This window comes from Flavimarina sp. Hel_I_48, from assembly GCF_000733945.1.
In the GTDB taxonomy this organism is placed as follows: domain Bacteria; phylum Bacteroidota; class Bacteroidia; order Flavobacteriales; family Flavobacteriaceae; genus Leeuwenhoekiella.
Genome location: NZ_JPOL01000002.1, coordinates 2,727,468 through 2,842,810 on the forward strand (window position 1 = coordinate 2,727,468; position 115,343 = coordinate 2,842,810).

Annotated in this window: 100 protein-coding genes, 1 tRNA gene and 1 other RNA gene (2 of these 102 cut by a window edge); 65 read left to right on the top strand and 37 right to left on the bottom strand. The window is 39.1% G+C overall.

All coding sequences use genetic code 11. The features are described from left to right. Together P162_RS11990 and P162_RS11995 are read right to left on the bottom strand one after the other, a co-directional pair. A protein-coding gene (locus tag P162_RS11990) for an efflux RND transporter periplasmic adaptor subunit (RefSeq protein WP_031427625.1) crosses the window boundary here: on the bottom strand, window positions 1–633 show its 5' portion. It extends 447 nt beyond the left edge of the window; 633 of the gene's 1,080 nt are visible here — the first part of the coding sequence; it begins with the start codon at window positions 631–633; the stop codon falls past the left edge of the window. Window positions 634–767: 134 nt separating this feature from the next. Continuing rightward, window positions 768–1,178 carry a hypothetical protein gene (locus P162_RS11995; protein ID WP_031427626.1) on the bottom strand — a complete coding sequence of 137 codons (411 nt, stop codon included), beginning with the start codon at window positions 1,176–1,178 and terminating at the stop codon, window positions 768–770. A gap of 961 nt (window positions 1,179–2,139) precedes the next feature. Between P162_RS11995 and P162_RS12000 the strand changes: the two genes are divergently transcribed. The 4 genes from P162_RS12000 to P162_RS12010 all read left to right on the top strand — a co-directional run bounded on the left by P162_RS12000 (window position 2,140) and on the right by P162_RS12010 (window position 6,349). Beyond that, complete coding sequence (locus tag P162_RS12000; protein WP_031427627.1) at window positions 2,140–4,140, top strand: BCCT family transporter; 2,001 nt, start codon at window positions 2,140–2,142, stop codon at window positions 4,138–4,140. 303 nt (window positions 4,141–4,443) lie between these two features. Then, window positions 4,444–5,106: a hypothetical protein gene (locus P162_RS18010; protein WP_316931604.1), complete on the top strand. Its 663-nt coding sequence runs from the start codon at window positions 4,444–4,446 to the stop codon at window positions 5,104–5,106. Beyond that, window positions 5,072–5,590, top strand: coding sequence for a hypothetical protein (locus tag P162_RS18015; protein WP_316931605.1), 519 nt, complete (start codon window positions 5,072–5,074; stop codon window positions 5,588–5,590). Before P162_RS18010 ends, P162_RS18015 begins: the two co-directional genes overlap by 35 nt. Window positions 5,591–5,689: 99 nt before the next feature. Then, the gene (locus P162_RS12010; RefSeq protein WP_031427629.1) at window positions 5,690–6,349 is read left to right on the top strand and encodes a class I SAM-dependent methyltransferase; all 660 of its coding nucleotides are present in this window, start codon (window positions 5,690–5,692) and stop codon (window positions 6,347–6,349) included. A gap of 843 nt (window positions 6,350–7,192) precedes the next feature. Here P162_RS12010 and P162_RS12020 read toward each other — a convergent pair. From P162_RS12020 to P162_RS17730, 9 genes are all read right to left on the bottom strand, one after another. Then, entirely contained in the window at window positions 7,193–8,101 is a 909-nt protein-coding gene (locus P162_RS12020) for a hypothetical protein (protein ID WP_031427632.1), read from the bottom strand. Further along, window positions 8,101–9,363, bottom strand: a complete 1,263-nt coding sequence (locus P162_RS12025) for an ECF transporter S component (RefSeq protein WP_031427633.1) — start codon at window positions 9,361–9,363, stop codon at window positions 8,101–8,103. Before P162_RS12025 ends, P162_RS12020 begins: the two co-directional genes overlap by 1 nt. Before the next feature lies 1 nt (window position 9,364). Continuing rightward, window positions 9,365–9,757 carry a hypothetical protein gene (locus P162_RS12030; protein ID WP_031427634.1) on the bottom strand — a complete coding sequence of 131 codons (393 nt, stop codon included), beginning with the start codon at window positions 9,755–9,757 and terminating at the stop codon, window positions 9,365–9,367. A 182-nt stretch (window positions 9,758–9,939) separates the two neighbouring features. After that, entirely contained in the window at window positions 9,940–10,188 is a 249-nt protein-coding gene (locus P162_RS18070) for a DUF4236 domain-containing protein (protein WP_031427636.1), read from the bottom strand. Between the two features lie 3 nt (window positions 10,189–10,191). Further along, on the bottom strand, window positions 10,192–11,253 hold the full coding sequence (locus P162_RS12040; RefSeq protein ID WP_031427637.1) for a type I restriction endonuclease: 1,062 nt from the start codon (window positions 11,251–11,253) through the stop codon (window positions 10,192–10,194). Between the two features lie 130 nt (window positions 11,254–11,383). Further along, the gene (locus P162_RS12045; protein WP_031427638.1) at window positions 11,384–11,590 is read right to left on the bottom strand and encodes a hypothetical protein; all 207 of its coding nucleotides are present in this window, start codon (window positions 11,588–11,590) and stop codon (window positions 11,384–11,386) included. A 219-nt stretch (window positions 11,591–11,809) separates the two neighbouring features. Next, on the bottom strand, window positions 11,810–12,475 hold the full coding sequence (locus P162_RS12050; protein ID WP_031427640.1) for a DUF5932 domain-containing protein: 666 nt from the start codon (window positions 12,473–12,475) through the stop codon (window positions 11,810–11,812). Continuing rightward, entirely contained in the window at window positions 12,476–14,134 is a 1,659-nt protein-coding gene (locus P162_RS12055; RefSeq protein WP_031427642.1) for a tetratricopeptide repeat-containing sensor histidine kinase, read from the bottom strand. 29 nt (window positions 14,135–14,163) lie between these two features. Then, window positions 14,164–14,319 carry a hypothetical protein gene (locus P162_RS17730; RefSeq protein ID WP_164076255.1) on the bottom strand — a complete coding sequence of 52 codons (156 nt, stop codon included), beginning with the start codon at window positions 14,317–14,319 and terminating at the stop codon, window positions 14,164–14,166. A gap of 382 nt (window positions 14,320–14,701) precedes the next feature. On the opposite strand from P162_RS17730, the gene P162_RS12060 reads away from it, so the two are divergent. Beyond that, a complete protein-coding gene (locus P162_RS12060) occupies window positions 14,702–15,469 on the top strand; it encodes a hypothetical protein (RefSeq protein WP_031427643.1) in 768 nt (255 codons plus the stop codon). Window positions 15,470–15,742: 273 nt separating this feature from the next. Here the strand turns inward: P162_RS12060 and ssrA are convergent. Beyond that, window positions 15,743–16,143: a transfer-messenger RNA gene (gene ssrA / locus P162_RS12065) on the bottom strand. Between the two features lie 95 nt (window positions 16,144–16,238). Further along, a complete protein-coding gene (locus tag P162_RS12070; protein WP_031427644.1) occupies window positions 16,239–17,066 on the bottom strand; it encodes a GIN domain-containing protein in 828 nt (275 codons plus the stop codon). A gap of 220 nt (window positions 17,067–17,286) precedes the next feature. On the opposite strand from P162_RS12070, the gene P162_RS12075 reads away from it, so the two are divergent. Continuing rightward, window positions 17,287–18,501 carry an NAD(P)-dependent oxidoreductase gene (locus P162_RS12075; RefSeq protein ID WP_031427645.1) on the top strand — a complete coding sequence of 405 codons (1,215 nt, stop codon included), beginning with the start codon at window positions 17,287–17,289 and terminating at the stop codon, window positions 18,499–18,501. A 253-nt stretch (window positions 18,502–18,754) separates the two neighbouring features. Further along, on the top strand, window positions 18,755–20,227 hold the full coding sequence (gene guaB / locus P162_RS12080) for an IMP dehydrogenase (RefSeq protein WP_031427646.1): 1,473 nt from the start codon (window positions 18,755–18,757) through the stop codon (window positions 20,225–20,227). Between the two features lie 88 nt (window positions 20,228–20,315). On the opposite strand, the gene P162_RS12085 is transcribed toward guaB, so the two are convergent. Together P162_RS12085 and P162_RS12090 are read right to left on the bottom strand one after the other, a co-directional pair. Next, window positions 20,316–20,822 carry an OmpH family outer membrane protein gene (locus P162_RS12085; RefSeq protein WP_031427647.1) on the bottom strand — a complete coding sequence of 169 codons (507 nt, stop codon included), beginning with the start codon at window positions 20,820–20,822 and terminating at the stop codon, window positions 20,316–20,318. Between the two features lie 126 nt (window positions 20,823–20,948). Further along, window positions 20,949–21,194, bottom strand: coding sequence for a hypothetical protein (locus P162_RS12090; RefSeq protein ID WP_031427648.1), 246 nt, complete (start codon window positions 21,192–21,194; stop codon window positions 20,949–20,951). 354 nt (window positions 21,195–21,548) lie between these two features. Between P162_RS12090 and P162_RS12095 the strand changes: the two genes are divergently transcribed. The 6 genes from P162_RS12095 to P162_RS12120 all read left to right on the top strand — a co-directional run bounded on the left by P162_RS12095 (window position 21,549) and on the right by P162_RS12120 (window position 30,075). After that, window positions 21,549–23,474 (top strand): peptidylprolyl isomerase, encoded by a 1,926-nt coding sequence (locus P162_RS12095; protein WP_035917036.1) that lies wholly within the window; start codon window positions 21,549–21,551, stop codon window positions 23,472–23,474. A gap of 36 nt (window positions 23,475–23,510) precedes the next feature. Then, window positions 23,511–24,329 carry a peptidyl-prolyl cis-trans isomerase gene (locus tag P162_RS12100; protein ID WP_241077765.1) on the top strand — a complete coding sequence of 273 codons (819 nt, stop codon included), beginning with the start codon at window positions 23,511–23,513 and terminating at the stop codon, window positions 24,327–24,329. Further along, window positions 24,313–25,734 carry a peptidylprolyl isomerase gene (locus P162_RS12105; protein WP_316931606.1) on the top strand — a complete coding sequence of 474 codons (1,422 nt, stop codon included), beginning with the start codon at window positions 24,313–24,315 and terminating at the stop codon, window positions 25,732–25,734. The genes P162_RS12100 and P162_RS12105 overlap by 17 nt, the downstream gene beginning before the upstream one ends. 6 nt (window positions 25,735–25,740) lie before the next feature. Further along, window positions 25,741–26,694 carry an AAA family ATPase gene (locus P162_RS12110; RefSeq protein ID WP_031427652.1) on the top strand — a complete coding sequence of 318 codons (954 nt, stop codon included), beginning with the start codon at window positions 25,741–25,743 and terminating at the stop codon, window positions 26,692–26,694. A gap of 122 nt (window positions 26,695–26,816) precedes the next feature. After that, window positions 26,817–29,081 carry an aconitate hydratase gene (locus tag P162_RS12115; protein ID WP_031427654.1) on the top strand — a complete coding sequence of 755 codons (2,265 nt, stop codon included), beginning with the start codon at window positions 26,817–26,819 and terminating at the stop codon, window positions 29,079–29,081. A gap of 115 nt (window positions 29,082–29,196) precedes the next feature. After that, window positions 29,197–30,075, top strand: a complete 879-nt coding sequence (locus P162_RS12120) for a hypothetical protein (protein ID WP_051907877.1) — start codon at window positions 29,197–29,199, stop codon at window positions 30,073–30,075. Window positions 30,076–30,186: 111 nt separating this feature from the next. On the opposite strand, the gene P162_RS12125 is transcribed toward P162_RS12120, so the two are convergent. Continuing rightward, complete coding sequence (locus P162_RS12125; RefSeq protein WP_031427657.1) at window positions 30,187–30,918, bottom strand: XRE family transcriptional regulator; 732 nt, start codon at window positions 30,916–30,918, stop codon at window positions 30,187–30,189. Window positions 30,919–31,709: 791 nt separating this feature from the next. Then, the gene (locus P162_RS12130) at window positions 31,710–32,435 is read right to left on the bottom strand and encodes an SIMPL domain-containing protein (RefSeq protein WP_031427659.1); all 726 of its coding nucleotides are present in this window, start codon (window positions 32,433–32,435) and stop codon (window positions 31,710–31,712) included. Window positions 32,436–32,603: 168 nt separating this feature from the next. On the opposite strand from P162_RS12130, the gene guaA reads away from it, so the two are divergent. From guaA to P162_RS12145, 3 genes are read left to right on the top strand one after another with little or no spacing between them, the layout of a single operon-like run. Further along, window positions 32,604–34,136 carry a glutamine-hydrolyzing GMP synthase gene (gene guaA, locus P162_RS12135; RefSeq protein WP_031427661.1) on the top strand — a complete coding sequence of 511 codons (1,533 nt, stop codon included), beginning with the start codon at window positions 32,604–32,606 and terminating at the stop codon, window positions 34,134–34,136. 43 nt (window positions 34,137–34,179) lie between these two features. Continuing rightward, entirely contained in the window at window positions 34,180–36,153 is a 1,974-nt protein-coding gene (locus P162_RS12140; RefSeq protein WP_031427662.1) for a LysM peptidoglycan-binding domain-containing protein, read from the top strand. Window positions 36,154–36,155: 2 nt separating this feature from the next. After that, entirely contained in the window at window positions 36,156–36,560 is a 405-nt protein-coding gene (locus P162_RS12145; protein ID WP_031427664.1) for an OsmC family protein, read from the top strand. A gap of 1,067 nt (window positions 36,561–37,627) precedes the next feature. On the opposite strand, the gene P162_RS12150 is transcribed toward P162_RS12145, so the two are convergent. From P162_RS12150 to P162_RS12165, 4 genes are all read right to left on the bottom strand, one after another. After that, a complete protein-coding gene (locus P162_RS12150) occupies window positions 37,628–38,149 on the bottom strand; it encodes a GNAT family N-acetyltransferase (RefSeq protein WP_031427665.1) in 522 nt (173 codons plus the stop codon). A gap of 12 nt (window positions 38,150–38,161) precedes the next feature. After that, window positions 38,162–38,623, bottom strand: a complete 462-nt coding sequence (locus tag P162_RS12155) for a GNAT family N-acetyltransferase (protein ID WP_031427667.1) — start codon at window positions 38,621–38,623, stop codon at window positions 38,162–38,164. A gap of 17 nt (window positions 38,624–38,640) precedes the next feature. After that, window positions 38,641–38,970 carry a DMT family transporter gene (locus P162_RS12160; RefSeq protein WP_031427668.1) on the bottom strand — a complete coding sequence of 110 codons (330 nt, stop codon included), beginning with the start codon at window positions 38,968–38,970 and terminating at the stop codon, window positions 38,641–38,643. A gap of 72 nt (window positions 38,971–39,042) precedes the next feature. Then, complete coding sequence (locus P162_RS12165) at window positions 39,043–39,606, bottom strand: Crp/Fnr family transcriptional regulator (RefSeq protein ID WP_031427669.1); 564 nt, start codon at window positions 39,604–39,606, stop codon at window positions 39,043–39,045. Window positions 39,607–40,233: 627 nt separating this feature from the next. Between P162_RS12165 and P162_RS12170 the strand changes: the two genes are divergently transcribed. The 7 genes from P162_RS12170 (at window position 40,234) to P162_RS12195 (ending at window position 44,317) form a co-directional block, all read left to right on the top strand. Next, a complete protein-coding gene (locus tag P162_RS12170; RefSeq protein WP_031427670.1) occupies window positions 40,234–40,788 on the top strand; it encodes a TetR/AcrR family transcriptional regulator in 555 nt (184 codons plus the stop codon). A 52-nt stretch (window positions 40,789–40,840) separates the two neighbouring features. Continuing rightward, complete coding sequence (locus P162_RS12175; RefSeq protein ID WP_031427672.1) at window positions 40,841–41,746, top strand: NAD(P)/FAD-dependent oxidoreductase; 906 nt, start codon at window positions 40,841–40,843, stop codon at window positions 41,744–41,746. A gap of 82 nt (window positions 41,747–41,828) precedes the next feature. Beyond that, complete coding sequence (locus tag P162_RS12180; protein WP_051907878.1) at window positions 41,829–42,011, top strand: hypothetical protein; 183 nt, start codon at window positions 41,829–41,831, stop codon at window positions 42,009–42,011. A gap of 5 nt (window positions 42,012–42,016) precedes the next feature. Further along, window positions 42,017–42,301 (top strand): class I SAM-dependent methyltransferase, encoded by a 285-nt coding sequence (locus tag P162_RS17890; RefSeq protein WP_241077766.1) that lies wholly within the window; start codon window positions 42,017–42,019, stop codon window positions 42,299–42,301. A gap of 42 nt (window positions 42,302–42,343) precedes the next feature. Continuing rightward, the gene (locus P162_RS17895) at window positions 42,344–42,649 is read left to right on the top strand and encodes a hypothetical protein (RefSeq protein ID WP_241077767.1); all 306 of its coding nucleotides are present in this window, start codon (window positions 42,344–42,346) and stop codon (window positions 42,647–42,649) included. Window positions 42,650–42,734: 85 nt separating this feature from the next. Beyond that, window positions 42,735–43,055, top strand: coding sequence for a helix-turn-helix domain-containing protein (locus tag P162_RS12190; protein WP_031427673.1), 321 nt, complete (start codon window positions 42,735–42,737; stop codon window positions 43,053–43,055). Further along, entirely contained in the window at window positions 43,055–44,317 is a 1,263-nt protein-coding gene (locus P162_RS12195; protein WP_031427674.1) for a type II toxin-antitoxin system HipA family toxin, read from the top strand. Before P162_RS12190 ends, P162_RS12195 begins: the two co-directional genes overlap by 1 nt. A gap of 140 nt (window positions 44,318–44,457) precedes the next feature. Here the strand turns inward: P162_RS12195 and P162_RS12200 are convergent. After that, window positions 44,458–44,530, bottom strand: a tRNA-Met gene (locus P162_RS12200). Between the two features lie 123 nt (window positions 44,531–44,653). On the opposite strand from P162_RS12200, the gene P162_RS12205 reads away from it, so the two are divergent. Next, window positions 44,654–46,204 carry a hypothetical protein gene (locus tag P162_RS12205; RefSeq protein ID WP_031427675.1) on the top strand — a complete coding sequence of 517 codons (1,551 nt, stop codon included), beginning with the start codon at window positions 44,654–44,656 and terminating at the stop codon, window positions 46,202–46,204. A 93-nt stretch (window positions 46,205–46,297) separates the two neighbouring features. Here P162_RS12205 and P162_RS12210 read toward each other — a convergent pair whose 3' ends face one another. The 7 genes from P162_RS12210 to P162_RS12240 form a co-directional block, all read right to left on the bottom strand. Next, window positions 46,298–49,213, bottom strand: coding sequence for a glycoside hydrolase family 3 N-terminal domain-containing protein (locus tag P162_RS12210; RefSeq protein ID WP_031427676.1), 2,916 nt, complete (start codon window positions 49,211–49,213; stop codon window positions 46,298–46,300). Window positions 49,214–49,435: 222 nt separating this feature from the next. Further along, window positions 49,436–49,924 carry a hypothetical protein gene (locus P162_RS12215; RefSeq protein WP_031427677.1) on the bottom strand — a complete coding sequence of 163 codons (489 nt, stop codon included), beginning with the start codon at window positions 49,922–49,924 and terminating at the stop codon, window positions 49,436–49,438. Window positions 49,925–49,968: 44 nt separating this feature from the next. Next, window positions 49,969–50,760, bottom strand: a complete 792-nt coding sequence (locus tag P162_RS12220; protein ID WP_031427678.1) for a (Fe-S)-binding protein — start codon at window positions 50,758–50,760, stop codon at window positions 49,969–49,971. A gap of 141 nt (window positions 50,761–50,901) precedes the next feature. Beyond that, window positions 50,902–51,336, bottom strand: a complete 435-nt coding sequence (locus P162_RS12225; RefSeq protein WP_031427679.1) for a phosphoheptose isomerase — start codon at window positions 51,334–51,336, stop codon at window positions 50,902–50,904. A 33-nt stretch (window positions 51,337–51,369) separates the two neighbouring features. Beyond that, a complete protein-coding gene (locus P162_RS12230) occupies window positions 51,370–52,710 on the bottom strand; it encodes a (Fe-S)-binding protein (RefSeq protein WP_031427681.1) in 1,341 nt (446 codons plus the stop codon). Between the two features lies 1 nt (window position 52,711). After that, window positions 52,712–53,662 (bottom strand): MlaD family protein, encoded by a 951-nt coding sequence (locus P162_RS12235; RefSeq protein WP_031427683.1) that lies wholly within the window; start codon window positions 53,660–53,662, stop codon window positions 52,712–52,714. Between the two features lie 65 nt (window positions 53,663–53,727). Beyond that, on the bottom strand, window positions 53,728–54,819 hold the full coding sequence (locus tag P162_RS12240) for an N-acetylmuramoyl-L-alanine amidase (RefSeq protein ID WP_031427684.1): 1,092 nt from the start codon (window positions 54,817–54,819) through the stop codon (window positions 53,728–53,730). Between the two features lie 89 nt (window positions 54,820–54,908). Here P162_RS12240 and P162_RS12245 point away from each other — a divergent pair, with 89 nt between their 5' ends. Both P162_RS12245 and P162_RS12250 read left to right on the top strand, forming a co-directional pair. After that, complete coding sequence (locus P162_RS12245; RefSeq protein ID WP_241077768.1) at window positions 54,909–57,680, top strand: putative LPS assembly protein LptD; 2,772 nt, start codon at window positions 54,909–54,911, stop codon at window positions 57,678–57,680. Between the two features lie 63 nt (window positions 57,681–57,743). Next, on the top strand, window positions 57,744–58,127 hold the full coding sequence (locus P162_RS12250) for a RidA family protein (protein WP_031427688.1): 384 nt from the start codon (window positions 57,744–57,746) through the stop codon (window positions 58,125–58,127). Between the two features lie 30 nt (window positions 58,128–58,157). Here the strand turns inward: P162_RS12250 and P162_RS12255 are convergent, their stop codons facing one another. The 4 genes from P162_RS12255 to P162_RS12270 all read right to left on the bottom strand — a co-directional run bounded on the left by P162_RS12255 (window position 58,158) and on the right by P162_RS12270 (window position 65,707). Further along, complete coding sequence (locus tag P162_RS12255; protein ID WP_031427689.1) at window positions 58,158–59,021, bottom strand: N-acetylglucosamine kinase; 864 nt, start codon at window positions 59,019–59,021, stop codon at window positions 58,158–58,160. 71 nt (window positions 59,022–59,092) lie between these two features. Further along, the gene (gene gap / locus P162_RS12260; RefSeq protein ID WP_031427691.1) at window positions 59,093–60,094 is read right to left on the bottom strand and encodes a type I glyceraldehyde-3-phosphate dehydrogenase; all 1,002 of its coding nucleotides are present in this window, start codon (window positions 60,092–60,094) and stop codon (window positions 59,093–59,095) included. 26 nt (window positions 60,095–60,120) lie between these two features. Continuing rightward, window positions 60,121–61,107 carry a 6-phosphofructokinase gene (gene pfkA, locus P162_RS12265; protein WP_031427692.1) on the bottom strand — a complete coding sequence of 329 codons (987 nt, stop codon included), beginning with the start codon at window positions 61,105–61,107 and terminating at the stop codon, window positions 60,121–60,123. A 208-nt stretch (window positions 61,108–61,315) separates the two neighbouring features. Beyond that, window positions 61,316–65,707 carry a translocation/assembly module TamB domain-containing protein gene (locus tag P162_RS12270; protein WP_031427693.1) on the bottom strand — a complete coding sequence of 1,464 codons (4,392 nt, stop codon included), beginning with the start codon at window positions 65,705–65,707 and terminating at the stop codon, window positions 61,316–61,318. 115 nt (window positions 65,708–65,822) lie between these two features. On the opposite strand from P162_RS12270, the gene tsaD reads away from it, so the two are divergent. Together tsaD and P162_RS12280 are read left to right on the top strand one after the other, a co-directional pair. Further along, window positions 65,823–66,857 carry a tRNA (adenosine(37)-N6)-threonylcarbamoyltransferase complex transferase subunit TsaD gene (gene tsaD, locus P162_RS12275; protein WP_031427695.1) on the top strand — a complete coding sequence of 345 codons (1,035 nt, stop codon included), beginning with the start codon at window positions 65,823–65,825 and terminating at the stop codon, window positions 66,855–66,857. Between the two features lie 3 nt (window positions 66,858–66,860). Further along, window positions 66,861–67,577, top strand: a complete 717-nt coding sequence (locus P162_RS12280; protein WP_031427697.1) for a 16S rRNA (uracil(1498)-N(3))-methyltransferase — start codon at window positions 66,861–66,863, stop codon at window positions 67,575–67,577. A gap of 43 nt (window positions 67,578–67,620) precedes the next feature. Here P162_RS12280 and holA read toward each other — a convergent pair whose 3' ends face one another. Further along, a complete protein-coding gene (gene holA, locus P162_RS12285) occupies window positions 67,621–68,649 on the bottom strand; it encodes a DNA polymerase III subunit delta (RefSeq protein ID WP_031427698.1) in 1,029 nt (342 codons plus the stop codon). Window positions 68,650–68,809: 160 nt separating this feature from the next. Here holA and P162_RS12290 point away from each other — a divergent pair, with 160 nt between their 5' ends. From P162_RS12290 to P162_RS12300, 3 genes are all read left to right on the top strand, one after another. Further along, window positions 68,810–69,256, top strand: a complete 447-nt coding sequence (locus P162_RS12290) for a type I restriction enzyme HsdR N-terminal domain-containing protein (protein ID WP_031427699.1) — start codon at window positions 68,810–68,812, stop codon at window positions 69,254–69,256. A 9-nt stretch (window positions 69,257–69,265) separates the two neighbouring features. Then, window positions 69,266–70,261 (top strand): glycosyltransferase family 2 protein, encoded by a 996-nt coding sequence (locus tag P162_RS12295; protein WP_031427700.1) that lies wholly within the window; start codon window positions 69,266–69,268, stop codon window positions 70,259–70,261. A gap of 94 nt (window positions 70,262–70,355) precedes the next feature. Beyond that, window positions 70,356–71,207, top strand: coding sequence for a flagellar motor protein MotB (locus P162_RS12300; RefSeq protein WP_031427701.1), 852 nt, complete (start codon window positions 70,356–70,358; stop codon window positions 71,205–71,207). Window positions 71,208–71,281: 74 nt separating this feature from the next. Here P162_RS12300 and P162_RS12305 read toward each other — a convergent pair whose 3' ends face one another. From P162_RS12305 to P162_RS12315, 3 genes are all read right to left on the bottom strand, one after another. Beyond that, the gene (locus tag P162_RS12305; RefSeq protein WP_031427702.1) at window positions 71,282–72,118 is read right to left on the bottom strand and encodes an alpha/beta fold hydrolase; all 837 of its coding nucleotides are present in this window, start codon (window positions 72,116–72,118) and stop codon (window positions 71,282–71,284) included. A gap of 113 nt (window positions 72,119–72,231) precedes the next feature. Continuing rightward, on the bottom strand, window positions 72,232–72,849 hold the full coding sequence (locus P162_RS12310; RefSeq protein WP_031427703.1) for an L-threonylcarbamoyladenylate synthase: 618 nt from the start codon (window positions 72,847–72,849) through the stop codon (window positions 72,232–72,234). Between the two features lie 54 nt (window positions 72,850–72,903). Then, window positions 72,904–73,119 (bottom strand): DUF2945 domain-containing protein, encoded by a 216-nt coding sequence (locus P162_RS12315; RefSeq protein ID WP_031427704.1) that lies wholly within the window; start codon window positions 73,117–73,119, stop codon window positions 72,904–72,906. 203 nt (window positions 73,120–73,322) lie between these two features. Here P162_RS12315 and P162_RS12320 point away from each other — a divergent pair, with 203 nt between their 5' ends. From P162_RS12320 to P162_RS12485, 34 genes are all read left to right on the top strand, one after another. Next, window positions 73,323–73,751, top strand: coding sequence for an HYC_CC_PP family protein (locus P162_RS12320; RefSeq protein WP_031427706.1), 429 nt, complete (start codon window positions 73,323–73,325; stop codon window positions 73,749–73,751). Between the two features lie 132 nt (window positions 73,752–73,883). After that, window positions 73,884–77,681 (top strand): efflux RND transporter permease subunit, encoded by a 3,798-nt coding sequence (locus P162_RS12325; protein ID WP_035917039.1) that lies wholly within the window; start codon window positions 73,884–73,886, stop codon window positions 77,679–77,681. A 467-nt stretch (window positions 77,682–78,148) separates the two neighbouring features. After that, window positions 78,149–79,369 carry a TolC family protein gene (locus tag P162_RS12330; RefSeq protein WP_081868423.1) on the top strand — a complete coding sequence of 407 codons (1,221 nt, stop codon included), beginning with the start codon at window positions 78,149–78,151 and terminating at the stop codon, window positions 79,367–79,369. Continuing rightward, a complete protein-coding gene (locus P162_RS12335) occupies window positions 79,369–79,932 on the top strand; it encodes a helix-turn-helix domain-containing protein (RefSeq protein WP_031427711.1) in 564 nt (187 codons plus the stop codon). The genes P162_RS12330 and P162_RS12335 overlap by 1 nt, the downstream gene beginning before the upstream one ends. An 83-nt stretch (window positions 79,933–80,015) precedes the next feature. Then, window positions 80,016–80,339: a four-helix bundle copper-binding protein gene (locus tag P162_RS12340; RefSeq protein ID WP_031427713.1), complete on the top strand. Its 324-nt coding sequence runs from the start codon at window positions 80,016–80,018 to the stop codon at window positions 80,337–80,339. 95 nt (window positions 80,340–80,434) lie between these two features. Beyond that, window positions 80,435–81,661 carry a permease gene (locus P162_RS12345; protein ID WP_031427715.1) on the top strand — a complete coding sequence of 409 codons (1,227 nt, stop codon included), beginning with the start codon at window positions 80,435–80,437 and terminating at the stop codon, window positions 81,659–81,661. Between the two features lie 221 nt (window positions 81,662–81,882). After that, window positions 81,883–84,414, top strand: coding sequence for a heavy metal translocating P-type ATPase (locus P162_RS12350; RefSeq protein WP_031427716.1), 2,532 nt, complete (start codon window positions 81,883–81,885; stop codon window positions 84,412–84,414). A 125-nt stretch (window positions 84,415–84,539) separates the two neighbouring features. Further along, entirely contained in the window at window positions 84,540–86,261 is a 1,722-nt protein-coding gene (locus P162_RS12355; protein ID WP_031427717.1) for an efflux RND transporter periplasmic adaptor subunit, read from the top strand. Between the two features lie 277 nt (window positions 86,262–86,538). After that, window positions 86,539–87,819, top strand: a complete 1,281-nt coding sequence (locus P162_RS12360; RefSeq protein WP_031427718.1) for an ABC transporter ATP-binding protein — start codon at window positions 86,539–86,541, stop codon at window positions 87,817–87,819. Then, complete coding sequence (locus P162_RS12365) at window positions 87,812–88,534, top strand: class I SAM-dependent methyltransferase (protein ID WP_031427719.1); 723 nt, start codon at window positions 87,812–87,814, stop codon at window positions 88,532–88,534. The genes P162_RS12360 and P162_RS12365 overlap by 8 nt, the downstream gene beginning before the upstream one ends. A 35-nt stretch (window positions 88,535–88,569) precedes the next feature. Next, window positions 88,570–89,757: a polysaccharide pyruvyl transferase family protein gene (locus P162_RS12370; RefSeq protein WP_031427720.1), complete on the top strand. Its 1,188-nt coding sequence runs from the start codon at window positions 88,570–88,572 to the stop codon at window positions 89,755–89,757. Beyond that, window positions 89,757–90,677, top strand: coding sequence for a glycosyltransferase family 2 protein (locus tag P162_RS12375; RefSeq protein ID WP_035917040.1), 921 nt, complete (start codon window positions 89,757–89,759; stop codon window positions 90,675–90,677). The genes P162_RS12370 and P162_RS12375 overlap by 1 nt, the downstream gene beginning before the upstream one ends. A 2-nt stretch (window positions 90,678–90,679) precedes the next feature. Then, window positions 90,680–91,633, top strand: a complete 954-nt coding sequence (locus P162_RS12380) for a glycosyltransferase family 2 protein (RefSeq protein ID WP_051907879.1) — start codon at window positions 90,680–90,682, stop codon at window positions 91,631–91,633. A gap of 2 nt (window positions 91,634–91,635) precedes the next feature. Continuing rightward, the gene (locus P162_RS12385) at window positions 91,636–92,805 is read left to right on the top strand and encodes a glycosyltransferase (RefSeq protein ID WP_031427724.1); all 1,170 of its coding nucleotides are present in this window, start codon (window positions 91,636–91,638) and stop codon (window positions 92,803–92,805) included. Further along, the gene (locus P162_RS12390) at window positions 92,798–93,799 is read left to right on the top strand and encodes a glycosyltransferase family 2 protein (RefSeq protein WP_164076257.1); all 1,002 of its coding nucleotides are present in this window, start codon (window positions 92,798–92,800) and stop codon (window positions 93,797–93,799) included. Before P162_RS12385 ends, P162_RS12390 begins: the two co-directional genes overlap by 8 nt. 6 nt (window positions 93,800–93,805) lie before the next feature. After that, complete coding sequence (locus P162_RS12395) at window positions 93,806–94,717, top strand: glycosyltransferase family 2 protein (RefSeq protein ID WP_031427727.1); 912 nt, start codon at window positions 93,806–93,808, stop codon at window positions 94,715–94,717. 41 nt (window positions 94,718–94,758) lie between these two features. After that, a complete protein-coding gene (gene wecB / locus P162_RS12400) occupies window positions 94,759–95,865 on the top strand; it encodes a non-hydrolyzing UDP-N-acetylglucosamine 2-epimerase (protein ID WP_031427728.1) in 1,107 nt (368 codons plus the stop codon). Further along, window positions 95,862–97,127, top strand: coding sequence for a glycosyltransferase family 1 protein (locus P162_RS12405; protein ID WP_051907881.1), 1,266 nt, complete (start codon window positions 95,862–95,864; stop codon window positions 97,125–97,127). The genes wecB and P162_RS12405 overlap by 4 nt, the downstream gene beginning before the upstream one ends. Next, on the top strand, window positions 97,127–98,017 hold the full coding sequence (locus P162_RS12410) for a glycosyltransferase family 2 protein (RefSeq protein WP_031427731.1): 891 nt from the start codon (window positions 97,127–97,129) through the stop codon (window positions 98,015–98,017). Before P162_RS12405 ends, P162_RS12410 begins: the two co-directional genes overlap by 1 nt. Window positions 98,018–98,115: 98 nt before the next feature. After that, window positions 98,116–99,126: an N-acetylneuraminate synthase family protein gene (locus P162_RS12415; protein ID WP_031427733.1), complete on the top strand. Its 1,011-nt coding sequence runs from the start codon at window positions 98,116–98,118 to the stop codon at window positions 99,124–99,126. Then, the gene (gene neuC / locus P162_RS12420; RefSeq protein ID WP_031427735.1) at window positions 99,119–100,273 is read left to right on the top strand and encodes a UDP-N-acetylglucosamine 2-epimerase; all 1,155 of its coding nucleotides are present in this window, start codon (window positions 99,119–99,121) and stop codon (window positions 100,271–100,273) included. Before P162_RS12415 ends, neuC begins: the two co-directional genes overlap by 8 nt. Beyond that, entirely contained in the window at window positions 100,273–100,974 is a 702-nt protein-coding gene (locus tag P162_RS12425) for a cytidylyltransferase domain-containing protein (RefSeq protein WP_031427737.1), read from the top strand. The genes neuC and P162_RS12425 overlap by 1 nt, the downstream gene beginning before the upstream one ends. Beyond that, on the top strand, window positions 100,947–101,906 hold the full coding sequence (locus tag P162_RS12430) for an NAD(P)-dependent oxidoreductase (protein WP_031427739.1): 960 nt from the start codon (window positions 100,947–100,949) through the stop codon (window positions 101,904–101,906). The genes P162_RS12425 and P162_RS12430 overlap by 28 nt, the downstream gene beginning before the upstream one ends. Next, complete coding sequence (locus P162_RS12435) at window positions 101,903–103,294, top strand: hypothetical protein (protein ID WP_031427741.1); 1,392 nt, start codon at window positions 101,903–101,905, stop codon at window positions 103,292–103,294. Before P162_RS12430 ends, P162_RS12435 begins: the two co-directional genes overlap by 4 nt. Continuing rightward, on the top strand, window positions 103,294–104,373 hold the full coding sequence (locus P162_RS12440; RefSeq protein WP_031427743.1) for a glycosyltransferase family 4 protein: 1,080 nt from the start codon (window positions 103,294–103,296) through the stop codon (window positions 104,371–104,373). Before P162_RS12435 ends, P162_RS12440 begins: the two co-directional genes overlap by 1 nt. Then, a complete protein-coding gene (locus P162_RS12445; protein ID WP_031427745.1) occupies window positions 104,373–105,509 on the top strand; it encodes a glycosyltransferase family 4 protein in 1,137 nt (378 codons plus the stop codon). Before P162_RS12440 ends, P162_RS12445 begins: the two co-directional genes overlap by 1 nt. Further along, window positions 105,506–107,059, top strand: a complete 1,554-nt coding sequence (locus P162_RS12450) for a glycosyltransferase family 2 protein (RefSeq protein WP_031427747.1) — start codon at window positions 105,506–105,508, stop codon at window positions 107,057–107,059. Before P162_RS12445 ends, P162_RS12450 begins: the two co-directional genes overlap by 4 nt. Next, on the top strand, window positions 107,056–108,042 hold the full coding sequence (locus P162_RS12455; RefSeq protein WP_031427748.1) for a glycosyltransferase family 2 protein: 987 nt from the start codon (window positions 107,056–107,058) through the stop codon (window positions 108,040–108,042). The genes P162_RS12450 and P162_RS12455 overlap by 4 nt, the downstream gene beginning before the upstream one ends. Continuing rightward, window positions 108,042–109,454, top strand: a complete 1,413-nt coding sequence (locus P162_RS12460; RefSeq protein WP_031427749.1) for a hypothetical protein — start codon at window positions 108,042–108,044, stop codon at window positions 109,452–109,454. Before P162_RS12455 ends, P162_RS12460 begins: the two co-directional genes overlap by 1 nt. Next, complete coding sequence (locus P162_RS12465; protein ID WP_031427750.1) at window positions 109,451–110,560, top strand: glycosyltransferase; 1,110 nt, start codon at window positions 109,451–109,453, stop codon at window positions 110,558–110,560. Before P162_RS12460 ends, P162_RS12465 begins: the two co-directional genes overlap by 4 nt. Then, window positions 110,560–111,636: a glycosyltransferase family 4 protein gene (locus P162_RS12470; protein WP_051907882.1), complete on the top strand. Its 1,077-nt coding sequence runs from the start codon at window positions 110,560–110,562 to the stop codon at window positions 111,634–111,636. The genes P162_RS12465 and P162_RS12470 overlap by 1 nt, the downstream gene beginning before the upstream one ends. Next, window positions 111,611–112,978: an O-antigen ligase family protein gene (locus tag P162_RS12475; RefSeq protein ID WP_031427754.1), complete on the top strand. Its 1,368-nt coding sequence runs from the start codon at window positions 111,611–111,613 to the stop codon at window positions 112,976–112,978. Before P162_RS12470 ends, P162_RS12475 begins: the two co-directional genes overlap by 26 nt. Further along, window positions 112,935–113,948 carry a glycosyltransferase family 4 protein gene (locus tag P162_RS12480; protein WP_031427756.1) on the top strand — a complete coding sequence of 338 codons (1,014 nt, stop codon included), beginning with the start codon at window positions 112,935–112,937 and terminating at the stop codon, window positions 113,946–113,948. The genes P162_RS12475 and P162_RS12480 overlap by 44 nt, the downstream gene beginning before the upstream one ends. A 34-nt stretch (window positions 113,949–113,982) precedes the next feature. Continuing rightward, window positions 113,983–115,343: the 5' portion of an exopolysaccharide biosynthesis polyprenyl glycosylphosphotransferase gene (locus P162_RS12485; protein ID WP_031427758.1), read on the top strand. The gene runs 28 nt beyond the window's last position; only the first 1,361 of its 1,389 coding nucleotides appear in the window; its start codon is at window positions 113,983–113,985; its stop codon lies off the right edge, out of view.

A 115,343-nucleotide genomic window follows, 5' to 3' on the forward strand; every position in this document is an offset into this window, starting at 1 on the left:
GTGTTCATTTTTATCAACGTTCATCATGTAATCAAGATATTCTGCTTCGGGAACGTTAAAATAAACCCACATACTGCTATTGTCTGAAAGCTTGGTGAGTATCTCCCCTTCGTCCAGAAGGCTTCCTTCCCGAACTTCCAGATGGTCAATTATCCCATCAAAAGGGGCGTTTATTTGTGTAAAGCCCAAATGTGTCTGTGCGAGGGAAATTTCGGCCTTGGCCCTGTCATATTCAGCTTTTGCCACGGCAAGTTCGTTAGGGGAAACCACACTGCTGTCTACCAGTAACTTTGTGTTCTGATATTCTATTCGCGCAGATTCGCCTTCGGCTTTTGCCTTTAGCAGTTCAGCTTCATAAACATTAGGCATGATCTTAAACATTTGCTGCCCTTTCTTTACGTGTTCACCTTCATCTACGGCGATTTTTTGCAGGTAGCCTTTTTCAAGTGCGCGCAGTTCAATATGATGTATGGAGTGAATCTGGCAAACGTATTCTTTAGTGTAAGAGGTGTCTTTCAATACCGGATTAGTGACCTGAAAGGTGCGTTCCTCTTTTTTTTCTTTTTTTTCTGAATTACAGCCGACGGTACATAGCGCGGCCAAAAGACCAATAAGTATTGGGATCTTTCTCATAAATAAATGAATTAGGATAATGGGAAAATATAATTAGGTGGGTGGCCATCAAAGAGATGAATGGCCAAAATAAGCTAAGGGGACGCTACTTTGAGAAAGTGGCGTACACTGATATTTAAAAAAAGAAGGGTATTCTAAATCCGGAAATCTTCAAAACGAATGTAGCGTTTACATTCTTGAAGTGCTGGCGTATGATACGCCATAAAACTGTCCTCGGTTTTTGATGCATGTTCCACTTTTATAAGCTGGAACACTGCAATGATAACATCCTGAAAAAAATGAGGTTTTGGACTGTCATTTTCTGAATCCTGATCAAGATTTTCAGATTCTGTTTCCTCTATTAAAATCTGACCCACGCGTGTGTCATAATTAGAAGAAACCGGGGAGAAATGAGCAGAAGAAAGAGTGGTATAGCGTGCCTGGGAACAGGCATCGCGCAACGAATCAATCGTTTCCCAAGAAGTGGCATTTGCCTGAAAAAGCAAAAAACCGCTTAAGAGAATAAAGACCGTGCTCGTTAAAAAATTTCTAAAAGATTTTCTCATTTGCGGCAACAAATTTATTCTGCTTGCATGTCATTAGCAAATTTTTAGACTCTAATTTTAGTCAAAAAGGAATATCTTTTTAATAATTCGTTGACTAGAACGATATAGCTGTTTAACGAATGCGTCTGGCTTTTTGAGAAATTGATTTAAAAGAAGTTTATGAATTTTCCTGGATAAATATCTATATATAATTCTGAAAATATCCCTTATAGGCTTAAAAACCTGACATTTGAGGCTATTTTTTGTTTAAAAAGAAGGTTTTATAGATGTTATTCAAATCCGTCTTTAGCTATTAAATAGTATCTTCAGGAACATCTTTTATTCCATCATACCAGAGGTTGGTCAAAATGAGCTCCAGTAAGTTTTTCATTTTGCCGCAAGACCACATTCTCTATATTTTTAGATTGAAAACTTGCTGACCTTTATATAGAATACTGTTCACGCTAATACTAATGTCCTCAATGAGATACTTAAGGTGAAGCCTGTAAATTTGTATTGTCCTTTCCTGATTTTTAGAAATTATAATGCTTTTTCCAGTTTGCGCTGTGCCTTTTGTTTAAGGTATTTTTCAATACTTATAAATTTTAATTCGCGTTCGTTGTGTTCTTTTTAATTTGAACCTGTAGTTTTTGTTAAAAGCTTTTATATAAAATGCATCGAATTTAAGCATAGCTTGCCAATTTTCTCAGATTTTAATAATACGCGTTATTTTTTGTGACATCCGGGCTTATTGCCTTACTTTTGGCCTTTATTAACAATTTTTTAAGGGATGTATGAACGAGTGGAATTTAATTTTTTCCAGCTTCTGGATTGCCTTAGAAATGAATTCTACTCCATGCTTTTTGCACCAGGCGCATTAAGAAGTATTTAAAATGTTAGCGTTTTTCGGACTTACTGATTGTTTTCGACCATTTAACTATCCATGTACCTAGAGTAGAATACTATTTACCAAACCAAATTTATGTTCAAAACTACATTGAATAAGGGGATTTTTATACCGAGTATGGTATTTATCCTTCTTGTTTCGATTACCTCGGTAATTTATCCACAAGCCGCAGATGAAATCCTGAATATCATCAAAAGATTCATATTTATCAACCTCAACTGGGTCTATATATGGGCTGTTACCTTTTTTGTGATCTTTTTGATTTTTCTTTTGTTCAGTAAATATGGCGATATCAGATTGGGGAATAATGATAGCAGGCCAGAACATTCTTTTTTCTCCTGGATGTCCATGCTTTTTGCGGCCGGGATGGGAATTGGGCTTATGTACTTTGGCGTAGCCGAATCCATTCAGCATTATTCATCAGAGGTTTTTGGTATGGAGCATTATGTAAACAAGGCAAAGAACGCACAGCTCTACACTTTTTTTCATTGGGGTATACATGCCTGGGCAATTTACGCCGTAGTGGGATTATCGCTTTCTTATTTTGCTTACCGCCTCAAACTTCCGTTATCGTTACGTAGTTGTTTCTATCCTCTGTTGAAAGATAAGATAAAAGGTAAATGGGGCAATGTAATTGATGTTTTTGCACTTTGCAGTACCTTTTTTGGGATTACCACCACTTTAGGCTTTGGTGTGGTGCAAATAAATTCGGGCCTGCAGTTTCTCAACATCGTGCCTGATACCAGTTTCACCTATCAAATTATAATTGTGGGCGTTTTAGTCTCGCTTGCGATTTTATCAGCACTTACGGGAGTTGACAAAGGGATAAAAATATTGAGTAACATCAATGTGATCCTGGTATTGAGCCTGCTGCTTTTTGTACTTATTTTAGGTCCTACCGTATTTTTGATAGGAAGTTTTACTGAGGGAATAGGGAATTATATAAACAATTTCTTCAACCTCACCTTTGGCACCCACGTGTATGATCAGGAAACCCTGCCCTGGTTTTATGACTGGACCATACTTTACTGGGCATGGTGGATCTCCTGGTCTCCATACGTAGGTCTATTTATCGCAAAAATTTCTAAGGGAAGGACAATCAGGGAATTTATCGTAGCGGTACTTTTGATCCCTACTATTTTCAATTTTATATGGATGACCGTATTTGGCAATAGCGCGATATGGTTTGATATCAATGTAGCTGGCGGTGCCCTTAGTAGTCTGGCCAGCAATCCAGATGCGCTGATGTTTAGGTTTCTGGAATATTTGCCGCTTTCCAGTATAGCGAGTTTTATGACCATAATCATTGTTATCATATTCTTTGTGACTTCGGCAGATTCTGGTATTTTTGTTATGAACAATATAGCTACTAAAAATGCCGTAAGGTCCCCTAAATGGCAAACTACCTTATGGGGTTCACTCCTGGCCATTTTATCTTTGTTACTTCTTAATGCCGGGGGGCTCAAAGCCTTGCAAAGCATGACATTGATCACCGCGCTGCCTTTCTCTGTGATCATGATTTTATTTACCGTGAGCCTGATCAAGGCACTCAGCATTGATCAATCCTATTATGATCGTAATTTCTCAAAAACCACTATCCCATGGTCTGGCAGGTTATGGAAAGACAGGCTAAGGCAAATTGTCGAGACTAAAGACAGCAAATCCGTTAATGTGTTTATAGATACCGTTGTTAAAAGTGCATTCACGGATTTACAGGCAGAATTTGCCAAAAATGGGGTTACCGCTACCATCAATTATTTTGAAGATGATTCAAAAATTGAAATTGAAATAAAATATGATATGGTCAATGACTTTATCTACGGGGTAGCCAGTACTTCTAAGATAGCTTCTAATTATCTCGTTGATGAAAATAATTTCCCGAAGATTAAAGAGCGGGGCATCTACTTTCCGAAAGCGTATTTTGGAGATACACGGGAGGGATACGATATCCAATACTTTACCAAGACCGAATTGATATCTGATGTTTTAAAGCATTACGATAGGTTCTTGGATATTATATCTGAAGAACGCAATGAAATGTTCATAAGCAGTGATTCTAATGGTATAGTTCCTTAAATATTTCAACAGTAGTAATTGATCTTTTGAAGAAAATACCGAAACCTAATTACTTAAAAACTCAAATTCGTGCGATAGTTGATTGATTTTAAGACGTATACATATCATTTTTACGTTTTTTTATTCCTTTCAGGATGACTTTACCGCAAAGCCCTTTTTAGTGATATTTTTTAGTGTTTAAAATAGTTTGGTTTTTTTGCCGCATCAATTGCTCTCAACTTTTCGACACGTTGAATTTTTATTATCAATGCAAAATGTGCCCTATATAATTAAACTAAACTCTTGTAGTAGAGAGACGATCTTATGAGCAAGTTTTTACCCTATTGCATATTTTTTCTATCTACCTGTTGTGTATGCACAATTGAAGCGCAAGAAAAAGAAGATAAAGATGAATCTATTTTTGAGTTTGGCGGAGCCCTTCGTTTCAACTATAATCTGTCTAGCTGGAAAGACCAGCAAAAAGAACGCGGTGGTGATTTTGGTTACGATATGTTTAGGGTAGGCGCCAAGGGTTCTTACAAGGGCATAGCCTTAAATGTAGAATATAGATTGTATTCAGATAGTTTTGGCGGTGGTTTTTTGAAGCAGGGATGGTTCGGGTATAAATTCAATGCGCATGATGAATTAAGGGTGGGTTTGACGCAGGTGCCTTTCGGCATACAGGAATATAATTCCCATAATTTCTTTTTCAACCTTGGGTATTATGTAGGTCTGGAAGATGACTATGATATGGGGATAAAATTTTTGCATGAAACCCATAGGATTATCTACCAGATCGGCTTTTTCAAAAATGCGGAAGAACTGAATTTTGGTAATACTACGGAAGTTTCCGCTTCAAGATATTCGTATGATATCGCTGGCAGAAATAAAGAGATCAATCAATTAAATGGCAAATTCATCTATAAAATGGGGGGAGGAGAGATCGCATCAGTTGGGAACCTCCTTACAGTATGGGGGAATTTATAACCTTGATACTGAAGAAAGGGGAAATCATTCTGCCGTGGCCATTCATTATGAATACACAAAAAACTTATGGAATGTAAAAGCGCAGGCAGCGGTTGTAAAGCATAATCCCATGGTGCCTGATTCGGTAAATGATAATACAATTGCCATGGCTGCCTATGGAGCCGCGTACAGCGTTGCCTCAGATTTCAAGTTATATACACTGGGCATCAGCAGAAAACTGGAAGTAAATCTGGGTCCGGTGTCCCAACTGGAATTCTATAACGACTTCGGTTTCATGGATAAGGATAATGCGGCTTTTACTGATTCCTATTCAAATATCACCGGCGTACTGGTTACAGCAGGTCACATTTACACATATATTGATTATGCTACGGGATACAACCACTCCTGGTTGGGCGGTAATTTTGTAAATGACTTTGCGGAAGGTAATCCTGATGCAAAATGGGAAGCACGGTTCAATATAAACATTGGATATTATTTTTAAGGTCCTGTCCTATCGGAAGTAAATAAGCCATAAAATATACTATCCCAAAGAATTGAATAATCATAACTGCCCGAATGTATTGGTAGAGTAATCATCATTATGAAAACACCTTCAAAAAGACCATGGCCTACTAAAGATGCTATGATTCAGGTCTATAAAAACAAGCTGTGGGGTAGTGATAATACAGATTTTTATTCTGGGGAGGGATCGCATGATCCAGAAACAGTACAAGGTTATATAGCGGCTATTGCTACCTTTTTTAAAATATTGAAAAACAGGCCAGTGGTGTGTGATTTGGGTTGTGGTGATTTTAATGTTGGGAAGGAGTTGGTGCAGTATACTGAAGCCTACAAAGCAGTGGATATTGTACCTGAGTTGATTTCATATAACACCAGGACTTTCCAGAGACAGAATCTGACTTTTGACACCTTGGATATAGCCAAAGATGAATTGCCTACTGGCGACTGTGTACTCCTGCGACAGGTACTGCAACACCTCTCAAATAATGAAATAAAGGATATCGTAGAAAAATTATACGCGTTTAAATATGTGATCCTTACCGAACACCTGCCAGATGAGGACTACGAACCAAATAAAGACATTATCTCAGGACAAGGCATCCGCCTTAAAAAGCAAAGTGGCGTTGACCTACTACTGGCTCCTTTTAACCTCAGGGTAAAGGAAGCGAAACAGTTACTGGTAACTCCGGCTCCTGGGGGTAAAGGACATTTAGTGACGACAGTGTTTACAATGTTGTAATATTTACCTACTTCAATACTCAAAATAATTTTTGAACAAACTCCAAACTTGTTTTGCATCAATCGGATTTATAGAATATAAATAAATTTGTAAATCATTGATTTCAAACGTAATAAGGGCAAAAAAGTCCACCAGATATCTGATAGGCCTCTTTTCTCCCAATCCATAATTACTTTATGGCTATTTATAGAGTCGGGTAGAAGAATACATATTTCATATTCTCAATGTTTTTAAGACTTTGCTGATAGGAATATCTGTAAACATCTAATTAGTGCCTGGTTAGCAAAGTTCAATGACATCTAGATTTCTGATACCATTTGCAATGAAATATAGTAAATGGATTCAAATCCTGGCATCTTCCAATTTGATCATATTGTTGATCGAATGCATCATTTTGTTCTTTTGTATATGGGTTTTAGTGGAGTTTTATTTTAAAGTCATTAATGCTGGTAACATCTACCATTACTGGAAGCAGTCATACGCTTGCATCTTAGTCACTTTTTTGTTTTTCCGGAACACTGTACAGATTGAGATTTTTTGGGAGCGTTAGCTTTTAAAGTCAAAATTGTATCATTCGTGGAGTTGATACTGTTAACTGTATTAGGTTTGCAAACTTTACAGGCTTCATAGCCACTCTCTAACGCTTTTTCTAAAGTGGTCTCAATCTTGGATTCTTTTAGATAGCGGCATGAGGAAGTATGATATTTTTCTCCAGTTTGGGTGATATATACTTGTTGTACTTGTGACTGACACCTTAATCCTACGACTAGGAATAAGGTGATAAATATAAATTTTAAACCTTTGGCCGACATCCTTAAGCAATTATTATTGAAATAAATGTAATTATTCTTGCAATATAAATCCTTCTATTATTTTTTCCATATTTGAAGGGATCAAAGCATTTTTTATTTCGTAGTTCTTAATGCCCATTTCATCAAACCAATCGCTCCAATATTTATAAATCACATCCTCCTCATAAGGATTTTTAACATCTGGATTGATGCCCAATATCAAAACTTCTAATTTATCCAGATTTTTATTGGCCGGAATAAAGCCATAGTTTTTTTCTTCTATTTTTTCTTTCCATTTATTTGAATTAAGTCCATTTTGTCTAATGGTTTGGGGTGTAAGATAAGATGTTAAGTTTTCTTCTTTTAATAGTGCGTTTTTATGATATATATAGCCATCTGTCAAAATCACTAATATATTACGATGATTTTCTGCAATACAGAAATCAGTTATCTTGCTTTTAAAAAACCTCCAGATATCAGAACCGATATAAGCATCATCAGTAATTGCCGATTCATAGATCAATCTCGGAACACTATCATATTTTTCGGAGATTGATATTATCTTTTCTTTCGTCGCATTTTCTCTTGAAAAAGTAAGTTTCAGGGAATTTAGTTTTTTATTCAATTCCTTATCAGCAGGTTCTGGATCAATGTAAAGTTGAATCTTATCGTTTATTTTCAGGGTTCGCTTATTCCTCAGATGAATTTCAAATGAATTGGCTACAGTATTAATGTAACCCAGATCTCTTTCATAGAATTCCATTGCTGCATCTGGAAATTTATCAGGATTGATACGGTCTGATAGGTCTAGCAATAAGCTAATATTTAAATCCGGCCTTTCTCCAGATAGTTTTCTTACTGCCTCGATTTTAGAAGTTGGACTTTCAAGAACTCTGGGCTCTTCTTTACATGCTTGAAAAAATGGCAGTAAAGCAATGATATAGTAGTATGTTTTCCGCATTAGTTTACCAGTTTATAGAGGCGACCTTCATAATCCTCGTTATCAATATTATACTTTTCCAGATGCAACTGCTGTTGTTCTTCGCAGCTTTTATAAAGTTCATCCCTTCTCTTTAAGCCATCAAAATTATCTGATATTGCTAAAAACCATCCTTTTACATATTCGGCATGATACGTTAAATAGTGTTTGTTTGAAAAAACAAAGCCATCAATTGTGCGCTGTAGATCAAGTATTTTACCTTCTATGCCTGATAACTCCTCTTTAATAGGAGGTAGTTTTTCTTTTATTTTTAAAAGCTCTACTTCCCCATTTTTAATTTCTTCTTTTTTGGATCGAATAAAAGATTTAATAAGGTCAAAATTTTCGTACTCTTTCATAATAAAGTCAAATACTAATCCCCAAATAATGTAAACTATGAAACCGGCAAAAATAATCCCCCAAAATTCAACAGACGAAAAGGCAATGGATAGATTAAATGGCGGAGAATCTGGTGTTTTATAAAAGTCATATAGCTTTTGTTCAATCAGGTACGCCAGAATAGCGTCAAAAATGAATGTTATCGCAAAAAGGAGAAGAATTTTGAAATAGGTGAAAAAGTTTTTCTTTTTTTGGAACATATGGATTAGATAACCGAGTCCCATAAATGCAAACGGAATAGTGGCCACAAATACCCCTTCAAGCCATCCATCAGCAATGGCTTTTGAAAATGCCTCGGCATCAAAAATCGCCTCTCCAAGCTTATCTGAATTGAAATTTTTGAAAAATGCAGAATAGGATGCGGAAATATAAAATACTAATAGGTAGAGCGTTATGGGTAATAAGACAAACAATCCTATATAAAACTGGGCTTTTGGCCGTTTGTCCACTTCCAAACCGTATACTTCCGGTTTCCTTCTTACATCAACCATATCCTGCTTGAATGTCCTTATTTTTTCCTCTACTGAGGCAATGCTTTCTTCGAGAATGCTCAAAGCGGTCTTTCGTTTTTTTAATTCGGTTTCCTGTCTCCCTTTTTCATCCAAATAAGGAGCTTTGAGCACGTTTTGGAGTTTTTCATTTTCCCGGCATTTGCCTTTATAATCCATATAGACTTCTTCAAGGCAGGTTCTAAAAACCCTGTGATTTCCCTCAGCCTGTTTTGATGAACCGTAACCACTTTCAAAAAAAGTAAGTTTTACTTTTTGAACATCCTCAACTTCTGGTGTTTTTTCAGAAACAGGCTCTTGCTTTTTGATGGTAAAAATATTTTTTAAAGTACTCATATCATTCCTGCATTAAGTTTATTAACTGGTCTTTTGGCAAATTGGATTTCGCATTTTCAAGAAGAAAATCAGTCAGCTTATTAATATTGTCCTTTAGAAATCCAAATTTTAAACAGTACTTTTTAAGTGTTGAAAGTTCATCGGGTTCTACCTTATTATCGGCCCAGATCATAATCGCTAAGTCATATAAATAGGAGATTTTTTCTTCAACGGAATCGGGAACCGTAGTTTCGTGAGAAGGATTGAGCAGAATAGCATCAAGTTCTTGTTTCGTGACACCCCGCTCTTCTGCAAAGTGATAGAGCATTTTCATCTCTAATACGTCAAAATCATCGTCTGAGAACGCCATTTGATAAAGGCGTAAAAAATGGCTTTTAAGTTCAGTTGAAATCATGTGGTTGATTGATTAAGTGAGTAGTGTGATTATTTTAATCGCACCTATGAAAGCTATTGTCAAAAATAGTACGCTTGAACAGCCAAGTTTGGATTTCTTTACCTTTTTGGTTTTCTTTGAAGTATAGTGACCTTGAACGTACGTTCCATCTTTCCGATAATAACCTTTTTTATATCCCATATTTAAAAGAAAATTAGTAGGGTGGAACCAATAGCGGTAGTAAATATTAATAGTATTGATAGACAACCATTTTTTGAACTATTAAACAAGGATTTTCTATAGGAGACACCTGGAATTCCAGAACGAACTGTAAATCCCTTTTTATTAATAGATCCTTTTTTTGATCGATAACTTGGTCTAATGCCTGATTTACTTACATTCAGTCCAAAGCCTTTGCCCAAGTTTATTCGTTTTTGAAACCCGAAACCCATATTTTAATTTTCTTGCGACATATAATATTCCGCTGTATTCAGTAATTCTATATCATAATTATAGATGTCATCAACACAGGTTATAGGTTCACGTTTCTCTATTTTATTCTCATCAAATAGGCCTATATATTTAATTCCTGTATTAAAATGAAGTCTGCAAATGGGTTTCCTGTTATTATCATCAAGCAAGACGCCAAAATAAGATTGAGTATCTCGGTGCGCAATTCGGTTTATGTCCAGTTTCTTCCTTAAAATAGCCACGATGATTCTATACGCTTCCAGTTCTTCTTCTGTAGTTATTATTTTACTTTCTGGTATTGGCTCTTCTTCGTTTGTCATATGCTGCTCTTCAGATTCTTTACTCAAGGCAGAATTTAAGCGATCATTGATCCTTTCACTAATTGTTTGGTTAAAGGCTTTTTGTACAAGCCCAGTAAACTCCTGGATTACTTTTTCGGTTAGTCTACCTTCGTAAACCTTCCCTGTAAATAGCCTAACAAGATCGTAAGAAGGCGCGCCTAATTCTTCAACAATACATTTCTTTATTTCTTTGGTATATTTTAAAGAACTGGCATTGCTAACAATAGTATCTACATCAAAACTCGATTTCTGAAATTTTGAGATTTCATGAACTTCGCTATCTTTTAGTTTAGTGATATCAAATTCCAGAAATGGCCTTTCGTCCATTTTGTTGGAGTTTTCCAGATCTGTATAAAACCGGTACTCTATTCCATTTGTCAATAGGGAAAACCTTGTCTTGGTGGTGTGAAAGTATCTAAATAGCTGCGAATTATGGTTGGTAAGGCTTTCTTTCCAGTTTTTACACTCTATGATCAATATGGGGATTCCATTTTGAAATATGGCATAATCAACTTTTTCGCCTTTTTTGAGGCCAATATCTGCCGTGAATTCAGGTACAACCTCAGTGGGATTAAAAGTATCGTAGCCTAAAATATTGATAAAGGGCAGCACAAAGGCATGTTTGGTAGATTCCTCGGTGCCGATTTTATCCTTTAGGTCTGCAATCTTATCGGCTAGCGCTTTCAGTTGACTTTTTAGTTCCATGATCAATTGTTTTTTCAATAACAAACCTAAATCCATTAAAAGACAAACCCTTACGGTTTTCCGTAAGGGTTGAAAAATTTTAGAGTTTGCCTCTAAAAAAGAATATATTTAGATTTCTTTTCTTGAAAATTTACGAAGTATGGCATTCTACTGAACAGGTTTTACAACCGTTAGATTGTGGATAAGTTTTTTTCGCTTCTGCAACAGCAGTCTTACAATTGGAATGGAGATTTAAATCTTTTTTACTTGCTATTAACGATAGCCAATAACAGCCTTCTTTATGTACTTCATGATCGCCATTTTTTTGTGCACTTCTATTTACATAATACCTTGCCATAATTAATTTTTAAAAGTTAATAATACCCAAATCTAAAACCATTAAAAATCAAAACCTTACGGATTTCCGTAGTGATCAAGTATTTCATTAAATATCACAAAAAAAGGGCGCATCCCTGCGCCCTTTTCAAAATCCCCTAACACGGATTGATCAATCAATCCAATACAAGATTACCATTATAAAAATACCTTTCCTTACGGAAAACCGTAACAGAATAACTTAAATCAATCCCAGATCTTTTGCAACTGCGACAAGCTGTACGGCGTTATTAGCTTTAAATTGAATACGCAGCTTATTTAGTCTCTTTTCTATGGAGCTGACCCCACTTGGGTTGATGGATTCCTTTTTGTATTGATCGCTAATTTCTCTGTTTGAATATCCTTCGGCTAATTTTTTCAGCAACAGTATATCATAGTCATCTATCTCAAGGCTTTGTTGTTTATCAAGCGCTGCCGCAACTTGTGAAGAAATATATCGCTCATCTTTTTTAATGCAAACAAAGGCTTCTCTTAGATCTTCTATACTTTTTCTGCTTTTAAAAACATAGGCATCAAGCTGTTGTTCATTAAAAAGAGAGCGTATTCTCTGTAAGCGCTCTTCCATAGAAAAAACGATAATTTTTATATTTGATGGGTGCTTTCGTATAGCTGCTATAAGTTCATCGCCGCTTTTAAGCTTTTGCTCTCGATGATCTTCTTTAAAGGATAAATCTGCGATGAGCAGATCAAAAGATTTTTCTTCTTTAAGTGCTTTGAGATACTTAAGATATGCATCATCGCAATATTCGGTTAGAACGACCTCTTTAACGCCCATAGTAATGAGTTGCTGTTCTATCCTTTTGGTATTCCACCCTAAATCCTCTGCAATGAGTACCTTGTTAAACATTCAAATCTGTATTTCAACTTTTAAACCTTTGTTCAATTCTGATTCAAAACTAATGTTTCCGTTAATGGCACGAATACGGAATTCCATATTCTGCATCCCATTTCCCTTTTTCAATGCTGTTCCTATCCCATTATCCTGATAGACCATTCGCAATTTTTTGCGGTTTTGTTCAAACGAGATTAACGCTAAGGTTGCCTGGCTATGCTTTTTATTATTGGTCATTAATTCGCCCAATACCATATAGATTGTATCTCTCTTGATCTTACTGAATGATTCCCATTTAATTTTCTCTACGTTTCGGGTGATTACATTTAAATGGGTTGACCTATAGGAATTTAGCCTGCTGATTAATTGATCTTCAAAACCAGCACCTTCAATTAGCGGGCTATGGTTTTTTGCAATGTCCCTAGTTTCCTGGTAAATCCTATCTAGTTTTATAAGAATATGTTCTGGTATGTCCTGTAGGTTTTGTAATTCTGACAGTATTTGAAAAGTATCGTTAGCCAGTCCATCATGGATTTTTTTTGAAATTGAGGTCTCTGTGCGTTGAACCGCTTTTAACTGCCGTTGCTTACGTTTTTGTAAAATTCCATATATAATTATGACAGAAACCAATAGGATGACAATCGATATGAAAAAATAAAAATTCTTTTTGCTCTTTTCCTTTTCCTGTTGGACTTTTGCGATGTGGGTGAGTTCTTTTTCTTTATCAACATCGTATTTCATTGCTGCATAATTGTTCTCTTTCAGCCTTCTTGCATCTTCAAGACTGTCTTTTAAATTTTTAAAGCGAATGATCTTTGGGTCTTCAGTCAAGAGTGCATATTGTCCCAATGAATTTTCAATATATTCTGGAGAATTAATTTGTTTGGCGATATCATAGGCTTTTGTAAAATAAGATTTAGCTCTTTCATGATCATCTTTCTCTATAAAATACTCGGTTAAATCATTATAACTAGAATATTGCCCTATCAAATCTTTTTCCTCAATTCTATTATATAGGGCTTGTTCCATGGTTAAAAGGGCTTCATTGTTTTTCAATTTGAATTGCATATAACCAAAATTGGCCAATATACGTGCATATTGACCTTTTTTTTGAACTTTATTTTGAGCTGCTACTTTTAAAGCTTCTTCTAAAATGTCTTTGGATAGATCATACCTTTCTAGATCCTTATATATAGTTGCTTTATTATTTAATAAACTTATACTGTCATCTTTGGTATCAATAAAAAGAAGTGCTCTATCATAATAAAATAGTGCTTTTTGATAATTTTGAATACGTCTATAGATCATTCCCAATTGATTATTGAGTCCTACCATCATAGTTCTTTTAATATCGTTGTCCGATATTACTTCAGTTAAATTTAAGGCAGTTACTATGGTTTTTTCACTTTCAGCAAATAGGCCGTAAGTCGTCTGGCCGATTGCTATAAGCCTTAAATTCTTAATAGCTTTTAGGGTATCTTTGTTATTGATCGCATAATTTACGCCTTCCTTATAAAATTTTAGTGCTTTATTAAACTCGTCATAATTACTGGGTTTTAGAATTTTATCATAATGATATCGTGCACTATCTATTTCCTTCGTTATTTGAGTATAACCAGCGCATGCAAATATCACGTGTAATAAAAAGAGGAATGAAACTGTAAATGTTTTCATTCCTCTAAAATAAGCTTTATTAATTACATTTATTTTTCATCTGGTGGAGGTGGCGGCGGTATGGGTTCATCATCTCCGCAACATGCTTGTGTATTCTGCAACTCTTCATTTAATTTTTCTGGAGAACACGAAAAAAGTGCCAGATTGAGGAAAACCGTAAGTATTATTAAAATTGATTTTTTCATTTTATATGTTTTAAAATTGGACATACCGGTGGCTGTCCGAGATTTTTGACTCAGTGATATGGAGCGGTTTTCCGCTTTAAGAAAAGAAGAGACGTCTCTCTGTTTTTGAGAAGTATGGAGTGTAGAAGTAGAGATTTGAATACTTCTCAAATTGTCAAACCCGCAACGACCACAGCTCCATTTTGCAGAAATCTTTTACATCGCAAACCCCTTTGCATCAGGGACGTAAGTGATTTCTGAAGCAAATGAAGGGAGAATCGAAAAGAGGTTAGGGAAAATAGCTGGAAAGGTTTGGGAAAGTTCTTGGAAACTAATTTCCCAAAAATTTCTGCCGATTTTTCCCTTATATTTAAACCGTATTATTTAATCTAAGCTACTTTATATGAGCCACAAGGCGTTGATAATTCTAGCTTTCAAAAAAGCGGGACAGAACGAGCTGATAAAAGGGAATAAAGAACCGTCAAAAACGGAAAAGGCAACTGCACTTTCCGTGGCGGTGGCAGAAATTAATAGATCTACCATAGGCGAAAAAAGCCTGAGGACATATTATAAAAGGGCCAGCAGCGCAGAAGAAGGAGAGGATATCAAAATCCCACAATGGGAGGTGGTTGAGGCTTTATTACAGTATTTGGGATTCACGGACTATGCGGACTTTTTGCAATCGCTAGGGGAGGCCAAACAGCTTGGGGATTTAAAAGAAGATCGAACCATTGCCGAAGAAAAGTTTATGAAACCCTTTTTTATCAAAGGTTGGTTTCTGAGCAACAGGAAAGGATTGATTTTAGGCTTTACAGGAATAACTGTGCTCCTTGTGTTCTTATTTATAAATCTTAAAGAAGAACAGCGCTGGATGGTCTGGCAAATCGATCATTATAAGGAAGTCGATTTTAATGCACAGCTGGTAGGCCATGGAAGATTAAAACGCTACAGGGAAGAGCGGGTGGAGGAATTTAAAAAAGTAGAACCTGATTGCAACACCATATTTTTTAACAAAGACGGGAGTGTAAAAATCTGGTATGGTAAAAACAGTGAAGGGCAGTTGGAATTTTTTACCGCTCTGGGCCTTCACCCAGAAACGGGAAAAACGCTCAAATCAATTACAGAATATATGATTCTAAAGTATATATGTCCTAAAGAAAGGGATCAGTAAAAATTCTTTATTTTCAACTTCAAGATATTACTCTTTAATCAATCAAAACTTCATATCTGAAATATTTCATTTAAAGAACTTGAATAGAATTATTGAAAAGGCGATTGGGGAAATTAATTATGATGAATAATAAAACGATCTTAGAAGTAACCGTCGAAGAGAATTTGAAAAAGTAATTTGAATATAGGTCAAAAGGAAGTGATTATTGTTACAATCAAAAAAACCCTATAAATCAAATGATTACAGGGTTTTTAAAGTAGTCTAAAATGTTAAAAGTGGAGTCGGGCGGGTTCGAACCGCCGTCCAAACGGGCAACTCAATAGCTTTCTACGCGCTTAGTCTTCACTTAATTTTCGTGCACCGGCCGGATGAAAACCTCCAACCATTACCTTATCCTTGATTAAGTTTCGCCTTTTCATCAAGACCCTAAAAAGGCTAGGTATACTTTTTCGGTACCTCACAATGAAACGCCGTTTACCAGGGCTTTTCGGAGGTATCATGGTCACGTACCTTGTACGTGATTAGGGTAATCTTACTGTGATTCAGATTACGCAGCCATGGCGTAGTTATTCTCGCCGTTTAAAAAGTGTGAAAAATGAGATTTACGAGCTGTTTCCCAGCGCTCGGCGTGCTTACTATCCAATTAGACCCGCTGTCTAAACCAAATCGACCCCGGTGTATTGAATAAATTTTCCATTTTTTAAAATGGAAGGCAAATGTACAATTATTTTATAAAATAGCGCTTGCATTCTAAGGCTGTGCCAAACAACTATTTTTTATTTAAAGTGACCTCGTCACTTAGCGTAGTTTCTAGTTTGGCTTTGCCATAACTATTGAGCGTGCTTTTGTCTTTGGCAAAAATGACCAACATTTCAGTGGTATGCAGATCTGCTTCGGCTTTGTCACTTAGGGTTATCTGTGCAGATTCTATTATAAAATCTTTAGCATTTAATTCGCTATCATTTGCAAGGTTAATCGTTGCATTTTCCGCCTCTCCTTCCAGTGTAAGTTCTGTACTTTTCTGTAGATTGATACTGGTTTCTTTCGTTTCAAGCTCTGCCTGAAGTTCTGAACGGTCATTCATAAAAATATTTAGATTTTCCGTCTTTCCTTCCAGTTCGCCTCTAGCTTTTCCCTGTAACGTGATGCCCAGATCTTTGGATAATATGTCTAGCTCAAATTCGCTGTCATCATATGCGCTAATGGTCATATTATCCGTATCAAACAGGCCATCGCTTTTAAGTTCTACATCGTTTTTTAGCTCAATTTGGTTGATTTCTTCAACATTTAGGTAGATTTCAAGGCGTTTACTACTGGTAATACGCTGTGTAGTCTCGACGTAAAGCGTACTGTCACGAACTACAAATTTCACAATGTCTACCAGATTTTTATCTGCTGAAAGAATATAGCTGTTGCGGTTGGATTGCTTTATTTTGACTTCAAATTCACCACCTATGCTTATTCCATTAAAGCGTTGCTCAATGGGGTGGGTAACCGAAATGACATCACGGTCTCCCTCAATTTTTTCCTTTTTCTGAGCCGCACATGATGTAAGCATGCCCGCGATTACTAAAACAATCAAATTCTTTTTTGTCATAAATACTAAATTTATTATGCTTCCCTAAAAGGCGTTCACTATGCCGAAAATTTTCGGTTAAAATACAAGGTTTGTACTAATGCTAATCCTAATTTGTAAGAATAACAAGGTACGGCTAATCTATCAGGATGCCAATAGTAGTGCAATAAAAGCCGAAAAAAGTAAAACGAATCCTTATAAAATACGTATTTTTCCTATGAATGGAATCAAACCAGTAGTTATGCAACCGATAATTTTTGCTTTAATCAAGGAAAGAAAAGACCCGCCAGACAGGCGTACTGTTTTTTCACCCACAAAACTGCGCGAGGTACAGGAGCTCTTTCCCGAAGCAAAATTTCTGGTGGAAAGTTCGGCAATACGCGCGTTTCCAGATGTTGCGTACAAAAACGCTGAATTTACGGTAAGCGAAGATGTCACCGCAGCTGAGGTTTTGATAGGAGTAAAGGAGGTGCCCATAGACTTTTTGATATCAGGTAAGAAGTATTTTTTCTTCAGTCATACCATAAAAAAACAGGAATACAACCGCGAACTTTTGCAAGCGGTGCTGTTTAAAAATATAGAACTATACGATCACGAGGTCATTACAGATCAAAACGGAAATCGCCTTATTGGTTTTGGCCGTTATGCGGGTCTGGTAGGGGCCTATAATGGTATAAGGGCCTGGGGAGAACGGCATAAAAGTTGGTTTCTTCCTCCTGCCAGTACGTTAAGTGGACTGAAGGCGATGAAGGCCAAGCTGGATGAAATAAACCTGCCAAATATTAAAATCTGCCTAACCGGAGGCGGGAGGGTTGCCGGTGGTGCCAAAGAAATTCTTGATTATTTAAAAATCAGGCAGGTTTATGTTGATGACTTTTTGAATATGGAATTTGATGAACCGGTATATTGTAAAATTGATGTACTGGATTACAACAAGCGCATCGACGGAGAACCTGCTACGCAAAAAGAATTTTTTAGGGATCCCACAACGTTTGAGTCCAACTTTATGCGCTTTGCAAAAGTAACGCAGTTTCTGATTACGGGGCATTTTTATGGGGACGGTGCGCCGCAATTTTTGACTCAAGAGGATGCGAGAAATCCCGACTTTAAAATTGAAGTTGTTGCAGATATTTCCTGTGATCTTAACGGTCCCATAGCTTCTACCATTCGAACCTCTACCTTAGAAGATCCTTTTTATGGTTATGATCCCAAAACGCAAAAAGAAACTAATTTTGATGCTCCGGGTGCGATTACGGTAATGGCGGTAGATAACCTGCCATGTGCTTTGCCCATGGATGCCAGTGAGGGTTTTGGCGATATGTTTTTAAATCATGTTATGCCGGCTTTTTTTAACGATGACAAGGATGGAATCCTGGAACGCGCACGAATGACAAAAAATGGTCAACTAACTGATCGTTTTAAATATCTACAGGAATTTGTAGAGGGCAAAGAATAAACCATTTATACCGAAAATTGACGATTTACGGCTATTTATTGGTCAATTTTGAGCTTTTAAACCTATTTTTCTGTATTTATTAAGCTTATTTAGTCATATATAAATGTCTTGCTTTTTCATTTTTTTGACAGAAATTATGAATTTTCTGCTTATAAATTTTATATCTTTTATTCTTCTCTTTTCATTTATTTACGGTTTTCCCCTTTTAACAATTATTAAATGTATCTTTGCACGCAATTAAATCTTAATTGCAATGAAAGCTCACGATACTAAAATACTGGGAGAAGGTCTTACTTACGACGACGTACTTCTGGTTCCTGCTTTTTCTGAAGTACTTCCCAGAGAAGTTAATATTCAGTCAAAATTCTCACGAAATATAATCCTTAACGTTCCCATCGTTTCCGCAGCAATGGATACGGTGACCGAATCACGCATGGCAATTGCTATTGCTCAGGAGGGTGGTATAGGTGTGCTGCATAAGAATATGAGCATTGAGGCGCAGGCTATCAAGGTACGCCGTGTTAAACGTGCCGAAAGCGGGATGATCATTGATCCGGTTACTTTGCCACTTTCCGCAAAAGTCGGCGATGCAAAACAAAGCATGTCTGAACACGGTATAGGTGGGATTCCCATTGTGGATGGCGATGGAAAGCTAAAAGGTATTGTGACCAACAGGGATTTGCGATTTGAAAAAGATGACGAACGACCTATAATCGAAGTCATGACCAGCGAAAACCTCATTACCACAAGTGAAGGTACTTCTTTGCGCCAGGCGGAAGGTATTTTGCAAGAGCATAAAATCGAAAAACTTCCAGTGGTTACTGATGACCAGAAGCTCATAGGTCTGATCACCTTCAGGGATATTACAAAACTTACCCAGAAACCCATTGCCAATAAAGATACTTATGGCCGTCTTCGTGTTGCGGCAGCGGTAGGTGTTACCGCTGATGCGGTAGAACGTGCCAGTGCATTGGTGAATGCCGGTGTTGATGCCGTAGTGATCGATACTGCTCATGGACATACAAAAGGTGTGGTGGCCGTACTGAAGATGATCAAGGAAAAGTTTCCAGATCTGGATGTGGTCGTAGGAAATATAGCAACCCCAGAAGCGGCAAAATATCTGGTTGATGCAGGTGCAGATGCCGTAAAAGTAGGTATTGGCCCTGGGTCTATTTGTACCACACGTGTAGTCGCAGGAGTAGGATTTCCACAGTTTAGTGCCGTGTTAGAGGTTGCTGAAGCCATTAAAGGCAGTGGCGTACCGGTAATTGCCGATGGTGGGATACGCTATACCGGCGATATTCCGAAAGCACTTGCAGCAGGAGCAGATTGTGTGATGCTGGGATCCCTTCTCGCCGGAACAAAAGAATCGCCCGGTGAAACCATTATTTACGAAGGCCGAAAATTCAAAACGTATAGGGGCATGGGTTCTGTGGAAGCCATGAAAACCGGCTCAAAAGACCGTTATTTTCAGGATGTGGAAGATGATATTAAAAAACTCGTTCCAGAAGGAATCGTGGGGCGTGTACCTTATAAAGGTGATCTTGTGGAAAGCGTACACCAGTTTATAGGCGGTCTTCGGGCGGGTATGGGCTATTGCGGTGCCAAGGATATTCCGGCTTTAAAAGAAGATGCACGTTTTATAAAAATCACTTCCAGCGGAATTCATGAAAGTCATCCACATGATGTGATGATTACTAAAGAAGCTCCTAATTATAGCCGCTAAGTTTTTTGAAAACTGTAATTATGGAAATAAAAAAAACGGCCAATTCGGCCGTTTTTTATGCTCAAAAAGGTATAAAACAGTAAGAAAATTACTGCTTTAAGGTGATTTTTAGGTTGTCTGCAACCGCTTGAGTAAGGTCATGCGCGGGATCAAAGTAAGCTACTCCATTTCCTAAAGTCAACACTTGTGTATAACCTTGCTTCTTGGCAACTGCATCTATCGCGGTACCTATTTTTGTGTATAAAGGACGCATAAGTTCGTCACGGCGTATCTGTATAAGCTGTTGTGAATTTTGACGGAATTTCTGGATATCCTGCTCAATGCCCACGATAACATCCTGCTTTCCTTTTTTGTCAGCGTCGCTAACGGTATCGCCAAGACCCTGAAATTCTTCAACTTTCACCTGGTAATTGGCTACCATTTCTTTGAATTGGCTGTCCAGTTCGCCGCCATAGGTTTCAATATTGGTCTGCACTTCGGTAAGTTCTGGCAAGCTGGCCAGGACATAGTCACTGTCTACAGTGCCCACTTTGGTTTGTGCAAAAGTTGCAACACTTATAAATAAAAATAGAAGGGATGTTGTTATGCTTTTCATAATGTGATTTTAGTTCTTGTAAAGCGCGTATAGCGCCTGTTTGAACCGATTTAGTGGTTAATTTAAATATTTAGACAAAGATAAAAAAGCTTGCTTGTTGGCAAAGGGTTTTGTGATTTATCGTGCTCAGTCGTTTTGATTTACAAATTCTCCCCTGTGTGGCTTCAATGCATCGCGTACGGCGATCATATCTGTTTCATCCACAACGATAAAAGCAATGCTGTGCATTGGGCTAAGGGTTTCTGAATCTATGGGTTTTGTATTTGCCAGGTTTTTTGCGGCGTATTCTTTAAGATGAATCGCGTGATGCGCAGCAATTTCTTTGGCATCTGCACCTCTAAAGTCCCAGATAAGTTTAATTTCTTTGCTCATTATAAAGTTTTATTCAATTGCTGTGCCAAAAATAAGATTTGCTTTGGTATTAAATTCAGGACAAACCGGTTTAACCATATTTTAGCCGAAAAAAAGGTCAATAAATTCCGATTTTAGCTTATTTATGACCTTAAATACGGAGTTTTTTCTGCAAACAATTCAGTTTCTGAAGCCCTTTCTTTTAAAGCTGCTAAAGGTGTTTTCGTGTGTGGAAATCAAGCATCTATGTTTGCCGTTTATTCCTTTTCCTCTACTAAAGTAAAACAATAAATTTCATACATATTCGTTCAATGCAACGCGGTCTTTACTGACTTTTAATTTGTAATTTTGCTCACTTTTACAGCGGTATTCTTGATGAAATATTTTTTTATTGTTTCGGTTCTTTTTTTGGCGATGCCCATCAGCGCGCAGACCCAGGAAAATGAGGTGCTCATGACTGTTGACGGTGCTCCGGTTTATGCGTCTGAATTTAAACGTGTGTACGGTAAAAATCTTGACCTTGTTGTTGAAAGCGGGCAGGAAGATATAGATTCTTATTTGCAGCTGTTCAAAAACTATAAACTGAAACTCGCCGCGGCAGAAGAACTGGGCCTATTAGAACGCGAAGATCTTAAAAAAGAGCTGGAAGGTTATAAAAACCAACTTGCGGAAAACCTAATGATGGATTCCCCCGTGACCGAATCGCTTGTGGAGGAAGCCTACGATCATATGCTCCATGAGGTGCAGGCCAGTCATATTATGGTCGCGGTAAGCCCATCCAGTAAGCCTAAAGATACCCTTATAGCCTACAATAAAATACGGGAAATACGTCAGAAATTGGTTAATGGTGCAGCCTTTGAAACGGTTGCGCGCGAAAAAAGCGAAGATCCTTCCGTGGTAAATAATGGAGGGGACCTGGGTTGGTTTAGTGCTTTTAAGATGGTTTATCCTTTTGAAAAAGCAGCTTATGAAACGCCCGTAGTGGAACTGTCCCCCATTGTGCGTTCCAGTTTTGGCTATCATATTTTAAAAACCACAGATAAGCGCGAATCCCGCGGCGAAGTTGAAGTTGCGCACATCATGCTTGCGCTCAATAGAAAAGAAGGGGGCAACGATCAGGAGCGTCGCATTTGGGAAATTTATAAAAAACTTCAAAATGGGGAGTCTTTTGATCTCCTTGCCAGAAAATATAGCGAGGATACTAAAACCGCGCGGCAGGGGGGTAACTTGGCACGTTTCGCGGCAGGTGAACTTAATAGTACTGTATTTGAAGATAAAGCGTTTGCTCTTGAAAATACAGGCGATTTCAGTGAACCCTTTAAAACTAAAATGGGCTGGCACATTGTTAAGCTCAATGAAAAGTTTCCCATAGAACCCCTTGCGGACTTAAGACCGCTTATAGAAAGTAAAATAAAAAGCGACAGCCGGTCGCAACTATTGGAGAGTGCACTTATTGAAAAATTGGAGAAGGAGCTAAATCTATGGGAGAATGACGAAGTTTTAGCACAGTTGGGAGAATCTTTTTCTGCTACCGAAAATCAAAAGGATACCACGGTATTGCTGGCGGTTAAAGAAGACAGCGTATCTGTAAGCGAATTTGCAGATTTTATTGCTGGCGAACGTAGGTTTGCACCTGTACAAAAAACCGATACTTTAGAGCTAAAATCGGCTTACAGACGCTTTAAATCGAAGAAATTACGGGAATTTTATAAAGAACATTTAGCTGAAACCAATGCGGAATTTGCCCAAATCACCAAAGAATACAGGGAGGGAATCCTTCTATTTGCCCTGATGGAAGAAAAAATCTGGAACCCTGCTAAAGAAGATTCCGTGGGGCTTGCCGCTTATTTTGAAAAGCACCATGAGGAGTACATGAACCCGCCTGCTTACGATGTTCTGGTTGTTAACGGTACGGAGCTCAGTTCGGTAAAAAAAGCAAGAAAACTGCTAAAAAAAGGAAAGGAATATCAGGTGGTACAAGACAGCCTCAATAAAAATGAAGAAGTGCATATTTTCCTTACACAGGCAACCGCATCTGCCGGTAACGCACTTTTTCCGGAAGATTATACATTTAAGTCCGGCGTATCCAGGATTTACAAAGGTGATACGGATTTTACCGTGGTGGATTTGAAAAAAACAATCCCTGCGGAACAAAAGAGCCTGGATGACGTAAGGGGAGAGGTGATAGGGGATTATCAGCAATACCTTGAAGAGGAATGGATCAAAACCTTAAGCGAGGAGCACGAGGTAGAAATGAACACAGCGGTTTTTGAGAGCGTTAAAAAAGAATTGTCACGATAGATGAAAAAAACAGTCTTTATTTTAATATTCTGTTCGGTGGCCTTAAAATCATGCGAGCTGTTCACTAAAAAAACGATGGGCGCGCCGGTCGCCAGGGTGGATGAGGCCTATCTCTACAAAGAGGATATTGAGGCGCTTATCACCCCAGAGATGAGTGCTGAAGATAGTGTGATCGTAGTAAACCGGTTTGTGAATAGGTGGGCGACCCAGCAATTGCTCATGGAAGGTGCGCGACGCAATATTTCCCTTTCTGAACAAGAACGACTGGATGGCCTTGTAGATCAGTATAAACTTGACCTGTATTCACAGGCGTATAAAGATGGCCTGGTGGCAAAAACGCTGGATACTGCTATAAGCAATACGGAAGCGGAAAAATTTTATGAGCAAAACCCTGCAAATTTCAAGCTGAATGAGGAGCTTTTTAAGTTGCGCTACATTCATATGGGCGAGGGGGATTATGATCAACGGGAGATCAAAAGGCGTTTTGTGCGTTTTGATTCCATAGACAAAAAATATTTGGATTCTATTTCCGTACAGTTTAAGGCACATGCTTTGAACGATTCTATATGGATAGATAAAACCATGATTATTGCCAAAATAGATCCAATAACGGCTGAAAATGAGGCTAAATACCTAAAAAAAACCGATTTTCTTGAACTGCGTGATTCATTAGGATTATATTTGATTTCGATCAGGGAGCACCTCAAACGCAATGAAGAAGCACCCCTTGAATATGTGATGCCCACAGTAAAGCAGATCATTTTAAACAGGAGAAAACTCGAGCTATTAAAAGAACTGGAAAAGGATATTACTAAAGATGCGATCAAAAACAAACAATTTGAAATATATAACTAAAAACACCTTAATTGCGAGCCTATCATTCATTGGGCTGCATGCAGGTGCACAGGAAATAATAAATACAGAAGATACTGCCAGCGCGGTAGTGGATACCACGGTTGTAGAACCGGTAAGTTTTAAAGTGGATGGTGTTGCCGCCGTAGTGGGCGAGTACGTGATTCTGGATAGTGACATATCCAAGGCGCGCGCGGGACTTAAAGAACAGGATGTAGATGAGAGCGAGACCACGAGCTGTAAGCTTATGGATCGCCTTATGGAAAATGAACTGTATACCCACCAGGCGGTGATAGATAGCGTCCCTATTTCTGAACCTCAGATACGTTCTTATGGCAAACAGCAGATAGGTAGTTTCCTTAGGCAATTTGGCGGTGATGAAGAGCGCTTGCTGAAATTTTACAAAAAAGAGTCAATGGAAGCGCTGGAGGATGAACTTTTTGATATCAACAGGGATCAGGAACTTGCCCGCGCCATGCAGGAAAGGATAGTGGAGACCGTAGAGGTTACCCCAGAAGAAATAAGGACGTTTTACGGGAACTTTACTAAAGAGGACCTTCCTTATTTTGGGGAAGAAGTAGAAATTTCTAAAATACAAATAGAGCCCGAAGTACCGGAAGAGGAAAAGCAGAAAGTGATTGATGAGCTTAACGGTTACCGTAAAGATATCATTGAAAACGGAAGCAGTTTTGCTACAAAAGCAGTACTCTGGTCAGAGGATGAAGCTTCCCGTGGCGAAGGTGGATTGTATACGGACGTGGACCGTAAATCCCAATTTGTTAAAGAATTTAGGGATGTTGCTTTTAGCCTTCAGGAAGGTGAAGTAAGCGAGCCTTTTGAAACTGAATTTGGCTATCACATCATAAAAGTGGAAAAGGTAAAAGGCCAGAAAGTTGATTTAAGGCACATTTTGCGTATTCCCAAGATTACATCATCGTCAGAAGCTGATGCCAAAGATTTGATAACCAAGATCAAGAAGCGAATTGAAGATGGCGAAATCACTTTTAGTGATGCCGCAAAAGAATTTTCGAATGAAAAAGAAACAGCGAGTGACGGGGGGATTCTAATCAATCCGGTAACTCAGGACCGCATGTTTGAATTAACGAATTTGCCTCCTGATATTTACCCAAGGGTGCAAAACCTTGACGTAGGAGAGATTTCCCTGGTTTTTAATAATCCTACCCGTACCGGGCGTACCCGATACGAAATTTATCAGGTATCCAAAAAAGTGGGTGCTCACGAAGCGGATTTCGCTAAAGATTATGTAAAAATTAAAGATCTTGCCCTGCAGGCAAAACAAATAAAGGCAATCCAGAAATGGCAACAGGAAAAAATTGCTGAAACCTACATTAAAGTAAACGGGGATTACCGCGACTGTTCATACGACCGTAACTGGTTAAAAAAATAAAGGTACATGTCTGATGTTGCTGCAATAGATGGTCTTGTAGATCGCTATAAAGAACTTAAAAAGGAGATAGGGAAAGTCATTGTAGGGCAGGAAAAAGTGGTTGACGAGATCATAATCTCTGTTTTTTCCGGTGGTCACGCCCTCCTTATAGGAGTTCCCGGTCTTGCCAAAACGCTTATGGTAAATACCATTGCCACTGTTTTGGGATTAGATTTTAAGCGCATTCAGTTTACTCCAGATTTAATGCCCAGCGACATTCTGGGTTCGGAAATATTAGATGAAAACAGAAATTTTAAATTCTTAAAAGGGCCCATATTCTCAAACATCATCCTGGCAGATGAGATCAACCGTACCCCGCCTAAGACACAGGCAGCCCTTCTGGAGGCCATGCAGGAAAAATCGGTTACCATTGCAGGGAACCACTACGAACTTTCAAAACCTTATTTTGTACTTGCGACCCAGAATCCTATTGAGCAGGAGGGAACTTATCCCTTGCCCGAGGCGCAACTGGATCGCTTCATGTTCGCCATAAATCTGGACTATCCTACGCATGAAGAGGAAGTAGCTATTGTTAAAGCGACTACGACAGATCACAAAGTAACTTTACGATCGCTTTTTTCGGCAAAGGAAATAGAAGACTATCAGCAATTGTTGAGAAGGATTCCCGTAGCAGATAACGTCATTGAATATACGGTTAGCCTGGTAGGCAAAACACGCCCCAACGCAGATAATATTCCACAAGTGGTAAAAGATTACATAGATTGGGGCGCTGGACCCCGGGCTTCTCAGAATCTTATCCTGGCGGCCAAAACGCATGCTGCACTTCAGGGAAAATATTCTCCGGATATAGAAAATGTAAAAGCGGTCGCCACCGGAATCTTGAGACACAGGCTCATCAAAAATTATAAGGCCGATGCAGAAGGACTTACTATTGAAAAAATAATCGCCCAACTTTTATAAATATTACCCAATAATAACAGCTGCAAGGCAATATACTATAAAATCCAACCGATTTTTCGTAGTTTTGTAATCCTTTTAAGGAATTTACAAGACATTAAATATTATCAATAAAACAACTATATATGGCATTTGACATCGATATGATCAAAGGTGTTTACAGTAAAATGGCAGAGCGCGTTGACGCGGCCCGTAAAATTACCGGAACACCTTTGACCCTGGCTGAAAAAATATTGTATTCTCACTTGTGGGACGGTAAAACTGAAAAAGCACTTGTGCGTGGTAAAGATTACGTGGATTTTGCCCCAGACCGTATCGCGTGTCAGGACGCCACTGCGCAAATGGCACTTTTGCAGTTTATGCAAGCTGGTAAAAAGAATGTAGCCGTGCCCACAACGGTACACTGCGACCACCTTATACAGGCGAAGCAGGGCGCAAATAAAGATTTAAAGCGTGCCAATGAGACCAGTAACGAGGTTTTTGACTTCCTGGAATCGGTCTCTAATAAATACGGCATTGGTTTTTGGAAGCCGGGTGCAGGTATTATTCACCAGGTTGTTTTAGAAAACTATGCATTCCCTGGCGGAATGATGATAGGAACAGACAGCCATACGGTTAACGCCGGTGGTCTGGGAATGGTTGCCATAGGCGTAGGTGGTGCCGATGCGGTAGATGTTATGGCAGGAATGGCCTGGGAGCTTAAATTCCCTAAGCTTATAGGCGTGAAATTGACCGGTGAATTGAATGGCTGGACAGCTTCTAAAGATGTTATCCTTAAAGTAGCAGGAATCCTTACCGTAAAAGGAGGAACTGGTGCAATCGTAGAATATTTTGGCCCTGGTGCTAAAAATCTATCCGCTACTGGTAAAGGTACGATCTGTAATATGGGAGCAGAAGTAGGAGCAACAACATCAACATTTGGTTATGACGAGTCTATGGAGCGTTTTTTACGTGCCACAGACCGCTCTGATGTTGCAGATGCCGCAAATGAAATAAAAGAATATTTAACTGGAGACGACGAGGTTTATGCAAATCCTGAGCAATATTTTGATGAGGTTATAGAAATTAACCTTTCGGAATTGCGCCCACACCTTAATGGGCCTTTTACTCCAGATTTAGCTACTCCAGTAGGCGAGCTAGGGGAGAAAGCGAAGAAAAACGACTGGCCATTAAAGGTTGATTGGGGACTTATAGGTTCATGTACCAACTCTTCTTATGAAGATTTATCCAGAGCTGCTTCAATCGCCCAACAGGCAATCGATAAAAAATTAAAACCGAAAAGTGATTTTGGTATCAACCCCGGTTCGGAACAAATTCGGTTTACCGCAGAACGAGACGGTTTATTAACTGTTTTTGAAAATTTAGGTGCTACCATTTTCACTAATGCATGTGGGCCTTGTATTGGTCAGTGGGACCGTAGTGACCGTAAGGGTGAAGAGAAGAACACAATTGTACATTCCTTCAACCGTAACTTTTCAAAGCGCGCAGATGGAAACCCAAATACGCACGCCTTTGTAGGATCGCCCGAAATGGTTGCAGCGATAGCCATATCCGGTAAATTGGATTTCGACCCTATGAACGACACCCTTTTGAACGAGGATGGAGAAGAGGTGAAGTTGGATATACCTGTAGGCCTGGAGTTACCTCCCAAAGGTTTTGCAGTTGATGAAAACGGATACCTGGCACCCACTGAAGATGGTAGTTCCGTAGAGGTTAAAGTAGCTACAGACAGTGAACGTCTTGAATTGCTAGAGCCTTTTACACCTATTCAGGATTCTGAATTGAAAGAAGTAAAACTGCTTATCAAAGCTTTCGGTAAATGTACAACAGACCATATATCTATGGCTGGGCCGTGGTTGCGTTATAGAGGTCATTTGGATAACATCTCAAACAACTGTTTGATAGGTGCGGTAAATGCATATAATAAACAAACCAATTTTGTAAAGAACCAACTAACTGGCGAATATGCCGGAGTTCCAGATACCCAGCGGGAGTATAAGGCAAAAGGAATTAAAACCATAGTCGTGGGTGATCACAATTATGGAGAAGGTTCCTCACGTGAACATGCCGCAATGGAACCAAGATTTCTTGGAGTTGCAGCCGTACTCGTAAAATCATTTGCGCGTATTCACGAAACAAACCTTAAAAAACAAGGGATGTTGGGATTGACCTTTAATACAGAAAATGATTACGATCTTATTGAAGAAGATGATACCTTTAGCTTTGTTGATATTGAAGAGTTTGCACCAGACAAACCATTGACTATTGAAGTTGAGCACAAAGATGGCAGTAAGGACACCATTATAGCAAATCATACCTACAATGATGCGCAGATTAAATGGTACCGTGAAGGTTCTGCACTTAATCTGATCAAAAAGCAGAACGCTTAATTTTATAAATTGATATAGAAAAAACCAAACCCTCTTTCAGGGTTTGGTTTTTTTATTTTTTATACTGTAAAATTTACGAACCCAAATTACGTTTGAATTAACCTAAACACAAATTATGAAAACTAATAAAGTTTCAATATTTATTGCGATCTGTGGACTTGTCTTCAGCTCTTGCTCAAGTGATGATGATAGCGCCTCTCTATCAACTGTCAAACTTGAGGTAATAGGCCTTCAGCAACTTGAGAAAAATGTGGAATATGAAGCATGGATCGTTGTTGATGGCGAGAATAAATCCCTGGGCAGATTCACGGATGTTTCTTTTCCCAAAGAATTTAGGACAAATACAAATGATGTAGAAAATGCTACACAGTTCAAATTGAGTATAGAGCCGGGAAATGACTCCAGTCCAGAAATAAGCAAAACGGTATTGCTTAGTGGAAATTTCGCAGGCAACGGGGCTCAACTTGATATCAGGGGGACCTTGGGCAACTTTGAGGAGTCCACAGGAGCCTTCATGCTAAAAACACCAACGGATAATGATCCCAACAATGAGCAAGCAGGTATCTACTGGCAGCGTCCTGATAACAGGGCAGGTCTTCAGCTTCCGGTTCTACCAGAAGGTTGGAAGTATGAAGGATGGGTAACCGTGCCTACCCCCAGCGGCGATGTAAATCTTTCTACAGGAACATTTAACGATCCATCAGAACGCGATGATTTTCTACCTTATAGTATGACGGTAAACGCGCCGCCAAACTTTCCTGGGGAAGACTTTTTAAACAGCAACCTTCTTTCTAAGAGTGGGGTAAACACAATCCCTGACTTAAGGGGGAAAACGGCTTTTGTATCTATAGAGCCATTTCCAGATAATGATGGTAATTTGCCTTTTATCCTAAGACCTTTAAGTGGTGTAGCAGGAAATGAGTTGGCTCCCGCACTTAATACAATGAGTCTAAGAACAGCATCTTTTCCGGTAGGTACAGCATCTAAGGAATAGGTTGTAAAACCTTCAAGTGCAATCAATAAAAAAGACCCTGAACATTTGTTCAGGGTCTTTTTTTTATAGGTATTCCTCAAATTAATAATATGAAAATATTACTTAGTATCCTTAGAGGCTTTTAAGTTTTTCAAGGATTTGATCTACATCGACTTGCATATTATTTACAGAGCGTTCAAACTTTTTAGAAAAAGCCTCACCGTTGAAATCGGGTACATTGAGAGCATTTGTGATTTTGCCTTCCACAATCAAAATTTCCTCAATATTCTTGAGGGGGTAACTCATATTGTCATACTTGGGATTATCACTAATCAATATGACAGAATTATTATTAAGATCCTTCTTTATCCTTTTAGTTATCACAGCCTTTGAGGTGACCACGACAACGAGAGAACCATCCATAATATCAGTAACGTCATTAACTTGCGTTACAATTAGAATATCCCCATTGATTAGAGTAGGCATCATACTGTCCCCTTCTACCTCAAAAAGCTTTTGATTTTTTTTTGAATCATATCCAGGTATACGGTACATTTTTAAAGAACCAAGCCATTCTTCATCCTTGCCATTTTCTACAAAACCTGCATGAGCTTCTACATTGATGAGCGGTATAAATCCATTTTTAGGAGACATGGTAACGGCATGCTGCGAACTTTTTAAGATTTGATCTGTGGGCACACTATAAAGACGGCTCAATGTTAGTAAATGCTCTGTTGTGATTGAGTTTTGTCCATTTTCAATCAAAGAATAGGCACCTTGCGTAATCTTGAGTTCAAGTGCTATTTTTTTTTGAGATAGTCTTGCAGTTTCACGTAGTTCTTTTAAACGTTTTGAAATTGACATATGATATGATCGTTTTGTTTGATCTAAATTTAATAATACCGTGAGATCGAAACAATTAGTTTTATGAATTGAAGGGTGTAGTTTTCTAGAACTACGCTCGTGATTTGATTCAAAACTTTAAGGGATTGTGCTTAACTTTATAAAGTTATTGAGTCGAAAATAATTTTTAAACCTATCAAATAATTTTTAATTAATTCTTCCTGTGTTAATTAAGGGATACTATTCAATTTTAAAATATCCAGTATGCTTAAAATAAATAGACCCAATATAAGTCTTTGAAATTTTAATTATGGATGCTTAATTGTTGCATGAACATGATCAAAAACGAAAGCGATCATTTGAAAATTGTTTAAATCACTACTAGATTTTCAATAGTTGGAATTTAGAATAGTAATAAACGATAAATATTATGGAAAAAGCAATAAATAATGCCAAAGATGTAAAGAAATATGAATAAAATTAAATATTAAAAACCTATTAAAATAAGATACTGTTTTAAATCTCTCCTAGAATCTTTTAGCCCAAACCCAAAATGGTGCTAAATTTTGATTAAAAGAGAAAAATTATCTTTTAATAACAAAAATATGCAAAGAAAATGCTCTTGATAACCAATTTTTTATTTTTTAGAAACAATTTCAGGTAAAATCTAAATAGCAGTTTTTTATATGTTTGAAGGAAGGCAGAAGTATAATTATAGTCTTACATCTTGAACGTAGTGAAGCTTTTTATAACTCGTCTTGAAAATTTTCTAAATAGGTATGAATAAGTGAAAAGAATAAAACGCGTGTGTTTTACTCTATTTCGTACTCCAGGCGCATGGTAATACTAGCGGTTTTATTTTTATCTGAAGTATTGAAAGATCCGCCCCAACTGTAATCTTCGCTACTGTTCTGACCAGTAATCTGAAAAACACCCATAGAAGCATTCTTGAGTTCTCCCAATTCACCGCCACTATTTTCTGCAATTTTTTGAGCTCTTATACGAGCATCTGAAGTTGCTTGTGATATCATTTCTATTTTAAGGTCGGCCAACTTAGTGTAGTAATAGCGCGGAGGGCTACTTTGCAACTGTACGTCCCTATTCAATAATTCGGTAATTTCGCGGCTTACAAGTTCGACTTCCTTAACATTTTGAGATTCTATCTTTACGGTTTGCCTCAACTCATAGCCTTTGAAAACGGTGCCGGTAAAATCTCCATTCTGGTAAAGATTTTCGCGTTGTTCATTCGTACTTACTGCTTCAAAAACGATACGGTCTTCATTGATGCCTTTTTCCAAAAGGTACTGCCTGACAATATTTTTGTCGCGCGCAAGATCATTAAAGGCTAGCTGTAAGTTTGGATTTACCCGAACAAAATCTGCTTCCCACACGATGAGATCAGAAACAAAATCACTACTTCCCAGTCCTGTGGTAGCTATTGTGCCATCTGGGTTTGCCCTGTTCAAGTATGCATCACCCAGTAAATATGTGGCTAGGATTATCGCTATGCTGTAAATTAGAGCATTTAGAACTTTCATGAGCTATTGTTTTCAACCCTAAAAGTAAAAAAAAATAGCTGTATGAAGTGTTTCCATAGACAAAAAAGGCACTTTACATAATCCATTTGGTTCCATAGCATTTAAAACCTTCTTAAATACCGATTGTTGAAGCGGCCTAAAATAATTTTTAATCTTATTTTTGGCGCTATGATAGATACCGTTTTAATACTGGATTTTGGATCACAATATACCCAGCTAATCGCCAGGCGGGTTAGGGAGCTTAATATTTATTGTGAAATCGTTCCTTTCAATAAGATTCCCGAAGATTTAAGCGCCTGTAAGGCAGTTATTCTCTCTGGTTCACCATTTTCTGTACTTGCAGAAAAGGCACCAGTACCTAATTTGGAAACCATTCAGGGGAAATTACCCCTGCTGGGTGTTTGCTATGGTGCACAATATCTTTCCCATAATTTTGGTGGAGAAGTAGGTCAATCGAATACACGGGAATATGGTCGCGCCAATCTTTCTATGATCAAGGCAGAGGAACCTTTTTTTAAAGGTGTGGAAGAAGGTAGCCAGGTATGGATGAGCCATAGCGACACGATAAAGGCCCTTCCTGTTAATGCTGTTAGGCTGGCAAGCACAAAAGACGTTCTGAATGCTGCCTACCGTCTGGATGGGGAAGATACTTACGCAATACAATTTCATCCAGAAGTTTACCATACCACCCACGGTAAACAAGTACTGCAGAATTTCCTGGTAGATATCGCAGGGGTTTCACAAGATTGGAGTCCAGATAGTTTTGTGGAAAAGACGGTAGAAGAGCTTCAGGAGAAGGTAGGGGATGATAAAGTTGTGCTGGGTCTTTCTGGCGGAGTTGATTCCTCTGTTGCGGCCATGTTGCTGCATAAGGCGATAGGAAAAAACCTCTACTGTATATTTGTAAATAATGGCTTGCTGCGTAAAAACGAATTTAGTGAGGTGCTTGATCAATATAAAGGGATGGGCCTTAACGTAAAAGGTGTGGATGCGTCCAATAGATTTTTAGATGCCCTAAAAGGCCTGACCGATCCAGAGGAAAAGCGAAAAGCTATTGGTCGGGTATTTATAGAAGTATTTGATGACGAGGCGCACCTTGTTCAGGATGTCAAATGGCTTGCGCAGGGAACAATCTATCCAGATGTGATCGAGTCTGTTTCTGTAACGGGCGGTCCTTCTGCAACCATTAAATCACACCATAATGTAGGAGGTTTGCCAGACTTTATGAAATTAAAAGTGGTAGAGCCTTTGCGTATGCTTTTCAAGGACGAAGTACGACGCGTGGGAGCCAGTATGGATATGGCAGAAAAACTTCTGGGAAGGCATCCTTTTCCAGGTCCTGGACTTGCCATTCGTATCCTGGGGGATATCACACCAGAAAAAGTAAGGATCCTTCAGGAAGTAGATGCCATTTTTATCAACGGCCTTCGGGAGTGGGGGCTTTATGATAAGGTTTGGCAAGCGGGGGCAATGCTTTTGCCTATTGATTCCGTAGGGGTTATGGGCGATGAGCGTACTTATGAGAAATGTGTGGCTTTACGTGCGGTTGAAAGTACAGATGGTATGACCGCGGATTGGGTCAACTTGCCCTATGCCTTTTTGCAAAAAACATCAAATGATATAATAAACAAAGTTAAGGGCGTTAATAGGGTAGTATATGATATTAGCTCAAAACCGCCCGCAACCATTGAGTGGGAATAATTTAGCCCAGATAGAGCTAAACCATAACCTAATACTAGTAAACATGAAGAATATAGCTGTAGCATTCCTTTTTATTTTTGTGATATGCAGTTGTGCCAGTCTTGGCCAGCAATCCTATTCTAATCACAAAGTAAGTGAAGGAGAGACCATTTCGGCTATTGCCAATAAATATAACATTACGGTCTACGAACTTTATCGCTTAAATCCTGAGGCACGTGATGGTCTTTCTACTGGCATGATGCTTTTGTTGCCGGGAAGCAAGGCCGCAATGGCTCAAAAAGAAAAAGAATCCAGGGCAAACGAACAAGAGTTTGAGATCCATACCGTAGAGAAAGGGGAAACGGTTTATAGTTTGTCAAAAAAGTATGGCATTAGTGAAGCGACCTTAAAAAGATACAATGAGCAATTGTATACTTCTGAACTGAGAACAGGGGCAAAAATCAAGATTCCCATTAATAATGGAAAATTGACCTTAGAGACTCAAAAATCGACTGAAACCAATAGAAAACATGTGGTCAAACCAAAGGAAACGATCTATGGCCTCGCTAGTATGTACGGTATCACTATCGATGAATTAAAGGCGCTCAATCCAGATATGGCTAATAATTTACCAATAGGTACAATTCTCAACGTACCCGATAAAAGCTATACGGAAAATGCCAAAATGGATGAATCAAAATTTGCTTTTTATAAGGTAAAACAGGGAGATACCTTTTACTCGCTTACTAAGCGCTGGAGCATGACAGATGAGGATCTTATCAAACTCAACCCGGCTTTAGAGGATGGACTTCAACAGGGAATGATCTTAAAATTACCAAAGGATGGTTTGCCTATTGACGAGCAGTTGGCCACATCTGGAATTCAGGACCTTTCACTGGCATTAACTGATTTTTCTGAGAAGCACATTGCTATTTTATTGCCTTTTAATAGCAATAGTCCCGCAGATAGCCTTAAAAGTATGTTGAAGAAAAACGGTCTGTCCCGCATCGCACTTGATTTTTATAGCGGCGCTCTAATGGCGGTGGATTCCGCTAAATCATTAGGTTTATCTACAAAATTACAAATCTATGACACACAATACGAGCGAGGAAAGGAGATGGTAAATGCACAAATGATCAATGAGATTATTGAACAAGATGATTTTTCTCAGGTAGACGCTGTTATAGGGCCCTTATTAGGACAAAATGTAACAGATGTTAGTGGTAAACTTCGCAGTAAAGGTATTCCCGTAGTATCGCCACTTACACCCCGTCTGGAATTGAATTCCAATTTGTTTCAGTCCCGTCCCAATGATAATATATTAAAGGATTATATGCTGAAATATATTGACGTAAGTGGTAAGGACAAAAATATTATCGTCGTAGCAGATGGTAAAAACCAGGAGGTTAAAAATAAGATCCTTGGTCTATATCCTGATGCAAAAATTCTTGATCCACAGTCTGGAGATAACGGTTATTACTTAAATCCAGAAGATATTTTAACCCGATTGGACAAAAACCGTGAAAACTGGATCATTTTAGAAACAAATGATATTCCATTAATAAGCAACACGATTACTAAAGCAAGCACGTTGATCTCAGAGCATAAAGTGACCTTGATGACCACAAGCAAAGGTGATGCTTATGATAGTGAAGATATAAGCAATATGACACTTATGAGACTAGGATTTCAATTTCCTTCCATAGATAAACAAGGTGATCTTGAAGGTGAACTCAAAAATTTTGTAAATAAATACAGAAAAAAATATGGTGTTGCGCCAAATAATTACGCCATACGCGGATTTGATCTTACTTTAGATACTTTACTTAGACTGGCAAGCGCAGAAGACTTATACGCCTCGGCAGATAGTGGAGTCGAGACGAAGTACATTGAGAATAAATTTAAATACATTAAAGCCACGAAAGACGGCTTTTACAATCAGGCGGTTTATGTGTTGAAATATGGACCCGGACTTATTTTACAGGAAATTGAAGTACCTACCCAAATCATAGAAAAAACTGAAAACTTTAAAGATTAGTAATGACAAGTAAAGTAGTTTATCAGGGAAACCTACGCACACAATGTACTCATGAGCAATCAGGAAACACATTCATAACAGACGCTCCAGTTGACAATAACGGAAAAGGTGAGGCTTTTTCACCTACAGATACCGTAGCAACTGCTTTGGGAAGCTGTATGCTCACTATTATGGGTATCAAAGCCGCTCAGATGGATATTTCCCTTACAGGAAGCTATGCCGAGGTCTTGAAAACAATGTCTGCAGAGCCCAGACGCATCGCGGGGATAGGCGTAACACATCACCTTCCTTCGGAAGTAGGTGAGAAGGACCGCACAATTTTGGAAAGGGTTGCCCTTGCATGTCCTGTGCACGCAAGCCTACATCCCGATATGAATAAGGATATCAAGTTTCTCTGGGATTTATAAATTAGACACAGCTATAATATAAAAAGCCCGAAACGTATCGTTTCGGGCTTTTTTAGTACCATAATTCTTTAAAATAATCCGATTGGATAAGAAGGCTAATTCAAATAATCACAAACAATTTACAAAATGGAATCTTGGTTATTTTATAGACGATAGAATAATTGATGTGTTGCAAAAGGAAGCATTAAAACTTTACGTTATCAAATAAAACGACATTAGTCTGACTCGATAAAAAAATCATAAATTATTGAATATGGAGATTAAAAAAAATCAACCGAATTAAATAATCCAATCATTAAAAACAATTAAAATTCATTCAAGTTTAAAACTGTTATTTATTCATTTTATAGACCCTTGATTTTGATTTGATTAAGCTAATTGCCATTATCTCAGTTTTAGTATTTTCATAGATTTAGTAGAATTAGGGCAATCCAAAATAGGAATGATGACAAATTGTGAAATAATCAAATGAGTATAGGGCTCATTGGTATATTTAGCCCTTTGGTTGCTAAAATAAAATGGATATTTTAATTAGTTTTACGCATATAACTTTGATAAATAGGGCTATTATCAATAGGGATTTTTTATAAATGGAAAACCTCCACAAATTATTAATAAATTTGCTTTATCAATACATTTAACAGACTGGGAGAGACAAATGATATTGCAGAAGTGATTGAACATTTAGAAAGCGGCCATTCTGTCTAGAGCCTAGAATATTCCAGTTACTGGGGAATGGTATAATTATATAATTTCGGATTACCTGAAGCAAGTTAGAACAAGTATTCGGTACATTAAATCAATTTATGGGATTTAGAAAAGTCAACATCATAGGCATTAAACAAGCCAATAAATGTATGTAGCTCTCTTTTATTACTTACAATTTGAAAAAATATCTGAAATTTCTGGAAATGCACGCTAAAAGTAGAGCGGGAAGCTACAAGATGTCTTTTTTGCTTTAAAATCCTACGGCATAATAAAAGCCCTTAAAAGAGCCTTAATCTAGCTTGTCTATATAAAACCAACGGGTTGTACAACGGTTACCACCTTTGTTAGCCGGTGGCTTTTTAATTCAAATTTAGTTTCATCATTATATCAGTTTGGTCGTCATTTCCGAGTTTGAAAACGTGTTTGTCAAACGCCACAAATCCATTCTTTTCATAAAATCGAATTGCTCTAGGGTTTTCTTCCCAAACTCCCAACCAAACATATACCATACTTTTTTCGTTTGACAATTCAATTGCTTTGTCATAAAGAATTTGCCCGACTTTTTTTCCGTGATATTCTTTTAATACATAAATCCGTTCGATTTCAAGTGCTTTTTCGTCTTTACTCTCGGTTTGGGATTGTCCTACGTTTACTTTTAAATATCCGATTGCTTTTCCATCAAGCTCCGCAAAGTAAAATTCGGTGTTTTGGTCGATCAGTTCTGCTGCCAGTTTTTCTATTGAAAATCCGTCTTCTAAATATTGTTTCATATTTGCTTCGCTATTTCCTGAAGAAAACGTTTCGGCAAAAGTCAGTTTACCAATGTTTTGGAGTTCAATGATGTCGGCTGTTGTTATTTTTCTTACTATTATTTGTTGCATTTTAATTCTATTTTAGTCGTGTAAATTCCATTCATAATTTAGCCAATCCTTGTTTTCTTTGGTTCCCAGTTTATTGTAAAATTTTATTCCTCCTTCGTTCCAAGGTGCGACAGTCCATTTTATTTGTCCACAATTGTTTTTAACTGCTTCTTCTTTTAGAGCTAACATCAATTTTTTGCCAATTTTGTGTCCTCTGTAATTTGTGTCGACATAAAGTTCTTTTATGAATATGGCAGGTTTGTTTTGTGCTGTAAATGGTAAATAATAATAAACCAAAATGCCTGCTATTTTTTGATTGTTCTCTGCAACCAAGCAGTAAAAGTCTGGTGGATTTTTTTTAAATCCGCTTTCTCTTACAATTTCTGGTGTAATAGCAAATGTGTCAATATATTTTTCAAAAATGGCTAACGCTTTCATCAGTTTCCAAATTCCGTCTGAATCTGATTCTATCGCTTTTCTTATAGTTATATTCATTTCTTTTGAAATATTATTTAATGTGATGATACCGCTTTTAATCCTACGATTGAGGCAATTAAAGTTGTGAGAAATAGAATACGTAAAAATGTTGCGGGTTCTTTAAAAACAAATATGCCGACAAGAACAGTTCCTACAGCTCCAATTCCTGTCCAAATTGCATAGGCAGTGCCTATTGGTAACGATTGAGTAGCTTTAATTAAAAGCCCCATACTAATTATGAGTGTGACTAGAAAACCAGAATACCAAAGATACATTTCATTTCCTGAAGTTCCTTTTGCCTTTCCCAAACAAAATGCAAAGGCAACTTCAAATAAACCTGCAATAACCAAAATTATCCAATTCATTAGTTTCTATGTTTTGGACAAAGGTCTTAATTAGGTTTGAAGAAAAATTTATCAAATGATAAAAAAAGATACTTATGTAATATTTGCTCGTATTCTACTTAAACTTACTTGTGTAATCCCTAAATAGGAAGCAATGAGTCCAAGTGAAACTCTTTGTAATAAAGTTGGGTGCTTTTTTATGAGTTCTAAATAACGTTCAGTTGCTGTTCCCTGTTGATTTGATATAAACCGTTGTTCGGCTTTTATAAGTTCTTGTTCGGCAAATTTTCTGCCCCAATTTGCAATATCATTTTCTGTTGAGAATAAATTTTGAAGTTTTACAGCACTAATTTTATAGAGTTCGCAGTCTTCCAATAATTCTATGTTTTCATATCCTTTTTGATTAAGAATGTAGCTTTTTAGTGAAATGATGGTGTCGCCTTCCTCTCCAAAAGCGATGGTAACTTCACCGTCTTCGAAATTTGAAAAAGTACGCGCTATTACCTTTTTTATAAAATAGATGTTTTTTTCAACCTTGTCCGAACGTATTATGAGGAGATTTTTTGGAAGACTTACTTCCTCAAAACTTTCAAAAAATTTGAGTTTGGATGAAACTTTAATTGGATGTATTTTGTCCAGAATTTGGTTTATGTTCATTTTTTGGCAAGCAGTTTTTTTAGCTTGCGGCTAACGTCGATTTTATATTTAAGTTAAGGTTTTTACCAGCGAATATTTTCCTTCATACAAATAATAGAACAAGTAAATTTGTTTTTGGCGACCTTGCAAATACAACGAAATTTTTGTTTTAAAAGCAATTTACACTATTTGGTAGCATCAATGAAAACAACCAATCGAGTATATTTAATATTCAACAGAAAAACTTAAGATATGGAATCCCGAGTAACTGCTTAACCATACTTTAGACTTGCTATAAAAAGCCGTACAATTATTTTAAGACCTACCGAAAGTGTGCTAAATGAAATGGATAGCTAAAAATGAGGATGGTTTTCTGGGTCATTTTAGGGAAGCACTGCTGCTCAAAATTTAGCTTTTGCAAATGCTAGGAGTGCGCTTATCGAACTCTATAAAGTAATAGTCTATTTTGGGCAAATTTTACTCTAACGGAAAATGTTTGTAATAAATAAAATTGTTAATCTTAAGGAGGTTCTTTAACATTGAAAAAGGAGGGGATACTTTTCTCCGCCCTATCTATTAAGTCAATGAGATTAAAAAGATTGAAAAATGTCACACATCTGAGAAATATTTGTAGTTTTGTTTTACCGTATGACTAATACAAAAAAACGAATCATAGAATCCGCGATAAATATCTTCAATGAAGACTTATCTGCTCCTTTGCAAAAAGTTGCGAATAATGCAGAAGTTACCCGAAGAACATTACATCGTTACTTTAAAGACCGTAATGAACTTGTGGAGGTCTGTAAACAAGCCATCGAGTCAAGTTGTAAAAAAGCAATGATAGCGGCTATTCAGAGTAGCGAGGATGCACTCATCCAATTAGAACGAATGCTCTACGCCGGAATTGATTGTGGAGCAAAATATTCCGTTTTTTATAAACTGCATCAAAGTAAAGATCATAAACATACCCACCACAATAAGAATTGTGCGGATTACGATTATATCTATAACCAATTCCAAGGTATTATCATCGAACTACAGAAAGAGGGTAAAGTAAGTCCAGCAATGTCCCCGGAATGGATACAGGTTTTACATTCAGGAATTATAGAGAGTACGGTCAACGCAAGAGAAACCACAACTAAAAGTTTTGAAGAAATTAAGGAACTTGCCTGGACTTCCTATATAAAAGCAATAGCACCTTAAAAAAATTTACACCAATATGTCTCATTTTTGAGACAATTTAAATTTAAAAAATATGAGAACTAAAAATTTTGAAGTAATTATCATTGGCGGAAGTTATGCCGGTCTTTCTGCAGCAATGGCGTTAGGGCGTTCTTTACGAAAAGTGCTGATCATGGATAGCGGTCAACCCTGTAATCGGCAGACCCCGTATTCGCATAATTTTATTACGCAGGACGGCGTCCCTCCTGCAGAAATAACGACAATAGCCAAAGAGCAAGTTCTAAAGTACAATACAATAGATTTTGTTAGTGATCTTGCAGTCAGTGCGAAAAAAAACAAAAATGGTTTCTCTGTTACCACTCAATCAGGTAATATAGTTACTGCTGAAAAACTCATTATTGCTACTGGGGTAAAAGATATCATTCCCAAAATCACAGGTTTTGAAGAATGTTGGGGAGTTTCGATGATTCATTGCCCTTATTGTCACGGTTATGAAGTTCGAAATAAGAGAACAGGTATTTTGGCCAATGGCGAGCGTGCATTTCATCTAGCTTCGCTGGTGAACAACCTCACTGATCATTTAACCCTCCTGACGACCGGCAAAGCAGATTTCACATCCGAGCAAATGGAAAAACTGGAAGCCCATCATATTGCTATTATTGAAACTGAAGTTTCAGCCCTTGAACATCAGGATGGCTATCTCCAAAAGGTCATCTTCAATACTGGAGAAAAAGAAGGTTTCGATGCGATTTATGCAGGATTTCCAACCACCCAACATTCCGATATACCGGTTTCGTTAGGCTGTGAATTGACAGAGCACGGTCATATCAAGGTCAATGAATTTCAACAAACTATCATTTATGGTACTTATGCCTGTGGGGACAATTCGACGGTGATGCGTTCCGTTGCCAACGCGGTTGCCAATGGAAACCTCGCCGGCGCAATGGTGAACGCCGAATTAACCAAAGAACATTTTTAATTAAATTCAGATAATGATTGAAGTATTCACCACCAATATCCCAAATTAAATGTCGGGAAACTAAATTATAAAAAGCCTTAAAATGTCTTTTTCAGAGTTGCAGATTGACTTTGATATAGAGACACGCATCGCAAACTATCCTTGCGATCATAGCATTTTACGTGTTGAAGGAGCTACAATTTATGCACAGGATATAATTTCTCATTTAAACAAAAAAGGATATCTGTGCCACATTTTAGAAGACAAATATGCACCTAAACAATAAAAATTATGAAAGAATTTTGGGAATCTAATTTTCGAGATAAACAAATGATGTGGGGATTGCGACCTGCGGCTGCCTCTTTGGAGGCGAAAACGTTATTTCAAAAAAACAACATACAAAAAATTCTAATTCCAGGTTTTGGCTACGGTAGAAACGCAAAAACCTTTATTGATGATGGATTTGATGTAACGGGTATAGAGATTTCAAAAACCGCCATTGACATAGCTAAAGAACATTTGAAAGGTAACTATAAGCTGTATCCCGGATCTGTTGGCGAAATGACTTTTAATTAGGAAAAGTACATGGGTATTTTTTGCTATGCCTTAATTCATTTATTGAGTAAAAAAGAGCGTGAAAAACTGATTCAGAATTGCTACGATCAGCTTCAAAATAATGGTATTATAATTTTCATTGCCCTTTCTATAAATGATGCCCGGTACGGAAAAGGTGAGAAAATCAGCAGGAATACATACCTCACTAAACACGGGGTAGAACTATTCTTTTACGACTTAAAGACATTGGAAAGGAAATTTGAGGCATATGGCTTGATTGAAACTGAAGAAATAAATGAACCTGTAAAAATTACAAGCGAAAAGCCTTCACAGAAATTTTGGAAAATCATTTGCAAAAAAGTCTGGTAAACATTCAATGGGCATAAAAACATTTTTTTGTAACGTAAAATACTATTTACTTTTTTGGCTATATTTGTAAAAAATATTTAACATTATGTCTAGAAATAGTATTATATTACTACCTAAAAATAAGAAGCTTTTACAAGCAGTGGGAGAAAATATTAAATTAGCACGCTTACGCAGGAAACTAACTATGGATCAGGTTTCAGAGCGAGCAGGGATTTCCCGTCCCACACTTTATTCCTTAGAAAAAGGAAGTCCTTCAATTTCTTTAGGTATTATTCTCCAAGTTTTATTAGTATTAGGGTTGGAGAAGGATATATTGCTTTTGGCCGACGATGATGTATTGGGCAGAAAAATACAGGATGCCGATCTAACCGTAAAGGAACGCGGCCCAAAAAACACCAAGAAATAATGGCAACGGAACGAAAAGAAATATTTGTATATGCACATTGGGACGGCATTGAAGCTCCATTCTTAATGGGAAGTTTACATGCTACGTCATCCAGAGGGAAAGAAATATTTTCCTTTGAATATGATAAAGGATGGTTACAATCGGATTATGCCCAGATCATAGATCCAGACCTACAATTATTCGAAGGAGCTCAGTACCTCAATGATGAGAAATCCAATTTCGGTATTTTCTTGGATTCTTCACCTGATCGATGGGGACGGGTTTTAATGATGCGTAAGGAAGCAGCTAAAGCCAGAAAAGAAGATCGACGTCCCAAAACTTTAATGGAGTCGGATTATCTACTTGGGGTTTACGATACTAACCGAATGGGAGGGCTTCGTTTTAAAACAGCAAAGGATGGTACTTTTTTAGACGATAATGAAGCTATGGCTACACCACCTTTCGCTGCACTTAGAGATCTTGAATTTGCCAGCTTACAGCTAGAGAAAGAAGATGCCCCAGATAATCCAGAATACCTAAAATGGATCAATATGCTAATGGCACCAGGATCCTCCTTAGGAGGTGCAAGACCTAAAGCAAATATACAGGACACAGATGGTAGTTTGTGGATTGCTAAATTTCCAAGTCAAAATGACCAGCAGGATATGGGTGCTTGGGAAATGCTGGCGTATCGACTTGCCGTTCAATCGGGCATTGAAATGGCTTCTTCAAAAATCCAAAAATTTTCGCATCAGCAACATACATTTTTGACACAACGCTTTGATAGGAAAATCGATGGTACTCGTATCCATTTTGCCTCTGCAATGACCTTATTGGGATATACTGACGGAACGGACTATCAAGATGGGGTCAGTTATTTAGAGCTTGTGGAATTTTTAATGCAGAATGGTGCTAATGTTGATAATGATCTCAAGAAGTTATGGAAACGTATTGCTTTCAACGTTTGTATTTCCAATACGGATGATCACCTTCGCAATCACGGATTTCTGTTAACGGATTCCGGTTGGATGCTTTCACCCGCCTATGATATCAATCCAACCCCGAACGGTACAGGTTTAAAACTTAATATTTCAGAAAATGACAATGCTTTGGACTTAGACCTAGTACGGGAAGTAGCTCCTTATTTTCGTTTAAAAGAAAAAGAGGCCGATGCTATTATCAATACAATCCAACAGAATATAGCTCAATGGGAACAATTATCGAGGGATCTAGGTATTCCAAGAAATGAAATGGAATTAATGAAAAATGCATTTAAGTATTAAAATAGTTCATCAATACTATTCCTTGCTACAAAATAATATCATTTGAAATCAAGGTAAATGTCAAATTGAAAATGTGGTGATTCTGTACCCATCGTAAAAAAAAAAGGCTTCACATTTCTGTGAAGCCTTGATTATTCTAGTAGCGGGAACTGGACTCGAACCAGTGACCTTCGGGTTATGAGCCCGACGAGCTACCTACTGCTCTATCCCGCGATTTTGGACGACAAAGATAGGACAAACTTTGAGATGGTACAAGAAATTTTTAAAAAGAAATCATGACTTAAAAATTTTCTTTTAAAAAAGCCACATATTCAAAGACTTGAGTATATTAGACTGATGAAAAAATTTCTTATCGCTTTAGTGGTTCTAGGAGTAGCTATAGCAATTATCGTTATAGGACTTAATCAATTCTTTAAAAATAAGATTGTTTACTTTCTTGACAATGCGCTGGCTAACAACATTACTTTACACTATGATAAGGTAAGCGTTGATACCTGGGGAGGAGGTGTGACATTGAAGGATGCTTATCTCAAAATAGCAAAACGCGGGGACACACTTGTGAATACTAAGATCAAAACCGAAATTATAAGTATTTCTGGCGTTAGCTACTGGGAATACTTTATTGAAAACACCGTTCATATTGAAGAAATAAAGGTTGATAACAATGCTATCTGGTTTTTGAATGATAGAAGTGTCAGCAAACCAGAAGAGGTCAGTGGACCAATAAATTTAGGAAAGAAAATCAAAATTGATAGGATTGATATTGGCGACACATCCTTAAAAATACTTAAACCTGGCGAAGCATTACCATTTTTAAAAGTTCCTCGTGCCTCCTTCAGCATAGAAGACATTACAATAGACCGTGATCTTGTAAAACGTAAAATTCCACTTAGCTACAGTGGTATGTTACTGGAGGCAGACTCTATCTTTTTAAATGTTAGTAAGTATGATAATTTGACCATTGGGTCTATGAAACTACAAAAAGAAGATATTGTACTTCAAAATACCCAAATTAAAACGGCATATTCTAAAACCGAACTATCACGTAAAATTAAAATAGAGCGCGACCATATTGATCTTCAAATTCCAGAATTCCGTATAGGTAAAATTGTCTGGGGCTTTGCTCAGGATACATTGTTCACAAAAGCAGGTACCATGCATTTGAACAAACCTACGCTGGAGATCTACAGGGACAAACTTGTCGCAGACGATAAGACAACCAAGCCTTTGTATAGCAAACTATTGCGCAGTATACCTTTTGACATTATGCTTGATTCTTTGACTATTGAGGATGCAACTATCGTTTACAGGGAAAAAGTTAAGGAAGACAGGCCTGCCGGGGAAATAAATTTTTCTAAACTGGATGTAAAAGCCTCAGATCTTGGCAACACGTATAAAAGAGGTTCTGATACAACGAAACTGGCTATAAACGGATTTTTTTTAGATACCGCTCCGCTCAGTATAGACTGGTCGTTTGATGTACAAGATCCAAATGATACATTTAATATAAAAGGCTTTATGGGGCAGATGCCCGCTGCAAGCATCAATAGTTTTACAGAATCAAATCTTAGGGCTAAAATGGTGGGACAGGTAGAACGCGTATATTTTAATATTAATGGTAATGATGATCAGTCAACTATTGACATACGCATGAAATATGATGATTTTAAGATAGAAATATTAAATAAAGAATCTAAAAAGAACAAATTCTTCTCTGCGATCGCTAACTTATTTGTCCCTAAAGATAGCAAAGGTAAAAATGAAGAAGGATATCGTGCCGGAAGGGGAAATACGGAGCGTGACAAAACAAAATCCTTCTTTAATTATCTCTGGTTAAACCTGAAAGATGGTTTAGTGGAAGTTTTGCTGGGTGATGGTAGGAAATAGTTCACATGTAAACGAACCACTCAATCAACTCCTGTCTAGTTTCTTTTACTTTCTATGTAATGCATGTTACGTGAGACATCAAATCTTATGTGATTAATTGATGATGCTCTCCTGTATTGCACGTTGAATATCTGTACGTAGATTTGATGTGATCAGCTTTCTATTCTCTGCGGTGGGAAATGTTCTGTTGGATAGAAATACAAACAGGATTTCACTCTCTGGGTCTGCCCATGTATACGTTCCCGTAAAACCGGAGTGGCCAAAACTGCTCTTAGAAACACAGCCGCAGGTGGGGCCGCCCTGATGAAGTTGCGGTTTGTCAAAACCCACCCCCCTGCGTACATCATCCGCACAATAATAACAAGTGTTGAACGCGTTCATAGTCTCTTTTGAAAAAAAGCGAACACCACCGTAATAACCATTCTGCAGATACATTTGCATGATTTTTGCCACCCCATTTGCATTGCTGAAAAGACCGGCATGACCTCCCATATTATCCTCCATTGCAGCGCCCATATCATGGACGTAGCCCTGAATCTGTTGTCTGCGGTAATACGTGTCATTTTCCGAAGGTATTATTGTTGCCTTCTTGAATTTTTCAATAGCCCTATAACCGGTCCTGTATGCACCAAGACGTTCGTAAAAATGCCTTTGCGTTAAATTGTCCATGTCTGTACCATAGTATCCCACCAGGTATTCCTTAAATAGATAATAGGGTAGGTCGCTGTAGAGGTAGCGCTTCGTGCTCAGTAGATCTGTTTCTTTGATAATCTTTACCATTGTATCTTCATAATCTGACCGTAAAAACAGTTCATCAGCCACTTTAAGGTCAAATTCGGGCGATTTTGTGGTTCTATAATAGGTTTTTGAAGGTTGTTTGGATTCAGGGTCCAGCGTGCTTATGTAAAAGGGAATCCAGGGCTTAAACCCTCCGTAATGCGACAAAACCTCTTTCACTTTAATATTCTCCTTATTAGATCCTTCAAGAACCGGTAAAAGGTCCCCTAATGTATCGTCTAGATCAAGTTGATCCTTGCTATGGAGTTCCATTATTAATGGCAGCGTTGCTAGTACTTTTGTCAACGAAGCTAAATCGTATACGTCCTTTTCTTCTACTTTGTCTGTTTTGTTATAGGTGTGATAGCCAAAGTTTTTATTGTAAATAACTTTACCTCGACGGGCAACAAGCACCTGTGCCCCTGGAAACATTACCTGATCCAGGCCTGTTTGCACCAAGGAATCTATTTTGTTTAATTTTTTTGGGTCCATATCAACTTCTTCCGGTAAGCCATATTGAAGCCGTCGTAATGTTCCGGTTTGATAACTGGTGTGAATGGGAAAATCCGAACCCAGGGAAACGGGTGTGCTGCCCTGAGCGCTTATGGCACCAAAGAGGAGTTGAGCGCTAAGCTCCTGCGCTACTTTGCTGTTCTGGTAGGATAAAATGATGCCTTCCAGATTACTTTTATTTGTGATGTCAAGTAGTGCGTACGGACTAACGAACAGGTCAAGCACTGTAGGGTAATCTTTAGCAATTGCACCCAGCCATTGTTGTTCCTTTGCGGAAAATTTATAAGATTTCCAAGGGTTTTCCGTAGACTTATGGAAACCTACAACCACGTAATTGTAATCGCGTAGACGTTCTAAAAGTTGCGGGAGTGTAGGTGCGGTTACCTTATCTACCTTTGCATAAAGGTTCATGTGCTCATAAAAAGCAGAGTTATCACCATCGCCAAGTGTAACATAGGCTATTTTTTTATCTTCAAGCTCTTTTACGGGTAAAATGGCACCTTCGTTACGTAAAACGGTAAGGGAGGCTGCGATCGCTTTTCGGGAAGTAAGTTCAAAAGAAGTTGCATTTAAATCTTTAATCAGGTTTTTTTCGGCTACGGGCTTATATGTATTAAGGCCTACTAAATATTTAGCGTACAATATTTTCTTTACGGAACGCGCCAATCTATCCTTAGTGATCTGCCCTTCATTGTAGGCATCTTTTATCTTTTGAACCGCCTTTGGGATATCTTCACTAATAAGTAAAATATCATTACCGGCCTGAAAAGCAGCCAGGTCTATTTCTCCTGGCGAATCATAATTGGCAGCGCCTTTCATATTAAGGGCATCTGTAAAGATAAGGCCATTAAAACCTAGACTATCCTGCAATAAAGATGTAACCACATTTTTGGAAAGGGAAGTAGGATAATTGGCTCTCGATTCTAACGCGGGAACATTCAAATGTCCTACCATTACACTGGCAACACCTGCTTCAATAACACGTTTATAGGGATATAGTTCTACAGAATCAAGTCGTTCTCTGGTGAAATTTAGTGTTGGAAGTGTTTTATGGGAGTCTTGATCAGTATCTCCATGACCCGGAAAATGCTTTGCGCTCCCCAGAACTCCAGCACGCTGCATCCCCTTTAGGAAAGCAATCGATTTCTGAGTGACATTTTCCCGGTTTTCACCAAAGGAACGGTTACCAATTATAGGGTTTTTTGGATTAACGTTGATATCTACGACCGGTGCAAAATTTATATGTACACCCAGCCGTTTATTCTGCAGACCTATCTGCCGGCCTACCTCCTCAACGATTTTATTGTCGTTTATGGCTCCTAATGCCATATTATAGGGGAAGGCGTATGTGGAATCAAGGCGCATATCAAGCCCCCATTCTGCGTCCATACCTATGAGTAGAGGTACATCGCTGAGTGACTGGAGTTCATTATTTAGCCTTGCTTGCCGTACGGGCCCACCTTTTGAAAATATAACACCGCCTATATGGTGCTTTTCTATTAAATTTTTTAGGGCATCCACCTTTGACTTAGGATCACTTGAAAATATATCAGCCATAAATAACTGACCTATTTTTTCTTCTAGCGACATTTTAGTGTAGATACTATCTACCCAGGTACGTTGTGGTCCAACGTTTTTTGCGATCAAAGGATTTTTCTGCTGGGCATTTAATTGAATTCCAAAAAAAATGGTAAAAAACAGTAGGTTAATTCTAAACATGGGGGTGTGTGTTCTAAATATCTGAAATAAACATTTGCCCAGATTTGGGACCTGACAAATGCTCTTCTCTTCAATTACTCTAATATAACGTAAAAATCGGAAGTTTTATTGGATTTTGTTGACGTTATGATGCGATTTAGGCTAATTTCATTTTAATACTAGTAAAAATTGGGATAGAGCCTATTTTAATTAATATGAAACCAAAAGCATAATACAGTATGATTATTTTTTAAAAAAACGGCTGTGCCAGCTTTCTATTGCTGGGACTTCCCAGGATTCAAGGTACTCTTCTTTAGTATTGACAAGGTTATTAAATACAACAGTACTTTTTCCAACCGCGCCTTCCTTGACCATTTTTTTAAAATCCAAGAGTGCTTTATGATGTACGCGGTCATTCTGAATATAGGTTACGTTCATTTTATCCAGTAATTCCACATCCAGTTGTTTTTCTAATTGCTGTATGAAATGAACCTGCGCATCAATAGAACAGCCACTTGCTGCATTCTTGATTTGATCAAGTCCTATGACGATAAAATAATTGTATTTAATTTCTCCACCAGCTTGAAGGTTTGCTCCGTGTGCCGTCCACTGTTTTAAGAAATCATCTAGTTTGGATTGAAGCTCAACAACTTCTTCGTCAGTGAATTTACGGTTGCTTTGGTAGATCCAGATCCTTGAATCGTCTGGTAGGTCAGTAAAAGGTATTAACATAATAGGTTTGGGTTCGGGTTTTTATTTTTAAAAGGTATAGGTTCTTACAAATCTTCAGCCTCGGCGATCATTTCGGCAACGTCCATCACAGCAATTTCATTTGACTTTCCTTCATGATTTACACCATCTGTCATCATGGTATTGCAAAATGGGCATCCTGCAGCTATGACATCGGGTTTGGTTTCTAGGGCTTCTTCAGTGCGTTCTATATTGACTTCTTTTCTACCGGGCTCCGCTTCTTTGAACATTTGGGCACCGCCGGCACCACAACAGAAACCGCGTGTTTTGCATCGCTTCATCTCAATAAGCTCAACTTCAAGTTTTTTTAGAAGTTCCCGGGGAGCTTCATAAACTTTATTGGCACGCGCGAGATAGCATGGATCGTGAAATGTAATTCGTTTCCCTTTGAACTTACCGCCTTCAACAGTGAGTTTTCCCTCGTCAATAAGGGTTTTTAGAAATTGGGTGTGATGCATGACTTCATAGTTACCACCCAGACCGGGATATTCATTTTTAATCGTGTTGAAACAATGTGGGCAAGTGGTAACGATTTTCTTGATTCCGTAGCCATTGAGTACATCTATATTAGTAACCGCCTGCATCTGAAATAAAAATTCATTGCCTGCACGCTTTGCGGGATCACCGGTACAACTTTCTTCTGTGCCCAAAACCGCAAAATCAACATTGGCCTTGTTGAGTAACTTGGCAAAGGCCTTGGTAATTTTTTTCGCACGGTCATCAAAACTGCCAGCACATCCCACCCAAAAGAGCACTTCAGGAGTATTACCCTGTGCGGTATATTCTGCCATGGTTGGAACTTTCAAAGCTTCTGCCATCTTACTATTGTTATTGGAAATACGATTATGATTAAACTATAACGCTAACTATTTCCTTAATATTTGCTGAAATCAATTTTTATGTGGGTGTATAATTTAGGCATAAAGCCTAAATACCAGGGATCTTTAAGTAGGGCTTTACTATTCCTTAAACACTTCAATGGTCACATCCTTCTCCACTAAATCTGTGAATTTTCCTTTGTAGCGGGTAGCGCGTACCAGATGATTGTCAATCCAGTGATAATTGCCTCCACGTGGTTTGCCCATTAAAAGACTGTGGTATTTAAAATTGTGCTTCTTTAGCCAGTTTTCTGTCACTTCGCGGTGTGTTTCTGTCCTGGAAGTGAAGAAGCATATGATATGGCCTTGATCATACCATTTGTTCAGCGTTTTTAAGGCATCAGGAAAAGGTTCGCAAGTTTCCATACGTTCCGGTTCTTCGTTGGGAACATCTTCTGTGATGGTACCGTCTATATCAATTAGATAATTTTTAACTCCTTCTGGTAAGACCGGGCTAACATGCTCCCCAGATTCTAGTTTCTCGTTTAATAACTTATCTACTTCTTCCCTTTGCATTATGCTAAAATTTATAGTTACGTTTAGGTTTTACTACTCGTTGATCCAGTTTGCCCTGTCCATCTGATTAAAAGGCCATGGTGCTGCGTTATTTTCAATATTGGTCATGGCGTTGTTAAGTTCTGCAGGTGCGGCACTTTGTTCCATAACAAGATATTGTCTCATATCCATAATGATAGACAATGGATTGATGCTCACAGGGCAAGCTTCTACACAGGCATTGCACGTCGTACAGGCCCACAACTCTTCTGGTGTAATGTAATCGTTGAGCAATTGCTTGCCGTCATCCTTAAAGATACCCTTATTATCATCAATATTCTTACCTATTTCCTCGATCCTGTCACGGGTATCCATCATGATTTTTCGGGGAGATAGTTTTTTGCCCGTTTGATTTGCGGGACATTCACTGGTACAGCGGCCACATTCTGTACAGGTATAAGCGCTTAATAGTTGTACCCAGTTTAAATCTGTTGCATCGCTCGCTCCAAATTTTGCCGGGACCTCCAGATCGTCCTCTCCTTCTGGGGTAGCATAGGGGTCAGCATCTGGATCCATCATTAATTTGACTTCATCCGTGACGCTTTGCAGGTTGTCAAATTGACCTTGTGGCCTTACCCTGCCAAAATAAGTGTTAGGAAACGCAAGCAGTATGTGTAAATGCTTGGAATAATACAAATAGTTTAGAAAAAATAAAATCCCAAGAATATGAAGCCACCAGGCTGTGCGTTCAAGAATAATAAGACTTGAAATGTCCATATTCTCAAAAAAAGGTGCAATAAACTGGCTTATAGGAAAGGATCCCGTGATGCCGGCACTTGAAGAATAATGTTCTGCGCCTTGAAGCTGTAATTGCAAATCTGCCGCGTTCATAGTCAGAAAAAGGCACATGATTACCATTTCAAAATAAAGAATAAGATTGGCATCCAGTTTGGGCCAGCCATTCAATTCTTTATGCCAAAAGCGTTTGATGCGTATAATGTTTCGGCGAAGCCAAAATAAAATAACCCCAACAAGCACCAAAAAACCAAAAACTTCGAAAGATGCAATTAGAAAATCGTAAAAGCCCCCCATGAATGAAAAAATGCGGTGGGTACCAAAAAGGCCATCTATAATGATTTCAAGGACTTCAATATTGATAATCACAAAACCCAGATAAACCAGAACATGTATAATACCGCTCACGGGACGTCGTACCATTTTGTACTGCCCCAGGGCAATTTTTGCCATGTTTTTCCAGCGTTGAGGCTTGTGATCGCTTACATCAACATCCCGTCCCATTTTTATGTTGCGCACTAGTTTGCGCACATTGAACGCAAAGAAACCTATACCGGCCAGAAGCGCAATTAAAAACAGGATGTTAGGGAGGTACTGCATATTATTTCAGGGAATCTTCTGGTTTTTCGTAAGGACCAGGATTTTTGCCAAATACAGAGAAATGTACGTAACGTTTTGGGTTTAGTTTGATATCCTGCATTAATTCCTGCATTTGTTTAGTCGCAAGTTCCAGATTATTATACAATTGATCGTCATTGATCAATTTACCGGCAGTTCCTTCCGTACTGTTCAATTTTGAAGAAACCTGCTCAAAATCAGCAATTACTTTCTGCATATTGTTTGTAAGCTGCCCTATCTCTAATTGAGAAACACTATCACTTATGCTTTTGAAGTTGGCAGACATTTGATCCAGATTGGTAAAAGTCCGGTTAAGTTTAGAACGGTTATCGGTAAGAAGGCCATTCAATGATTGAGAAGCGCTACTGAAAGTTGCCGCAGTTTGGGTTAGGCTTGCAATTGCATTACGCAGATTCTCCCGTGTATCTGTGTCAAGGACGTCATTAACGGAAACAAGTACAGAATCCGTTTGACCGATTACTGATTCAACCTTTTTCTGTAATGGGCTTAATCTGTCATTTACAAGTTCAAAGATCCCTTCATCTATCGTACCTTTCAAAGTGTCTCCTGATTTTGCCAACTCGCCATTGTCGTATTTAGGTATAATAGCCAGTGATTTACCGCCTATGAGACCACCACCATAAATTTCCGCATTGCTATTTCTTGAAAATGGAAAATCATTCTTAAGATTAAAGGTAACCAGCAGATTGCCAGAATTTCCTGCAAAATTTATTGATATAACCTTGCCTACTTCGAGTCCATTAATGGTAACATTTGAAGATGGTGCAAGCCCTTCTACATCATCATAAATAGCATAAAAGGTTCGGTCCTCGCTAAATAGGTTTTCCCCTTTTAGAAAACTATAACCAAAAATAAGCAGGGCAATGGCAACTATGGCTAACAAGCCCGTTTTTACTTCTTTAGATAACTTCAAAGTAGATGATTTAGGATTAAAGACAAAAATAGGAATAAAATTGGTTTGTGCTCAATCCCATGTATTTAATTTAAGATATCCTCCACGGGAGTTTTTATACCATTTTTAAAACATACAATATAAGCGGTAGAAAAACCCTTTTCTTTCGCTTTTGTGAGCTTATTATTGATCTCTGTATAATTTGAGGTAGCGCCATAATAATATTTGTAGAGCCTCCCTTCTTTATTTTTGGTAACCTCTTCCAGGCCCTTAAAATTATATGCTCTTGTGGCAATATTGTTGCCACTGGCGGCAAGTTGTACTTTAAAGGTAACATCTTTGTAAATGACATCGCTTACTTCTGCAACGGGTTCGGTAGAAGAGATTCCCAGCAGTTCATTGACGCCTACATGTTCCTCGTAATCTACAACGGCATCAGCAATAGCATTTGCAATGGCACTTTGACCACTTGAAGTGCTCAAGAATTTTCCTTCGGAAGTATTGGTGATAAAACCCGTTTCTATGAGCACACTTGGCATTATGGTCTGGTGCAAAACGATAAAACCGGCTTGCTTTACACTGCGGTCCTGTCTTTTTAGCTTTTGGCGAAAATTATCCTGAACAAGACCTGCCAGATAAATACTCTGTTCCAGGTATTCTTCCTGCATAAGGGTGAGTCCTATTACAGATTCTGGGGAATTCACATCGTACTGGGAATACTTTTCCTCATAATTGGATTCTAAAAAGATAACCGAGTTCTCTGATTTAGCCACTTCAAAGTTGGTCTGGTTCCTGTGTAGTCCCAGCACATAGGTTTCTGCGCCGCTTGCTTGTGAGGAATGCGCATTGCAATGAATGGATACAAAAAGATCTGCCTTTGCACGGTTCGCAATAGCGCCACGTTCTTCAAGATCAATAAATTCATCTTTTTTGCGCGTGTATATTACTTCAATGGCACTGTTTTTCTCCAGTTCGCGACCCACATCAAGGGTAATCTTAAGGGCTATATCTTTTTCACGCAGCCCTGATCTCGTTTGTTTACCGGGATCATGACCACCGTGGCCAGCATCAAGCACCACTATAAATTTATCTTTTGGTGGAACTGGCACGTGCGTAAAAGAACTTGCAAAAACCAGGTAGGTTAAAAATACTAGAATGTAGGTAGACTTCGTTCTCATATAAAGGTCAACGCCAATAGGTGGAGGTTATTTTAAGATTTCATATTTAATCCCTTTGTAAGAAGGGTATAAAAAAAATAACTGTAATTTTGGCAATTCATTTATTGCCAGATATAATTACAAAAATAGTATTAATCGCATTGCAAACAAATTACTTAACCGTTCTGTTTATACTGGTATTTGGACTGTTCTGTTCGCCTGTTTTAAGCGCTCAAGATCTTCCGCAGTCCGAATCCAATACGATTAAGCCTGTAGATACGGTAATTACACCACAAAGACCAATAATTGCGCCACTTTTTGTGCCTGCTGGTCAAAAAAAGCCCCTGGCTGCTCAGGATAGTGTCAAAACAGATAGTATTAAAGAGCCGCTTTCTGCTATCGTAGATTATAAAGCCGCAGATTATGCGCGTTTTAATAGAAAGACAAATAAATTGTATCTCTACAACAATGCTGAGGTAAATTACACAAACGTAAACATAACTGCGGGTGAGATCGTGGTTGATAATACGACTAATACCGTTTTTGCAAAAGGTATAATTGATAGTTCTGGGGCTTATACCCAGGGTCCCGTTTTTGTACAGGCCAATAGTACCGTAGAGCCAGATTCCATTGTATTCAATTTTAAAACGGAAAAAGCCAGGGTTTTCGGTTCGCGTACACAACAGGGAGAGTTCTATGTGATCAATGAATTGAGCAAGCGGGTGAATGACTCGGTCGTATTTATGAAAAACGTGAAGTTCACCACAAGTAAAAATCTTGAAGATCCTGAATATTACTTCTATGCGCGGCGCGTAAAATTTGTGCCGGGCAAAAAAATCGTTACCGGGCTGGTTAACATGTTTATTGCAGATGTGCCTACGCCGTTGGGTGTTCCTTTTGCGTATTTTCCTATGGAACAAGAGACCAGCGTTTCAGGATTTATTTTGCCTTCTCCCGGTGAGGACAGTAACAGGGGCTATTTTTTACAGAACGGAGGTTATTATTTCGCGTTAAGCGATTATTTTGACCTTACCATGCAAGGGGATTACTATACTAATGGAAGTTATGGTTTACGCGGGACCACAACCTATAGAAAGCGTTACAGTTTCAATGGGAATTTGCGTGTGACCTTTGATAAATTAGTAAATAGTGAGCGTGGGCTGCCAGATTATAGCGTTGCCAATAATTACAATATTGCCTGGAGTCACAGTCAAGATGCAAAAGCCAGTCCCAACTCCAGGTTTTCTGCCTCTGTAAACCTGGGGAGCAGTGATTTCTATCGCCAGTCCATAAATATCAACAACATAGGAAACCGGCTACAAAATACCTTAAGCTCTTCTATATCATATTCCAGGACCTTTCAGAGCGTGCCTCAGGTAAACCTCTCTCTTACTGCTAATCATTCGCAAAGTACTTCTACCGGCGTCATTAATATGACCTTGCCCACATTGCAGGTAAACGTAGACCGTATTTATCCCTTTGCCCCTTCTTCCGGAAGCAAAAAAGGGATTATCCAAAATATAAACCTGAACTACTCAGGAACGGGAGCCAATAGGTTCACGACCACCGATGACGAATTTTTTACGGCAAAAATGTTCAAAGAGGCAGAAACCGGCATTCGGCATAATATTCCTATTACGACCAACTTTAAACTTTTTAATTATTTTAGTGTTTCGGCAAGTTCAAATTTTCAGGAATCCTGGGTTTTTGAGACCGTTGAGCGGAGTTATGATGAGGTGGCCCGCGAGGTTGTGGAAGATACCATAAGTGGTTTTGATGCCTTTAGGACTTACAATTTTAGCACAAGTATGGGAACGACTGTTTATGGGCAGTTCAACTTTGGCGATGATAAAAAAATCCAGGCCATACGACATACCATAAAACCCAGCGTATCCTTTAGCTACAACCCGGCTTTTGATCAGTATTACGAAACCTATCTTGCGCCAGAAGCGAATGATCCCGATGGAGCGCTTACCCGTGAGGTCGAATATTCCCGTTTTGACGGTGGTTTTTACGGGGCGCCCAGTAATTTTCGCTCCAGCGGCTTGAGTTTTTCGGTAAATAATAATATTGAAGCTAAGGTACGGGATAAGGACAGCACTGCGCTGGAGCCGAAAAAAATAACGTTGCTCAACAACCTTTCGGTTTCTGCAAATTATAATTTTCTTGCAGATAGTTTAAAATTAAGTCCGTTGCGGGTAAGCGGTACGATCCCTATTATTGAAAGCAAGTTGAGCGTAAACTTCAACATGACCTTAGACCCCTACGCACTCAACAACAATAACCAGCGTGTTGATAAGCTCAACATCGAAAACGGTGGAAGCCTTTTTAGGCTTACGAATGCAAGTGCGAATTTTGGCTACGCATTTTCCAGTAAAAATTTCACCAAAAAGACCGAAAACGAAAACCGGGATGAAAACGAAACGTTTAGAAACGGGGGGAGACCAGATGCGCTTTTCGGAAAAAGTATAGATAATATCAATGGTGAGTTTTATGAAGATGAAGAGCCAGAACCTGATGAAGATGAAGAGCAGGAACTTTATAATTACACGCTACCGTGGAATTTGCGAGTAAATTACAATGTGAATTATGGTAATTTGACCAGGCAAAACATGATTACTTCCCATGCCATGAACTTTAGTGGCGATGTGGAGTTAGGGGAGCGGTGGTTTATAGGGGCATCTTCGGGAATTGACCTTACTGATGGTAGATTTACACCTACGCAGTTGCGTTTTCGCCGGGACCTGGAGAGTTTTAATATGACTTTTAGCTGGACGCCTTTCGGTACCTATAAATCTTACAACTTCTTTATAGGTATAAAATCAAGTGCATTGAGCGATCTTAAATATGAGCAACGCAGGCCCCCAGATCGCCAATTATAGCGTAAAAAGACCAATTTTTAGCCTTAAAAAGCCGATTTTAAAACAAATAAACAACATTTTCTTATGAAAAAAATAATTACCACAAAGAACGCTCCTGCTCCCATAGGACCTTATAATCAGGCAATTTTATCAGAAAACACGCTATATATCAGTGGACAAATTCCCGTTGATCCTGCAACAGGTGAACTTGTGAGCGGCGATATTGCAAAAGAAACAGATCAAGTGATGCTTAATCTAAAAGCAATTCTTGAAGAGGCAAATATGGATTTTGAAAATGTGGTAAAAAGCTCTATTTTCTTGAGTGATATGGCCAATTTTGGGGCTGTAAACACCGTTTATGCCACCTATTTTAATGAAAAAACCGCTCCTGCTAGAGAAACGGTTGAAGTATCAAATTTGCCAAAATACGTAAATGTTGAAATATCTATGATAGCCGTGGCTTTTTGATATTTCCTGGTAATCATGCCTTAGAAGTATTTATTTAACCATCATGTAACTCTTGTGATATTTCACAAGACCTTCAATAGGGCGCTTAAGTACTTTTCCTATTTGCAGATCGTACTCTTTAAGAAGTTGTTTAAGTTCTTCCTGAAGATAAAAAGCGATTGAACCTACAAAATGTACAGGTACCTTATGCGCATTATCAAACTGTAAAATCTGGTGTTCAATAAATAATTTCAACCCTTTTCTTATAAGCTTTTGACAGTATTCGTGTTCTTTATTCGTGATAAGGAACTTCGCAAACTGAGCAAGATAAGTATTAGGGTTTGGCATTTTATACAAATGCGTTTTTATGCTCTCAGCGGTAAGATCAAATTCTTTGGCAAATTCATAAGCCAAATCTTTTGGTATTTTGTTGAAGTGAAAATCCCTCAATAGCTGGCGGCCGTAATAGTTGCCACTACCGTCATCCATTAAAATGTAACCCAGTGACGTTACTTTTTGTTCAATGTTCTCCCCGTTGAACATACTGCAATTAGATCCTGTGCCTATGATACAGACAATGCTGGGTTCTTCCCTTTGCGTAGTCGCGTAAAGCGCTGCATAGGTATCTTCCATGATCTCAGGCTTATTCACTTTATCAAAGAAATCCTTGAATACCTCACGTAAGGATTCTTTAGGCTTTTCAGTACCACAACCAGCACCATAAAAGTAAAGTTGTGTTACTTCATGCCTGTGCTTGTAGAGTTCATAATTATTGATGATACGTTCTGTGAGAATTTCGTTGGAAAGTACCTGGGGGTTGAGTCCAAAGGTTTGTGTCTGGAAAATTTGTTCCCCATCCTCACTAAGCGCGATCCAGTCTGTCTTTGTGGAGCCACTATCAACTACTAAAATCATAAGAATAAATTATATTAGAAAATAAACCCTCTTTAGCAAGCTAAAAAGGGTTTTAAAATATTGCCGTGATCCTATAAAGAATTCACATATTCAGCAAGGTCAACAAGTTTGTTAGAGTAACCAAACTCATTGTCATACCATGATACAAGCTTAAAGAATTTAGGGTTCAACTCGATACCGCTATCAGCGTCAAGTATACTGGTGCGTGGATCGCTCACAAAATCCTGAGATACCACAGCTTCCTCAGTATAACCAAGAACGCCTTTCATCTCTCCTTCTGAAGCCGCTTTAAATGCTTTGTTGATTTCAGCTAGAGAAGTTTCTTTGCTCAAGCGTACGGTCAAATCTACTACAGAAACGTCTGGAGTAGGAACACGGAAAGCCATACCGGTGAGTTTTCCTTCAAGGGAAGGGATTACCTTAGTTACTGCGACAGCAGCACCAGTAGTGGTAGGGATAATGTTGGCGAGTGCGCTACGGCCCATACGGTAATTTTTCTTGGCCGGGCTATCTACGGTAAATTGGCTTGCAGTAGACGCGTGAATAGTAGTCATAAGTGCTTCTTCAATACCCCAGTTGTCATTAAGTACCTTAGCTAAAGGTGCGAGACAGTTTGTGGTACAAGATGCGTTAGAAACTATTTTCTGATCTGCTTTGATGTCTTTATGGTTTACACCCATAACAAACATAGGTACATCTTTAGATGGAGCGGAGATCACTACTTTTTTAGCGCCAGCTTCAATATGTTGATTTGCTGTTTCGGTAGTAGTAAAAATACCGGTACATTCTGCAACAACGTCAACATTTACGTCGTTCCATTTAAGGTTTTTAGGATCTCTTTCTGCGGTTACGCGTACTTTTTTTCCGTCTACAACAAGGTGACCGTCCTGTACTTCTACAGTACCGTCAAATCTTCCATGAACAGAATCATATTTTAATAAATAGGCAAGGTGTTCTACGTCAAGAAGATCGTTTATTGCAACTACATCTACGTTATCACGCTTCAATGTTGCCCTGAAAACGATTCGCCCTATACGTCCAAATCCATTTATTCCAATTTTCAAATTTGCCATTATAATGTGTATTTAAATTAATTATATTAAGTGGTCATTATTTCAGACACACGTATCAATTCTTGGTTAATATCAGAACCGCTTTTTATAGCCTGTTCCAGTGGGTAAAGTACCATCTTATCGTGCTGGGTGCCCACCATATAGCTGCTTTTGCCTTCCATAAGGGATTCTACGGCTTTCACGCCCATACGGCTCGCCAGTACACGGTCATAACAACTTGGTGAACCACCGCGTTGTAGGTGACCTAAAACGGCAACACGTACATCATAGCCTTCCAGATTATTGTCTACATAATCTTTAAGTTCAAAAACACTTTTACCTGTTTTATCACCTTCTGCAACCACGACAAGACTTGAGGTTTTGCCACTTGCACCACTACGGGTAAGTGATTCAACCAGGCGTTCTATGCCCATATTTGCTTCTGGGATCAGTATTTCTTCCGCACCGCCACCTACACCGGCGTTGAGTGCAATATGACCCACATCGCGTCCCATAACTTCTATAAAGAAAAGGCGGTTATGCGAGCTTGCGGTATCCCGAATCTTATCTATAGCTTCTACAGCCGTATTGAGTGCCGTATCATAACCTAAAGTTCGGTCTGTTCCACGTATGTCGTTGTCTATGGTTCCCGGAATACCAATGCAGGGAAAATTAAATTCTTCCTCGAAGATTAATCCACCTGTAAAAGTACCGTCGCCTCCTATGAGCACCATAGCATCTATCTCGTGCTTGATGAGGTTATCATAGGCTTTCTGGCGTCCTTCTTTTGTCCTGAATTCTTTTGAACGGGCAGACTTTAAAATGGTGCCGCCGCGATTTATGATATCCCGAACACTACGGGCATTCATAGGTTCAAAAGCGCCTTCTATCAGCCCTTCATAACCTCTATAAATCCCAACACATTCTAATTTATGATAGGCGCAGGTACGCACTACAGATCGCACGGCAGCATTCATTCCTGGAGAATCACCTCCGGAAGTCATCACTCCGATTTTTTTAATTTTTTTGCTCATTTATTATCAACTGAAACACAAAAATAGCAATAGAATTGAATTATTAGAGTAGAATGCGAATGAATTTCTGCTATTCAATAAAATCAATCGTTTTCGTTAACAAGTTATTTTTCAAAAGCTTTTATTTTATGAAATTTTGAAGTTGAAGGTGGTATTTTGAGGTATGCAAAATGAAAGGGGCGTTAAATTATCAAATCACAAATGCAACTCAATAATTCTCTTCGACACCTTCGTATGGGATTTCAGAATCTGCAGGCACGATTTCAAGGCCTTCTTCCGTATTCTCAGTAGTTGATTTTCCTTCCAGGATTTTTCTGAAAAGTTCGCGCACGGTATTAAAATCCACGGAGTAATTAATACCTATTCCCTGGGTATATCCTTCCCGCTGTCCAAAAAACTGAATATCGTCCTGTCGGTTAAAAACCGTTGCCCTTAACGTACCATCCTCGTTGAGCAAAAAGTCTACTTCAACATCGCCTACAACTACAGATTCACTAAGGCCGCCCACGGGAACCCCTACTTTGCCATTGATTAGTATCGTTTTTGAAATCTGTGTTGATACCGTAAAGCCAAACCGTCCAGATGTCTGAAGGTTAGGGGTGCGGTCTGCCTGAACATAATCAAGGCCTACCGTGAATTTGCCATCATCGTCAGAAAGTATGCTGTTAAAAATACCCGAGGCAGTTTCTATTAGGTTTCCATAGGCCACGGTTTGTGCATCTATACCGCTCTGGCTGTAGAACGAACCTTGGGTCACTAAAGAGAAGGCCTGCAGCTCCCTGGTTGCACGGTCATCCAGTCTGTATTCCAGTTCAGAGGTTACGATAGAGGTCGTACTGGGAAATTGGAAGTCAAAAGTAATATCTGGCTGTACCAGCTGACCATCCAGATTAATGATCACATTTACCGGAATTTTTCGGTTTATGGAAGGATTTTCCAGTAAAATTGAGGGGTTTGCCTGTGTTTTGTAGGCTGCGCTAATATCGAGCAGCGCACGCTCTGGGCTGCCGTCCCAACTTATTTTTCCTTCGGGGAGAATGTCAAATTGTTTTTGTACCACCCCACTGTACCTAAAGTTGTAAACACCTTCGTAAGGCGTAAAATCGCCAAACATGTTGAATTTTCCGTTGGTATTTATTTGTATCAACAAGTAGCCGGCACCGCGACCACGCAGCGTACTTCCGTTTACTTTATCCACAACAATTTCGACTTCGGCATCGCGGGTAACTTCCAGGTCAAAATTGAGTTCCAGCCCCTTAATTTCCTGCAATACAATCTCCTCGCCGCCGGCACGCGCTTTCTTTTCTGCCGGGCTCAAAAAATAAATGATACTATTGTCACCAAAAGATTCTGTATCGCTCAGCGGAATTTTAAAAGTAGTGCCGGCTTCTGTCTTTGCGGTTACATCTATGACGAGTTCATCTGTAGGCCCCGCGATAGAAGCATTGCCACTTATAAATGCAGTACCATAATATAAAGAAAAGTCGTCTGGCTGCGTGTCCAGGACCAGCATGCGATCTGTGGTGATATTGAGGTCCATATTCCAGGTTTTGAAAAAACTATGGCTAATAGTTCCGTTCAATACACCTTTAGTATCAAATTTAGTATCCTGTAAGTTCACATTAAAAAACCGGAATTGCTGACCGCTCATATTTACGCGCGCCGTACCCATAAAGGCGTAATCAGTATTTAGGTAAGGCACCTTTAACCCTGCTTCTCGCAAAAGCAGTTCGCCATTTATTTCTGGATTCTTATAATTTCCCACTACGCGTGCGCGGCCACTCGCTAAACCTCTAATATTGCTCAGCACCTCACCTCCCAAAGGACTAAAAGCGGAAAGGTTCAACTTATTGAGCTGAGCATCCAGATCAATATACGGGCTTTCCTGATCTACATTGATCATTCCTTTTGCAGTCAGGCTTTCCAGGCCTTCTTTTACTAACCGGGCATTGATGTCATAATTTGTGAGGCTCTCGTTACCTTCAATATTCAGGTTGAGATTGCCCAGTAAAATGTTGTTGACCTTAAAGGTGTCTATACGAATGTTACTTTCAGGCAAATAGGCGCCATTTTTTTTGAGCAAATTGAGGTTGCCATTTACGAGGCCCTTGAGGTCCAGACTGTCTATATAGGGCGCGATATGTGATAATCTCACATTATTAAAGGTCGTCCTGATGTCTATGGCTGTAGAATCTTTGATTCTTCCGCCAAGGCTTATACGCTCTTCCTGGTGGGACATCACAAGTTCTTCTATATCAATTTTCTGAAAATTATCAGCAAAGACGATACGGTTTGCAGTATTGTTTTCAGCATTGATAAACCATTCGTTGTTTTTAAAATTTATACCTGACCTGTTAAAACCTATCACAGAGTTATTGTCTGCATTTATCGTATGAAAAAAGTTCAGGTTAAAGCTATCCTCGCTTTTGGGGCCACCTTTGAATTCGCTGCGAATAAAAAGGGTGTCCTTAAGGGTTGCATTGATAAGGTTGAAATCAGAAACACCGTAGATACTGCTTCCTATGCTGTCTGCCTCAATAAACGTGTTGAATAGCGGATTTTTATTGTCCACGCGCATATTTATACCTTCTACCAGAAAGCCAAACGCTTTAATCTGTGGGGAACGGAAGGTGAGTTTAAAATCTGCGTCATTGGATACCACACTGCCGCGTATCACCGTTTCTGGTTCTAGTTCAATCTGTGGCACAAAAACTTCAACGATCTTACTGTTTATCTGAAAGTTGAAATCCATAAATTGATCCTGGGTTACCGTAGAGGGTTCATAATTGGTATATAAACTTCCTATGGCATTACGAAATAACGGTACGACGTCATCAACCCTAAAATTACCGGATACTTCCCCTGAAATTATATCTGGGGAATCCATTGCAATCGTCCTGATATTACCCTCAAAAGAAGATGAAATCACAAAATCATTAAAATCATAAAGCGCATTCGCATTTTGAAAACTGGCATTGCTAAAATTAATACTGCCAATCACATTATCAACTGTAGTCCCTGTCATATCCATTTTTACGCGACCTTTCAAAATCGCGATGGAATCCGTAAGGAAATTGAGTTTTGCAAGGTTAATATGGTCAATATCTGCAGTAAAATCGTAATTATTTACCGCTTTTGTGACATCTACCAGTCCATCAAAAGATAACTGGGCATTTTCATCATTGATCTGCAGCTGCCCATTGAAAACGGGGTTCTGCAGGTTTCCGGAGACGGTGATATCTTTATAGTTGTAACCATTGTAGGCCACGCGGTTTATTGTTCCGCGTATGCGCGTATTTAATTTTTCCTGACTAAAGCCAGCGCCTCCCACATTAAAATTAAAACTGATACGCCCCAGTTTTTCAACATCTAGCAAACGTCCCAGATGAAAGTCCTTTGCCTTGATATCGCCTACATAGGCTGCATCTTCTATATTCTGGGTATTGGTGAGTTCCAAATCAGTTTCTATTGCGCCCAGCCCGGTGGTGCCCTGTGTTTTTGCGTAAACCGAATTATTCGTGATAATCGTACGTCCATTAAGGTTCACATTGCCCAGGCGCATCATTTCCTTAGGCAAGGTTTTCCCTAGGGTCTGGGGTAGCAGTCCCGTAAGGTCATAGTAATTGCTCTGCAATTGCTCTAAAGTAGCATCGATCCTAAAATTTGTTTCTGGGCTAAAAAGTTGCTGAAAATGTAGATTTCCATTTATTTTACTGTTGCCCAGACCCTGCATATCAATATTATTGAGATAGAGGTCGTTGAGCGTTCCCTTCATTGTTCCCGTAAAATTTATTCGCCTATTTTTACCAAAATCGGCATAAAAAGCTTTTAAATCTGTTGTGGAAAGTGATGCTTCGGTAAATTGAAAGTTGAGGTTGGCTTTGTTGATAAAATCAGAAAAAGCGTTGTTGCGCGTATCAATGGCGATGCTTCCTGCGATATTTGAATTTTCAGTCTCCAGGTCAAGATCATCAATGAGTATCGCCTCTGGGCTATAGTTTAATTTTCCGCTTAAGCCCCTGATGTGGTATCCCCTTGCTGCATCAAAATATAGATTCTTTATTTGGGCGCTTATATCAAGGTCATCAAGCTTAAAATCTTTTGCATGTAGCGCAAGGTTTTTATAATTCACGAGCTCCTGACTGCCTTCTTCCAGATCCTGATTTGTAAACTTGAAATGACCGTGGGTAAAGGTTACATCCCCTGCGGTCATATGAAAGGGTTCGCCAGATTTTTTACCGGTTTTAAATTTCTCTGAAAAAATATTTAAATTGTCTTTTTCTTCGCCCGCGTATTTTGTGATGTAGAATTTAGTATGATCAAGAGAAACTTCACCCACGTTCATGGTGTTGTCAAGAATAAGGCGTGTAATGCTCAAGAGGCTGGTTTCAGCAAGCTGGGAAAATATCAGGGTATCTTGATGATGGTCTGCAACGTAAACTTCCTTGAGTGCGACCTGCCCATTGTATTTAATATGTACCTTCGCCACGTTGATGGAAGTTCCATAGGTTTCATTCAATGAAGTCGTTGCTTTTTTTGCTATAAAAGTCTGTACAGACGGAATAGAAAAAACCACGACCAAAAGCGCAATGATCCCCATAAGAATAAAGAGGATACGCCTGAATATTTTCCTGAATTTTCTGATACGTTTTTAAGTTTTAACTTTGTACAGTCTCTGGCAAAAGTACAGAACAAACCCTATGACTTATTGATATATGTCAAAAAATAGTACATACATTCTCGCAATAGAATCTTCCTGTGACGATACCGCCGCAGCCGTGCTTCACAACGATATTGTGATGTCTAATGTTGTGGCAGGGCAGGAGGTTCATAAAAAATATGGTGGCGTGGTGCCAGAGTTGGCTTCCCGTGCGCATCAGCAAAACATCGTTCCCGTGGTTCATGAAGCTTTACGGGAGGCTAAAATCAGCAAATACCAGCTTTCTGCCATTGCATTTACAAGCGGCCCCGGTCTTATGGGATCGTTGCTCGTGGGAACCTCCTTCGCAAAATCCCTGGCGATGGGACTTGATATTCCGCTAATAGATGTCAACCATATGCAGGCGCACATTCTCGCACATTTTATTACCGAAGAAAAGCACCACAAGCCCACATTTCCTTTTCTGGCATTGACCATTTCTGGCGGGCATACGCAGATTGTCAAGGTGACCGGTTACTTTACGATGGAAATCCTGGGGCAAACGCTTGATGACGCCGTGGGCGAAGCTTTTGATAAAAGTGCGAAAATCCTTGGTTTTCCATATCCCGGTGGACCATTGATCGATAAATATGCCAGAGAGGGAAATCCCAAAGCCTTTAAATTCACGAAACCGAAAGTGGGCGGACTCGATTTTAGCTTTAGCGGACTCAAAACGGCAATTCTCTATTTCTATCAGGCAGAGGTTAAAAAAGATCCGGATTTTGTCGAGAAAAACCGAAATGATATTTGTGCTTCCATTCAGTATACCATTATTCAAATCCTGATGGATAAGCTGAAACTGGCCGTAAAACAAACCGGAATCAAACAGGTGGCCATAGGAGGCGGGGTTTCCGCTAATAGCGGAATCAGAAAAGCATTAAAAGACGCTGAGCAAAAGGGATGGCAAACTTTTGTGCCAAAGCTTGAATATACCACAGATAATGCCGCTATGGTGGGCATTGTGGGTTATCTTAAGTATAGTGAACACGATTTTGACCAGAACGGCTATACAGAAAATAATATCGTGGCAAAGGCCCGTCTATCCCTTTAATTTATGCAACTATTTTACAACGCAGACCTTAAACCACAGACCACAACAGCTACGTTTCCTAAAGATGAGAGCAAGCATATTGTCAAAGTGCTGCGTAAAAAAGAAGGGGATACCCTCGATTTTACAGATGGAAACGGTAATTTTTACAAAGCGGAAATCGTACAGTCAAGCGCTTCTAAATGTAAGGTCAGTATTCTGGAGGTTGTTGCCCAGGAGAGCTTGCCATACCGGCTGCACCTTGCTGTTGCTCCCACAAAATTGAACGATAGGTATGAGACGTTTCTGGAAAAAGCCACCGAAATAGGCATATCTGAAATCACGCCCATTATCTGTGATCATAGCGAACGCAAAGTGATCAAACCCGAACGCTACGAGCGTATTCTGCAAAGCGCTATGAAGCAGTCGCTAAAAGCCTTTTTGCCGAAATTAAATGAAGCCATTGCTCTTAAAGATTTTATCGCGCAGCAGCATCAGGGTGCCCAAGAAAAATATATTGCCCACTGTGAAGAAGATAAGGAGCGTTTTTCCTTAAAGCAAAAGTTGAAACCCCATACAGATATTTTAATATTGATAGGCCCAGAAGGCGATTTCTCCCCAGAAGAGATTGCTTTTGCGTGTTCTAACGGTTTTCAGCCGGTACTATTGGGTGAAAGCCGGCTGCGCACAGAAACCGCCGCTATCGTAGCTGCGCACAGCGTAGCTTTTGTAAATTCCCACTAAATCACCTTACAAGTGTTCCCCCTTCGGGGGTTAGGGGGATGGATCAGTTCATAATTCGCACTAACAGTTCTTTTAGCAGGTCACCCTGAGAAAGGTTGTATGCGCCCACACCTTTGCTCTTCACATCGGCGTCCCGTAACAAATTGATGATCTGGCTAACCTGTTTCATAGGGTAATGTTGCGCGGCGGTAACATATTCACCCACAAAATACGGATTCACCTTTAAGGCTTTGGCCACCGTATTTTTATCTTTAGAAGGTAGGCCGTGGTAGGTCATCAGACTTTGAAAGAAACCAAAAAGCAACGTAATGGTAAGTACCATGGGATTGTCTTTTGGGTTCTGCGAGAAATAATTGACGATGCGGTGTGCCTTGAGCACGTCGCGCGCCCCTACGGCCTTACGGAGTTCAAAATTATTAAAATCCTTACTGATCCCTATGTTTTCTTCTATCGCAGCGGGTGTGATCGTGCTCCCCTTAGGGAGAATGATCGTGAGTTTATCCAGTTCATTGCTTATTTTTCCCAGATCTGTACCCAGAAATTCGACCAGCATAAGCGCCGCTTTGGGTTCTATGGTGTAACCGCGGGAGCTCATCGCCTTCCTGATCCAGTCGCCCACCTGGTTTTCATAGAGTTTTTTGCTCTCCATGACCACACCGGTTTTGGCGATGTTTTTGTATACTTTTTTACGCTTATCCAGCTTTTTATATTTGTAGCAAAAGACAAGTACGGTGGTTTGCTGTGGATTTTCGGCGTAAGCCTCAAGAACATTTTTCTTATTATCTGAAGTGGCGAGGATTTCGCGCGATAGGTCCTGCGCTTCTTTTACGATGACCACCTGGCGTTCTGCCATCATGGGATAACGTTTAGCCTGTGATACCACCTCGTCTAATTTCACATCACGACCATAAAGTACGACCTGATTAAAGCCTTTTTCTTCTTCGCTGAGCAGATTTTGATCAATATAAGAGGATATGTAATCTATATAATACGGCTCTTCACCCATTAAAAAATAAATGGGCTTGATAATTCCTTTTTTAAGGTCTGCAATAATGCGGTTTGCTTCTTCCAAATAACTGGTTTTTTGTATTTAAAATAGACTGAAAATCAGTCAATAATAGGTCAAATTGGATTGTTTTAGACCCAAAAATGGTGAATTTTTAATTTGAAAGGAGTGCCGTAAACAGTGTATTATATGGGGATTTGCGCAGGTATTTGACTACTTTTGTACCATGCAGGAACTCAATTTCAAACGATATCCTTTTCGCATCAAAAATAAGGAAAATAAACTGTTCCTTTTTGACCTGGTACGCAAAAAATTTATACGGCTCACGCCGGAAGAATGGGTGCGCCAGCATGTGGTGTGGTACCTACATTATGAGCTAAATTATCCACTTTCGCTCATTAATGTTGAGAAGGAAATTCTTTTGCACCATACTAAAAAACGCTATGATATCGTGGTTTTTGATAAAAAAGGGAATATTCAGCTTATTGTGGAATGTAAAGCGCCCCAAATAAAAATAAGCCAGGAAACCTTTGACCAGATCGCACGGTATAACCTGGAACTTCAGTCGGCTTACCTTATGGTGACAAATGGTCTGGACCATTATTACTGCACGATGGACTATAGCCAAGAAAAATATGTGTTTTTAAAAGAAATCCCCACTTATAGCCCGTAATTTGCACGCGTGAAAACGGCTATTGTCATACTCAACTGGAACGGGCGCGACCTGCTCGCAAAATTTTTGCCCAGTGTCATCGCACACAGCGCTGCTGAAGCGACGATTTACGTTGCAGATAATGCTTCCACAGATGATTCCGTAGAATTTCTGCGGACGAATTTCCCGCAGGTTAAACGTATTCAGAATACTGAAAACGGGGGATATGCGCGGGGGTATAACCTTGCCCTAAAAGAAGTAGTTGAAGATCTGGTCGTTTTAATGAACAGCGATATTGAAACGACTGCCGGCTGGTTGACCCCGGTGATCAATGCTTTTCAAGCCAATAGCAATCTGGGCGCTGCCCAACCAAAAATCCTTGATTATAAAAACCCCGAATACTTTGAGTACGCCGGTGCCGCAGGAGGTTTTCTAGATGCGCTGGGTTATCCTTATTGCCGGGGTAGGATTTTTGAAACGGTAGAGAAGGATATAGGTCAATACAATGAAGATGCTCGCATTTTCTGGGCAAGCGGAGCCTGTTTTGCGGTAAAAAAGTCAGTTTTCTGGAAAGCCGGGGCACTTGACGAAGACTTTTTTGCCCATCAGGAAGAGATTGATCTTTGCTGGCGCATCAATGCGCTGGGCCACGAGGTGAAATATATAGCAAATAGCAGCGTTTATCATGTAGGAGGCGCTACATTAGGCGCGATGAACCCACAAAAAACTTTCCTCAATTTCAGGAATACGCTCTTTGCCCTTTTAAAAAATGTCTCATCAGGAAAGGTGTATTTCTTGATTTTTACAAGAATGTGCCTGGACGCTATTGCTGCCGGTAAATTTATTGTGGAAAGGAAGCCCAGACATTCCTGGGCAATTTTTAGGGCGCACATTGATTTTTACAGGAATTTTTATAAAATGTACAAGAAAAGGTCGGTTCGTAATAATATTGGCATTTATTTTGAAGAAAACTCCATTGTTTGGTCCTATTTTGTAAAAAGAAAAAAGATATACACAAAAAACTGATATCTTGACAATAAAATAGTGTTATATTAAATTCAATATGACCAAATTTTAATATTTTTGAAATCTCTAATCTAAAATTGAAACAAATCTAATTATGAAAAAATTAATGATTGCAGCTTCGGCGCTCATTTTGATGACGTCTTGCGTTTCCAGCAAGAAGTACGCAGAACTTGAGGCAAGGCAAAAACAAACTCAGGATGAGTTGAATTCGGCTACCGTAAAACTCAACTCCTGTTTACAGGAAAAAGACAATGTGACCCAGAGCCTTCGCGATCAGATTGCAGATTTGAGAAAGGTAAACAACAGCCTTATAGATACACAGGGCAACCTTGCCACTCTTTCTTCAAAAGGTGCAGAGAACCTGGAGCGCTCTTTAGAGGCGATGAAGGAAAAAGATCTTCAGATCAAGACGTTCCGCGATGCGCTTAACAAAAAAGATTCTGTAACCCTTGCGCTTGTGACAAGTCTTAAAGGTGCCGTAGGTAACCTTGACGATGAAGATATCGAGATCAATGTTGAAAAAGGAGTCGTTTACGTTTCCATTTCAGACAAATTGCTTTTCAACAGTGGTCGTTGGGATGTAACCAGCCGTGCCAAGGAAGTTCTTGGTAAAGTAGCAAAAGTGGTTAAAAACCAGCCAGAAATCGAATTTATGGTTGAAGGTCATACAGATGACAAATCCATCAGCACCGCAGTTATTGAAGACAACTGGGATCTTAGCGTAAAACGTGCGACTTCTGTGGTACGTGTGCTTCAAAATGATTTTGGTGTGCCACCAGAGCGTATGGTTGCTGCAGGTCGTAGCTATTATGTGCCTATCGCAAGCAATGACACATCAGAAGGTAGAGCAAGAAACAGAAGAACCCGTATCGTGGTACTTCCTAAACTTGATCAATTCTACAAAATGATTGAAGACGGTATGCCTAAACAACCTAGCGCAAACTAATACGTTGTATAGTAAATAAAAAAACCGGCCAATTGGCCGGTTTTTTTATGTTTTATGCTGAAATTTCAATTCCTCTAACTTTTAATAAAATCAAGGAAAATTTTATTGAACGCTTTGGTATGTGTGAATACAAGACCGTGCGGGGCATCTTTAAGTATTTCAAAAGTATTGTCCTTTATGATTTTTGAAGCGGCTTTACCAGAGGTTTCCATGGGGACAACTTCATCGGCATCGCCATGAACAATTAAGGTAGGGATATCAAATTTTTTGCAATCCTCCCTAAAATCGGTTTTTCCGAAGGAATCTATGCAATCCAGTGATGCTTTAGCCGAAGCATGTGAAGCGATGTTCCAGTTAAAATGCATTTGAGCTTCACTGATGTTATCTTTGTTGTCCTTGTAATTGACAAAATTTTCCCCAAAGGATTTTAGGAAATCCAACCGATCCTTTTTGATATTTTTCTTGAATTCTGTAAAAACCTCTTCTGGAACACCATTTTCGTTGTCGTCTGTTTTCAACATAAAAGGAACGACTGACGAAATTAAGGCAGCTTTGGCCAGTTTATCAGTTCCATAATTGCCTATATAGCGGGCAACTTCACCACCGCCCATAGAAAATCCTGTTAGAATTGCATTTTTAAGGTTTAGGGTTGTAATCAGATCATTAAGATCTTTCGCCAGGATATCATAATCATAACCGCTATAAGGTTTGCTCGACTTACCAAAACCGCGACGATCATACGCCACCACCTGAAAACCTGCATCTACTATTTCCTGGATTTGATATTCCCACATTTGATGAGATAACGGCCACCCGTGTATTAAGATTACGGGTTGGCCTTCACCATATTGTTCATAATATAATTGGATAGGTTCCCCATTTTCAGAGGACGTTGTTTTTAAATAACTCATAGTTTAAATTTTTTAATTCAAGCTACAAGGTATAAAGCGCGCGTCATAAAAAAATCATTAAAAGTTGCATTTAGCATTGAATTAACGCGCCCATCCTTTATAAAAAGCAACAATTAGATTGTAAGATCGCCTTTACCTTCACGCACAAGAATAGGTTCGCCAGAGGTAAGATCTATGACGGTAGAAGGGATATTGCCTCCGTAGCCGCCATCTATGACAATATCTACTAATTTATCCCATTTTTCAAGGATAAGTTCAGGGTCTGTGGTATATTCTACGACTTCATCTTCATCATAAATAGAAGTGGAAATGATGGGATTACCCAGTTCACTTACGATTGCGCGCGCAATCTTATTATCTGGAATACGAATTCCCACTGTTTTCTTCTTTTTAAAGACAGTGGGCAGGTTGTTATTTCCCTGCAAAATGAAAGTGTATGGGCCTGGCAGCGCGCGTTTCAATACTTTAAATGTGGCAGAATTTATCTGCCTCGCGTAGTCAGATAAATTGCTCAAATCCTCACAGATAAATGAAAAATTCGCTTTATCCAGCTTTACGCCCTTAAGTTGGGCAACGCGTTCCAGCGCGCGGTTATTGGTAATGTCACAACCCATACCATAAACGGTATCTGTGGGGTAGATAATCACCCCCCCGTCGCGCAAAACCTCGACAATCTTTTTAATTTCCTTGGGACTTGGATTTTCCTCGTACAGTTTTATGAATTCCGCCATTGTTCAAAGGTGTTGTTGTGGGTATTTTGAAAATCTATTATTTCGGTAAGAATGCTATGAATCTGCGCGTTCTACCTCGCTTTCCAGCTTAAGTACGTGATCGCCATCTTCCTGTTCAATATAGAGCGCTTTATTGCCTTCTTCACCTTTCCTTGTGACTTCGTTTCCTTTAATGGTACGTGTTACTTTCTTGGTAAATGTGGACTTTACCGTTCCTTCAGCTGTACCGTTTCCCCATTCCCAGGTGACTTTTGTTCCTTCTTTGATCATGATTTTTTTTCTAAAATTAAATTTTAATTGCTGAAACTTTTTTCAGCTAACAGAAAATTAACATCATAATACATCAAAAAACAGCAGATTTTTAGCCAAAAAACACCGATTTTCAAGCGAAAACAACCGTTTTTTAAAAGTATAATTTTGTTTTTCAATATATACTGTGCTATTTATAAGTGGTTTTGATTAATTTTGCAACTATGAAACAAGGTTTCCACAATGCAATTTCGCTGCTGATGGCAGTACTGGTTTTAGCCAGTACCTTGTCATTTACGGTAGATATGCACTATTGTGGAGATCATCTGGTCGATTTTTCCCTCCTTCAGGCTAAAACCTGTGGAATGGAACCAAAAGTTGAACATCAGTCAAGTACGCCTGATTCCTGTGCGCCCCAAGTTGCCCAGAAATCCTGCTGTTCAGATAAGCAGTTCAAAGTAGACGGCCAGGAAGATTTAAAGCCATCTTTTACTGATTTTCATGTAAACGAACAGCTTTTTATTGCAAGTTTCGCCTATTCTTATTTATATCTTTTTGAAGACGTTGAGGTAGATTTCACACCTTTCCAGAAATATAGACCGCCGCATCTTACCCGCGACGTGCAGTTACTGCACGAGTCCTTCCTTATTTGATTTTTGTATTGCGCACACTTTAGTATTGCATTTTCAATACTTCAACGAATGCTTTTTTGCTAACGCGAAACGGCATCTCATCACGTAGTTGGTTTTACCATCTATTTAGTCGTACCTCAATACAATTATAATATGCTGAATAAAAGCATAAAATTCCTGATCGAAAATAAGTTGGTCGCCATTCTCCTGCTGGTTATTTTAGTCGGCTGGGGAACTATAAATGCACCATTTAACTGGAATCTTGCCGCCGTAGGACTTCCCAATAATCCCGTTGCCGTAGATGCTATTCCTGATATTGGCGAGAACCAGCAGATCGTTTACACAAAATGGCAGGGCCGCTCCCCGCAGGATATTGAAGATCAAATCACGTACCCTTTGACCAGTACTCTACTGGGCGTTCCTGGGGTAAAAACGGTGCGCAGTTCGTCTATGTTTGGTTTTTCCAGTATTTACATCATTTTTGAGGAAGATGTGGAATTTTACTGGAGCCGCAGCCGGATTCTTGAAAAGCTAAACTCCCTTCCCAATGGTCTGCTTCCCGAAGGCGTAAATCCTTCCCTGGGACCAGATGCAACGGGACTTGGCCAGGTTTTCTGGTACACGCTTGAAGGTCGGGATTCAAAAGGGGAAGTTACCGGGGGCTGGGATTTGCAGGAACTTCGCAGCGTACAGGATTATTATGTCAAATACGCCCTTTCAGCGGCGAGCGGTGTTTCCGAAGTAGCTTCCATAGGAGGTTATGTGCAGGAATATCAAATCGATGTAAACCCAGAAAAGATGCGCCAGTACGGTATTGAACTGGAGCAGATCGTAAAAGCGGTCAGGCAGAGCAATCAGGATATTGGCGCACAAACCCTTGAAATCAACAAAGCCGAATATCTGGTGCGCGGCCTGGGTTATGTCAAATCGATCGAAGATATTGAAAATGCGGTGGTCACTGCACAGGATTTTACCGCATTGCGTATCAAAGACCTCGCCCGGGTAAGCCTGGGGCCAGCACCACGTCGCGGTATTCTTGATAAAGAAGGTGCTGAGGTCGTGGGTGGGGTGGTAGTGGCACGTTACGGTGCAAATCCCATGGAAGTGATTACGAATGTCAAAGAAAAAATCAAGGAACTTAGTGCTGGTCTGCCGTCAAAAAAGTTGGCAGATGGGCGTACTTCCCAGCTGACCATCGTTCCGTTTTATGATCGTTCCAATCTTATTGCGGAAACCCTGGGCACGCTCAACGAGGCGCTTACGCTGGAGATTCTCATTACCGTGCTGGTTATTCTCGTCATGGTCTTTAACTTACGCGCGTCCATTCTTATTTCCGGTTTGTTGCCCGTGGCGGTACTCATGGTTTTTATTGCGATGAAAACGTTCAATGTGGATGCTAATATCGTAGCGCTCTCCGGGATTGCGATCGCTATCGGGACTATGGTTGATGTGGGCGTGATCCTTTCCGAAAATATCATCAGGCACCTGGAAGAAGATGAAAACGAATATCCCGAAGGCGGCGGACTTAGTATAGATACGCTAGTTTATAACGCTACCGCGGAAGTTTCCGGAGCGATTTTGACCGCTGTTTTGACCACGATTATCAGCTTTATACCGGTTTTTACCTTGGTAGGGGCAGAGGGCAAACTCTTCCGGCCGCTGGCGTTTACGAAGACCATGGCGCTTACCGCTTCCATTATCGTGGCACTTTTTATCATTCCGCCATTTGCGGCAATGCTCTTTAAAAAACGCAAATTACGGTCGGTTTTTCGGTATATTTCACCTGTTTTTCTGCTTGTTTCGGGCATTTTTGCCCTATGCTACGGCTATTGGTTAGGTGCGGTATTGATTCTTTTTGCGGCGATTTCCATACTGGTTTTACGCCATTTGCTTCCGCGAAAGCGTGCCGGTCAGCTAAGAAATGGAATTGCTATTACCACGATTGTTATTTTATTGGCCGAATACTGGCGCCCCCTCGGTTTTGACCGCGGTATTTTTATGAACCTGATCGTCGTTGCCATTATTTGCTTTGGCCTGCTGGGCATTTTCTGGCTGTTTCTCAGCTATTACACGCGTATTTTGCGCTGGGCGCTGCGTAATAAGTTGGTATTTCTTTCCATTCCCACGGTCATTATTATCTTTGGCGTCCTTATTATGCTCAATACCGGGAAAGAATTTATGCCGGCGCTCAATGAGGGCACTTTTTTGCTCATGCCCACCTCGCTGCCGCACGCCGGTGTGGAGGAAAATAAGCGGGTGCTGCAGCAGCTTGATATGGCCGTGGCTTCGATCCCTGAAATTGAAACCGTGGTGGGAAAAGCCGGCCGAACCGAATCTGCCCTTGATCCCGCGCCACTTTCCATGTATGAGAATATTATTCAATATGCTTCAGAATATAAGCGCAACGAACAAGGGAATCGCCAGCGCTACCGCGTCAATGAAGACGGTTTGTTCTTACTGAAAAATGGTTCCCTTTTCCTCAATAAAAACCTGGAAATCACTGAAAATGCCCTAAAATCGGCAGAAAATTCGGGTAAAACAGTACTAAAATCGGCAAAACTGGAAGAAAACCAACTCATACCGGATGAGGATGGCGCATATTTTCGCAATTGGCGTCCAGAAATCAACAGTCCAGATGATATCTGGAACGAAATCTCAAATGCCACACGCTTACCGGGAATTACGTCGGCGCCTAAACTGCAGCCCATTGAAACCCGTCTGGTCATGCTTCAAACCGGAATGCGCGCTCCCATGGGAATCAAGGTAAAAGGGCAAAACCTAAAGGAAATAGAAGCATTTGGGCTTCAACTGGAAACTCTTTTAAAACAAGCCGAAGGGGTAAAAAGTGAGGCCGTTTTTGCAGATCGTATCGTGGGGAAACCGTATTTGCTTATTGATATCAAACGGGAACGCCTTGCACGTTATGGGATCACGATCCAGGAGGTGCAAGAGGTACTTGAAGTGGCCGTGGGCGGTATGCAACTTACGCAAACCGTAGAAGGGCGTGAACGTTATGGCGTGCGGGTACGTTACCCACGTGAGCTGCGTGAAAATCCTGATGACCTCAAAAATATCTATGTGCCCGTGGCGGGCGGCGCTCCCGTGCCGCTTGACGAACTCGTGGAAATTCGCTATGAGCAGGGACCGCAGGTGATCAAGAGTGAAGATACGTTTCTGGTAGGCTACGTACTTTTTGATAAAAAAGATGGCTACGCCGAAGTAAACGTGGTAGAAAATGCCCAGGCGCTGCTTCAGCAGAAAATAAGCGCTGGCGAACTCGTAGTGCCAAAGGGTATCAGTTATAAGTTCACGGGAACCTATGAAAACCAGTTACGCGCGGAAAAAACGCTTTCTTTTGTCGTACCGCTGGCGCTGGTGATTATTTTTCTGATCCTGTATTTTCAGTTTAGATCTGTGGCGACTTCCCTTATGGTGTTTTCGGGAATTGCGGTTGCTTTTGCCGGTGGCTTTTTAATGATCTGGTTATATGGTGAGAATTGGTTTTTGAACTTCAATTTTTTTGGAGAAAACCTGCGCGATCTCTTTCAAATGCACACGATCAATTTAAGTGTCGCGGTATGGGTGGGATTCATCGCCCTTTTTGGTATTGCCACAGATGACGGCGTGGTCATGGCGACGTATCTCACGCAGACTTTTGATAAAAACAGTCCGCAGGATAAACAGGAAATCCGTGATTCCATCGTAGAAGCGGGGGAAAAACGCATTCGGCCCTGTTTGATGACCACGGCCACCACGATCCTGGCGCTGCTTCCCGTGCTTACTTCTTCCGGTCGTGGGAGTGATATTATGATCCCCATGGCGATACCCAGTTTTGGCGGGATGCTTATCGCGCTGATTACGCTGTTTGTAGTTCCCGTTCTGTTTAGCTGGAAAAAGGAGCTTATGTTGAATAAAATCCCCCTGACCCCAAAAGGAGGGACTAAAAATTGAAGAAAAGTTTGTCACTTCGAGTGCGCGACGGCAGGAGCGTGTATTGAGAAGAGATAGTAATATAGAACGAAAGTGCAAAAACGCTTTTCGATACAATTTTTAATCACGCTATCGCTGCATTAAAAACCACTCGAAGTGACCTGGTGATTGTTTAAAATATTTTCAATAATCCTTAAAAAAATAAACAAAACGTCAAATAAAACCTGAAAGAAGTCGTCTTGAAAATGAAAAATGCAAACCAGATTGTCACTTCGAGTGCGCGACGGCAGGAGCGTGTATTGAGAAGAGATAGTAATATAGAACGAAAGTGCAAAAACGCTTCTCGATACAATTTTTAATCACGCTATCGCTGCATTAAAAACCACTCGAAGGGACCAGCTGAGCGTTTAATGTATTTTAAATAATATCACAAAATGAACAAAAACGTCATAAAAACGACCGTTTTGAGTAGAATATCAAGGTGTAAAATGATAAAAGAGTTGTCGATTTATCTCTTCTCTTTTCTCGTTTTTAATTCTATTTCTGCGCAGGAACTGCAATCGTATATTGAAGAAGGGCAGCAAAATAATTTACAGATCCAGGCTTTTGAGATCCGGTATGCGACGGCTTTGGAAAAAGTCAATGAAGTGAGTCTGAGCAATACGGAATTGAGTGCGGGTTATTTTGCAAGTGCGCCAGAAACACGTACTGGCCCGCAGGTGGCGCGGTTTTCTGTGCGGCAAATGTTACCGTGGTTCGGTAGCCTTGCGGCACAGAGAAAGTCGGCAGGAGCGGCGGCTGCTTCAGAGCAAGCGGAAATTGCAATCACCAAACGGAAAATAGGCTTGAATGTGGCCAGCGCGTATTATACTTTATATACTTTGACCGCTAAGCAGCAGGTACTTCAAGCGCAGATGGAGTTGCTGCAGCGCTATGAAGAACTCGCGCTGACTTCTGTAGAAGTGGGCAAAGCTTCTGTGGTAGATGTGTTGAAATTGCAAATTCGGCAAAACGGATTACAGCAACAAAAAGAGATTCTGGCACAGGACTATCAGGCTGAAAAAGTACGTTTTAATGCGTTGCTAAACCGTGATCAAAAGCTGGAAATCGTGCTAGCTGATACGCTTTTTATCCCGAAGGAGAATTTTATGGAAAACGGAGAAAATCTTTCTATCAATCCAGAAATTCTTAAATACGATACCTTGTACGAAGCGGTGACCCAGGAAGAACTGGCCAACAGAAAAAGTGCCCAACCCATGCTTGGCGTTGGACTGGATTATATTCCGGTTGCAGAGCGGCCAGAAATGGCCATGAGTGATAACGGTAAAGATATTTTGATGCCCATGCTCTCGGTTTCCATCCCGCTTTTCAATAACAGTTATTCTTCAAAAAGTAAACAAAATGAGTTGCGGCAAAACGAACTACTGACGCAAAAAAACAATCGGTTAAATGAATTAAACATCCTTTTAGCCGAAGCAAAAAGTAGCTTGAAATCGGCTAAAATCAGCTATTTTATACAGGAAAACAACCTAAAACAAGCTAAAAATGCCGAAGAAATCCTATTAAAAAATTACGAGACCGGCACGATAGATTTTAATGACGTGCTGGATATTCAAGAGTTGCAATTGCAGTTACTGGTGGAGCAGCTCGATGCGGTAGAACGCTATTTTAGTCAGGCAGCTGTTATTAACTATTTAACCCAGGTCTAATGGAAAAAACGATATACGTAAAAAACATGGTCTGCGACCGGTGCATCAAAGTGCTGCGGGATGAACTGCAAAAAATTTCAGTAGAAGTTATCCAGATCAAACTGGGGGAAATACAGGTAAATCTTAAAAAAGGACAGCAAGATCAACTGGTCAAAGTGGTGGAAGATAATGGATTTTCAATCATAGATTCTGAACCCTTAAGAATTGTGGAACAGGTCAAAATCACACTGGTAAAACTGCTTGATGAACTGCCTTTGATCCTGCACGAGAACCTTTCGGTTTATCTTTCAAAAAAGCTCAATCAGGATTACGCTAAAGTAAGCAAGGTTTTTTCGGTCACCGAAAAAATCACCATTGAGAAGTATTTTATCAAACTTAAAATTGAAAAGGTAAAAGAACTTATTCAGGCAAATACGCAAAATTTTAGCGAAATAAGTCAGCTGCTTGACTATAGTAACGCAAACCATTTGAGCCGACAGTTTAAGAAGGAAACGGGAATGTCACTTTCAATGTATAAAAGCCAACAGGAAAATTTTAGAAATTCTTTAGACCAAATTGTATAGATATACGCCATAATTATACTCCTAATGCTCAGGTTAGCTACTTAATTTTATAATTAATTATTAGTAACCATAAATCAAAAACAATGAAAAATTCCAAACTTATTGAAAGTCTTTTGAACTGTGTAAGTCATTGCAATTACTGCGCAGATGCCTGCCTTTCTGAAGAAAACATCAAAATGATGGTTGACTGTATCAGGACAGACCGTGCATGTGCAGAAGTCTGTAACACAACCGCAAAGTTACTTGCCAGCAATTATGCTAACGTTGATGAATTAGTAGCGTTTTGCAAGTCTGTATGTGAACAATGTGCCGAAGAATGTGGCAATCACGACCATGACCATTGTCAATCTTGTGCGGAAGCTTGTACAACATGCGCTGAAGCCTGCGCAGAATATTTGAATCAATAAAAGAATAACCTGCAGAGGATGCGTCTTCACAAGAAACGTCCTCTGCAGATTCTTTTTTAAAAGAACTTAGAATAGCGCAATTTAATACGCATAGCATGAATGACTTTTTACAACAATGGGGAGAAGCAGCCTATACCACCGCCGGATTTTTCTGGATGGCGCTCTGGGCTTTTGCTCTGGGCTACGTTATAAGCAGTATGATCCAGGTTTTTGTTACCGAAAAAAAAATGCAGCAAACCATGGGGCAAAACGAATCAAAAGGAGTGCTTTTAGGTACTTTTTTCGGGTTTATAAGCAGTTCTTGTAGTTTTGCCGCGCTGGCCTCTACTAAATCACTTTTTAAAAAGGGAGCGAGTTTTGTCTCTTCTATCGCGTTTTTACTGGCTTCCACAAATCTTGTTATTGAGCTGGGCATCATAATTTCCATATTTTTAGGTTGGCAGTTTGTCGTGGGGGAATATGCCGGCGGTATTTTATTGATAGGTATCAGCTGGATCTTGATCCGACTCTTAAATCCTAAAAAACTCATTGAACAGGCGCGTAATAATTTAAAAGACAAAGACGATGATGGAGATAAAGATTCTAAATCCTGGAAGAAAAAAATAGAATCAGAAGAAAGTTGGGCAAAAGTATCCCAGCAATACGGCATGGAGTGGAAGATGGTCTGGAAAGATGTCACCGTAGGTTTTACGATTGCCGGGATCGTTGCCGCATTTGTACCAGATGCCTGGTTTGAAACCCTTTTTGTAGGCTCAGGAGGTGGGAATACGGACTTTAGTTTTCTTCAAATTATAGAACATATAGTGGTAGGCCCCGTAGCTGCTTTTATAACATTTATAGGTTCTATGGGCAATATTCCGCTTGCCGCACTTCTTTTTAGTAAAGGCGTAAGTTTTGCCGGGGTGATGGCCTTTATTTTTAGCGATCTGGTGGTTTTTCCCATTTTACGTATCAATGCCAAATATTATGGCTGGAAAATGTCACTTTTCATACTATTTCTGTTATTTACCTCGCTCGTGGGGGCTTCTTTAATTTTGCATTATTCCTTTGATTTGCTGAGCATACTGCCAGATCCTTCCCAGGTGACCATTTCGGAAAATAGCTATTTTGCAATTGACTACACCTTCTTTTTAAACCTCGCTTTTTTGTTGATTTCCGGTTTTTTGATCTACCTGGGCTTTTTTAAACGGAAAGATGTCATGTATATGAAAGAAATGGCGCCAAAAAGTAAGCTTCTGGAAAATATATTAAAATATGCCGCACTTATTTGTTATGTGTGGTTAGTGGGCGGACTCGTAATGAAGTTTACCATGAACGGGTAAAAAATTGAGAGTTAAGAATGAAAAATGAAAATTAAAATTGTCAGGTCGAATTGCTTTTAAGTCGGCAGCCGAAAAAGCTATATCGAGACCGATTTCATATAGAGAAGTGAGAATAGATAAAAGAGAGAAGAGAAGAGAGAAAAGGGAACTGGGAAGAGAGAACAGAGAGAAGTGAGAAATAGATTTCCGCCTTCGCGGAAATAAAAAAAAAGAAAATTATAATGAAGCATACCTATCACATACACGGCATGAGCTGTAATGGCTGCCGCGGTCACGTGGAGAAAACGCTTTCTGCTGTGAATGGGGTGACCGAAGTTGCGGTTGACCTGGAGACAGAAAAGGCGTTGATCCACATGGATAAGCACATAAAACTGAAAACCTTTCAGAAAGCCCTGGAGCATGATGGTGGCGGATATTCCATCGGAGCAATGGGAAATGACAAAACGGTAAAAAACCATAAAAAACAGTCGGAAAAGAGGCAAAAAGCATCTAAAAAGGTGGAAAATGGAGCAGGAATATTTTATTGCCCCATGCATTGCGAAGGTGATAAAACCTATGACAAACCAGGGGATTGCCCCGTCTGCGGGATGGATCTGGTAGAGGAGCAATCCCCCTTCCTTCGGAGGGGGACAGGGGGAGGATTTACGTGCCCCATGCATCCAGAAGTTCTGGAAGAGAAACCCGGGGATTGCCCCATTTGTGGGATGGATCTTGTGCCAAAAGCGCCCAGTGTGAGCGCTGAGGAAAAAACGTATAAAAAACTGTTGCGTAAATTCTGGATTGCGCTTGGGTTCACACTTCCTGTATTTCTTATTGCAATGAGCGGCATGCTACGGGAAAATCCTTTATATGACTTAATGTCTGTCAGATACTGGAACTGGGTTCAGTTTGGCCTTTCCCTTCCCGTTGTATTTTACGCGACCTGGATGTTTTTTGAACGTGCTTACCGAAGCTTAAAAACCTGGAATTTGAATATGTTCACCTTAATAGGCATAGGTGCGGGTGTGGCATGGGTTTTTAGTGTTTTTGCACTTCTCTTTCCCGATTTTTTTCCACCTCATTTCAAAACTGAAAACGGTAATGTGCATGTCTATTTTGAATCGGCTACCGTGATCCTGACCCTTGTCCTTATGGGACAGGTTTTAGAAGCACGGGCGCACGGTAAAACGAACGCATCAGTAAAAGCCTTATTGAAACTGGCGCCAAACAAAGCCATTAAGATCATTGATGGGGAAGAGAAGGAAGTGCCCATTGATGAAATAACGGTGGGCGATATTTTACGTGTAAAACCAGGAGAAAAAATTCCGGTAGATGGTCGTATTACGAAAGGAACAACTTCGGTTGATGAATCAATGATAACCGGTGAGCCGCTTCCCGTGTCCAAAAACCAAGGTGATAGCCTACGCAGCGGTACCATAAATGGTAATCAGGCCGTACTTATGGAAGCGCAAAAAGTAGGTGCAGACACCTTGCTTTCACAGATCATTGAAATGGTCAACAAGGCCAGCCGTAGCCAGGCACCCATTCAAAAACTTGCCGATAGGATTTCAGGATATTTTGTGCCCGTGGTAGTGCTCATTTCGGTAATCACGTTTGTGATCTGGGCGGTTTGGGGACCGTCGCCAGCGTATGTGTACGCACTGATAAACTCCATTGCCGTACTCATAATCGCATGCCCGTGTGCGCTGGGTCTTGCCACGCCCATGAGTGTCATGGTGGGAGTAGGAAAGGGCGCGCAAAATGGTGTTCTTATCAAAAATGCGGAAGCGCTGGAGAAATTGGACAAGATAGACGTCCTTATCATAGACAAGACCGGCACGATTACCGAGGGGAAACCTTCCGTAGAAAAAGTTGAAGTACACGATGAAGATTTCCGCGAAAGCGAGATCTTAAAATATATCGCTGCGCTGAATACGCTGAGCGAACATCCACTGGCGCAGGCCACCGTGCGCTATGCGAAGGACAAAGGTGTGCAACTTGTTGAAGCAGCTCATTTTAATGCGGTTACGGGAAAAGGGGTGACCGGAACCGTAGAAGGCAAGGAAGTTGCGCTGGGCAACACTGCCTTGATGGAAGAAAAAGCGGTAAATATTCCGCAGGATTTGGCAATAAATGCCGAAAAAGAGCAGAAAATGGGTAAAACGGTATCTTTTTTGGCCCTTGATGGTAGGGCGGTAGCTTTTGTCGTTATCGCAGATAAAATCAAAGCGAGCAGTAAAAAAGCGATAGAAAGATTACAGGAAAAAGGCATTGAAGTGCTCATGCTCACCGGCGACAATGCAGATACTGCGGCCGCTGTTGCTGCAGAAGTTGGCGTGGCTCATTTTAAAGCCAGTATGCTTCCAGAAGATAAGCTTGCCGAAGTAGAGCGTTTGCAAAAAGAAGGCAGGAGAGTCGCGATGGCCGGCGATGGTATCAATGATGCGCCCGCACTGGCAAAAAGTGACGTGGGTATTGCCATGGGGACGGGGACCGATGTGGCCATAGAAAGTGCCTCGATCACCCTTGTGGAAGGCGACCTGCACGGAATTGTAAAAGCCTACCAACTGAGCGATAAGGTGATGAAAAATATCAAACAAAACCTATTTTTTGCACTTATTTACAATACGCTGGGAATCCCGGTTGCAGCCGGAATTCTGTATCCATTTTTTGGACTGCTTTTATCGCCCATGATTGCGGCGCTGGCGATGAGTTTTAGTTCGGTTTCGGTAATTGCGAATGCGCTAAGGCTTCGGGGAGCGAAGATTGATTGAGATTTTTTAATGCGTAGATTTTTGAATGTGTGGATTGCTGTTGCGCAGAATTCTTGATCTATAATTTAGATATGTATGTTAACTGATATATAAGTAAAAATTAAAAGCTTGATAAAATAGATAAAATGAAAAAATACTTAATTTATGGTATCCTGCTTTTTGTGGGAATTGGTTTGGGAGCCCTACTTTTTTCCAGTTCCAAAGAAAATGTGCATATTCAAGAATCCACACATCAGCATATCCAGGAATCCAATAATCAAGAACTCTGGACATGCTCCATGCATCCACAAATACTGAAAACCGAACCTGGCGATTGTCCCATTTGCGGGATGGAATTGATTCCGGCAACCGCGTCTGATGAAGGTCTTGGGCTCAACGAAATACGGATGACCAAAAATGCGATGGCACTTGCCAACGTTCAGACCACGGTTATTGGGGATTCAGGTCAAAAAGCAGGAACCAGTATCACGCTTTCGGGAAAAATCATTCAAAATGCCGAAAAAATGGCCGTTCAGGCGAGTTATTTTGATGGTAGGATTGAAAAATTGAACGTAAATTTTGAGGGGCAGGAAATTCAGAAAGGGCAGTTGCTGGCTACTATTTATTCACCAGATCTTGTTGCGGCACAGCAAGAATTGCTTACCGCGGTGTCCATGAAAGAATCACAACCGCAATTGTACTCTGCGGTGCGCAAAAAGCTAAACTTGTGGAAACTGAGCGAAAATCAAATCAATTCCATAGAAAAATCTGGTAAAGTTCAGGAAAATGTTCCGGTTTATGCCACGGTTTCCGGCACGGTGGATGAAGTAATGAGCGCTGTGGGCGATTATGTAAAACGTGGTCAGCCCTTGCTTAAAGTGAGTAATTTAAGCAGCGTATGGGCAGCTTTTGATGTGTATGAGAATCAATTGGGCCAACTCAAAAACGGCGATAGTATTTCCATTATCGCAAATGCTTTTCCAGATAAGAAATTTAGCGCGCAACTTTCCTTTATTCAGCCCACATTAAACACACAAAGCCGAACCGTAAGCGTTCGCGCTACCTTAAACAATACTGAAAATCTTCTAAAACCAGGAATGTTCGTGACCGGGAAGTTAGATACCGGCACTGCAAACAAAACAGCTGCAAATTCAAACTTAATAATTCCCGCAAGCGCAGTGCTGTGGACGGGAGAACGCTCGTTAGTCTATGTTAAAACCGATAAAAACGAGCCTGTTTTTGAAATGCGGGAAGTGACACTGGGCTCCAAAAATGGGGAAATGTATAGTGTAAGCAGCGGACTTGAGAATGGCGAGGAGATCGTTACCAATGGTACATTCACCGTTGATGCCGCCGCACAGTTGCAGGACAAAAAATCAATGATGAATCAGGCAGAAAATACACCGACAGATGAAATGATGCGTATGGAGCTGCCTGAACGATTCCAACGTGAATTTATCGCCGTTTTACCTGATTATCTGCGTTTAAAAGATGATTTTTTTGATGGGGAGAGTACCCAGATTTCCGCTAGTGCGGAAAAATTGGCTTCGGCTTTTGGTAAAATAGATATTACCGAATTAAGTGGAATGGTTAAATCACATTCTGATGTAATTCTGAAAAATTTACAGAAAATAGAGAAAACGAAAGATCTGGAAGCCCAGCGTGAAGCCTTTGTAAAACTCAATGAAAATATGGTTGCCATTGCCAGGAACTTAAATGAAGTCCCACAAGCGCTCTACCTTCAGCAATGTCCCATGGCCAATAATAACAAAGGTGCACTATGGCTGAGTGCAAGTAAAGAAATAAGAAATCCATATTATGGTGAAGCAATGAAAAACTGCGGAAGCGTAATTGACAGTTTGTTTTAAATTACAACTATTTGATAGTTTTGAAATTATGGGATAGGTAATGCGGATTTTCATTCTAATCCTTAATTCTTGAATATAAATGTTTCCTGAATTTCTTAATTAATTAAAATAACGCAAAAATCTACGTTGTAAGCTAGATTATTGTCTTTTAACAACATTTAAACTACTACAAAGTTTATTTTTACTTGAGTTATATAGTCGATGGGCATCTTATTTTTGATCATTTGAAGTTACTTTCAGTATCAAAAAAGATGTGCATTCGCAATGTAAAGCAAGTATGGATACCACAATTCTAAAAGCCGAAAACATTTCAAAACAATACCGTCTGGGTGTTGTGGGCAGTGGTACTTTGAGGGACGATTTCAAACGACTGGTTGCGCGTGTACGAGGCAAAGAAGATCCTTTTCTAAAGGTGGGCGACGTAAATGATAGAAGTAAAACCTCAAGTGAGGATTATGTCTGGGCCTTGCGCGATATTAATTTTGAAGTGAGGCGTGGAGAGGTATTGGGGATTATAGGTAAAAATGGCGCAGGAAAGTCCACCTTGCTAAAGATACTTTCACGTGTGACCGCTCCTACTACTGGCACCATAAAAAGCCGTGGCCGCATTGCTTCCCTCCTCGAAGTGGGTACTGGATTCAACCCCGAACTTACCGGGCGGGAAAATATTTACCTAAATGGAGCCATATTAGGGATGACCAAAGCTGAAATCACATCAAAACTTGATGAGATTATTGCGTTTTCAGGTTGTGAACGCTATATAGATACCCCTACCAAACGTTATTCTTCGGGAATGACAGTAAGATTGGCTTTTGCCGTTGCAGCGCATCTGGAGCCAGAGATTCTGGTCGTAGATGAGGTTTTAGCGGTGGGAGATGCAGAATTCCAGAAGAAAGCCATAGGTAAAATGCAGGATATTTCCAGCGGAGAGGGAAGGACAGTGCTCTTTGTAAGTCATAATATGGCGAGTGTGCAGAACTTATGTACGCGTGGGATTTTGCTTGAAAATGGTACTGTAACCATAGATGATAAAGTAAACAGAGTCATTGAGAAATATATGCAAGCTGCTCAACATGGAGCCTCTGAAGAGCTCATTAAGGGCATCGATTCAACTGAGCGAACTGGGAGTATGGTCATGCAGATAAAAAACGTAGAATTAGTCACAGAGAAAGTTGGACGTTTCCCAGCAACTGGTTCACCACTTACATTTAAATTCGAATTAGATAACCCCCAGCATATTTCTATCAAAGATTTACGTCTTGATTTTAGGGTAGATGATTATATGGGGCAACGGTTATTGTGGTTCAGTACTTCAATATTTGAAAATGAAGATAAAAGGCAGGCTTATTACATTTCGTTCCATTTAAACAAGTTACCGCTTAATTCAGGTCAATATTTTGTAACGACCCATCTTAGCGTGAAAAACGAAATTGCAGACTGGGCCAAAAATGCTTTTCATTTTAATGTTGAAGAAGGATTTTTCTATCATTCTTTTAAAAAAGTTGCGACAAGTCAAAGCAAAGTACTAACAGATTTTGAACTTCTATTTAATGATTAATAGACTTAAAAGCTATTTCCAAAATTTGCGGAAGGAAGTTAAGGATATCAACTATTCACAGAAGGAGTTGTGGGCTACACATAAATTGCAATCTTTGTTTAGTGAAGGTCATTTTATTCCACAGACTGGCTGGTCTATGACTCCTCAGGCTATTTTACATTCTTTGAACATTATCTCCTTAGATATGCCGGAGACAATAGTAGAATTTGGTAGTGGAGCCACTACACTGTACATAGCAAAGTTGTTAAAATTAGAAGGCAGTAAGACAACTTTCTTTTCAGTAGAATCAGACCTTGCCTGGAAACAAAAAATGGATTTGCAACTAAGTATCCATGGACTTCAAGATTATGTGACTTTAATTTATTCCCCTTTGAAGGAAGTTTCATCTGCTTTAGTTTTTAAAGAACAGGAAACTTGGTATGATACAGAATCTATAGGAGCAGCAATGAAGAAAGTAACAAAAGTTGATCTGGTTATCATTGATGGGCCATTTGGAGGTAGTACACCTTATGCGAGATACAGCGCTTTTCCATTCTTGCAAAATAAAGCTACGGAAAAAACAATATGGCTATTAGATGATACAAATAGGCCTCAAGAAATAGAGATTTTAAAGGAATGGCAACGGCAAAGTAATCTTAAATTGAATGTTTATACTAGATATTCTTTGTTAATGCACCCCAAGAAATTTGATTACACGCCCTATAAAATGCAATAAAAAAAATAACGAAAGCAACTTCATTCTCAAAAACATTGACAAACCAACACTCAACAATAAAAGATAAACATATATTTTTTCTCTCTGCTTCTGACAGAATCAATTATGGGGATCTATTATTTCCCATCATTTTTGAAAAAATGATGGGTAACAGCGATTATGTTTTCCATAATTATGGAATAATTTCATCGAATCTTGAAAATTTCGGTGCATTACCTACCCATTCTTATGCCACTATGTTGAAGGATATAGAAAAATATAGCGGAAAATTGGTAATAGGCGGTGGAGAGGTTCTTTTCTCGGAATGGGAAACTCTTTTCGGTTTTATAAGTGGTACGTATTCCAGGCTAAACGCAAACAAATTATTTTCTAAAATAGAACGTAGGCTACAGATCGCTAAGCGAACATTAGGCGGTCAAAAAGTTTCTTTGCCTTTTAGCCCGCACCCGGAGGAATTGAACAAATCAGATTTAAATATTTACTATAGTTCTGTGGGAGGTCAGTTTTACGGTGACTTAAAGTGGAAGAAGAATAAAGATGCCCTGCACGCAATGGAAGCTGCCAAATATATATCAGTAAGGGATCAGCGCAGTAAGGACTCCTTGAACGCCGCAGGTCTAAATGCCAAACTGGTGCCAGATTCTGCATTGATTATGTCTGATTATTTCTCATTGGAAAATCTGATAAAAGAGAGCAAAGTAAGTCCGGAGATTTACAGGGAACCTTGTATGTTTGTTCAATTGGGTCGTTTTAAAGGTCCTGATGATCTTTCCTTATTTGGTCAAAAACTAAAAACAATTAGCAAAGCCCTTCAACTAAAGGTTGTGCTTTGTCCTATTGGCATTGCTCCCGGCCATGAAGATGATATCATCCTTAAAGAACTGGCTTCAAGGAATGATGATTTTGTATTTGTCATGCCAGCGTCCATAAGTGATATTATGTTGTTGATTGCACAATCCCAATTTTATCTAGGCACAAGTTTGCATGGTCTTATAACTGCCCAGAGTTTTAATGTGCCCCATCTGCCCTTGAATAAAAAAATAACAAAAGCAGTTTCCTATCTTAATACCTGGGTAGACGATTCGCTAAGAGCTGCAGATTTTACTGATGATTTTTACGTTATTGATACTTTTAAAAAGTGGAAGACCGAAAAAATCAATAAAAATACCGACTTACAAAAAGAAATGGTTCGCAATAACCTAAAATATATTTTACAAGATTAATGAAAAACAAAATTTACATTGTAATCGTAACGTATAATGGTATGAAATGGCTGGACGAGTGTCTGTCCAGTACCGGTCCTTATCCGGTTATTGTCATAGATAATAATTCTAAAGATGGGAGTGTGAAATTTATCGAAAAAAACTATCCCAATGTTATTCTATTGAAACAACAGGAGAATCTTGGTTTTGGAAAATCCAATAATATAGGCATTAAATATGCTCTAGAACAAGGCTGTGAGGGCGTTTTCCTGCTTAATCAGGATGCTTATCTAGCAGAGGATACAATTTCCAACCTTTATGATTTTTATCAAAATAATCCAGAATATGGACTTTTGTCGCCAATACATTTAGATGGATCAGGACAATTGTTAGATCGTAATTTTTCTCAGTACATGGAATATGATCATAATAATGAGTTCTATAGCGATGCACTTTTGAGAGGGTTAAAAGGGTGCTATGATGTGCCATTTGTAAATGCTGCCGCCTGGTTCTTACCGCGTAAGAGTCTTGAAGATATAGGTGGATTTGATCCCATATTTCATCATTATGGAGAAGATGACAATTATTGCCAGCGGTTGCGTTACCATGATTTTAAAATTGGGGTCCTCGCTGACACCTGGGTACGCCATGACAGGGAATATAAAATAAAGAATAATCTGTCCCTCACACACACAGATTATTTTAAAAAGTCTGAACATGAGTTTAAAAAATCTATGGCGAATATAGGTTTTCAAAGTAGCGATCATGAAGTCAAATACACCCTACAACGGCAATTTTTAAAAACCACACTTTCTGCATTTAAAGGAAAATTAAGTTTGGCAAAAAAGCAACTGCAACTTTATCAATTGCAGAAAAAGTGGAGCAAGGAGATATTAAGAAGTAGAGCTATAAACCGCGAGAAGGGAGCGCATTATATTTAAGAATGCAGGAACTGGTGAGCATCATAATTCCCACTTATAATCGAGCGCATCTTATAGGACAGACGTTGGATTCTGTATTGGCACAGACGTATAAATATTGGGAATGTATTGTAGTGAATGATGGCTCTACCGATTATACGGATGAATTGCTGGAATTCTATGTTAAGAAGGATACCAGGATACGATATTATCATAGACCATTAGACCGTCCTAAAGGAGCAAATGCCTGCAGGAATTTTGGGTTTGAGGTTAGTAAAGGGCAATATATCAATTGGTTTGATAGTGATGATTTGATGATGCAGATCAAAATTGAGGAACAGTTGAAAATCCTGAAGACAAATATGTCATTTAGTTTCTGTACTTGCGAATATGGACTTTATGATGAAGATTTTAAATTAATTGCAAAAATGGGGTACAAAACTTCCAACCTACTGGAAGACTACATACTGGGAAAGGCTTATTTTAATCTGCCAACTACTGTTTTTAGAAAAACTTCTCTTTTTGATAAACCCCTTAATGAAGCTATTTATAAGGCTCAGGAAATGGAATTTTTTTTCCGTTACCTTCAACAGGAAGGAATAAGTTATACGTTAATGGATCAAGAACTTTTAAAGGTTCGTCTACACGATCAAAATATCACCAAAAGTTTTTACCTTGGCAATAAAAAGGCAATATCTTCAGAGATGGCAGTGAGACTTGAAGGATTACAAATTCTAAAAACAATGTCTACAAGGAAAAAAATAAATATAGCGTTATCTAATTATATGAAATTTTTAAAGGCTATACTAATACAAAAGGAGATGTACCTCTATTATTATTATCTGATTAACTTAACAAAAGTTTTACCTTTAAGGGAGTATCACAAGCTTTTAAAACTGGCGATCATAGGAATGATTTATGGCTTCACTAATAAAGGATTGTATCGATTTCGTCGTGATTTTGATTTTAGACATTAAAAATGGATTTCACTAATAAGAATATCCTTTTGATCATGCATCAGGCCAGCCTGGGGGGCGCAGAGAGACAGGGCTTAAGTCTGGGCAAAATATTTACCGAAAAATATGGCTGTAAGGTATATTTACTGCTTACATTTTCTGAAAAAACTTCTGCAGAATTTGACGACTACGCTAGTAAATGCCATATTAAGGAAACCTTTTTTTTTGGAGAACCCTACATTGTTCTCAAGCGTGAATGGTCATACAAAAACCTAAAGCGCTTGGTTTGGTCTATTAAATATCTTTTAAGATTGAGAAATGGCTTAAAATCCTATAAAATTGATCTTATATTTCCTTATCTGAATTTTCCAAGTAAAATTGCTTTTTATCTCTATAAACTACTTCCTACTGCGAAGTTTGCTTTCTGGCATCAGTTGGGCCTTGATACATTTAAAGATGATATTTTTGAAAACTACTCGGCAAAAAATGTTCCCTGTATTATTGCTAATGCTCCTACCGGTGTAGATTTATTTCAGAAAGCTCACCCCAAAAGCAAAAGACCCTTGTATGTGCTTCCCCAGTTTCTTGCAATTGATTACGTGATAAAACCAAAAGCAGAATTAAGCAACGCGTACGGCATCCCGCCAGACCGTGTAGTTATAGGAATGGTTGCTCATTATCGCCTGGACAAATTGCATGGGTTGCTGTTAAATGTTTTTGGTGAACTGCTTAAGGAAAATAATGCGATTCAGTTGGTATTATTGGGAAATAAGCGAACAAATAAGGTCACAGAAATGAAATTCCAGCAATTGAAGGATACAATTTCAGCTAAGAACATTAATGAACATGTTTGTTTGCTTTCAGAAAAACCAGTCGAGGATGTGCTTAATATTATAGATATTGGTGTTTTAGTATCAGAGATAGAAGGTACTCCCAATGCAGTAATGGAATATATGGCCTATGGACTTCCAGTGGTAGCAACAAACCACCCCGGCTGCAAACTTTTGCTACAAGATTCCAATTTTTTGATTGAGAACCAAGAAGAAGACTTGGCAGAGGTTTTAAAAATGCTGATAAAATCTTCAGAATTACGAAAAAGCGAAGGTGAAAAAAATAAAGAATTGATTAAAAAAAGAAATCCAGAGGCTTACTTAAATCAATTGTCTTCAATAATTGATGAATTTTATGAATAATCTAATTTCTATTATTCTTCCAGTTTATAACGGTGAGCAGTACTTAAAGGAGGCGATAGAAAGTTGCCTAAACCAAACGTATACAAATTTTGAATTGATTATAGTGGACGATTGCTCTACAGATGCGACATTAGAAGTTGCTAAAAAATATAGTGGTAAAGATCATCGTGTGAGTATTATATCCAACGAGGTAAATAAAAAACTTCCTGCAAGCTTAAACATTGGTCATCATGAAGCAAAAGGGGAATATTTGACATGGACATCAGATGATAATATCCTAAAAAAAAACATGCTAAGCTCTTTGTTACAATGCTTTAAAGGAGCTGAGCATGATTTAGTGTTTTCAAATTACGATGTGATTGAGGCAAATGGCAAATTTAGAAGAACCCACCATTTTGGTCCAGTTTGCAGTTTGCCTTTTGGCAGTTGTATTGGAGCGAGTTTTCTTTACAGGCGTAGGGTTTTTTTTGAATTGGGAGGCTACGATGAACGTTTACATACAATTGAGGATTATGATTTTTGGCTTAGAGCAGCTTTAAAATATCGTTTTTTTCATTTGGAAGAATCTCTTTATAAGTACAGAGTACATCAAAAGAATTTAACTTCAACTATCGATAATAATAAAGATTTTCGAGATGCTTTTAAACAGAAACATAATATCGTTCACGATAAGTGGCTAATTCAAGTGAACGGGTCAGAAGAGACAAAAAACTTCCTTATGATGGTCAAAAGATTTAGAAAATGGGACTGGAAAGTTTTGAAAATACATTATCAGGAAATTATTAATGATCTTTTAGCTTTTCAAAATTTAACTAATAGTAATGATAAAGATTCTGTTTTAGTTTTTTTAGACGCTGTCTTAAGGAATAATCTTATTGTCAATCCTGCAGATAAAAGTTTTTTGTTGTGGCTCCTTTATAAAAGACCTGGAATAATATTTAATTCAAATTATAGCAAGAGAAATACTTTAAAGATTTTAAAGAGTATATTTTAAAGAAGCATGATTTCCATAATTATACCAACCTATAACCGCGCTCATTTTATTATCGAAACACTTCAATCTATCCAAAATCAAACGTATAAACATTTTGAATGCTTTATTGTCGATGACGGAAGTACTGATGGTACAGAAGATGAACTACAAACTTTTTTAAATGATGACCGATTTATTTATAAAAAACGCCCTACGGAGTATAAAAAAGGACCTTCGGGTTGTAGAAATTATGGTTTGAGCAATGCCTCTGGCGATTTTATTGTTTTTTTTGATGATGATGATATTGTCCATCCCAGAAATCTGGAATGCTGCCTAAAGGAGATGCGCTCAAATTCCTACGATTTTTGTCGTTATCAACGCGAGGTTTTTAATAATAAATTTGATTATGATTTTGACAAAGAAATAACATACACTGCTTTTGAGATTGACAAAAGTAAATTACCTGATCTTATTACAAATAAACTTCCTTTCAATAATTGTGCGATTATGTGGAGTAAAAAATGTTTCGATAAGAACCGCTTCAAAGAACAGTTGGAATATGCTGAAGAATGGGAACTCTATTCACGTATTTTAGCAGAAGGAAAGATAGGGATTTCGATTGATAAAACTTTGTATTATGCTCGAAAACACCCTAATTCAAACACCGGGGAATTCTATGCAGGAAACACAAAACGCCTAAATTCAAAAATAGAAGCTTCAAAACTGATTATTTCCAATCTTAATAAAAAGAAATTATTAAGTCCTCAAATGATCCATTTTTTTACCTGGGAAAGTGTACGTTTTAAAAGTAAGGCATTGTATAAACATCTAATCCAGCAACCCTCGCTTTCCCCTGTGCAGAAATCAAAAATATGGATACAGCATACTTTAGGTCCAGCCACTCAATTTTTGATGCGATTCAAGAAGAAATTGAAATGATGCGTTATATTGCCATATAAATTGCTGCAAAAACCTATTAATTGAAAATTCTTATCTGTTTCGGTACGCGCCCAGAAGCCATAAAAATGGCGATGCTCTGTAAGGAATTTGACAAAAGACAAATAACTTACAAACTTTGTGTGACCGCACAGCACCGGGAAATGTTAGATCAAGTGCTTGGCTTTTTTCAGCTAAAACCAGATTATGATCTTGACCTCATGCAACCTGATCAGAGCCTAAATGTATTGGGTTCTAAAATCCTGAAGGAAATCGATGCGATCTTAGAGCGGGAGCATTGGGATCTGGTTCTGGTTCACGGTGATACTTTAACGTCTACTATGGTGGCCCTGGCTGCTTTTTATAGGCAGGTAAAAGTGGGCCATGTGGAAGCCGGCTTGCGCACCTATACTAAAAAAGCTCCATTTCCAGAAGAAATCAACCGCCAACTTACCGGTAGGATTGCAGATTTTCATTTTGCGCCCACAAAAGCTGCTCAGGAAAATCTATTAAATGAAGGCGTTGCAAAAAATAACGTCCTTGTTACTGGAAACACTGTTGTGGACGCCTTAAACTGGACGCTGGAAAACTTAAAAAACACACCCAATTTCCCAGGGCTACCCGCGCTGCAAAAACAATTGAATCCTTCAAAAAAACTGATTTTAATCACGGGCCACCGCCGTGAAAATTTTGGCGAAGGCCTAAGGGATATTTGCAGTGCTGTGCTGCAAATTGCTAAAAAACCTAATGTTGAAATTGTATTTGCCCTGCACATGAACCCCAACGCAAAGGACAAGATTGTCGAAATGTTGGAAAACCAGGTCAATATTCAGCTAATTAACGCGGTAACATATCCTGTATTTGTCTGGCTTATGAACCGGGCAAGCGTCATCATTTCAGATTCTGGGGGTATTCAGGAAGAAGCACCTTCTTTACAAGTTCCCGTAGTGGTAACGAGAAATACGACAGAACGGCAAGAAGGCGTAGATAAAGGGTACACATATCTTGTGGGTACGGATATTGAAAAAATAGTGGGTACCGTCAACCAGCTTTTAGAAACTTCTAAAGAAGGCCGTGATTTTAAGAATCCGTACGGCGATGGTACGGCTTCAGAAAAAATTGCCGCATTTATAGCAAATCTTAGTCTTTGAGTTCGACGAAAAAAATACTCGTTCTGGCTGAAACTATCAATGAAGAAAGCAGTAGTGCGGGCAAGGCAAACAATGCCTTTATTAAAGCCTTGAAAAAAAGTGGATTTAGCGTCAAAACATATCATTTTTCGCATCTTTTGGTCACTATTTCCGAAGTAGAAACCATTCTAATTTCAGAAAAAAAAATAGATCTTTATTATTTTTTAAGCCGCATGCAACGTGTTTTACAGCGTTTTACAGGTAAAAATTGGTCAAAACCGCTTGAAAATAGGTTCGGATTTTCATTTACTTTTAAAAATGATGTAAACAGTATGGTTTCCGCGCTGCGGAAGGAAAATCCAGAAGATTACGGTATGGTGATCACTTTAAGCAAGGGAGCCAGTTATAGGGCGCATGCAGCGATTTTAAAGTTGCACGATTGGCATAAGAAGTGGCTTGCTTATCTGCACGATCCCTATCCATTTCACTGGTACCCATCACCTTATGATTGGGTTGAGGCTGGACACAAACAAAAGGAACTTTTTTTTATTGAGATTGCCCAGAAAGCAAGGTGGCTTGGGTATCCTTCTCTTTTGCTTGCTGATTGGATGGGTCAATTTCATGATAATTTTAAGGAAAAAGCGGTGATTTTACCACATCAGGTTTCTGAACGGAAAAATGATACGGAGAAACTTCCAAGATATTTTAAGCCTGAGAATTTCACAGTTCTTCATGCCGGAAATCTTTTAAAACAGCGAGATCCCTTTCCGTTGATTGAAGCCTGGCAACTATTTTTAAGGCAGCACCCGGAAGCTGAGGGCAACGCCCAACTCCTATTCCTTGGTCCGGCTACATTTCATGAGCCGGGATTGACAGAAGTTTGCGGAAACATCCCATCCATATACAAAAGTGATGGTTACGTAGATTATGCAACCGTAAGCGCTTTGGAAAAGAATTCTTCCGCAAATATAATTATGGAAGCGGTGAGCAATATAAGTCCGTTTTTGCCCGCAAAATTTCCAGGATTAGTCAAAGCCAACCGGAAAATCTTTCATTTAGGACCAAAAAACAGCGAATCCAGGCAATTATTAGGTGTAAATTATCCATTTATTGCCGAAGCAGATGATGTTGAGGAAATTGCAGAAATACTAGGTAAGTTATTTATTTTTTGGAATGAAGATCCTCAGAATTTAAAGTTGGGCAGAGAGGATTTGGAAGGTTATTTTTCCTTCGAAAGTCTTGGGAAAAAGGTTAAAGATCTACTTATAGATACAAAAAGTTAATGGAAATCTCAATCTGTATCGTTTCCAAAAATCGAAAGTCAGCGTTGCAAAAAACTTTAAAAAAAATTGTATCTGTAATTGATAACGCAAAGCATGAAGTGTTTGTTTTTCTGGATGGCTGCACTGATGGATCCAATGAATTACAGAAACAATTCCTGGACTTTCAATGGTTTGAATCTTCAGAAAGCATTGGAGCTTCCCCTGCCAGGCGCATAATCTTTGCTGCAGCAAGGGGTAAAGTTATCTTAGGTTTTGATGATGATGCACACCCGTTACAGCATGATTTTATAAATAAAACGGAACAAATATTTTGGCAAAATCCCACAGTTGGTATTTTAACTTTTGAAGAGATTAAAGGTATTTTCCCCACTGATTTCGCTGCTTTGAAGCTGCATGTTCCTGATCAAAATTATCTTTGTAATTCATTTGTGGGTTGTGGTTTTGCCATAAGGCGTCACGTATATGAACAAACTGCCGGTTTTCCTGAATGGATGGACATTTATGGTGAAGAAGGTTGTGTTTCTATAGAAACTATAGATAATGGATACGATATTTTGTACACTTCTGAGATTTCGGTCAATCATCGCGTAGATCGCCAGGAGAGAAAAATGGGCGGGAGTAATATATTTAGGTTTGAACGCCAACTTTGCCATATGGCACTTTATTTTTTGGTTTTTTATCCAACGGAGTTGCTTCCGCGTAAATTAGGAAAACTCTTCTGGCACAATTTCAGAAAGTATGCATTTAAAAACATAAATTTTTTTGTTGCGTATTTTAAAGGATTGGCGCGTCTTCTTTTTAAATTCAAAAAAGCGTACACTTTCAGAAAACCAGTTTCTAAAGAGACTGTAAAAAAAATAAATAGATTGCCACATCCTAAGTATGGATGAATTTATAATCTCAAAAAATTAGAGTTCATAAAGGGCTAAAGAAGGAAAAACAAAATCGAAAGTTTCTGAGACGTTTCAATTTTACTATTTAAGACTTTATGAAAAAACCTTTCCTCATTGCAGAAATTGCCCAGGCCCACAACGGAAGTTTCAAAAAAGCCCTTGATTATATTAATGCTCTTGCTAAAACAGGAGTTGATGCCATTAAATTCCAGACACATATCGCTGATGCGGAAAGCAGTGTTCATGAACCTTTTCGCGTTCGGTTTTCAGATGATAAAACACGATTTGCATACTGGAAGCGTATGGAATTTTCGCTGGAGCAATGGCAGGAACTCAAGCAGGCTTGCGACGAGCAGGACGTAGAATTTATGAGTTCGCCTTTTAGCAATGCTGCGGTAGATCTGCTTGAAAAAATTGGGGTAAAACGCTATAAAATTGGCTCTGGGGAGGTCAATAATTTCCTTTTATTAAAGAAAATCTCCCAGACCGGGAAACCCATCATTCTTTCTTCGGGCATGAGTTCCTATGAAGAATTAGATAAAACAGTAAATTTTCTGCATCAGCAAAATGTTGATTTTTCTATACTGCAGTGTACCACGAGTTATCCCACAAAACCCGAACACTATGGGTTAAACATTATTCAGGAATTAAAAGCGCGCTATGGGGTCAAAGTTGGTTTTTCTGATCATTCTGCAAAAATAGAGACCTGCATAGCCGCCACGGCCCTTGGCGCCGAAATACTGGAGTTTCATGCGGTTCTTGACCGGAAAAATGACGGGGGTCCAGATGCGTTGTCTTCTCTGGAAATGGAAGAAATCACCACACTTGTAGAACAGGTTAAAACGATTTATACTGCGCAACAAAACAAAGTAGATAAACGCGATAATTCGCATTTTACCGAATTAAAAGGTATTTTTGAGAAGTCCCTTTCCATAAATAAGGATTTGCCTGCGCGTCATCTACTTCAATTTGAAGATCTTGAAGCCAAGAAACCAAAAAATTATGGAATTGATGCCGCACAGTTTGAACGTGTAATTGGCAAAAAATTGTCAAACAGCATGAAAAAGTGGGATTTTTTGAATGAAAACGACCTGATGCATGAGTAAACGAAAGATCTGTGTAGTAATTACCGCGCGCCCATCCTATAGTCGTATCAAAACGGCGTTGACGGCCATAAAAGAACATCCCCATCTAGAATTGCAGCTTGTTATTGCGGGCTCGGCCCTGCTGGATCGTTACGGTAATGCGGCAGACTTTATCATACGTGATGGCTTTGAGATCAATGAAAAGGTTTTTATGGTACTGGAGGGTGAAAATCCCACCGCTATGGCAAAAACCACCGGACTTGGAGTCATGGAACTTGCCAATGTGTTCTACAACCTTCAGCCCGATGCTGTTATTACCATAGCAGATCGTTTTGAAACCATTGCCACATCTATAGCAGCCTCCTATCAAAATATTCCTCTGGTACATATTCAGGGCGGCGAGGTTACGGGAAGTATTGATGAAAAAGTACGCCACGCAAACACCAAGTTGGCAGATTTGCATTTAGTTGCTTCTGAAGAGGCAAGGGAACGCGTCATACGATTGGGTGAAGATCCAGAATATGTCATAAATACGGGGTGTCCTTCCATAGATTTAGCGGAACAAATTAAAAACGAAAACTTATCTTTTGATCCGGTTGAAAAATATGGTGGCGTGGGAGCTAAAATTTCACCGAAAGGCAACTATATTGTTGTGATGCAACATCCTGTGACCAATGAATATGCAAAAGCAAAAGAGGATGTGGAAAAAACGCTCGAAGTGGTTGATGAAAGTGGTTTGCCCACATTTTGGTTCTGGCCAAATGTAGATTCTGGTGCAGATGGGACTTCTAAAGGTATACGTACTTTTCGGGAATTGCAAAACCCTAATAATATTCGTTTTTTCAAAAATATGGAACCTCTGGATTTTCTTCGTTTGCTTAATAATTCTGCCGCTCTTATTGGTAATTCGAGTGTAGGTATCCGTGAATGTGGTTATCTTGGCGTTCCCGTGGTAAATATAGGTAGCAGACAGCACAACAGGCAACGAGGACATAATGTAATAGATGTTCCCTATGAGAAAGAAGCGATTGCCGCGGCACTTCATAAAGCAGTGCAGGGCGGAAGAAAAAAGCGGGCAAATCATTTTGGCGATGGCCATGCCGGTGTCAAAATAGCTGAGATCCTGGCAACTATTCCATTGCGCTATCATAAAACAATCACGTATTGATGAAAATTCTGGGCATCATACCGGCACGTGGAGGGAGCAAGGGCGTTCCCGGTAAAAATATATTGAGCATAGATGGCAAACCTCTATTATCCTACGCCATTGAATGTGGTAAGGAAAGTAAAAAAATAACTAAACTTCTTGTCAGCACAGATTCCAGGGAAATCGCGAAAATAGCTGAAAATTACAAAGCAGAAGTCATGCTGCGTCCTGAAACATTGGCTACAGACACTTCTGATGTTGCAGACACGGTAGGTTTTATATTAGAGGAATTTAAAAAAAATGAAGAACAGTTTGACATAGTGGTACTGTTGCAGCCCACCGCACCGTTGCGTACAGGTCGTGATGTAGATCAAGCACTAGAACTTTTAGAGCAAAATAATACGGATGCTGTAATCAGCATGGTCAAGGTAGGGGATAATCACCCGGCAAGAATGTACGATATTTCAGAGAATAAAATACATGCACTGCATCCAGAACTGGAGAAAACACGCCGTCAGGAATTGCCTACGTATTATATGAGAAATGGCTGTATTTATGGCATTAAAACCGATGCTTTTTTTACTGAAAGAAACCTAATGCCCAGTAAAAAGTCTGCGTATATTATGAATGAAAAATGGTGGGTCAATGTAGACACACCTACAGATATTTATATTTTAGAACATTTAATGCCCTTATGGAAGAAAGAAAACGCTATAAAATAGTAATAGCCGAACCAGAGGACTTTTCCCAAGCTGCTGAAAAAAAGCTTATGGAAAAAGGGCAAATTATAAAAGGTCCTTTTACAACCGAAGAACTCAAATCGGTTTCTCGTGATTGTGATGCAATGGTCTTAAGATTGGGACATTATATTGACCGTGATTTTTTTAAGGATACAGATCTAAAATTTATATTGACGCCTACCACAGGACTTGACCACATAGATTGTGCTGCTGCGGAAAGAAATAATACAGACATTATTTCCCTCCAAGGCCATGCTGGTTTTCTAGAGAATATACCATCAACTGCAGAACATACCTGGGCGCTACTATTGGCATTGCTACGTAAAATCCCTGCTGCCGCATCTCATGTGCTAGAAGGCAATTGGGATAGGGATAGGTTTAAATCACGTAACTTAAATGCTTTGACATTGGGTATTCTAGGTTTTGGTAGAGTGGGTAGGCAGATCTCAAAGTATGCAGAAGCTTTTAATATGGACTATTATTTTTACGATCTTGCAAAAACTAAAAAAAATCATCCCAGGGCTGTTTCAACAGTTGATGATTTGTTAAAGAAAAGTGACATACTCAGTATTCACATTCCTTTAAATAAGGAAAACGAAAATTTTTTGGATCAGAGAAAGCTTAACAAATTAAAAACTGGAGCGTTGATCATCAATACTTCCAGAGGGGAACTAATTGACGAAAATGCATTGGTAAATAGTTTGCTGGAAGGAAAAGTGGCTGGCTTAGCAACAGATGTGCTTGCCGGTGAACTTTATCCCGAAAAAAGAAGGAATAGTCCGCTTCTGTCGTATGCTAGACAACACAATGCTGTGATCATCACTCCGCATATTGCAGGTGCAACATTAGATTCTATGCAAATCACTGAAGAATTTGTGGTAGATGAATTCTTACAACGACTTAGCAAACAATGAAACATTTAGGTATCGTAATAGTAGACGGCGTAGGGTACCGCAATTTTGTGCTGAGTGATTTCTGTGCCCATGCTGTAGAAACTTTTGATAGGGTTACGATATATTCCGGGCTTCCGGAGGACGTTTACTCGGACTTGAATTTTGCCAATTTAAAGGTCAAAGAATTACCTGTTTTTAAGGAAAACGGTAAAACCTGGTTTTTTAGAAAGCTTAAAGAAGTCGCGCATTTACAGCATCATAAAAACGATTTTTATGGCATAAATGCCAATTTAACTAAAAATAAAGCAGTTTCAAATAGTCGAAGAGCCTGGCTTACCCGACTCGTTTTTAGCATTACACGCATATTTAATTCCGAAAGAAGTATTAAAAAGTTTTATGGCTGGCAACAGCAAAGTTTTGCTGAAAACTTCATAACAGAGGAGTATTTTGAGCTTTTGAGAAAAGATCAGCCTAATGTTTTATTCTTTACCCACCAGCGTCCACCATATCTTGCACTGCTTGATCATGCAGCGAAAAAACTAGGCATTAAAACCTGTTCTTTTATTTTCAGTTGGGACAATTTGCCATCTAAAGGCAGAATGGCAGCACCTTTTGATTCTTTTTTGGTATGGAGCTCGCTCATGAAAAAGGAACTCCACTATTTTTATCCCAAAACAAAGGACCAAACAGTAACGGTTGTAGGGACTCCACAGTTTGAACCCTATGTTTTGAACCGATATGCCTCTTCGCGAGAATATTTTTTTGAACGTTTCAATTTAAACAATCAGTATAAAAGTATTTGCTACAGCTGCGGGGATATTTCCACAAGCCAAAATGACGGTTTGTATATCAAGGTTATCGCAGAAGCACTTCGGGATAAGCAGATTCCTAAAGTCAACTTTATCGTACGTACATCACCTGCCGAAGATGGCAGTCGGTTTTCTTCCTTAAAAGCAGAATTTCCATTCATAAAATGGAATTTCCCCCAATGGAAACTTACCCGTGAAAATCATCCTGAACCCTGGTCGCAGCGCGTTCCGTTAGAAGAAGATCTTGTGGATCTGCGTTCGCTTTTAGAGCATTGCGATCTAAATATAAACATGTGCTCAACTATGGGGATGGATTTTATGCTTTTTCAAAAACCGGTGATCAATCCCGTGTTTGGCAATGAAGAAAATGGCCTTTACAACGATCAGAAATATTTACGCTACAGTCATTATGAACGCGTAGTGGCCAGTGGTGCGGTGGCAATTGTAAAAAACGATCAAGAACTCATCAGCGCGATTAATGAAAGTCTCAAAAATCCAAAAGCACGCTTAAAACAGCAAGAGCAATTGCTGGATCTACAAATAGGAAAAACGTTGGAAGGAACAAGCGAACGCATATTAGAAGCACTTTTAAACCTATAATGGCTGAAAGAAGAAAACATATCGCCGTACTTTGCGATTACCGCTTGTTTCCCGAACGGGTAGGGGGGATGGATCATTTTTTCTGGCGCTTTGATGCGGAATGTACAGCAAAGGGAATTGAAGTGGATTGGTTTTTTCCAAACGCCGCCACCCATGGAGCGTATGATACATTAAATATATACCCTGCGGAGAAAAGTACCATTGAGAAGACTTTTTTAGGCCATTTTAAACATAAAAAACCTAACTATTCCCATATAATCACCCATTTTTTAGAAATATGTACGGGGTTCTTTAAAAAAGCAAAACAGCTTACAAAAGCACAGATAATTTCCATAGACCATAATCCACGGCCATTAAAGGGTCATTCCTTTAAAAAACGGATTAAAAAACGGCTAAAAGGAGCTATTTATTCGCGATATATTGATGTTTTTGTAGGAGTTTCAAAATATACGGTTCAGGAATTAAAAAAAGATTTTGGAAATCATATTGAGTCAAAATGTACCGTAATTTATAACGGTGTCGTGATTGAGGATATTAAAGAAAGAGAACAGTCTAATCAACCGCCCCGTTTTGTCGTGGTTTCCCATTTACGGAAATCTAAAGGGATTCAGGATCTAATTAAAGCGGTAACCTTGCTGCCTGATTCCATTAGAAAAATTCTTAAAATTGACTTATATGGTGAAGGTTCGTACAGGAAAGAATTAGAACAGCGCGCCGAAAAGGAAGACGTGTCCATAAACTTTAATTTCAAAGGCAGTTCTTCCCGTATCTCAAGTGTTTTTTACAATTATGATTATTTACTGCACCCCACTCATATGGAATGTTTTAGTCTTACGCTTTTAGAAAGTTTGGCGGCGAATGTTCCCGTAATTACAACACCGGTAGGGGGTAATTTAGAAATTGTTGAAGACAAAATCAATGGATTTATTGTCCCTGTAGAGAACCCGGAGTTGCTTGCTGACATGCTTGTAAAAGTCTATACTGGCGAGTTAATAATAGAACACAATACACGGTCTAAAATCGCAGCCGAATTTAGGATCAATACCATGGTCAATGCGCATTTAAAATTAATTTCCTGATGCACATCGCCTTTCTCACGCCAGAATATCCCCACGAAAGAACCGGTCGCTATGGCGGGATAGGAACGAGTATAAAAAATGCTGCCGAAGGCCTCGTTGTTTTAGGTGAAAAAGTAAGTGTTTTCGTTGTTAGTCAACAGGAAAATGCCGTTTTGCAGGATAATGGAATAACCATTCATCTTATAAAGCAACGCAAATACAAATGGTTTAGTTGGTTTTTTTATAAAAAATATGTACAAAACTATATCAATAATCAAGTCAAATTAGAAAATATCGACGTGGTGGAAGCGCCAGATTGGAGCGGCATCAGTGCTTTTATGAACTTTGACTGTCCGTTAGTGGTACGTTTTAATGGAAGTGATGCTTATTTTTGTGAACTGGAAGGGAGAAGCCAAAAAAGAAAGAATTTCTGGTTGGAAAAAATAGCATTACGCGGTGCTGATCGGTTCATTTCAGTGAGTGAGTTTACTTCAGATCGTACGCGAGAAATTTTTAAGCTGAAAAAGAAAATCGAAATTATCCCGAACAGTATTGCGAGTGATAAATTCCTGCCCAGGCCAGAAATGGGACTAGAAAACAGATTGCTTTACTTTGGGACGATTATCAGGAAAAAAGGGGTTTTGGATCTTGCTGAAATATTCAACAAAATCATTGAAAAGTCACCTCAAAGCAGTCTTTTTTTCGCGGGAAGCGATGTTAAAGATCTAAAAACTGGAAAATCTACCCAAAAATTGGTGGAACAATTACTGTCACCGCAAGCGAGGGAACACGTTCATTTTTTAGGGATATTGGACTACGAGAATGTCCAGAACGAAATCGCAAAAGCAACGGTGATCGTACTTCCCAGCCACGCCGAAGCCCTGCCCATGACCTGGCTTGAAGCAATGGCGATGGAAAAGGCATTGGTCACCTCAAATATCGGTTGGGCACAAGAAGTTATGATTAATGGGAAAACAGGCTTTACCGTAGACCCTAAAAGTCATCAGGAATATGCCGAGAAAACACTGCAATTGCTGGATGATAAAAACTTGAGGAACGCTGTGGGGCACGAAGCGAGAGTGCATGTAGTGAATCATTTTTCAGCAGCAAAAATTGCTGAACGGAATCAGCAATTCTACAAACAGTTGTGCAAATGATTGTACTGGTACATCATAAGGGCAAGAAGATGGTGAAAGCGTACAGGAATGGGGCTCAAATCGCCTACATAAATCATGTTCCCGCGCTTGCCCTTTATGAGTTGGCCGAGAATTACCCTGACGAACTTTTGATATGGTGTGAGGAACGTTTTGAAAATGGAATAGATGAACTTAAATGGCAAAAAATCCTTAGAAATCGGGCTAAAATGGCCAGTTATTCCTGTTCTGGGCGTGTTTTTCTGCCGGAAGCCATTGGTTTTATAGATACCTCGGTTTTTACTAAAATAAGGAGAGAAGTACCCTATCCCACGTGGATCATGAGTAGCGATCGCGGCGGTATTCATGCAGAAACACTATTAGCCTTTAAGGAAAGTAAAATTCCCGTAGATTCTTTTGATTATTTTCTCAGTACGGTCGCCAAACAGGGAATGCCCCACGGTTTGCTTACATATAGTGATCCCAATATTGCTAGCGATTCGCCAAATCTGGAAGTTAAATACAGCACAGATGACGCGGTATTGTACGATTTTGTAAGGAACAATTATAAAAAGCGCTGGCTGCTGTTGCTTTTTGTTCAGCAGCTTATATATCAAAAAAAAGCACTTTTTTTTAGCTTTCTTAGCGCTATTTTCAAAGGTAAAACCACTGATTTCAAGCCTTTATTTTCTTTCAATAACAATAACAATAACAATAACAATTTCAATGTAGATAACTCCTATGAAATTGATGTTTTGATTCCTACAATAGGCAGGAAAAAATACCTTTACGATGTACTTGGAGATCTACGGAAACAGACGTTCCAACCGAAAAAAGTAATTATTGTAGAGCAAAATCCAGACCCTTATTCTTCTTCAGAACTTCATTATCTGACTTCCGAAGAATGGCCTTTTGAAATAGATCATGTCTTTATTCATCAAGCTGGAGCCTGTAATGCACGGAATATCGCACTGAGAAAAGTAACTGCTGATTGGGTTTTTTTTGCCGATGACGACATCCGTATTCCTGGGGATTTTATTGCTAAATCCTGTTCCTTCATTGAAGCTGGCGAATCAAAGGCATTTACCGTAAGTTGTCTTAGAGAAGAAGAACGGGAAATTATTGAGAATGTGGTGCAATGGAGCAGCTTTGGTTCGGGATGTAGTTTTGTGAAAAGTTCCTGTATAGAAAATATTCGTTTTGATCTGGCCTTTGAAGGCGGTTTTGGTGAAGATGCAGATTTTGGGATGCAATTGCGCAACAACGGAGTGGATATCCTGTACAATCCATTTTTGAAGTTAAGGCATTTAAAAGCGCCGGTGGGTGGCTTCCGGTATCAAAAGAAACAACCCTGGGATGATGAAAAAGTTCAACCGAAACCGGCTCCCACCGTTATGGTTTATCAGTTAAAACATGCAACGCCTCTGCAACGTTTGGGTTTTAAGACGGTATTGTTCCTGAAGTTCTACGGTAGGCAGTCAAATAGAAATCCATTTACTTACTTTCGTAGCATGCAAAAACGTTGGGAAATAAGTAAGAAATGGGCAAAAATTCTAATAGAACAAAACCCATGAACATATCCCTGATCATTTGCACCTACCAGCGTTCAGAAGCTATTTTAAAACTATTAAGGTCAGTAGTAAAACAAACCCATTATCCTGAACAGGTTCTTGTTGTTGATGCATCAGAAGATGAACGCACTCGGCAAGTTTGTACGGAAAATGAGTTCGAAAGCCTCGAATATTGCAAAGTTTCCGAAGAACACCGCGGACTCACAAAACAACGAAATTTTGGGGTTTTAAAAACGGCCAGTACCATTGAAATAATTGCCTTTCTGGACGATGACATCGTCCTAAAACCAGATTATTTTGAAAAAATAAAGGAAGCGTATCGCCAGTTTCCAGAAGCATGGGGTGTGGGCGGGTACATTAGTAACGACGTGGTGTGGAACAGAGGCAAGGCACCAGATCAGCGCCTTTTTGAATATGATGGATATTATCGCAAAGATGGCAGTAGGTTTCTTTTGAGGAAAAAACTAGGGCTGGAACCTGATAGGCCACCGGCACACTTACCTGATTTCAGTCACGGCCGTTCGGTGGGTTTTCTTCCGCCCAGCGGTAAAATCTATGACGTAGAACAGTTTATGGGCGGCGTGGCGAGCTATAAAAAATCTGTTTTTGACCACATTCGGTTTTCAACCTATTTTGAAGGCTATGGACTTTATGAAGATGCTGATTTTACCCTGCGGCTTTCTAAATTAGGCAAGCTGTATGTGCATACGGCCGCCCAGGTTGAACATCACCATGATGCTTCCGGAAGGCCTGCCGCTTACAAATATGGTAAAATGGTGGTACGCAACGGCTGGTATATTTGGCGGGTTAAATACCCTAAACCAGGTTTGAAAGCAAGATTGAAGTGGAATGCAACGTCCTTGTTACTGACTTTGATAAGATACAGCAATATCGTAAACACTTCACAAAAAAAAGAAGCCTTTCTGGAAGCATGGGGGCGCACCGTGGGATGGTTTTCATTGTTAATAAATAAGCCTGTAAAATAATGACTTGGACCCTTGATTTTTTTAAAAAAAACAGAGTTTTTAGCGCCGGAGTAATTCTTTTGATCCTTTCCATTACAATTCTCAATAATTCCTATTTTCATCATGATGGCTATGTATCACCTGATTCGGCGGAATATTTAGCCATAGCTAAAGAGTTGAAAGAAAACCAGTCTGCCTTTTATAAAGTGAATCCAGCTATAGGAGATGAGGATATCTTTTTTTCTACTTGGCCACTGGGTTATCCTACAGTTATTGCATTATGTTCAGCACTCACAAGTACTTCTGTATTTGTAGCGTCTAAAATACTTAACCTGTTTGTATTGATGCTATTTTTATGGTTGTTGAACTATAGATTTAAAGGTGATGCCATATCTTTTTATCCTTTACTTTTTACAGGTGGTTTCATATATCTTCTAAGCGCAACCTTGTCAGAATTATTTTTTTGCTCAATACTTTTGGGAATTTTTATTTTGCTGGAAAAGCAGTTGTATGGAGAATACAAAAATAAATTCTTATATGTTTTGTGTCTTTCAACTTTGGTTCTAATTCTACCTTTGATTAGGTATGTTGGAATATTCCTATTTTTCTTTCTTTCTCTTTATTGTTTGATTTTAATAAGTAAAAAAAGATACAAAGACTTCTGGCTTCATTCGTGTTCTTTAATTATAGCTGGCGCTTTTTATACAGTTTACTTGTATTGTAATATTTATTACACTTCTGAGATCACAGGTATTTCCAGACCTTTTGCTTTAAATTTTTATTTTTTTGAATTTATTAAAGCGCTCTTTGGTCAAATTATTTTTATTTATCCTGGTTTTTCTTTGTGGGCGATAATATTACAGATTACCATAATTTTTATTTGGTATCTAACTGAGGGAAAGTATTTACCAAAAATAAGTTTTGGAAAGTTAAGTATGTCAACTAAAGAATCAGGCTTTTTATACATTTCAGCTGGAATTTTGTATTTTCTGTTCATATTTTTTTTGGGATCGTTGTCTGGATTCAAAAATTATAATTTTAGATTTTTATTTCCAGGGACCTCATTATTTTTTGTTGGAATTGTAATTAATCTAGGATATCAATTTATGTATAGAATGTATAAGTTGTTATTAGTTCTTTCTTTCACGTCTATATCTTACAACTCATATCTTCTTCTTAAAACATATCAAAGAACCAGAATGGTGTATAACGAGAAAGTAGATCATATACTTGGAGAAGCTGAGAAAATTCCTTCAAAAAGTGTTATCATTTTCCCTCCAAAACATTTAAAATATTTGACTCAGAATTTTATTTTTTTTGATGGTTATGCACAAAAGGATGAAAATTTATTTATTGAAGAAATTAAAAATTATTATCCTGATTATAAAATCTTCACTTTTAAGGGTGATAACCTGTCCAAAAGATTGAAATGAGATTCCTGATTATAAGCCATACCCATCATGAAATTACCGCAAACGGCTTAAGCGCGTATGCACCTTATATCAAAGAGATGAACCTGTGGTTGAATCATGTTGAATCTGTTGAAGTAATGGCACCAAAGACGAACAAAAAACTGTCGCTTTCCCTAAAATATGATCGGAAAGACATCGTTTTTACACCTGTTCCGTCAATCGCCCTAACTTCGGTTTTTGAGGTGTTGAAAACAATACTTGTGTTTCCGCAATTATTCTTCAAAATAGTAAACGCCATGCGGCGAGCAGATCACATACACTTACGCTGCCCGGGGAATATGGGGTTAATAGGCTGTATTGCACAGATATTTTTTCCGAAGAAAAGGAAAACTGCCAAATATGCGGGTAACTGGGATCCAAATGCAAAACAACCCTGGAGCTATCGCCTTCAAAAATATATTTTAAGCAGTGAAAAACTGACAAAAAATATGAGCGCGATCATTTATGGGGAATGGCCGCAACGTTCAAAGAACTGTAAAACATTTTTTACCGCAAGTTATTCTGAACATCAACGTACCGAAATAAAACAACGTAAATACGATCTGCCGCTGCGTTTCATGTTCGTAGGCGCTCTGGTCGCAGGAAAACGTCCATTATATGCCTTAAAACTTGTTCACGAACTTTTAAAAAATGAAATTCCTGCTGAATTAAGTTTTTACGGTAGTGGGCCACAAAGTGTTAAACTACAGCATTATGTTCGAAAAAACCAATTGGAAAAGTTCATTTATCTTTATGGCAATCAGGATTTCAGAACTCTCAAACAGGCTTACAAAAAAAGTCATTTTCTGATTCTTTCTTCCAAATCAGAAGGCTGGCCAAAAGTGGTGGCAGAAGCTATGTGGTGGGGTGTTTTACCTGTAGTTACCAGGATTTCCTGTCTGCCCTGGATGCTGGCAGAAGGTGCACGCGGCATATTGATACAGAACAATTTGAAAAACGATGTCAAAAGGCTAAAAAAAGAACTGGATAACAAAAATGCGTTACGAACAAAATCGCACAAAGCCCAACTCTGGTCCCGAAAATATACCCTGGAGCTTTTTGAGGCAGAAATTAAAAAACTGATCTAATGCGCGTTCTTCAACTTATAGATAGTTTACAAACAGGCGGTGCAGAGCGCATGGCAGTAAACTATGCAAATGCGCTCGTACATTATATAGAAAAGTCATTTTTATGCACAACCCGGGAGGAGGGACCTTTGCTAAAAGTACTACATACAGAAGTGGGCTATCGTTTTTTAAACCGAAGAAAAACCCTGGATTTTAAGGCACTTTTTAAACTGAAAAGATACGTGAAGGAACAGCAGATAGATATTATTCATGCACATGGCACCAGCTTTTTTATAGCAGCACTTTTGAAATTAATTTACGCAGATTGCATTGTAGTTTGGCATAATCATTCTTTTGAAGATAAGAATTTAAACTTTTTACAAAGGATTGCGCTGCGCAGTAGTATTTCTAGTTTTCATACATTATTGTCAGTAAACGAAAATTTAAACAGGTGGGCTCAAAATACGTTAAAACATAAGCGCGCGTATTATATTAAGAATTTTGTAATCCCACCATCGGAAGATATAAGTGATCACAATCCCTTTCCCGGGATAAAAGGAAAACGGATTGTCTGTGTGGCAAATCTTAGACCGGTAAAAAATCACGGGATGCTGCTGGATGCATTTAATATGCTTTTGCCAAAATTTCCTGAAGCTACCCTGCATCTTTTCGGTTCTCAGAATAACGATATTTACGCTCAAAGTATCCTTGCGATAGCAGAACACGATGTGGAAAACGTTTATTATCATGGGGTCAACGATCAGATGGATGCCATATTACCATTTTTTGATATCGGGGTGCTCAGTTCAGATTCCGAAGGTTTGCCACTTGCGCTTTTAGAATATGGGCAGGCAGGACTTCCTGTAGTAGTTACTAACGTAGGCCAGTGCAAAAAAGTCTTGAACGGCCTTGATGGCTGTATTGAAGTGGGTGACACGGAAGCTTTTGTAGAAAAAATATCTGAATATCTTGAGAATTTTGAAGCGGCTAAAAAAACGGGAAGTGCTTTTCAACGGCAAATTCTTGCTTATTACGGTAGGGATGTTATATTGCCAGAGGTGATATCTATATATGAGGAAGCGCTTAATAAAATATAACAATTTATATATTCGACTCCTGTTGCTTCATGTCTGTATAGGTCTGGGGCTTTATCTCTTTAGGCCCTTAGGGACGATTTATTTTTTGGTTTCGGTTGTTTATTTTTTGTATTTCATTTTAAAAAATGGGAACGATCATAATCAAACGCTTATTGCAGCTGCGTATATGACAGGTGGTGAGGTAATCTTTAGAATGACAAGTACAGTTATTCCCTGGGAGACTGGAAAATATTCGGTTATCTGCTTTTTGCTCATAGGTTTGTTCCTTAGCGGTACCACACGTAAATCTGCTCCTTACTGGCTTTATCTCATATTGTTGCTGCCCGGTGTTATTTATGCCGCTACAACCCTTGATCTGGGCACAAATGTGCGTAAAGCGATCATATTCAATTTAAGCGGACCGGTTTGTCTGGGTATTGCAGCCCTGTACTGCTATGATAGGAGAATTACAAAATTACAGTTGCAATATGTTTTATGGGCTATCGCCATGCCCGTTGTTGCCATGGGTTCCTACCTGTATTTTTATACTCCGAATACACAGGATGTACTTAACGGGACCTCTTCTAACTTTGCCCTTTCCGGCGGATTCGGTCCTAATCAGGTAGCTACAATTCTTGGTCTGGGCATGTTTGCGGTTTTTGTCCAGGTTTTTGTAAATGCTAAGAATAAATGGGTTTTTGGGATCAATCTGTTTGTGCTCATGCTTCTTACATATAGAGCAATACTGACCTTTTCAAGAGGGGGGGTGCTCACAGCGCTGATTGTTTGTGTTGCATTTCTGTTTAGTTATTTTCAGGGGATTTCAAAACCTAGAAAATCCACTATTATGGGATATATTACTATGGTAACAGGTGCAATTTTGCTGGTTTGGTTTGTCACTTCAGTAAGAACTATGGGACTTATAGACCTGCGCTACGCAAATAAAGATGCCGCGGGAAGGATCAAAGAGAATATTAGCACAGGGCGTTCAGAATTGATAAGTTCAGAATTGAGTTTTTTCAAGGAAAATCCCATTATGGGCATTGGTGTAGGTAAAACAAGGGAATATCGAGAAGATGTATATGGGATTCTGGCAGCTTCTCATAATGAATTGAGCAGGTTGCTCTCTGAACATGGTATTTTTGGTTTTGCAGCACTTTTGTTACTCATCTTTGTACCTCTTGCTTATCGGTTGACAAACCGTAAAAACTATTTATTCTATTCTTTTTTTGGGTTTTGGTTCCTGACCATAAACCACTCATCTATGCGCATTGCGGCCCCAGCTTTTTTATATGCACTGGCACTTATTAATATTGTACATGAAAAAAAAGTTACTCTACATAGGGAACAAATTAGCAGCTAAAGGTTATTCTCCCAGTAGCATAGATACTCTGGGAGCCTTATTTGAACAGGAGGGTTGCATACTATTTTATGCTTCAGCCAGACGAAATAAAATATTTAGACTGGCAGATATGATTTACAAGGTTTTAAAACATCGTAAAACGGTAGATTATGTTCTTATAGACACGTATAGCACCCATAATTTTTGGTATGCTGTGTTAGTTGCCCAGATGTGCAAAATGCTACATTTGAAATATTTACCCTTACTACGTGGTGGAAATCTACCTCAAAGGCTTAAAAAATGGCCTAAAACAAGTGAGAATCTGTTTAAAAACGCGTTTTTTAACATAGCACCATCATCCTATTTGCAGAACATTTTTAAGGAGAGCGGTTTCATTAAGGTTCAATTGATACCCAATACCATTACGTTAGAGAATTATACTTTCAAGGAACGTCAATCTTTGCGTCCTAAAATTCTGTGGGTGAGGGCATTTGCCGAAATTTATAATCCGTTGCTGGCACTTCAGGTTTTAAAAGAGTTATTAAAGTCGTACCCAGAGGCAAGTTTATGTATGGTGGGGGCAGATAAAGACGGAAGTTTAGAACATTGTCGAAAATTTGCTGAAAAACACCAACTTCCTGTTAATTTTACTGGTAAATTAACAAAAGCGGAGTGGATTTCCCGTTCCGTTAATTTTGATATCTTTATAAACACCACGCATTACGACAATACCCCAGTTAGCGTTATTGAAGCCATGGCACTTGGGCTCCCAGTCATAAGTACACGCGTGGGCGGAATCCCGGATTTGTTGACGGATAAAGAAGATGCACTACTTATTGATGATAATGACTGTGAAGGCTTTGTCAAATCCATAATTAGTCTTATACAGTCCCCCGGACGAACACTTTTAATGACTAAAAATGCCCGAAAGAAAGCAGAAGGTTTTGACTGGGAAAATGTAAAACTCTTATGGCAAAATACCCTTAGATAAAAATATCTATATTTACGATTAAAATCTACTTCCCTTGCCCCTTTCAAAAAGTATTCATTTTGATATACCTGAACGCAAGGTTTTCTTGCGTATTTTTGACCTTCTGTCTGTTTTTTTAGTTTTAATACTTTTAGGGCATATATTTAATTACGCCTATTTTTCACTTAACGGTTCTCAGTGGTCCTGGCTTTTGACGCTTGGATTGTACCTCATGCTTTTTGGCACTATCTTCGAACTTTATGACCTGCAACGCGCTGCCAGCTTTCAAACGACCCTAAAGAATATACTTCTTACCGTTTCGGTTACATTACTGTTTTATATGCTGACGCCATTTTTCACACCTGTTTTGCCTGCTAATCGTATTCAGATAGTGGTGTTCTTTTCTGCAATGGTAGTCGCCTTGGTACTGTGGCGGTATATGTACATAACATTATTTTCCGCTCCAAGATTTAATAAACGCGTGCTGGTAGTGGGAAACGCGTTTGATATAAAATTGATAGTTAAGAATTTACATGTCGCAGATCCCAATTATAAAGTGATCGGTTATATAAATACCGATAATTCACTCCTTTCTGACGAAAAAGAAAAATTGAAAATTGTGGACGTGACAGAGCTTGATAAGGCAGTTCGGCGGTATTCGGTTTCTGAAATAGTGGTGTCCAGTGCAGGTAAAGGGGTGAATTTTGAACTGTATGGCCAACTCATACGCTTGTTGGAAAAAGGATTCAGTATTAGGGAATATACGCAGGTATATGAAGAAATAACGCAGAAGGTTCCGGTAGAACATATGGAACAGGATTTTTATAAATATTTTCCCTTTAGCCGTAGTAATAAAAATAGCCTCTATCTTTTTTTTAACCGAATTTTCAATATGGTTTTCGCCATTTTAGGTTCAGTCCTTACGCTATTGCTTATTCCATTTATACTTATGGCCAATTTTATAGCCAACGCAGGGCCGTTGTTCTATCAACAAGAACGTGTGGGCTTAAACGGAAAAAATTTCAGTATAATAAAATTTAGGACGATGATCAGGAACGCAGAGGCTCATGGCGCCCAGTGGTCACAGAAAGGGGATCGTAGGATAACCCGTTTCGGTAAGATTATGCGGAATACCAGACTTGACGAATTGCCCCAATGCCTGAATATTTTAAGGGGGGAAATGAGTTTAATAGGTCCCCGGCCAGAACGTCCCGAATTTGTTGAGAAACTTTCTTTAAAAATACCTTTCTATGAGACCAGGCACGTGATAAAACCTGGTCTAACCGGCTGGGCACAAGTGCGCGGCAGGTACGCTAAGTCTGAACAGGATTCGCTTGAAAAATTGCAATATGACCTCTATTATATCAAGCACAGAAACTTGTTTTTAGATCTCAGCATCCTTTTAAAAACATGCAG

Bases quoted from the DNA above. Each gene is read 5' to 3' on its own strand.
- P162_RS11995 (WP_031427626.1), bottom strand. From the start codon at position 1,178: ATGAGAAAATCTTTTAGAAATTTTTTAACGAGCACGGTCTTTATTCTC.
- P162_RS12000 (WP_031427627.1), top strand. From the start codon at position 2,140: ATGTTCAAAACTACATTGAATAAGGGGATTTTTATACCGAGTATGGTA.
- P162_RS18010 (WP_316931604.1), top strand. From the start codon at position 4,444: ATGAGCAAGTTTTTACCCTATTGCATATTTTTTCTATCTACCTGTTGT.
- P162_RS12010 (WP_031427629.1), top strand. From the start codon at position 5,690: ATGAAAACACCTTCAAAAAGACCATGGCCTACTAAAGATGCTATGATT.
- P162_RS12020 (WP_031427632.1), bottom strand. From the start codon at position 8,101: ATGCGGAAAACATACTACTATATCATTGCTTTACTGCCATTTTTTCAA.
- P162_RS12025 (WP_031427633.1), bottom strand. From the start codon at position 9,363: ATGAGTACTTTAAAAAATATTTTTACCATCAAAAAGCAAGAGCCTGTT.
- P162_RS12030 (WP_031427634.1), bottom strand. From the start codon at position 9,757: ATGATTTCAACTGAACTTAAAAGCCATTTTTTACGCCTTTATCAAATG.
- P162_RS18070 (WP_031427636.1), bottom strand. From the start codon at position 10,188: ATGGGTTTCGGGTTTCAAAAACGAATAAACTTGGGCAAAGGCTTTGGA.
- P162_RS12040 (WP_031427637.1), bottom strand. From the start codon at position 11,253: ATGGAACTAAAAAGTCAACTGAAAGCGCTAGCCGATAAGATTGCAGAC.
- P162_RS12045 (WP_031427638.1), bottom strand. From the start codon at position 11,590: ATGGCAAGGTATTATGTAAATAGAAGTGCACAAAAAAATGGCGATCAT.
- P162_RS12050 (WP_031427640.1), bottom strand. From the start codon at position 12,475: ATGTTTAACAAGGTACTCATTGCAGAGGATTTAGGGTGGAATACCAAA.
- P162_RS12055 (WP_031427642.1), bottom strand. From the start codon at position 14,134: ATGAAAACATTTACAGTTTCATTCCTCTTTTTATTACACGTGATATTT.
- P162_RS17730 (WP_164076255.1), bottom strand. From the start codon at position 14,319: ATGAAAAAATCAATTTTAATAATACTTACGGTTTTCCTCAATCTGGCA.
- P162_RS12060 (WP_031427643.1), top strand. From the start codon at position 14,702: ATGAGCCACAAGGCGTTGATAATTCTAGCTTTCAAAAAAGCGGGACAG.
- P162_RS12070 (WP_031427644.1), bottom strand. From the start codon at position 17,066: ATGACAAAAAAGAATTTGATTGTTTTAGTAATCGCGGGCATGCTTACA.
- P162_RS12075 (WP_031427645.1), top strand. From the start codon at position 17,287: ATGCAACCGATAATTTTTGCTTTAATCAAGGAAAGAAAAGACCCGCCA.
- guaB (WP_031427646.1), top strand. From the start codon at position 18,755: ATGAAAGCTCACGATACTAAAATACTGGGAGAAGGTCTTACTTACGAC.
- P162_RS12085 (WP_031427647.1), bottom strand. From the start codon at position 20,822: ATGAAAAGCATAACAACATCCCTTCTATTTTTATTTATAAGTGTTGCA.
- P162_RS12090 (WP_031427648.1), bottom strand. From the start codon at position 21,194: ATGAGCAAAGAAATTAAACTTATCTGGGACTTTAGAGGTGCAGATGCC.
- P162_RS12095 (WP_035917036.1), top strand. From the start codon at position 21,549: ATGAAATATTTTTTTATTGTTTCGGTTCTTTTTTTGGCGATGCCCATC.
- P162_RS12110 (WP_031427652.1), top strand. From the start codon at position 25,741: ATGTCTGATGTTGCTGCAATAGATGGTCTTGTAGATCGCTATAAAGAA.
- P162_RS12115 (WP_031427654.1), top strand. From the start codon at position 26,817: ATGGCATTTGACATCGATATGATCAAAGGTGTTTACAGTAAAATGGCA.
- P162_RS12120 (WP_051907877.1), top strand. From the start codon at position 29,197: ATGAAAACTAATAAAGTTTCAATATTTATTGCGATCTGTGGACTTGTC.
- P162_RS12125 (WP_031427657.1), bottom strand. From the start codon at position 30,918: ATGTCAATTTCAAAACGTTTAAAAGAACTACGTGAAACTGCAAGACTA.
- P162_RS12130 (WP_031427659.1), bottom strand. From the start codon at position 32,435: ATGAAAGTTCTAAATGCTCTAATTTACAGCATAGCGATAATCCTAGCC.
- guaA (WP_031427661.1), top strand. From the start codon at position 32,604: ATGATAGATACCGTTTTAATACTGGATTTTGGATCACAATATACCCAG.
- P162_RS12140 (WP_031427662.1), top strand. From the start codon at position 34,180: ATGAAGAATATAGCTGTAGCATTCCTTTTTATTTTTGTGATATGCAGT.
- P162_RS12145 (WP_031427664.1), top strand. From the start codon at position 36,156: ATGACAAGTAAAGTAGTTTATCAGGGAAACCTACGCACACAATGTACT.
- P162_RS12150 (WP_031427665.1), bottom strand. From the start codon at position 38,149: ATGCAACAAATAATAGTAAGAAAAATAACAACAGCCGACATCATTGAA.
- P162_RS12155 (WP_031427667.1), bottom strand. From the start codon at position 38,623: ATGAATATAACTATAAGAAAAGCGATAGAATCAGATTCAGACGGAATT.
- P162_RS12160 (WP_031427668.1), bottom strand. From the start codon at position 38,970: ATGAATTGGATAATTTTGGTTATTGCAGGTTTATTTGAAGTTGCCTTT.
- P162_RS12165 (WP_031427669.1), bottom strand. From the start codon at position 39,606: ATGAACATAAACCAAATTCTGGACAAAATACATCCAATTAAAGTTTCA.
- P162_RS12170 (WP_031427670.1), top strand. From the start codon at position 40,234: ATGACTAATACAAAAAAACGAATCATAGAATCCGCGATAAATATCTTC.
- P162_RS12175 (WP_031427672.1), top strand. From the start codon at position 40,841: ATGAGAACTAAAAATTTTGAAGTAATTATCATTGGCGGAAGTTATGCC.
- P162_RS12180 (WP_051907878.1), top strand. From the start codon at position 41,829: ATGTCTTTTTCAGAGTTGCAGATTGACTTTGATATAGAGACACGCATC.
- P162_RS17890 (WP_241077766.1), top strand. From the start codon at position 42,017: ATGAAAGAATTTTGGGAATCTAATTTTCGAGATAAACAAATGATGTGG.
- P162_RS12190 (WP_031427673.1), top strand. From the start codon at position 42,735: ATGTCTAGAAATAGTATTATATTACTACCTAAAAATAAGAAGCTTTTA.
- P162_RS12195 (WP_031427674.1), top strand. From the start codon at position 43,055: ATGGCAACGGAACGAAAAGAAATATTTGTATATGCACATTGGGACGGC.
- P162_RS12205 (WP_031427675.1), top strand. From the start codon at position 44,654: ATGAAAAAATTTCTTATCGCTTTAGTGGTTCTAGGAGTAGCTATAGCA.
- P162_RS12210 (WP_031427676.1), bottom strand. From the start codon at position 49,213: ATGTTTAGAATTAACCTACTGTTTTTTACCATTTTTTTTGGAATTCAA.
- P162_RS12215 (WP_031427677.1), bottom strand. From the start codon at position 49,924: ATGTTAATACCTTTTACTGACCTACCAGACGATTCAAGGATCTGGATC.
- P162_RS12220 (WP_031427678.1), bottom strand. From the start codon at position 50,760: ATGGCAGAAGCTTTGAAAGTTCCAACCATGGCAGAATATACCGCACAG.
- P162_RS12225 (WP_031427679.1), bottom strand. From the start codon at position 51,336: ATGCAAAGGGAAGAAGTAGATAAGTTATTAAACGAGAAACTAGAATCT.
- P162_RS12230 (WP_031427681.1), bottom strand. From the start codon at position 52,710: ATGCAGTACCTCCCTAACATCCTGTTTTTAATTGCGCTTCTGGCCGGT.
- P162_RS12240 (WP_031427684.1), bottom strand. From the start codon at position 54,819: ATGAGAACGAAGTCTACCTACATTCTAGTATTTTTAACCTACCTGGTT.
- P162_RS12250 (WP_031427688.1), top strand. From the start codon at position 57,744: ATGAAAAAAATAATTACCACAAAGAACGCTCCTGCTCCCATAGGACCT.
- P162_RS12255 (WP_031427689.1), bottom strand. From the start codon at position 59,021: ATGATTTTAGTAGTTGATAGTGGCTCCACAAAGACAGACTGGATCGCG.
- gap (WP_031427691.1), bottom strand. From the start codon at position 60,094: ATGGCAAATTTGAAAATTGGAATAAATGGATTTGGACGTATAGGGCGA.
- pfkA (WP_031427692.1), bottom strand. From the start codon at position 61,107: ATGAGCAAAAAAATTAAAAAAATCGGAGTGATGACTTCCGGAGGTGAT.
- P162_RS12270 (WP_031427693.1), bottom strand. From the start codon at position 65,707: ATGGGGATCATTGCGCTTTTGGTCGTGGTTTTTTCTATTCCGTCTGTA.
- tsaD (WP_031427695.1), top strand. From the start codon at position 65,823: ATGTCAAAAAATAGTACATACATTCTCGCAATAGAATCTTCCTGTGAC.
- P162_RS12280 (WP_031427697.1), top strand. From the start codon at position 66,861: ATGCAACTATTTTACAACGCAGACCTTAAACCACAGACCACAACAGCT.
- P162_RS12290 (WP_031427699.1), top strand. From the start codon at position 68,810: ATGCAGGAACTCAATTTCAAACGATATCCTTTTCGCATCAAAAATAAG.
- P162_RS12300 (WP_031427701.1), top strand. From the start codon at position 70,356: ATGAAAAAATTAATGATTGCAGCTTCGGCGCTCATTTTGATGACGTCT.
- P162_RS12305 (WP_031427702.1), bottom strand. From the start codon at position 72,118: ATGAGTTATTTAAAAACAACGTCCTCTGAAAATGGGGAACCTATCCAA.
- P162_RS12310 (WP_031427703.1), bottom strand. From the start codon at position 72,849: ATGGCGGAATTCATAAAACTGTACGAGGAAAATCCAAGTCCCAAGGAA.
- P162_RS12315 (WP_031427704.1), bottom strand. From the start codon at position 73,119: ATGATCAAAGAAGGAACAAAAGTCACCTGGGAATGGGGAAACGGTACA.
- P162_RS12320 (WP_031427706.1), top strand. From the start codon at position 73,323: ATGAAACAAGGTTTCCACAATGCAATTTCGCTGCTGATGGCAGTACTG.
- P162_RS12325 (WP_035917039.1), top strand. From the start codon at position 73,884: ATGCTGAATAAAAGCATAAAATTCCTGATCGAAAATAAGTTGGTCGCC.
- P162_RS12330 (WP_081868423.1), top strand. From the start codon at position 78,149: ATGATAAAAGAGTTGTCGATTTATCTCTTCTCTTTTCTCGTTTTTAAT.
- P162_RS12335 (WP_031427711.1), top strand. From the start codon at position 79,369: ATGGAAAAAACGATATACGTAAAAAACATGGTCTGCGACCGGTGCATC.
- P162_RS12340 (WP_031427713.1), top strand. From the start codon at position 80,016: ATGAAAAATTCCAAACTTATTGAAAGTCTTTTGAACTGTGTAAGTCAT.
- P162_RS12345 (WP_031427715.1), top strand. From the start codon at position 80,435: ATGAATGACTTTTTACAACAATGGGGAGAAGCAGCCTATACCACCGCC.
- P162_RS12350 (WP_031427716.1), top strand. From the start codon at position 81,883: ATGAAGCATACCTATCACATACACGGCATGAGCTGTAATGGCTGCCGC.
- P162_RS12355 (WP_031427717.1), top strand. From the start codon at position 84,540: ATGAAAAAATACTTAATTTATGGTATCCTGCTTTTTGTGGGAATTGGT.
- P162_RS12360 (WP_031427718.1), top strand. From the start codon at position 86,539: ATGGATACCACAATTCTAAAAGCCGAAAACATTTCAAAACAATACCGT.
- P162_RS12365 (WP_031427719.1), top strand. From the start codon at position 87,812: ATGATTAATAGACTTAAAAGCTATTTCCAAAATTTGCGGAAGGAAGTT.
- P162_RS12375 (WP_035917040.1), top strand. From the start codon at position 89,757: ATGAAAAACAAAATTTACATTGTAATCGTAACGTATAATGGTATGAAA.
- P162_RS12380 (WP_051907879.1), top strand. From the start codon at position 90,680: ATGCAGGAACTGGTGAGCATCATAATTCCCACTTATAATCGAGCGCAT.
- P162_RS12385 (WP_031427724.1), top strand. From the start codon at position 91,636: ATGGATTTCACTAATAAGAATATCCTTTTGATCATGCATCAGGCCAGC.
- P162_RS12390 (WP_164076257.1), top strand. From the start codon at position 92,798: ATGAATAATCTAATTTCTATTATTCTTCCAGTTTATAACGGTGAGCAG.
- P162_RS12395 (WP_031427727.1), top strand. From the start codon at position 93,806: ATGATTTCCATAATTATACCAACCTATAACCGCGCTCATTTTATTATC.
- P162_RS12410 (WP_031427731.1), top strand. From the start codon at position 97,127: ATGGAAATCTCAATCTGTATCGTTTCCAAAAATCGAAAGTCAGCGTTG.
- P162_RS12415 (WP_031427733.1), top strand. From the start codon at position 98,116: ATGAAAAAACCTTTCCTCATTGCAGAAATTGCCCAGGCCCACAACGGA.
- neuC (WP_031427735.1), top strand. From the start codon at position 99,119: ATGAGTAAACGAAAGATCTGTGTAGTAATTACCGCGCGCCCATCCTAT.
- P162_RS12425 (WP_031427737.1), top strand. From the start codon at position 100,273: ATGAAAATTCTGGGCATCATACCGGCACGTGGAGGGAGCAAGGGCGTT.
- P162_RS12430 (WP_031427739.1), top strand. From the start codon at position 100,947: ATGGAAGAAAGAAAACGCTATAAAATAGTAATAGCCGAACCAGAGGAC.
- P162_RS12435 (WP_031427741.1), top strand. From the start codon at position 101,903: ATGAAACATTTAGGTATCGTAATAGTAGACGGCGTAGGGTACCGCAAT.
- P162_RS12440 (WP_031427743.1), top strand. From the start codon at position 103,294: ATGGCTGAAAGAAGAAAACATATCGCCGTACTTTGCGATTACCGCTTG.
- P162_RS12445 (WP_031427745.1), top strand. From the start codon at position 104,373: ATGCACATCGCCTTTCTCACGCCAGAATATCCCCACGAAAGAACCGGT.
- P162_RS12450 (WP_031427747.1), top strand. From the start codon at position 105,506: ATGATTGTACTGGTACATCATAAGGGCAAGAAGATGGTGAAAGCGTAC.
- P162_RS12455 (WP_031427748.1), top strand. From the start codon at position 107,056: ATGAACATATCCCTGATCATTTGCACCTACCAGCGTTCAGAAGCTATT.
- P162_RS12460 (WP_031427749.1), top strand. From the start codon at position 108,042: ATGACTTGGACCCTTGATTTTTTTAAAAAAAACAGAGTTTTTAGCGCC.
- P162_RS12465 (WP_031427750.1), top strand. From the start codon at position 109,451: ATGAGATTCCTGATTATAAGCCATACCCATCATGAAATTACCGCAAAC.
- P162_RS12470 (WP_051907882.1), top strand. From the start codon at position 110,560: ATGCGCGTTCTTCAACTTATAGATAGTTTACAAACAGGCGGTGCAGAG.
- P162_RS12475 (WP_031427754.1), top strand. From the start codon at position 111,611: ATGAGGAAGCGCTTAATAAAATATAACAATTTATATATTCGACTCCTG.
- P162_RS12480 (WP_031427756.1), top strand. From the start codon at position 112,935: ATGAAAAAAAAGTTACTCTACATAGGGAACAAATTAGCAGCTAAAGGT.